The 115343-nt window shown below is 70.5% G+C and carries 101 protein-coding genes, 1 tRNA gene, 1 other RNA gene, 1 pseudogene and 1 riboswitch (1 of these 105 cut by a window edge); of the genes and pseudogenes, 57 read left to right on the forward strand and 47 right to left on the reverse strand.

Annotated elements, in window-relative coordinates; all coding sequences use genetic code 11:
* Positions 1-953, forward strand: the 3' end of a protein-coding gene (gene helR, locus ACYVLP_RS08525) for an RNA polymerase recycling motor ATPase HelR (RefSeq protein WP_460626912.1). The gene continues 1267 nt to the left of window position 1, outside the view; only the last 953 of its 2220 coding nucleotides appear in the window; its start codon lies off the left edge, out of view; the stop codon is at positions 951-953.
* Between the two features lie 13 nt (positions 954-966).
* On the opposite strand, the gene ACYVLP_RS08530 is transcribed toward helR, so the two are convergent.
* A complete protein-coding gene (locus ACYVLP_RS08530; RefSeq protein ID WP_460626913.1) occupies positions 967-1920 on the reverse strand; it encodes an LLM class flavin-dependent oxidoreductase in 954 nt (317 codons plus the stop codon).
* 46 nt (positions 1921-1966) lie between these two features.
* A riboswitch (SAM riboswitch) is annotated at positions 1967-2079 on the reverse strand.
* A gap of 252 nt (positions 2080-2331) precedes the next feature.
* Here ACYVLP_RS08530 and ACYVLP_RS08535 point away from each other — a divergent pair.
* From ACYVLP_RS08535 to ACYVLP_RS08545, 3 genes are all read left to right on the forward strand, one after another.
* Positions 2332-2766, forward strand: coding sequence for a VOC family protein (locus tag ACYVLP_RS08535; RefSeq protein ID WP_460626914.1), 435 nt, complete (start codon positions 2332-2334; stop codon positions 2764-2766).
* A gap of 142 nt (positions 2767-2908) precedes the next feature.
* Positions 2909-4405, forward strand: a complete 1497-nt coding sequence (locus tag ACYVLP_RS08540; RefSeq protein ID WP_460626915.1) for a Ppx/GppA phosphatase family protein — start codon at positions 2909-2911, stop codon at positions 4403-4405.
* A gap of 149 nt (positions 4406-4554) precedes the next feature.
* Positions 4555-4974 (forward strand): MmcQ/YjbR family DNA-binding protein, encoded by a 420-nt coding sequence (locus tag ACYVLP_RS08545; protein WP_460626916.1) that lies wholly within the window; start codon positions 4555-4557, stop codon positions 4972-4974.
* A gap of 14 nt (positions 4975-4988) precedes the next feature.
* Here ACYVLP_RS08545 and ACYVLP_RS08550 read toward each other — a convergent pair whose 3' ends face one another.
* Positions 4989-5435, reverse strand: coding sequence for a MarR family winged helix-turn-helix transcriptional regulator (locus ACYVLP_RS08550; protein ID WP_460626917.1), 447 nt, complete (start codon positions 5433-5435; stop codon positions 4989-4991).
* Between the two features lie 92 nt (positions 5436-5527).
* Between ACYVLP_RS08550 and ACYVLP_RS08555 the strand changes: the two genes are divergently transcribed.
* The gene (locus ACYVLP_RS08555) at positions 5528-6247 is read left to right on the forward strand and encodes a maleylpyruvate isomerase family mycothiol-dependent enzyme (protein WP_460626918.1); all 720 of its coding nucleotides are present in this window, start codon (positions 5528-5530) and stop codon (positions 6245-6247) included.
* A 92-nt stretch (positions 6248-6339) separates the two neighbouring features.
* On the opposite strand, the gene ACYVLP_RS08560 is transcribed toward ACYVLP_RS08555, so the two are convergent.
* The 3 genes from ACYVLP_RS08560 to ACYVLP_RS08570 all read right to left on the reverse strand — a co-directional run bounded on the left by ACYVLP_RS08560 (position 6340) and on the right by ACYVLP_RS08570 (position 9135).
* Positions 6340-6750, reverse strand: coding sequence for a VOC family protein (locus ACYVLP_RS08560; RefSeq protein WP_460626919.1), 411 nt, complete (start codon positions 6748-6750; stop codon positions 6340-6342).
* Between the two features lie 5 nt (positions 6751-6755).
* Positions 6756-7205, reverse strand: a complete 450-nt coding sequence (locus ACYVLP_RS08565; protein WP_460626920.1) for a helix-turn-helix transcriptional regulator — start codon at positions 7203-7205, stop codon at positions 6756-6758.
* A gap of 109 nt (positions 7206-7314) precedes the next feature.
* Positions 7315-9135 (reverse strand): hypothetical protein, encoded by a 1821-nt coding sequence (locus ACYVLP_RS08570; protein WP_460626921.1) that lies wholly within the window; start codon positions 9133-9135, stop codon positions 7315-7317.
* Between the two features lie 255 nt (positions 9136-9390).
* Between ACYVLP_RS08570 and ACYVLP_RS08575 the strand changes: the two genes are divergently transcribed.
* Together ACYVLP_RS08575 and ppsA are read left to right on the forward strand one after the other, a co-directional pair.
* A complete protein-coding gene (locus ACYVLP_RS08575; protein ID WP_460626922.1) occupies positions 9391-10221 on the forward strand; it encodes a pyruvate, water dikinase regulatory protein in 831 nt (276 codons plus the stop codon).
* Positions 10222-10335: 114 nt separating this feature from the next.
* Positions 10336-12759: a phosphoenolpyruvate synthase gene (gene ppsA, locus ACYVLP_RS08580; protein ID WP_460626923.1), complete on the forward strand. Its 2424-nt coding sequence runs from the start codon at positions 10336-10338 to the stop codon at positions 12757-12759.
* A 65-nt stretch (positions 12760-12824) separates the two neighbouring features.
* Here ppsA and ACYVLP_RS08585 read toward each other — a convergent pair whose 3' ends face one another.
* Positions 12825-14273 (reverse strand): NAD-dependent succinate-semialdehyde dehydrogenase, encoded by a 1449-nt coding sequence (locus ACYVLP_RS08585; RefSeq protein ID WP_460626924.1) that lies wholly within the window; start codon positions 14271-14273, stop codon positions 12825-12827.
* Between the two features lie 288 nt (positions 14274-14561).
* Between ACYVLP_RS08585 and ACYVLP_RS08590 the strand changes: the two genes are divergently transcribed.
* From ACYVLP_RS08590 to ACYVLP_RS08625, 8 genes are all read left to right on the forward strand, one after another.
* On the forward strand, positions 14562-15812 hold the full coding sequence (locus ACYVLP_RS08590; protein WP_460626925.1) for an ABC transporter substrate-binding protein: 1251 nt from the start codon (positions 14562-14564) through the stop codon (positions 15810-15812).
* Positions 15813-15944: 132 nt separating this feature from the next.
* On the forward strand, positions 15945-16865 hold the full coding sequence (locus ACYVLP_RS08595) for a carbohydrate ABC transporter permease (RefSeq protein WP_460626926.1): 921 nt from the start codon (positions 15945-15947) through the stop codon (positions 16863-16865).
* Complete coding sequence (locus ACYVLP_RS08600; protein ID WP_460626927.1) at positions 16862-17827, forward strand: carbohydrate ABC transporter permease; 966 nt, start codon at positions 16862-16864, stop codon at positions 17825-17827. The genes ACYVLP_RS08595 and ACYVLP_RS08600 overlap by 4 nt, the downstream gene beginning before the upstream one ends.
* Positions 17827-18714, forward strand: a complete 888-nt coding sequence (locus ACYVLP_RS08605; protein WP_460626928.1) for an SDR family NAD(P)-dependent oxidoreductase — start codon at positions 17827-17829, stop codon at positions 18712-18714. The genes ACYVLP_RS08600 and ACYVLP_RS08605 overlap by 1 nt, the downstream gene beginning before the upstream one ends.
* Positions 18714-19817 carry an ABC transporter ATP-binding protein gene (locus tag ACYVLP_RS08610; protein WP_460626929.1) on the forward strand — a complete coding sequence of 368 codons (1104 nt, stop codon included), beginning with the start codon at positions 18714-18716 and terminating at the stop codon, positions 19815-19817. The genes ACYVLP_RS08605 and ACYVLP_RS08610 overlap by 1 nt, the downstream gene beginning before the upstream one ends.
* Positions 19814-21019 (forward strand): galactonate dehydratase, encoded by a 1206-nt coding sequence (gene dgoD, locus ACYVLP_RS08615; RefSeq protein WP_460626930.1) that lies wholly within the window; start codon positions 19814-19816, stop codon positions 21017-21019. The genes ACYVLP_RS08610 and dgoD overlap by 4 nt, the downstream gene beginning before the upstream one ends.
* Positions 21013-21915, forward strand: coding sequence for a dihydrodipicolinate synthase family protein (locus ACYVLP_RS08620; protein ID WP_460626931.1), 903 nt, complete (start codon positions 21013-21015; stop codon positions 21913-21915). The genes dgoD and ACYVLP_RS08620 overlap by 7 nt, the downstream gene beginning before the upstream one ends.
* On the forward strand, positions 21912-22838 hold the full coding sequence (locus ACYVLP_RS08625; protein WP_460626932.1) for an SMP-30/gluconolactonase/LRE family protein: 927 nt from the start codon (positions 21912-21914) through the stop codon (positions 22836-22838). The genes ACYVLP_RS08620 and ACYVLP_RS08625 overlap by 4 nt, the downstream gene beginning before the upstream one ends.
* A gap of 536 nt (positions 22839-23374) precedes the next feature.
* Here ACYVLP_RS08625 and ACYVLP_RS08630 read toward each other — a convergent pair.
* Complete coding sequence (locus tag ACYVLP_RS08630; protein WP_460626933.1) at positions 23375-24394, reverse strand: YeiH family protein; 1020 nt, start codon at positions 24392-24394, stop codon at positions 23375-23377.
* A 102-nt stretch (positions 24395-24496) separates the two neighbouring features.
* Here ACYVLP_RS08630 and ACYVLP_RS08635 point away from each other — a divergent pair, with 102 nt between their 5' ends.
* Positions 24497-25426, forward strand: a complete 930-nt coding sequence (locus ACYVLP_RS08635; RefSeq protein WP_460626934.1) for a LysR family transcriptional regulator — start codon at positions 24497-24499, stop codon at positions 25424-25426.
* Between the two features lie 13 nt (positions 25427-25439).
* On the opposite strand, the gene ACYVLP_RS08640 is transcribed toward ACYVLP_RS08635, so the two are convergent.
* From ACYVLP_RS08640 to ACYVLP_RS08650, 3 genes are all read right to left on the reverse strand, one after another.
* The gene (locus ACYVLP_RS08640; protein ID WP_460626935.1) at positions 25440-26072 is read right to left on the reverse strand and encodes a type II toxin-antitoxin system RelE family toxin; all 633 of its coding nucleotides are present in this window, start codon (positions 26070-26072) and stop codon (positions 25440-25442) included.
* Positions 26069-26395 carry a type II toxin-antitoxin system prevent-host-death family antitoxin gene (locus ACYVLP_RS08645; protein WP_460626936.1) on the reverse strand — a complete coding sequence of 109 codons (327 nt, stop codon included), beginning with the start codon at positions 26393-26395 and terminating at the stop codon, positions 26069-26071. Before ACYVLP_RS08645 ends, ACYVLP_RS08640 begins: the two co-directional genes overlap by 4 nt.
* 251 nt (positions 26396-26646) lie before the next feature.
* Positions 26647-30021: a glycoside hydrolase family 2 TIM barrel-domain containing protein gene (locus ACYVLP_RS08650; RefSeq protein ID WP_460626937.1), complete on the reverse strand. Its 3375-nt coding sequence runs from the start codon at positions 30019-30021 to the stop codon at positions 26647-26649.
* 177 nt (positions 30022-30198) lie between these two features.
* On the opposite strand from ACYVLP_RS08650, the gene ACYVLP_RS08655 reads away from it, so the two are divergent.
* Together ACYVLP_RS08655 and ACYVLP_RS08660 are read left to right on the forward strand one after the other, a co-directional pair.
* Complete coding sequence (locus tag ACYVLP_RS08655) at positions 30199-30483, forward strand: UxaA family hydrolase (RefSeq protein WP_452269981.1); 285 nt, start codon at positions 30199-30201, stop codon at positions 30481-30483.
* Entirely contained in the window at positions 30480-31640 is a 1161-nt protein-coding gene (locus ACYVLP_RS08660) for a UxaA family hydrolase (RefSeq protein WP_460626938.1), read from the forward strand. The genes ACYVLP_RS08655 and ACYVLP_RS08660 overlap by 4 nt, the downstream gene beginning before the upstream one ends.
* Positions 31641-32056: 416 nt before the next feature.
* Here ACYVLP_RS08660 and ACYVLP_RS08665 read toward each other — a convergent pair whose 3' ends face one another.
* Both ACYVLP_RS08665 and ACYVLP_RS08670 read right to left on the reverse strand, forming a co-directional pair.
* Positions 32057-33154 carry an Ldh family oxidoreductase gene (locus ACYVLP_RS08665; protein WP_460626939.1) on the reverse strand — a complete coding sequence of 366 codons (1098 nt, stop codon included), beginning with the start codon at positions 33152-33154 and terminating at the stop codon, positions 32057-32059.
* Positions 33151-34053, reverse strand: coding sequence for an NAD(P)-dependent oxidoreductase (locus tag ACYVLP_RS08670; protein WP_460626940.1), 903 nt, complete (start codon positions 34051-34053; stop codon positions 33151-33153). The genes ACYVLP_RS08665 and ACYVLP_RS08670 overlap by 4 nt, the downstream gene beginning before the upstream one ends.
* Before the next feature lie 290 nt (positions 34054-34343).
* Here ACYVLP_RS08670 and ACYVLP_RS08675 point away from each other — a divergent pair, with 290 nt between their 5' ends.
* The 4 genes from ACYVLP_RS08675 (at position 34344) to ACYVLP_RS08690 (ending at position 44549) form a co-directional block, all read left to right on the forward strand.
* Positions 34344-35096 carry a FadR/GntR family transcriptional regulator gene (locus tag ACYVLP_RS08675; protein WP_460626941.1) on the forward strand — a complete coding sequence of 251 codons (753 nt, stop codon included), beginning with the start codon at positions 34344-34346 and terminating at the stop codon, positions 35094-35096.
* A 359-nt stretch (positions 35097-35455) separates the two neighbouring features.
* Complete coding sequence (locus ACYVLP_RS08680) at positions 35456-37906, forward strand: glycoside hydrolase family 2 protein (RefSeq protein WP_460626942.1); 2451 nt, start codon at positions 35456-35458, stop codon at positions 37904-37906.
* 229 nt (positions 37907-38135) lie between these two features.
* Positions 38136-41504, forward strand: a complete 3369-nt coding sequence (locus tag ACYVLP_RS08685) for a glycoside hydrolase family 2 TIM barrel-domain containing protein (protein WP_460626943.1) — start codon at positions 38136-38138, stop codon at positions 41502-41504.
* Positions 41505-41675: 171 nt separating this feature from the next.
* Complete coding sequence (locus ACYVLP_RS08690) at positions 41676-44549, forward strand: LamG-like jellyroll fold domain-containing protein (protein WP_460626944.1); 2874 nt, start codon at positions 41676-41678, stop codon at positions 44547-44549.
* 137 nt (positions 44550-44686) lie between these two features.
* On the opposite strand, the gene ACYVLP_RS08695 is transcribed toward ACYVLP_RS08690, so the two are convergent.
* The 4 genes from ACYVLP_RS08695 to ACYVLP_RS08710 form a co-directional block, all read right to left on the reverse strand.
* Positions 44687-45181 carry a VOC family protein gene (locus tag ACYVLP_RS08695; protein WP_460626945.1) on the reverse strand — a complete coding sequence of 165 codons (495 nt, stop codon included), beginning with the start codon at positions 45179-45181 and terminating at the stop codon, positions 44687-44689.
* Between the two features lie 25 nt (positions 45182-45206).
* The gene (locus ACYVLP_RS08700) at positions 45207-46013 is read right to left on the reverse strand and encodes a maleylpyruvate isomerase family mycothiol-dependent enzyme (RefSeq protein WP_460626946.1); all 807 of its coding nucleotides are present in this window, start codon (positions 46011-46013) and stop codon (positions 45207-45209) included.
* Between the two features lie 39 nt (positions 46014-46052).
* Entirely contained in the window at positions 46053-47126 is a 1074-nt protein-coding gene (locus ACYVLP_RS08705) for a maleylacetate reductase (protein ID WP_460626947.1), read from the reverse strand.
* Positions 47127-47243: 117 nt separating this feature from the next.
* A complete protein-coding gene (locus ACYVLP_RS08710) occupies positions 47244-47444 on the reverse strand; it encodes a hypothetical protein (protein WP_460626948.1) in 201 nt (66 codons plus the stop codon).
* 225 nt (positions 47445-47669) lie between these two features.
* On the opposite strand from ACYVLP_RS08710, the gene ACYVLP_RS08715 reads away from it, so the two are divergent.
* Positions 47670-48884 carry a peptidoglycan-binding domain-containing protein gene (locus ACYVLP_RS08715; RefSeq protein WP_460626949.1) on the forward strand — a complete coding sequence of 405 codons (1215 nt, stop codon included), beginning with the start codon at positions 47670-47672 and terminating at the stop codon, positions 48882-48884.
* Positions 48885-49022: 138 nt separating this feature from the next.
* On the opposite strand, the gene ACYVLP_RS08720 is transcribed toward ACYVLP_RS08715, so the two are convergent.
* A complete protein-coding gene (locus ACYVLP_RS08720) occupies positions 49023-49487 on the reverse strand; it encodes a hypothetical protein (RefSeq protein ID WP_460626950.1) in 465 nt (154 codons plus the stop codon).
* Positions 49488-49658: 171 nt separating this feature from the next.
* Here ACYVLP_RS08720 and ACYVLP_RS08725 point away from each other — a divergent pair, with 171 nt between their 5' ends.
* Entirely contained in the window at positions 49659-50555 is an 897-nt protein-coding gene (locus ACYVLP_RS08725) for an SGNH/GDSL hydrolase family protein (RefSeq protein WP_460626951.1), read from the forward strand.
* 186 nt (positions 50556-50741) lie between these two features.
* Here ACYVLP_RS08725 and ACYVLP_RS08730 read toward each other — a convergent pair whose 3' ends face one another.
* Positions 50742-51410 carry a Type 1 glutamine amidotransferase-like domain-containing protein gene (locus ACYVLP_RS08730; RefSeq protein ID WP_460626952.1) on the reverse strand — a complete coding sequence of 223 codons (669 nt, stop codon included), beginning with the start codon at positions 51408-51410 and terminating at the stop codon, positions 50742-50744.
* A 181-nt stretch (positions 51411-51591) separates the two neighbouring features.
* Here ACYVLP_RS08730 and ACYVLP_RS08735 point away from each other — a divergent pair, with 181 nt between their 5' ends.
* From ACYVLP_RS08735 to ACYVLP_RS08745, 3 genes are read left to right on the forward strand one after another with little or no spacing between them, the layout of a single operon-like run.
* On the forward strand, positions 51592-52026 hold the full coding sequence (locus tag ACYVLP_RS08735; RefSeq protein ID WP_460626953.1) for a hypothetical protein: 435 nt from the start codon (positions 51592-51594) through the stop codon (positions 52024-52026).
* Positions 52023-52634: a TetR/AcrR family transcriptional regulator gene (locus ACYVLP_RS08740; protein ID WP_460626954.1), complete on the forward strand. Its 612-nt coding sequence runs from the start codon at positions 52023-52025 to the stop codon at positions 52632-52634. Before ACYVLP_RS08735 ends, ACYVLP_RS08740 begins: the two co-directional genes overlap by 4 nt.
* Entirely contained in the window at positions 52631-53563 is a 933-nt protein-coding gene (locus ACYVLP_RS08745; RefSeq protein ID WP_460626955.1) for an SDR family oxidoreductase, read from the forward strand. The genes ACYVLP_RS08740 and ACYVLP_RS08745 overlap by 4 nt, the downstream gene beginning before the upstream one ends.
* A 56-nt stretch (positions 53564-53619) precedes the next feature.
* Here ACYVLP_RS08745 and ACYVLP_RS08750 read toward each other — a convergent pair whose 3' ends face one another.
* A complete protein-coding gene (locus tag ACYVLP_RS08750; RefSeq protein WP_460626956.1) occupies positions 53620-54501 on the reverse strand; it encodes an SDR family oxidoreductase in 882 nt (293 codons plus the stop codon).
* A 99-nt stretch (positions 54502-54600) separates the two neighbouring features.
* On the opposite strand from ACYVLP_RS08750, the gene ACYVLP_RS08755 reads away from it, so the two are divergent.
* The gene (locus tag ACYVLP_RS08755) at positions 54601-55179 is read left to right on the forward strand and encodes a TetR/AcrR family transcriptional regulator (protein WP_460626957.1); all 579 of its coding nucleotides are present in this window, start codon (positions 54601-54603) and stop codon (positions 55177-55179) included.
* Positions 55180-55259: 80 nt separating this feature from the next.
* Here ACYVLP_RS08755 and ACYVLP_RS08760 read toward each other — a convergent pair whose 3' ends face one another.
* Positions 55260-56063, reverse strand: coding sequence for a phosphatase PAP2 family protein (locus tag ACYVLP_RS08760; protein ID WP_460626958.1), 804 nt, complete (start codon positions 56061-56063; stop codon positions 55260-55262).
* A gap of 182 nt (positions 56064-56245) precedes the next feature.
* Here ACYVLP_RS08760 and ACYVLP_RS08765 point away from each other — a divergent pair, with 182 nt between their 5' ends.
* On the forward strand, positions 56246-56713 hold the full coding sequence (locus ACYVLP_RS08765; protein WP_460626959.1) for a nitroreductase/quinone reductase family protein: 468 nt from the start codon (positions 56246-56248) through the stop codon (positions 56711-56713).
* A gap of 119 nt (positions 56714-56832) precedes the next feature.
* Here ACYVLP_RS08765 and ACYVLP_RS08770 read toward each other — a convergent pair whose 3' ends face one another.
* A complete protein-coding gene (locus tag ACYVLP_RS08770) occupies positions 56833-57243 on the reverse strand; it encodes an HNH endonuclease signature motif containing protein (protein ID WP_460627070.1) in 411 nt (136 codons plus the stop codon).
* 445 nt (positions 57244-57688) lie between these two features.
* A pseudogene (locus tag ACYVLP_RS08775) lies at positions 57689-58627 on the reverse strand (DUF222 domain-containing protein); the annotation flags it as partial.
* Between the two features lie 492 nt (positions 58628-59119).
* Between ACYVLP_RS08775 and ACYVLP_RS08780 the strand changes: the two are divergent.
* Complete coding sequence (locus tag ACYVLP_RS08780) at positions 59120-60586, forward strand: FAD-dependent monooxygenase (protein ID WP_460626960.1); 1467 nt, start codon at positions 59120-59122, stop codon at positions 60584-60586.
* A gap of 74 nt (positions 60587-60660) precedes the next feature.
* Here the strand turns inward: ACYVLP_RS08780 and ACYVLP_RS08785 are convergent, their stop codons facing one another.
* From ACYVLP_RS08785 to ACYVLP_RS08810, 6 genes are all read right to left on the reverse strand, one after another.
* Entirely contained in the window at positions 60661-61041 is a 381-nt protein-coding gene (locus ACYVLP_RS08785) for a VOC family protein (RefSeq protein WP_460626961.1), read from the reverse strand.
* Between the two features lies 1 nt (position 61042).
* Positions 61043-61507, reverse strand: coding sequence for a phage tail protein (locus ACYVLP_RS08790; protein ID WP_460626962.1), 465 nt, complete (start codon positions 61505-61507; stop codon positions 61043-61045).
* 149 nt (positions 61508-61656) lie between these two features.
* Entirely contained in the window at positions 61657-61914 is a 258-nt protein-coding gene (locus ACYVLP_RS08795) for a PspC domain-containing protein (protein ID WP_460626963.1), read from the reverse strand.
* Between the two features lie 255 nt (positions 61915-62169).
* Complete coding sequence (locus ACYVLP_RS08800; RefSeq protein ID WP_460626964.1) at positions 62170-63078, reverse strand: S66 peptidase family protein; 909 nt, start codon at positions 63076-63078, stop codon at positions 62170-62172.
* 81 nt (positions 63079-63159) lie between these two features.
* The gene (locus ACYVLP_RS08805) at positions 63160-64527 is read right to left on the reverse strand and encodes a M20/M25/M40 family metallo-hydrolase (RefSeq protein ID WP_460626965.1); all 1368 of its coding nucleotides are present in this window, start codon (positions 64525-64527) and stop codon (positions 63160-63162) included.
* A 252-nt stretch (positions 64528-64779) separates the two neighbouring features.
* Positions 64780-65367, reverse strand: a complete 588-nt coding sequence (locus ACYVLP_RS08810) for a helix-turn-helix domain-containing protein (RefSeq protein WP_460626966.1) — start codon at positions 65365-65367, stop codon at positions 64780-64782.
* Between the two features lie 264 nt (positions 65368-65631).
* Between ACYVLP_RS08810 and ACYVLP_RS08815 the strand changes: the two genes are divergently transcribed.
* From ACYVLP_RS08815 to ACYVLP_RS08850, 8 genes are all read left to right on the forward strand, one after another.
* Positions 65632-66492 carry a MurR/RpiR family transcriptional regulator gene (locus ACYVLP_RS08815; protein WP_460626967.1) on the forward strand — a complete coding sequence of 287 codons (861 nt, stop codon included), beginning with the start codon at positions 65632-65634 and terminating at the stop codon, positions 66490-66492.
* Between the two features lie 240 nt (positions 66493-66732).
* Positions 66733-68601 carry an ABC transporter substrate-binding protein gene (locus tag ACYVLP_RS08820; protein WP_460626968.1) on the forward strand — a complete coding sequence of 623 codons (1869 nt, stop codon included), beginning with the start codon at positions 66733-66735 and terminating at the stop codon, positions 68599-68601.
* A 2-nt stretch (positions 68602-68603) separates the two neighbouring features.
* Complete coding sequence (locus tag ACYVLP_RS08825) at positions 68604-69689, forward strand: ABC transporter permease (protein WP_460626969.1); 1086 nt, start codon at positions 68604-68606, stop codon at positions 69687-69689.
* Positions 69686-70753: an ABC transporter permease gene (locus ACYVLP_RS08830; protein WP_460626970.1), complete on the forward strand. Its 1068-nt coding sequence runs from the start codon at positions 69686-69688 to the stop codon at positions 70751-70753. Before ACYVLP_RS08825 ends, ACYVLP_RS08830 begins: the two co-directional genes overlap by 4 nt.
* A complete protein-coding gene (locus ACYVLP_RS08835) occupies positions 70750-71745 on the forward strand; it encodes an ABC transporter ATP-binding protein (RefSeq protein WP_460626971.1) in 996 nt (331 codons plus the stop codon). Before ACYVLP_RS08830 ends, ACYVLP_RS08835 begins: the two co-directional genes overlap by 4 nt.
* Positions 71742-72776, forward strand: a complete 1035-nt coding sequence (locus ACYVLP_RS08840) for an ABC transporter ATP-binding protein (protein ID WP_460626972.1) — start codon at positions 71742-71744, stop codon at positions 72774-72776. Before ACYVLP_RS08835 ends, ACYVLP_RS08840 begins: the two co-directional genes overlap by 4 nt.
* Before the next feature lie 355 nt (positions 72777-73131).
* On the forward strand, positions 73132-73569 hold the full coding sequence (locus ACYVLP_RS08845; RefSeq protein ID WP_460626973.1) for a GNAT family N-acetyltransferase: 438 nt from the start codon (positions 73132-73134) through the stop codon (positions 73567-73569).
* Between the two features lie 91 nt (positions 73570-73660).
* Positions 73661-74137, forward strand: a complete 477-nt coding sequence (locus ACYVLP_RS08850) for an iron chaperone (protein ID WP_460626974.1) — start codon at positions 73661-73663, stop codon at positions 74135-74137.
* A 45-nt stretch (positions 74138-74182) separates the two neighbouring features.
* Here ACYVLP_RS08850 and ACYVLP_RS08855 read toward each other — a convergent pair whose 3' ends face one another.
* The 6 genes from ACYVLP_RS08855 to ACYVLP_RS08880 all read right to left on the reverse strand — a co-directional run bounded on the left by ACYVLP_RS08855 (position 74183) and on the right by ACYVLP_RS08880 (position 79729).
* Entirely contained in the window at positions 74183-74686 is a 504-nt protein-coding gene (locus ACYVLP_RS08855; protein WP_460626975.1) for a WhiB family transcriptional regulator, read from the reverse strand.
* Positions 74687-75529: 843 nt separating this feature from the next.
* Positions 75530-76507, reverse strand: a complete 978-nt coding sequence (locus tag ACYVLP_RS08860; RefSeq protein ID WP_460626976.1) for a zinc-binding dehydrogenase — start codon at positions 76505-76507, stop codon at positions 75530-75532.
* A 3-nt stretch (positions 76508-76510) separates the two neighbouring features.
* Positions 76511-76873 carry a hypothetical protein gene (locus ACYVLP_RS08865; RefSeq protein ID WP_460626977.1) on the reverse strand — a complete coding sequence of 121 codons (363 nt, stop codon included), beginning with the start codon at positions 76871-76873 and terminating at the stop codon, positions 76511-76513.
* Complete coding sequence (locus ACYVLP_RS08870; RefSeq protein ID WP_460626978.1) at positions 76870-77733, reverse strand: DODA-type extradiol aromatic ring-opening family dioxygenase; 864 nt, start codon at positions 77731-77733, stop codon at positions 76870-76872. The genes ACYVLP_RS08865 and ACYVLP_RS08870 overlap by 4 nt, the downstream gene beginning before the upstream one ends.
* A 23-nt stretch (positions 77734-77756) precedes the next feature.
* A complete protein-coding gene (locus ACYVLP_RS08875; protein ID WP_460626979.1) occupies positions 77757-78542 on the reverse strand; it encodes a citryl-CoA lyase in 786 nt (261 codons plus the stop codon).
* Entirely contained in the window at positions 78539-79729 is a 1191-nt protein-coding gene (locus ACYVLP_RS08880) for a CaiB/BaiF CoA transferase family protein (RefSeq protein ID WP_460626980.1), read from the reverse strand. The genes ACYVLP_RS08875 and ACYVLP_RS08880 overlap by 4 nt, the downstream gene beginning before the upstream one ends.
* A 238-nt stretch (positions 79730-79967) precedes the next feature.
* Between ACYVLP_RS08880 and ACYVLP_RS08885 the strand changes: the two genes are divergently transcribed.
* The 3 genes from ACYVLP_RS08885 to ACYVLP_RS08895 all read left to right on the forward strand — a co-directional run bounded on the left by ACYVLP_RS08885 (position 79968) and on the right by ACYVLP_RS08895 (position 83077).
* The gene (locus tag ACYVLP_RS08885) at positions 79968-81455 is read left to right on the forward strand and encodes an amidohydrolase family protein (protein WP_460626981.1); all 1488 of its coding nucleotides are present in this window, start codon (positions 79968-79970) and stop codon (positions 81453-81455) included.
* A gap of 114 nt (positions 81456-81569) precedes the next feature.
* The gene (locus ACYVLP_RS08890; RefSeq protein WP_460626982.1) at positions 81570-82433 is read left to right on the forward strand and encodes an IclR family transcriptional regulator domain-containing protein; all 864 of its coding nucleotides are present in this window, start codon (positions 81570-81572) and stop codon (positions 82431-82433) included.
* Between the two features lie 74 nt (positions 82434-82507).
* Positions 82508-83077, forward strand: a complete 570-nt coding sequence (locus ACYVLP_RS08895; protein ID WP_460626983.1) for an NADPH-dependent FMN reductase — start codon at positions 82508-82510, stop codon at positions 83075-83077.
* Positions 83078-83151: 74 nt separating this feature from the next.
* On the opposite strand, the gene ACYVLP_RS08900 is transcribed toward ACYVLP_RS08895, so the two are convergent.
* Positions 83152-83565 carry a VOC family protein gene (locus ACYVLP_RS08900; protein WP_460626984.1) on the reverse strand — a complete coding sequence of 138 codons (414 nt, stop codon included), beginning with the start codon at positions 83563-83565 and terminating at the stop codon, positions 83152-83154.
* Between the two features lie 105 nt (positions 83566-83670).
* Between ACYVLP_RS08900 and ACYVLP_RS08905 the strand changes: the two genes are divergently transcribed.
* The 4 genes from ACYVLP_RS08905 (at position 83671) to ACYVLP_RS08920 (ending at position 90185) form a co-directional block, all read left to right on the forward strand.
* The gene (locus ACYVLP_RS08905) at positions 83671-84618 is read left to right on the forward strand and encodes a helix-turn-helix transcriptional regulator (protein ID WP_460626985.1); all 948 of its coding nucleotides are present in this window, start codon (positions 83671-83673) and stop codon (positions 84616-84618) included.
* A 153-nt stretch (positions 84619-84771) separates the two neighbouring features.
* Entirely contained in the window at positions 84772-85608 is an 837-nt protein-coding gene (locus ACYVLP_RS08910) for a helix-turn-helix transcriptional regulator (RefSeq protein WP_460626986.1), read from the forward strand.
* 129 nt (positions 85609-85737) lie between these two features.
* Complete coding sequence (locus ACYVLP_RS08915) at positions 85738-89511, forward strand: hypothetical protein (RefSeq protein WP_460626987.1); 3774 nt, start codon at positions 85738-85740, stop codon at positions 89509-89511.
* The gene (locus ACYVLP_RS08920) at positions 89508-90185 is read left to right on the forward strand and encodes a hypothetical protein (protein WP_460626988.1); all 678 of its coding nucleotides are present in this window, start codon (positions 89508-89510) and stop codon (positions 90183-90185) included. The genes ACYVLP_RS08915 and ACYVLP_RS08920 overlap by 4 nt, the downstream gene beginning before the upstream one ends.
* A 133-nt stretch (positions 90186-90318) precedes the next feature.
* Here ACYVLP_RS08920 and ACYVLP_RS08925 read toward each other — a convergent pair whose 3' ends face one another.
* Entirely contained in the window at positions 90319-91893 is a 1575-nt protein-coding gene (locus tag ACYVLP_RS08925) for a helicase HerA-like domain-containing protein (RefSeq protein WP_460626989.1), read from the reverse strand.
* Positions 91894-91944: 51 nt separating this feature from the next.
* Between ACYVLP_RS08925 and ACYVLP_RS08930 the strand changes: the two genes are divergently transcribed.
* Together ACYVLP_RS08930 and ACYVLP_RS08935 are read left to right on the forward strand one after the other, a co-directional pair.
* On the forward strand, positions 91945-92241 hold the full coding sequence (locus tag ACYVLP_RS08930) for a type II toxin-antitoxin system VapB family antitoxin (RefSeq protein WP_020145941.1): 297 nt from the start codon (positions 91945-91947) through the stop codon (positions 92239-92241).
* 45 nt (positions 92242-92286) lie between these two features.
* A complete protein-coding gene (locus ACYVLP_RS08935; RefSeq protein ID WP_460626990.1) occupies positions 92287-92823 on the forward strand; it encodes a LytR C-terminal domain-containing protein in 537 nt (178 codons plus the stop codon).
* A gap of 96 nt (positions 92824-92919) precedes the next feature.
* Here ACYVLP_RS08935 and ACYVLP_RS08940 read toward each other — a convergent pair whose 3' ends face one another.
* Both ACYVLP_RS08940 and argF read right to left on the reverse strand, forming a co-directional pair.
* Positions 92920-93948 carry a metallophosphoesterase gene (locus tag ACYVLP_RS08940; RefSeq protein WP_460626991.1) on the reverse strand — a complete coding sequence of 343 codons (1029 nt, stop codon included), beginning with the start codon at positions 93946-93948 and terminating at the stop codon, positions 92920-92922.
* Positions 93949-94001: 53 nt separating this feature from the next.
* On the reverse strand, positions 94002-95021 hold the full coding sequence (gene argF, locus ACYVLP_RS08945) for an ornithine carbamoyltransferase (RefSeq protein WP_460626992.1): 1020 nt from the start codon (positions 95019-95021) through the stop codon (positions 94002-94004).
* A gap of 588 nt (positions 95022-95609) precedes the next feature.
* Between argF and ACYVLP_RS08950 the strand changes: the two genes are divergently transcribed.
* Positions 95610-95810 carry a hypothetical protein gene (locus ACYVLP_RS08950; RefSeq protein ID WP_460626993.1) on the forward strand — a complete coding sequence of 67 codons (201 nt, stop codon included), beginning with the start codon at positions 95610-95612 and terminating at the stop codon, positions 95808-95810.
* A gap of 359 nt (positions 95811-96169) precedes the next feature.
* Here ACYVLP_RS08950 and ACYVLP_RS08955 read toward each other — a convergent pair.
* A tRNA-Ser gene (locus tag ACYVLP_RS08955) sits at positions 96170-96257 on the reverse strand.
* Positions 96258-96337: 80 nt separating this feature from the next.
* Here ACYVLP_RS08955 and ACYVLP_RS08960 point away from each other — a divergent pair.
* Positions 96338-97708, forward strand: a complete 1371-nt coding sequence (locus ACYVLP_RS08960; RefSeq protein ID WP_460626994.1) for an MFS transporter — start codon at positions 96338-96340, stop codon at positions 97706-97708.
* A 2-nt stretch (positions 97709-97710) separates the two neighbouring features.
* An RNA gene (gene ffs, locus ACYVLP_RS08965) (signal recognition particle sRNA small type) lies at positions 97711-97807 on the forward strand.
* Between the two features lie 6 nt (positions 97808-97813).
* Here ffs and ACYVLP_RS08970 read toward each other — a convergent pair.
* A complete protein-coding gene (locus ACYVLP_RS08970; protein WP_460626995.1) occupies positions 97814-98893 on the reverse strand; it encodes a LacI family DNA-binding transcriptional regulator in 1080 nt (359 codons plus the stop codon).
* A 100-nt stretch (positions 98894-98993) separates the two neighbouring features.
* Here ACYVLP_RS08970 and ACYVLP_RS08975 point away from each other — a divergent pair, with 100 nt between their 5' ends.
* Positions 98994-100196, forward strand: coding sequence for an MFS transporter (locus ACYVLP_RS08975; RefSeq protein ID WP_460626996.1), 1203 nt, complete (start codon positions 98994-98996; stop codon positions 100194-100196).
* A 94-nt stretch (positions 100197-100290) separates the two neighbouring features.
* Here the strand turns inward: ACYVLP_RS08975 and ACYVLP_RS08980 are convergent, their stop codons facing one another.
* The 3 genes from ACYVLP_RS08980 to ACYVLP_RS08990 are packed head-to-tail and all read right to left on the reverse strand — an operon-like array spanning position 100291 to position 103678.
* Positions 100291-101571 carry a GNAT family N-acetyltransferase gene (locus ACYVLP_RS08980; RefSeq protein ID WP_460626997.1) on the reverse strand — a complete coding sequence of 427 codons (1281 nt, stop codon included), beginning with the start codon at positions 101569-101571 and terminating at the stop codon, positions 100291-100293.
* Between the two features lie 47 nt (positions 101572-101618).
* On the reverse strand, positions 101619-103016 hold the full coding sequence (locus tag ACYVLP_RS08985) for a hypothetical protein (protein WP_460626998.1): 1398 nt from the start codon (positions 103014-103016) through the stop codon (positions 101619-101621).
* 5 nt (positions 103017-103021) lie between these two features.
* The gene (locus ACYVLP_RS08990; protein ID WP_460626999.1) at positions 103022-103678 is read right to left on the reverse strand and encodes an ABC transporter ATP-binding protein; all 657 of its coding nucleotides are present in this window, start codon (positions 103676-103678) and stop codon (positions 103022-103024) included.
* A 156-nt stretch (positions 103679-103834) separates the two neighbouring features.
* Between ACYVLP_RS08990 and ACYVLP_RS08995 the strand changes: the two genes are divergently transcribed.
* The 4 genes from ACYVLP_RS08995 (at position 103835) to nicT (ending at position 109315) form a co-directional block, all read left to right on the forward strand.
* Positions 103835-106477: a DNA polymerase III subunit gamma and tau gene (locus ACYVLP_RS08995; protein WP_460627000.1), complete on the forward strand. Its 2643-nt coding sequence runs from the start codon at positions 103835-103837 to the stop codon at positions 106475-106477.
* Positions 106478-106593: 116 nt separating this feature from the next.
* On the forward strand, positions 106594-107352 hold the full coding sequence (locus ACYVLP_RS09000; RefSeq protein WP_460627001.1) for a class I SAM-dependent methyltransferase: 759 nt from the start codon (positions 106594-106596) through the stop codon (positions 107350-107352).
* A gap of 76 nt (positions 107353-107428) precedes the next feature.
* On the forward strand, positions 107429-108103 hold the full coding sequence (locus ACYVLP_RS09005) for a lysophospholipid acyltransferase family protein (RefSeq protein ID WP_460627002.1): 675 nt from the start codon (positions 107429-107431) through the stop codon (positions 108101-108103).
* Positions 108104-108199: 96 nt separating this feature from the next.
* On the forward strand, positions 108200-109315 hold the full coding sequence (gene nicT / locus ACYVLP_RS09010) for a Nickel transporter NicT (RefSeq protein WP_460627003.1): 1116 nt from the start codon (positions 108200-108202) through the stop codon (positions 109313-109315).
* A gap of 31 nt (positions 109316-109346) precedes the next feature.
* Here nicT and ACYVLP_RS09015 read toward each other — a convergent pair whose 3' ends face one another.
* Entirely contained in the window at positions 109347-110654 is a 1308-nt protein-coding gene (locus ACYVLP_RS09015; RefSeq protein WP_460627004.1) for an aminotransferase class I/II-fold pyridoxal phosphate-dependent enzyme, read from the reverse strand.
* Between the two features lie 91 nt (positions 110655-110745).
* On the opposite strand from ACYVLP_RS09015, the gene recR reads away from it, so the two are divergent.
* Complete coding sequence (gene recR, locus ACYVLP_RS09020) at positions 110746-111345, forward strand: recombination mediator RecR (protein ID WP_460627005.1); 600 nt, start codon at positions 110746-110748, stop codon at positions 111343-111345.
* Between the two features lie 127 nt (positions 111346-111472).
* Here recR and ACYVLP_RS09025 read toward each other — a convergent pair whose 3' ends face one another.
* From ACYVLP_RS09025 to ACYVLP_RS09035, 3 genes are all read right to left on the reverse strand, one after another.
* Complete coding sequence (locus ACYVLP_RS09025) at positions 111473-112099, reverse strand: S1 family peptidase (RefSeq protein WP_460627006.1); 627 nt, start codon at positions 112097-112099, stop codon at positions 111473-111475.
* Positions 112100-112224: 125 nt separating this feature from the next.
* Complete coding sequence (locus ACYVLP_RS09030) at positions 112225-112872, reverse strand: hypothetical protein (protein ID WP_460627007.1); 648 nt, start codon at positions 112870-112872, stop codon at positions 112225-112227.
* Positions 112850-114109 carry a hypothetical protein gene (locus tag ACYVLP_RS09035; protein WP_460627008.1) on the reverse strand — a complete coding sequence of 420 codons (1260 nt, stop codon included), beginning with the start codon at positions 114107-114109 and terminating at the stop codon, positions 112850-112852. Before ACYVLP_RS09035 ends, ACYVLP_RS09030 begins: the two co-directional genes overlap by 23 nt.
* Before the next feature lie 559 nt (positions 114110-114668).
* Here ACYVLP_RS09035 and ACYVLP_RS09040 point away from each other — a divergent pair.
* Complete coding sequence (locus ACYVLP_RS09040; RefSeq protein ID WP_460627009.1) at positions 114669-115244, forward strand: DUF5063 domain-containing protein; 576 nt, start codon at positions 114669-114671, stop codon at positions 115242-115244.
* The last annotated feature ends 99 nt before the right edge of the window (positions 115245-115343 follow it).

Here is a 115343-nt window from a genome sequence, read left to right on the forward strand (position 1 = left end):
CGATGCTCGAGGCGACCGACCTCGTCGGCGACCTGTGGACGGTGCCGGCCTATCTGCGCCGCTGTGCCCCGTGGCTGACCGTCGAGGAGGTCCGCACGCTTCAGCGCGGGGACGCGCAGGCGTGGACGGTCTCCGACCTGCCGCTGCTCGACGCCGCGCGTCAGCGGCTCGGCGACGCAGAGGCCTCTGGCCGCAAGACCCGTCGCGACGCTGTCGTGTCGGCCGAGCGCGAGCAGATGGCGCGGGTGGTGGACGACCTCATCGCGTCCGACGACTCGGAGATGCACGTGATGTCGATGCTGCGCGGGCAGGACCTCGCGGACGCACTGGTCGACGAGTCGGGACTCGACAACGGCGAGCTCGACCGGCTGACAGGGCCATTCGCCCACATCGTCGTGGACGAGGCCCAGGAGCTCACCGATGCCGAGTGGCAGATGCTGCTGCTCCGGTGCCCGTCACGCAGCCTCACCATCGTCGGCGACCGCGCCCAGGCGCGGCACGGCTTCACCGAGACCTGGGGGGAGCGCCTCGGTCGGATCGGCCTCGACCGCCACACGCTCGCGTCGCTGACCATCAACTACCGGACGCCCACGGAGGTGATGGCCGAGGCCGAGCCGGTGATCCGTGCAGCCATCCCGGACGCCAATGTGCCGACCTCGATCCGCGACGGCCGAGCGCCCGTGGTGCACGCCTCTACCGCCGACCGGGACCAGCTCCTCGACGCCTGGCTCGCCACCCATGGCGAGGGAGTCGCTTGTGTCATAGGCGATTCCACGTTCGCCGCGACATCACGAGTGCGGTCGCTGACCCCGGAGCTGGCCAAGGGTCTGGAGTTCGACCTGGTCGTGCTGGTCGACCCTGAGTCGTTCGGCACCGGCATCGAAGGGGCGGTCGACCGCTACGTCTCCATGACCCGGGCGACCCAGCAGCTGGCGATCCTGACGAGCACCTGACGCATCGCGCAGCTCACGCCACCACGTGCGCGGGTCCCGTCGCCCGGCCTTCGCGTCGGGACACCTCTGCGCGGACGAGGGGGATCACGTGACGGCCGAAGTCGACTGCGTCCGTGCGGGTGTCGAGGCCCTGCACCGAGAAGACCCTGACGCCGAGGTCGTAGTAGGCGAGCAGGGTGGTCGCGACCGTGTCAGGCGTCCCGACGAGCTGAGTCCGGCCTTGTCGGGCGTCGCCTGCGAGGGTCGTGCCGGCGGCGCCTGCAGCCCTCTCCTCGGCGATCCGTGCGGTCGCCCCGATGACTGCCCGGAAGGCGACTTGGAACCGAGCACTGTCACGACCGGCGGCACCTGCGCCCGCGCGGATACCGTCGAGCTGCGCCGCCGTCGGAAGGAGACCGCCGCCTCGCAGCTCGACGGTATCCGCCGCAGCGGCCGCCGCCTCGGATGGTGTCCCGCCGGTCCTGCGCACGGTGATGCTCGGACGGGGGCTTTGTGCGGGCCTGATGCCTGGCGCTCGGCCTTCGACGCGATAGTGCCGGCCGGCGAAGCTGAACGGCTCCGAGCTGGTCCACGCAAGCTTGAGGAGTGTGAGGTACTCGCTCGTGGGCGTGGAGCCTCCCACATCAGGATGCTGGGGCGACACGTCATCGTCGTCGATGAGCAGCTCGAGGCGGCCGCCGCTGAGGTGGTCGAGGGTCGCGAAGGTCCGTGCCGCCGCGAGGGGGTGACCCGCTGCCGGCCGGTGGGCGACCACGATGTCGAGCAGCTCGGTCTGGCTGCCGACATAGGCCGCAATCATGGCCGGGTCCGCTGATCCGCGGTCATCGGCGACGAGGACCTTGTCCCACCCGTAGTCCTCGTGAGCGCGGGCAAGGCGAGCGGCCTGGTAGAGATCAAGTGAGCTCAGCTCTCCGTGGGTCTTCCCGGGCTCGACCGGGAACGCGACACCGAGGAACTCGACTGGCATTTCGGGGTCTCCTTGCCTGTGCGGGTGCAGTTGGGGACCCGGGTCGAGTCCACGCTTGCCGGCGCCGGTCGGCGACAGCCGGGTCGTCATCCGGAGCACCCCGCCGCGGAGGAGGGTTGCTGCCCAGCGAGCCGGGGCTTGGCGCTGGAGCTCTTGACCTGCGGCCACGCTACGCAGCGCGCTCAAGGCCAGTCAACGCGAGGATTGGCCCGGATTGGTCTGCTTCTGAGCGCTCGCCGTGATCGTCGAGTTGGCTCGAATTGCTTTCTGTTACAAGCGATTTAGAGGGTGGACTGCCATTGTGCGACCATCAAATTCCTATCGTTTCGCTGGGATATTGGTCGAAGGGCTTCTTGCATGGTGAGACGCCTGCCGGCGTAGCGTGATCTGGACTGATGAAAGGGAGGAGACATGGCGAACCTCGTCGTGCATTTCGAGATCCACGCATCAGAGCCGCAGCGGCTCATCGACTTCTACGGCCAGCTGCTCGGCTGGACGTTCAGTCAGTTCGGCGACATGCCGTACTGGTCCATCGACACCGGCGAGGGCTCGATGAAGATGAACGAGCCCGGCAGCGGCATCAACGGCGGACTGACCCAGCGCCAGGGCCCGGCCCCGGAGCCCGGAGCACCCGTCACGGGGTGCGACATCGTGATCGGGGTGGACGGCAACGTCGACGACGTGTTCAAGAAGGGGCTGGACCTCGGCGGCATAGAGGCGCTTCCCCTCGCGGACATGGAAGGCATCGGACGTGTCGGCTACCTGCTGGACCCTGACGGCAACGTGTTCGGGCTCATCTCGCCGGTCCTGTCCGATGGCAGGAACGTCATGGATGGCGGCGGCTGACCGGCAACACACCCGGAAACCTGCATCTCCGCACAGTTGCAACAGGGGCGAGCTGCCGACTTCCGGGTGTGTTGCCTCGCGGGTGGGCTGACGCACAATACGCTCGTCTCGCGACGCGTACGACGACGAAGGTGGTCAGACAGTGGCCGTGATCATCCCCCGCTGGGAGTGGCGGTGCTTCGGCGAGCGTTTCGGGGCCGCTGAGGCGCGCATCGACTCACTCACGCCCGACCGCGTGCAGGAGAGCGACGAGATCTACCTGCTGTCCTCGACCGGCACGGATGCCGTCAAGGTCCGTGACGAGCTGATGGACGTCAAGCACCTCGTGCAGGTGAATGCCGACGGTCTCGAGCAGTGGGTCCCCGTCATGAAGGCGGCCTTCCCGCTGACCACGGCCGATGTGAAGGAAATGCTTGCGGCGCTTGGCATTTCGTCCTCGGCGTCCAAGCTTCGCACCACGTACACCCTTGCCGACCTGATGGGCGAGGTGGTGGTCCCGAACGCCGACCTCATCGCGGTCGAGGTGCACAAGAGGCGCGTGCGGTACACCATCGGCGGCTGCATCTCGGAGGTGACCGACGTGCGTGCGGGGGATGCGTCCACGCGCACCATTGCCATCGAGTCGGAGGACGCCGAGCGAGTCGTCGCCGCCGTGCGCGACCTCGGCCTGCCGTTGCGGCCGAACGTCAGCTTCGCCAGTGGCCTCAGGCGGCTCGTCCGTTTCGGCACCGAGCGGTATGCCGTCATCGACGTGGGCACGAACTCGGTGAAGTTCCACATCGGCGAGCGTGGGGCGGACGGCGCGTGGCGCACCGTCGTGGACCGCGCGGAGACGACGCGGCTCGGCGACGGCCTGCAGGAGACGGGCCGCCTCAACCCCGAGCCGATGGCGCGAACGGTGGAGGCCGTCGCCGGCATGGCCGAGCAGGCCCGGGCGGTCGGGGCCGCGCACATCGCCGCGGTCGGGACCGCCGGGCTGCGGATCGCCCCGAACAGCGCGGACTTCATCGCGGCCGTCCGCGAGCGCTGTGGGGTGACGGTCGAGGTCATCTCGGGCGACGAGGAGACCCGGCTGGCGTACCTGGGTGCGCAGTCGGGCATCGGTGCGGCACCAGGGTCGCGGGTGGTCTTCGACACCGGTGGCGGCAGCTCGCAGTTCACCTTCGGGCACGGGGACCAGATCGACGAGCGCTTCAGCGTCGACGTCGGCGCGGTGCGGTTCACGGAGCGCTATGGCCTGGCGGGCGCGGTCACACCCGATGTGCTCAACGAGGCCCTCGACGCGATCGCGGCCGACCTCTCGCGCCTCGACGGACGGCCCGCGCCCGACGCGCTCGTCGCCATGGGCGGTGCCGTCACGAACCTCGCGGCGGTCAAGCACGGGCTCGCCCACTACGACCCCGAGGTGGTGCAGGGCACCGTGCTCGACCGGGCCGAGATCGACCGGCAGATCGAGCTCTACCGCAGCCGCGACGCCGCGGGGCGGCGCGAGGTCGTCGGCCTGCAGCCGCAGCGCGCGGACATCATCCTCGCCGGCACGTGCATCGTGCGCACCGTCCTGGCCAAGCTCGGCGTGGACTCGTTCACGGTGAGTGACCGCGGGCTGCGCCACGGCGTCCTCCTCGAGCGCTTCGCCTGACCACCGCGTGCTTGCCGACCGGTAGTGGCCGACCGGTAGTGGCTGATCGGTGGTGGCTGATCGGTGGTGGCTGATCGGTAGTGGCTGACCGGCGGCCGACGGTCCGGTGGTCCGTTCGACACGTCGTCCAGGCGCATAGGGTTTGGGTGATGGCTCGCGACCGACCCGCTCGTGCCGAGGACGTGCATGACGCCGCTCGGCGGATGCCGTTCGTCAAAGTGGTCGAGGGCAAGAAGGGCAATCTCGTCTACCAGGTCGGCGGGAAGTCGTTCGTCTTCTTCCGCACCCCGCGACCCGACGCCTTCGACCCCGACACAGGCGAACGGTGGGACGACGTCATCGTCATCTGGGTGCCCGACGAGGCCGACAAGCAGGCGCTCGTTCAGGACCGGTCGACGCCCTACTTCACCAACAGCCACTTCGAAGGGCACCCGTCCGTGCTCGTCCGTGGCAGCCGGCTGCATGAGACCACGAGGTCAGAGATCATCGAGCTCGTCGAGGACGCCTGGCTGTCCCGCGCCTCAGCGCGGCGCGCGCAGAACTGGCTGGCGAGTCACCCTGCGCCGTAAGGGTTTTCGCGCCCTCACGCGTCCGGACCCTGGTATGGGTCGGTAATCTCGCGCAACAGGGTCAACGCCTCGCGCAGCTCCCGCATCCGACGGGTCCCGAGGTGGCGCTCCCACTCGCGCTCGACCCGCTCCTCCTCGGCGCGCGCGATCGGCAGGAACGACTCGCCCTTGGCGGAGAAGCGCACGAGGCGGGCTCGCCCGTCGAGCGGGTCAGGGACGCGCTCGACGTAACCGGCCTGCTCGAGCCGGTCGACGAGCGCCGTGGCGGTCTGCTTCGACACCTGAGCCTGCTCGGCGAGGTCCGACAGCCGAGTGCCCCGCGGGCCGATTCGCGCAGCGATCCGGCTCTGAGCGAGCGTGATGTCGGTGACTCCCGCCCGGCGCATCGCCTCCTGCACGTGGTTCTCCATGTCGCGCGCGGCGATGTACATGAGCAGCGCAACAGGTAGCTGCCTCGTCACCGAACCCCCTTGAAGTAGTCCTATCTTCGAACTACATTGGTCCTAATATCGAACTAGATCGTAGCTGAGCGAGGCAGCGTGAGTGAGGCAGCATGAGTGAGCGACCAGCCGCCGACCTGCCCCGCGAGACCTCTGACCAGACCACGCAGCTCGACGAACCTGCGGTGTGGGCCGCGATCGACGACCAGCGCCGGCGCACGGCCGATCTCCTCGAGGCGCTGACGCCGCAACAGTGGCAGCACCCCTCACTCTGCGAGGGGTGGACGGTCCGGCACGTGGCTGCGCATCTGACCCTGCAGCAGATGCGGGTCCGCGACGTCGCCGCCTTCGCGGCGCGGCACCCGCGTCTGCTTCGCTCAGTCACCCTGAACCGGACCATCCACGACTCAGCGGTGATCCAGGCCCAGCGGCCCCCGGGCGAGATCGTCGGGCGGATCAGGGCCATGATCGGCTCGCGCAGGCACAACGCCTTCGTCACACCCCTGGAGACACTGACGGACATCCTCGTGCACGGTCAGGACATGGCCATTCCGCTCGGTGCCGACCTCGAGATGCTCACTCCCGCAACGGCCGTCGCAGCCTCACGCGCCTGGGACACGCGCCGCACGTGGATGGCGAGGGTCTTCCGCACGCTTCCCCTCGACGGCTGTCGCCTCACCGCGACGGACACCACATGGGCTCGCGGCACCGGGCCCGAGGTCAGCGGGCCGGTCGGCGCACTCCTCCTGCTGCTCACCGGGCGCGCCGTGGCGCTCGAGCAGCTGGACGGACCGGGAGCCGACAGGCTCCGCGCCGACGCGAAGCCCGCCTGAAGTCGCGACCCGGCCGTCCGGCATACGTCGGACGGGCTCGAACCGGCTCGAACGGGGGTATGCCGCACGGCCCGGTGCCGCAGCCCCCCAGGTCAGCGGGTCTGCTGGATGCGGATCAGGTTGCCGGCAGGGTCGCGCACGGCGCAGTCGCGGACGCCGTACGGCTGGTCGGTCGGCTCCTGCACGACCTCTGCGTCGCTGGCCTGGAGCCGGTCGAACATGCTCTCGAGGTCGCTGGTGGCCAGCAGGATGCCGGCGTAGGTGCCTTTGGCCATCATCTCGACGATGGTGCTGCGCTCCTCGTCGGTGATGCCCGGGTCGACCCCCGGCGGGTGCAGCACGATCGAGGTGGCCGGCTGGTCGGGCGGGCCGACGGTGAGCCAGCGCAGCCCCTTGTAGCCGACGTCTTGGCGGACCTCGAACCCGAGGGTGTCGCGGTAGAAGGCGAGGGCGGCGTCGGGGTCGTTGTGGGGGAGGAAGCTGGCGTGAATGGTGACGTCCATGTGAGTCACGCTACGTGCGGCGCTCCGGCCGGCGCTTCTCGATTCCTGACCGGTCTGGTGACCTGTTTCGAGACGCATGACGGCATCCCGGCGGTCGCGCGCGCCGCCTCGCTGCGGTAGGTGCTCGGCGGCATACCGACCAGCTCGGTGAAGCGGGTGCTGAACGTCCCGAGGGACGAGCAGCCGACCTCGAAGCACACCTCGGTCACGCTGAGGTCGCCCCGGCGCAGCAGCGCCATCGCCCGCTCGATGCGGCGGGTCATGAGGTAGGAGTAGGGCGACTCGCCGTAGGCGAGGCGGAACTGCCGGCTCAGGTGGCCGGCCGACACGTGCACGCCGTGGGCGAGCGCCTCGACGTCGAGCGGCTGAGCGTACTCGCGGTCGATCCGGTCGCGCACCCGCCGCAGCAGCGCCAGGTCGCGCAGCCGCTGCTCGTCGGCGGGACTCGTGCTCACCTGACCGATCGTGCCACGCCACGCGGGCGTTTCCTACGCCTCCTCGCCGGGTGGTCACGTGCAGCGGGCTCCCCGCACGTGACCACCCGACCGGAGTGAGGCGCTGCCGTCAGCCGCGGACGCCCTTCGCGGTCACCCGAAGGAGCACCACACCGTGCGACGGCACGGTCGCCGTGATCGGTTCCTTGGTCACGCTGAGCCGGTGCGTCCAGACGTCCTTGAGGAGGTATGCCGCCGCGCTCGGGAGGCCGGCCTCCGCCGCGGTCGTGGCGATGGTGGCCGCCTCGGGACCCCGGTTGAGCAGCGCGACCGCACGTGAGCCGTCGGCGAGCGGCTTGGCCCAGACCTCGAGGTCGCCGTCGTCACGGACCCGGACCCCCTGTGCGGCAAGCGGGTCCTGGTCGATGGCGATGACCTCCTGGTTGGTCAGGATCGCCTGGGTCGCGGAGCTCATCGTCGTCAGGTCCAGGCCGGTGATGAGCGGCGCCGCGATGACCGCCCACATGCTGAAGTGCGACCGCTGCTCCTCCAGCGACATCTCTCGCGTGGTGCCCGGGATCGGGTACCCGTCGCGAAGCACCGCCGTGACACCAACCATGAGCATGTCCGGGTCGTTGAAGCCGCCCGGGCCGACGGCGCCGGCGAGCGGGTCCTGACGGTCGATCGACTGGAGCACGCCGTTGCCGGTGGCGCAGTCCCAGCAGTTGCCGATGTCGCCGTTGGTGCGCCAGAGCTGCCCGACCCCTTGGGCCCAGAGCCACGGCCGGCTCTGGCCGGAGAGGCTGTAGAGCATCGGCCGGCCGGTCTCGCGGAGGGCGTCGCCCATGCGGAGGGCGCCCTGGCGAAGCGCCTCCTCGATCGACGTGTCGTTGCTGATCGTGATGCTGTTGGCGCCCGCGTGGAGGGGCACGCTGACCGTGCGGGTCACCGTGGAGTCCCAGCCGTTGTTCATGGCGGTCGTCACGCTGGGGAAGCCAGCGGTGACGTCCGCCGCGTTGAAGTTCACCCTCGTGGTCACCGGTGCGGCGTCGTTGGCCTGGACCTGCGCTTGCGCCCTGCCGTACGTGGTGTTCAGGTAGCCGCGCGCCTGCCCGTAGTTGGGCAGCACCAGTTGCAGATCCAGCTGGTACGTGCCATCTGCGGGCACGCTCACGTTCTCGAAGCGGAGCGACCCCTTGTCGATCCCGATCCCGGCGACGCGCTGGCCCGAGCAGGTCCCGCGGGACGCCGGCATGCCCTGCATCGGTGCGCATGCGCTGATGACGGCGCGCCCGCCGAGGACGTTGCCGGGAGCCTCGGCCTCGACTGTGGTGACGACCGTGGTGCCCTGCCGAACCGAGATACGGTCCACGTCCGGGGCCGGCGGCGTCGTGTCCGGCGCCACGTCGAACGTGCACCGGTCGTACTTGACGTAGTCGACGCCCCAGCTCGCGAACAGCTCGGCGTCCTGGCGCTCGCCGCCGGGAGCGCTCTGGGTGCCGGGAGACTCCCGCCCGCAGTCGGTCATGCCCATCGGCTGGTGCACTCCGAGCTTGAGCCCCTTCGAGTGGACGTAGTCGGCGACCGCCTTCATGCCGTTGGGGAAGCGCTGCGGGTGCGCGACCAGGTTGCCTGCGGCGTCCCGGTCGGGGGCGCGCCAGCCGCCGTCGATCGTCAGGTAGTCGTACCCCGCGTCCCGCAGGCCCGAGGCGACCATGGCATCAGCCTGGCGGCGGATCAGCTCGTCGCTGATGTCACGGCCGAAGCTGTTCCAGCTGTTCCAGCCCATCGGGGGTGTGGGCGCCACGGTGAGGGACCCGCCGCTGGTCGGCGTGCCGTCGTCACCGTCGGTGTCGCCAGCGCTCGCGCCCGCTGAGCCGGCTCCGGCCGTGGCCACCAGGGCACACAGCGCGAGTGTGGTCAGGGCGATCCGGGTCTTGCGTACAGCCACTTCGAACTCCTCTCGTTCACCACCGTCGTTGGTTGCTCATCGAGTTACGTGGTAATACCACTGAAGTCTTACCATCATGCACAGCTCGGTGAAACCCTCGTCCCAGCGACCAGTGGCCTGATGCGTCTCGCGGCCGGGCTGCGGACTCCGTCAGCCGTCGGGGCGTGTGACAGTGACCACTCGATGGGTTGCGCCACGCACGCGAGCAGCCCGTTGACGTCGGACGTCAAGGGCGGGTTGTGCCACAGTGGGGCCGTGGCACCGTCGACGCCTGCGCCAACGCCGGCCTTCTTCCTGGCAGGCGGCACCGGCATCTCCGCCGAGACGCTCGGCAACATGATGCTCCAGCGCTTCCCGACCGTCGCCTTCCTGCGCCGCAAGATCCCGTTCATCATGAGCGTCGACCGGGCCCGGGAGGTCGTGGCCGAGCTCGACGCCGCGATGACCGACTCGGTGACCCCGCTCGTCTTCTCGACGGTGTCCGACGAGGACGTGCGGGCCGAGCTGCTGAAGACCCGGTGCGCCTTCGTCGACCTCTTCGGCTCCCACCTCGCGACCGTCGAGCACGTCCTGCACGTCAACGCCGCCGGGCACGTCGGCGCCCTGCACGGCGTCGGTGACCTGGGCCGCTACGAGGCCCGGATGCGCGCCGTCGAGTTCGCGATGGAGCACGACGACGGGCAGAGCATGCGCAACCTCGCGAAGGCCGACCTGATCCTCATCGCGCCCTCCCGGTGCGGCAAGACGCCGACGTCGATCTACCTCGCCCTGCAGCACGGCATCAAGGTCGCGAACTACCCCCTCGTCGAGGAGGACTTCGAGTCCAGCGACCTTCCGCGGCCCGTCCGTTCGTATGCCGCCAAGTGCTACGGGCTGTCATCGACCCCTGCCCGGCTCAGCCAGGTGCGCGGCGAGCGCCGCCCGAACTCGCGGTACGCCAGCCTCGCGCAGTGCAGCTACGAGCTGCGGCGGGCGGAGGCGATGTACCGCGCCCACCGCGTGCCCGTCGTCAACTCGTCCGCGATGTCCGTCGAGGAGATCGCTGCGATCATCATGCAGACTCGGCATCTCGACGACGTCGGCTGAGCCGCGAGCAGGCACGACCCGCAGACCGACCCGCAACGCACGACCCGCACGCACGAATCGCACGCAGAAGACCACAGACACGACCCCGCAGCGCGCACGACGGAAGGACCAAGGGTGACCGAGAACGTGATGAGGTTCGCCGACCTCGGACTGGACGATGTCGAGCTGGTGGGTGGCAAGAACGCCTCCCTCGGCGAGATGGTGCAGCACCTCTCGGCTGCGGGGGTGTCGGTGCCGGACGGGTTCGCCACCACTGCCGACGCCTACCGGCGGTTCCTGGCGGAGGACGGCCTCGCCGACCGGATCAACGCGCTGCTGGCCGACCTCGACGTCGACGACACGCGCCGGCTGGCCGAGGTCGGGGCGAGCATCCGCGCGCAGGTGGAGGCGCAGGCCTTCCCGGCGGACCTCGAGAAGGACGTCAGGGCGGCATACGAGGCGCTGGCGGGCGAGCACGATGGTGAGCAGGGTGGTGAGCAGGGTGGTGAGCGGGGTGGCGACGTCAGCTTCGCGGTGCGCTCGAGCGCGACGGCGGAGGACCTGCCGGACGCCTCGTTCGCCGGGCAGCAGGAGACGTTCCTCAACGTGCGGGGCATCGACAACGTGCTGCACGCGATCAAGCTCGTCTTCGCCTCGCTGTACAACGACCGCGCCATCGCCTACCGGGTGCACAGCGACTTCGACCACTCGGTGGTGGCGCTGTCGGCGGGAGTGCAGCGGATGGTGCGCTCGGATGTCGGCTCCTCGGGCGTGATGTTCACGATGGACACCGAGTCCGGGTTCCGAGACGCGGTGTTCATCACGAGCAGCTACGGGCTCGGCGAGGCGGTCGTGCAGGGTGCCGTGAACCCCGACGAGTTCTACGTCTACAAGCCCGCCCTGCGGGCCGGCCGCCCCGCGATCCTCAAGCGCGGGGTCGGCGGCAAGGCGACCAAGATGGTCTACACGAGCGACTCGAGCGTCGGGCGCACCATCGACTTCGTCCCGGTGCCGGAGCGGGACCGCGCGCTGCTGTCGATCACCGACGACGACGTCACCGAGCTCGCTCGCCATGCGGTGCGCATCGAGGAGCACTACGGCCGTCCGATGGACATCGAGTGGGGCAAGGACGGGGTCGACGGCAAGGTCTACATCCTGCAGGCCCGCCCGGAGACGGTGCAGTCGCGGCAGAGCGGGTCGACGATGCGCCGGTTCCGGATGGACGAGCGCGGCCCGGTGGTCGCGGAGGGGCGGGCCATCGGGCAGAAGATCGGCGCCGGGACCGTGCGGGTGCTCGACTCGATCGAGGCCATGCACGACTTCGAGGCCGGCCAGGTGCTCGTCGCCGACATGACCGACCCCGACTGGGAGCCGATCATGAAGCGCGCCAGCGCGATCGTCACCAACCGGGGCGGGCGCACCTGCCACGCCGCGATCATCGCCCGCGAGCTGGGCATCCCCGCGGTCGTGGGCACCGGCTCGGCGACGAGGTCGCTCGCCGAGGGCCAGGAGGTCACGGTGTCATGCGCCGAGGGCGACACCGGCTTCGTCTACGACGGGCTGCGCAGGTTCACGGTCAGCGAGACGGCACTCGACGAGCTGCCCGAGGTGCCGGTCAAGATCATGATGAACGTCGGCACCCCCGAGCAGGCGTTCGAGTTCTCGCGGCTGCCGAACAAGGGTGTGGGCCTGGCTCGGCTCGAGTTCATCATCAACCGCCAGATCGGCATCCACCCGAAGGCGCTGCTCGAGCTCGACGACCAGGAGCCCGCGGTCCGGGCCGAGATCGCTGCGCACATCGCGGCATACCCGAGCCCGCGCGACTTCTTCGTCCAGCGCGTCGCCGAGGGCGTCGCGACCATCGCGGCGGCCTTCGCGCCCGAGCCCGTGATCGTGCGCATGTCGGACTTCAAGTCCAACGAGTATGCCGGCCTGCTGGGTGGGGAGCGGTACGAGCCGCACGAGGAGAACCCGATGATCGGCTACCGGGGGGCGGCGCGGTACCTGTCGGCCGACTTCGCGGAGTGCTTCGCGATGGAGTGCGAGGCGCTGAAGTACGTCCGCGACGAGATGGGCCTGACCAACGTCAAGATCATGATCCCGTTCGTGCGCACGGTAGCCGAGGGCGCGGGCGTCATCGACCTGCTCGCCCAGCACGGGCTGCGCCGCGGTGAGAACGACCTTCAGGTCGTGATGATGTGCGAGGTCCCGTCCAACGCGGTCAACGCCGACGAGTTCCTCGACCACTTCGACGGCTTCTCGATCGGGTCCAACGACATGACCCAGCTGACTCTCGGCCTGGACCGTGACTCCTCGCTCGTCGCCGGCTCGTTCGACGAGCGCGACCCGGCCGTGAAGAAGATGCTGTCGCTGGCGATCTCGGCCTGCCGCGCTCGGGGGAAGTACGTCGGCATCTGCGGCCAAGGCCCGTCCGACCACCCAGACCTTGCGGAGTGGCTGCTCGACCAGGGCATCGAGTCGATGTCGCTCAACCCTGACACCGTCGTCGAGACCTGGCTGCGCCTGGCCCGGCACCGGGCGGACGCGACAGCCGGCTGACCCAGCCACCGACGTATGCCGGCCGGCCGCTCAACGCGACCGGCCGGCATACGCGGGTGGTGAGATCACCGGGCTGCGGCTTCGGGGGCTCCCACTCCCATCGCGACGTACGTGACCTCCTGGAACTCGGCGAGCCCGAAGGCCCCGCCCTCGCGACCGAGGCCGGACTGCTTGACCCCGCCCATCGGCGCGAAGGTCGCCGTGGGCAGGGCGTGGTTGAGCCCGATGATGCCCGCCTGCAGCTGTGCGGTCAGCGTCGCCGCGCGTGACACGTCGCGCGTGTAGAGGTATGCCGCGAGGCCCATCTCCGTGTCGTTGGCCCGGCGCACGACGTCCGTGGTGTCGGTGAAGCGGAACACCCCGGCCGCCGGCCCGAAGACCTCCTCGCGAGCCAGCCGGCAGGTATCGGGTGCGTCGACCACGAGCGCGGGAGCGCAGAACGACCCGCCGGAGGTCTCCCGGTCTTGGGTCGCGAGGCGTCCTCCCTGGTCGAGCGCGTCCTGGACGATGGCGGACACCTCCGCGGCCCGGGCCCCGTCGATGAGCGGGCCGAGGTCAGGAGCCGGGTCGCCCACCGGGTCGCCCAGGGTCATGGCGTCGACCTGCTTGGCCATCCTCCCGACGAACTCGTCGAAGACGTCGTCGTGCACGAAGAACCGGTTGGCGGCGATGCACGACTGGCCGTTGTTGCGGAACTTGGCGAGCATGGCGCCCGAGACGGCGGCATCGAGGTCGGCGTCCGGCATGACGATGAAGGGTGCGTCGCCGCCCAGCTCGAGCAGCGGCCGCACCACTCGCGCGGCCGCCTGAGCCATGATCGAACGGCCGACCGGCGTCGACCCGGTGAACGTCACCACGCGCACGGCCGGGTGCTCGAGCAGGGTGGACGTCGTCGCGCCGGCAGGGCCGTGCACGAGGTTGATGACCCCATGCGGTACACCTGCATCGTGGAGACAGGCGATCATCTCGGTCACGGCGAGGGGGCACTTCTCGGACACCCGGGCGACCACGGTGCAGCCCGCGGCGAGGGCCGGGGCGAGCTTGCGGGCCTGGATGGAGCACGGGAAGTTCCACGGGGTCAGGCTGAGGACCACGCCGGCGGGCGCGTGCAGGCTCAGGTGCCGCACCTGCGGGTTCTCCTGCGGGTAGAGCGACCCGTGTGGGCGGCGGATCTCCTCGGCGAACCATCGGAAGTACTCTGCCGAGAGTCGCACCTCGGCGGTGGCGTCGGACAGCAGCTTGCCGCTCTCGCGGGCGAGCAGCAGCGCGATGGTCGAGCCGCGTGAGTCGATCAGGTCGGCTGCGGCGTGCAGCACGGTGGCGCGCTGGCGCGCGGTCAGCCCGGACCAGGCCGGGAACGCCGAGGCCGCCGCATCCGCTGCCTCGGTCGCGAGCTCGGGGCCGTCGTAGGCCAGGTGCCCGATGACCGCCCCGTCGACGGGGGAGAGCACCTCGCGACGCGCTCCGGTGTCGACCCAGGAGCCGTCGATGAGGTGAGAGGCAAGATGGGACATGCGACCTCCAGGAATGACGTAAGTGGACTGACCTCTAGCCAGTGATAGGTCAGTATGCCATGCGGGGCTCCCGGCCCACGGTTCGCGCGAAGTCGTCGCGGAAACCATTGACAGGGCCGCTCTGAGGCGGCAACCTAAGGTGACCAGAGGTCAGACCACCACTATTCTCACCACCATCCTCACATTGGAGGCCGAATGACCAGGCACGCAGTGGATGGCCCTCTCCGGACGACGCAGTCCCTGCGCCGTCGGCGAGGATCCTTCTCGGCCGTTGCCGCGGCTGTTGCCATGACAGCTGTCGTCCCACTCGCCGCATGCTCGTCGTCGTCGGACGGCGCGTCGTCCGATGGCCAGGCAACCCTGACGTTCGCGTCCTGGGACGCCGCGGAGGCCGCGACGCGCGACTCCACGCTGGCGCTCGTCAAGAAGTTCGAGTCGGAGCACCCGAGCATCAAGGTGAACCTCACCCCGATCCCGTTCAGCGACTTCGAGCAGAAGGTCCTGCTCCAGGTCCAGAGCGGCTCGGCACCAGACGTGCTCCAGACGTCCGGCAACTACACCGCCAACTTCGCGGCGGCGGGCGCGCTCGAGCCGCTCAACACCATGGCCGGAGGCAGCTACCTCAGCGACGTGACGCCCGCGGTCGCCGATGTCGGCAAGATCGACGGCAACCTGTACTCGGTGCCGTGGGCCCTGCAGCCCGTGGGCTTCTGGTACAACAAGACGCTGCTCGCCAAGGCCGGCCTCGACCCGAACTCGCCGCCGAAGACGATCGACGACCTGCTCGCGGCCCTGCGCAAGCTCAAGAGCATCCCGGATGTGATCCCGCTGGGCATCGACTCCACGAACCGCGTGTTCGGCCTGGACGTCAGCTGGCCGTGGATGCGGGCGTTCGGTGCCGAGCCGGTCAAGGACGGCGCCGCCAACGTCAACACGCCCGAGATGAAGAGCTACCTCAGCTTCATGCGGACCTTGGCCACCGAGAAGCTCACCGAGGTCAACCAGAAGATCGGCTACTTCCGCCCCCTCGCGGCCCAGGACAAGGTGGCCTTCATCTGGGACCAGCCGATCCTCGAGCCGACCGTCAAGGCTGCCGCTCCCGGCGCGAAGTCGACGTTCAACTCGACCTGGGGCGTCACGACCCTGCCGACCGCAGCCGGAGGCCAGTCGTACTCCGTCCCGCAGGACCACGCGCTCGCGATCTCCAAGACGGCCAAGAACAAGGAGGCCGCCTGGACCTTCGTCGACTGGCTGACCCGCAACGAGGCGGCTCTCGACCACGTCGTCGCCGACAAGGGGGCCCTGCCGCCGACGAACAAGCCACCGGCCTCGGTGCAGGCGAAGGTCGACGCGGACCCCGCGCTCGTCGCGTTCCGTGACCAGGTCGTGTCGACGGTCATCCGGCCGCCGTGGGGCCCGAAGTACGCCAAGGCCTACGAGCCCATCATGGTCGGCGTGCAGCAGATGATGACGACGACGAGCTCCGTGGACGCGATCGCGGACCAGATCCAGACCAGTCTCTCGACTGCGCTGAAGTAACGTTCTCGGCCCGCGTCCGGACGCACGGACCCGGTCGGTGCCCAGGCACAGCCCCTGCCTGGGCACCGGCCGCTTCCACGGCCGGCCCACGTGAAGCACGAACTCGACAAGGGAGTTGACGTAGCAGTGTCTGTGGCAATCGAGCGGAAGCGAGGCCAGCAACGCTCCGGCGCACCGAAACCTCGCCGGACGCCTTGGCTCGACTGGCTGGTCGTGCCGACGGTGGTGATCCTCATCGTCGTCGTCGCGTACCCCGTGGTCCGGGCGGTGATGCTTTCCTTCACCGAGTACAGCCTCATCACGGGGGACGCCGGGTCGCGCCCGGTCGGCCTCGACAACTACGCCCAGATCGTCAAGGACCCGATCTTCTGGCAGGCCGTGCGCAACACCGTCTACTTCGCGGTCGCGTCCCTCATCGGTGGCGGGCTGGTCGGGCTGGCCCTGGCGCTCGCGACCGAGAACCTCGGCGGCAAGTGGCGCTTCGTCCGCGGCGCCCTTCTCACGCCGTGGGCGATCCCGGTCATCGTCGCGGCCTTCCTGTTCCAGTACCTCTTCCTCGACCGTGGCGGCATCATCAACGACGCCCTCATGACGACGGGCATCATCGACCAGCCGATCCCGTGGCTGACCTCCGGCGACTACGCCCTGGCGGCCACGATCATCGCCAACATCTGGCAGACCGCACCGTTCTTCCTGCTCGTCTTCACCGCGGCCCTGCGCAGCGTCCCCAACGAGGTCATCGAGGCGGCACGGATCGACAAGTCGGGCCCGTGGACGCTGATCTGGCGGATCAAGCTGCCCTACCTCGCTGCGCCGGGCGTCATCGCCGCGGTGATCATGACCGTGCAGAACGTCAACCAGTTCCCGCTCATCTGGGCGATGACCCAGGGCGGGCCCGGCTACAGCACGACGACCCTGACCATCTACCTCTACCGGCTCGTCTTCGTCAGCTACAACGTCGGCTACGCGTCGGCCATCGGCGTCGTCTGGCTCGTCATCATGCTCCTGGTGACCGCGGTGTTCCTCAAGCGCAGAAAGGCGGGAGCCCGATGAGCGCCACGGCCCGCACCACGTCGAGCACGCCAGCGCCCGACGACACGAACGCCCGACCGGCCGGCCCGTCCGGGACGCCCCCGAGGTCGCCCGGGTCCGCGACGACCCCGATCGGCGCCCGCCCCTGGCGCCGCCTCGGTCGCGGCGCGGTCCCGGCGCTGCTCATCGTCCTCGGACTCGGGATGGTGCTCGGGCCGATCTACTGGATGGTCGCGGCCTCGTTCAAGACCCAGACCGAGGTAACCGCGCTCCAGCCGACCCTCTTCCCGCACGACCCGACGATGCAGAACTACCAGGGGCTCGTCACGGGCAGTATGCCGTTCACCTCCTTCTTCGCGAACAGCGTCGTCACCTCGCTGCTGACTGCGGTCGGAGGCACGCTGATCTGCGCTCTCGCGGGCTACAGCTTCTCTCGAGGCGCCTACCGGCTGCGCGGCACGCTGAGCATGTCGGTGCTCGCGATCCAGATGCTGCCCTTCGTCGTCATCATCGGTCCGCTCTACCTGCTCATGCTCAAGCTCGGGCTGCTCAACACCTACTTCGGCCTGATCCTCGGCTACACGACCTTCGCCCTGCCGTTCGGCGCCTGGATGATGAAGGGCTTCATCGACGGGGTCCCGATCGAGATCGAGGAGGCGGCCCGGGTCGACGGCTACTCCCGTGTCGCGATCCTGTTCCGGGTCGTGCTGCCGCTGACGGTGCCGGGCCTGGCCACGACTGCCGTCATCATCTTCATCAACTCGTGGAACAACCTGCTCTACCCGCTGACCCTGATGACCGACACGGAGAAGCTGACGCTGCCGCCCGGCCTGATGCAGACCTTCAACGGGCAGTTCCAGTTCGACTGGGGCGGGATGATGGCGGCGACGACCGTCACGAGCCTGCCGCTCGTCATCGCCTTCTTCGCGGTGCAGCGGTACATGGTCCGCGGCATGACCGCCGGCGCCCTCGGGGGCACGTGATGGCGATCGACACGGGCCTGGCCGGCCGTAGCGTGCTCGTCACCGGTGGCGCCGCCGGGATCGGGGCGGCGATCGCCCACCGCTTCGCTCGCGAGGGTGCGCACATCACGATCGCCGACCGCGACGAGGTGGCACTCGCCCGGACCGCCGACGAGATCGCCCTCGAGGGCGGCGTCTGCGACACGGTCGGCGTCGACCTCGCCGACGCCGCAGCGCGAGGCCAGGTCGTGGCGCGGACCGTCGCTGCGCGCGGAGGCCTCGACGTGCTCGTCAACAACGCCGCGACCGTCGGCGCCAGGTTCGGGCTCGGCGAGCTCACCGAGGACGACTGGGACCGCGTGCTGACCACGAACCTCAAGGCGGCGGCATTCCTCTCCCAGGACGCCGCTGCGGTCATGCGCCCGGGCGCCACCATCGTCAACGTCTCGGCGATCCAGGAGTACCTGCCCCTGGAGGGGCACATTCCCTACATCGCGAGCAAGGGTGGCGTCTCGGCACTGACCCGGGCGCTGGCCGTCGAGCTCGCGCCACGCGGCATACGGGTCAACTCCGTCGTGCCCGGCTGCATCGAGTCACCCGGGATGCAGCTCGAACGCGACCGCAACACGATCGGCGACACGATCGGCGACACGATCGGCGACATCGCCGGCGACACCGTCGGCGACACGGCCCAGCCCAGCGCTCCGGCGAGCGCTCCTGTCGCCAGCCTCCTGCGCCGCATGGGCCTGCCCAGCGAGGTGGCCGAGGCCGTGCTCTTCCTGGCGTCCGACGGCGCCTCGTTCATCACCGGGGCGGCGCTCCACGTCGACGGGGGGCGGCGCATGAGCCGGCGACCCGACGGCCTCACCGCCGAACCCACCCCAACCCGCGTGGAAGGATCCGCCTAGTGGCCAGCATCACCCTCGTCGGCGTCCAGAAGGACTTCGGCGGCGAGCCCATTCTCAAGTCGTGCGACCTGAAGATCGAGGACCACGAGTTCCTCGTCCTCGTCGGACCGTCCGGGTCCGGCAAGACGACGCTGCTTCGCATCATCTCCGGGCTGGAGACGGCCACGGCCGGTGACATCTACTTCGACGACACTCTGGTCAACGGGGTGGATGTCGGCGACCGCGACATCGCGATGGTGTTCCAGAACTACGGGCTCTACCCGCACATGTCCGTCTACCAGAACATGGCGTTCGGCCTGAAGCGACGCAAGATCTCCAAGCCGGAGATCGACGCCAAGGTGCGCGCCGCGGCCGAGCTGCTCGGCATCGGCGCCATGCTCGAGAGACGGCCACGCCAGCTCTCCGGCGGACAGCGCCAGCGGGTCGCCCTCGGCCGCGCCATCGTGCGCGACCCGTCGGTGTTCCTGCTCGACGAGCCGCTGTCCAACCTCGACGCGCACCTGCGCACCCAGATGCGCGCGGAGATCCTGCGGATCCACCGGTCGGTGACCGCGACGGCCGTCTACGTGACCCACGACCAGGTCGAGGCCCTGACCATGGGCGACCGGATCGCGGTGATGAGCGACGGCGTGATCCAGCAGATCGACACTCCCGAGCGGCTCTACGACAAGCCGGCGAACCAGTTCGTCGCGGGCTTCATCGGCACGCCGCCGATGGGCTTCGTGACGGCCGTCGTGCACTGGGACGGCGACGTGGCGCGCGCCAGGTCAGACTGGCTGGACGTGCAGATCCCGCCCGAGGTGGCTCGCCTGCTCGGTGGCCGGCCGGAGGTCGTCGTCGGCGTCCGCCCCGAGAGCTACACGCTCACCGGTGAGGCGAACGGCTCCGGTGCGTCGCGGATCGATGGCGTCGTCGACGTGATCGAGCCCCTGGGCGCCGAGCAGCACGTCATCATCCGGTGCGACGACGCGCGGCTGACCACGCGACTGCCGCGCCGCAACCGGATGGAGGTCGGCACGCGGGCGACGTTCGAGCTCGACGACCAGGGCATCCACTTCTTCGACACCGCGACCGGGAAGGCCATCCGGGAGGACGTGGAGTGAGCGGCACGACTACGAGCACCGGCACGAGCAGCATGACCGCCGACCGCATCGAGAGCGTCACGACGCACCTGGTCGCGCCCCGCTGGATCTTCGTCCGGGTCACCACGGCCGCCGGGCTGACCGGCTGGGGCGAGGCCATCGTCCCCAAGCGGGCTCGGGCCGTGGTCGGCGCGGTCGCCGATCTCGCAGACAACCTCGTCGGCCACGACCCGGGCCGCATCGAGGAGCTGGCAGCCCGGATGCGGCAGGGCGGCTTCTTCCGTGACGGGCCGGTCCTGGCCACCGCGGCCGCCGCCGTCGAGCACGCGCTGTGGGACATCAAGGGCCGGCGCCACGGCCTGCCGGTGCACGAGTTCCTCGGCGGGCCGGTGCGAGAGCGGACCCGCCTCTACGCGTGGGTCGCCGGAGACCGGCCCACAGATCCGGTCCCCGACGTGCGCCGTCGCGTCGAGCAGGGGTTCACGATGGTCAAGATGAACGCCACCGCCGAGCTTGACCACATCGACAGCTTCGACAAGGTCGAGGCGGCGGTCGACCGGGTCGCGCAGATCCGCGGAGAGTTCGGCTCGTCGGTAGACATCGCGCTGGACTTCCACGGCCGGGTCAGCCGCGCCATGGCCAAGGTCCTGCTCAAGGAGCTGGAGCCACTCCGGCCGTTCTGGCTCGAGGAGATCCTGCCGCCCGGGCTGGAGGACCAGCTGCCGTCGGTCATCCCGGCCGGGTACACCGTGCCGATCGCGACGGGGGAGCGACTGCTCCACCGGATCCAGTTCGCCCGGCTGCTGCGTCACGGCGTCGTCGACGTCGTCCAGCCGGACGTCAGCCTCACCGGCATCTACGAGCTGGCGAAGATCGCGCACCTCGCCGAGGCCTACGGTGTCGGCGTCGCGCCGCACTGCCCGAACGGCCCGATCTCGCTGGCCGCATCGCTCCAGGCGGGCTATGCCCTCGAGAACGTCATCGTCCAGGAGCAGAGCCTCGGCCTGCACTACAACGCCGGGTATGCCGGTCTCCCGACCGCCGAGATGCACGACTACCTCCTCGACCCGACCCTGCTCCGGCCCGAGGGGGGCTACCTGCCGCGCCTCACCGGGTCCGGCCTCGGCATCGACATCGACAAGCCGGCCGTCGAGAAGTCGCCGCCGTTCCGGCTGGAGGACCCCGACTGGCGCCACGCGGACGGGAGGGTGGCCGAATGGTGACCCTGCCCCGAGGGACGTATGCCGCTCTGGCCACCCCCGTGACCGACGACGGCACGCTGGACCGCGATGGTCTCGAGCGGCTCGTCGAACGCGTGGTCGCCGGGGGCGTCGACGGCATCTCGCCGTGCGGCTCGACCGGTGAAGGTCCCCGGCTCACCGTCCAGCAGCGCCTCGAGGTCACGCGCAGTGTCGTCGCCGCGAGCCCCGCGACAGTCGTCGCCGGCATCTCGTGGAACGCCCTGCCGGATGCCCTCGCAGAGCTGGAGGCCTTGGGAGACATAGGAGTCCACGGCGCACTGGTCGCCCCACCGTCGTACTTCCCGTCCATGGACAGCGAGCTCGTGGCGGCATACGGCTCGATCGCCGACCGCTCACCGGTGCCCGTCGTGCTCTACAACATCCCGATGTTCGCGCGGTCGGCGCTGGGCGACGGGGTCGTCGCCGAGCTGATGACCCACCCGAACATCGTGGGGATCAAGGACAGCAGCCGCGACCTCGAGTACCTCGGGCGGGTGCTGGAGGCACGGCGGCGTGCGGGGCTCGACGACTCGTTCCGGGTCTTCACGGGGACCGACACGCTGCTCGTGGCGAGCCTGCTCGCGGGCGCCGACGGCTGCATCGCGGCCAGCGTCAACCTCGTGCCGGAGCTGAGCCGGGCCATTGTCGACAGCATCGAGACCAACCTGGCCGGGGCGCTCGGCGTCCAGGCGCGGCTCACCGACGTCGTCTACGCCTGCCGCCGGGGCAGCCCCCCGGCCGGGTGGAAGGCTGCCCTCCACGCGGCCGGGGTCTGCGGGCCCGGGCTCGTGCCGCCCGCCATCGGGCTCGGCGCCGGTGAGATCTCGGACGTGCGAGGCCGCCTCGCCGAGCTGGGAGTGAGCGGGGTGCTGCAGTGAGCCTGCGGCTCGAGGTCGTCATCCCGGGCCGAGACGAGCTCGGCGAGTCTCCCGTCTGGGACGCCCGCTCGGACACGTTGTGGTGGGTCGACATCCACGGCAAGAAGGTGCACCGCTGGTCGAGCCGGTCCGGAGCACGCGAGACGCGCCGGTTCCGTGACCCCGTCGGTGCCGTCGCGCTGCGGGAGGCCGGAGGGGTCGTGCTGGCCGCGGGCATGTCCTGCCTCGAGCTCGCCGACCTGGGCGGCACGCCCACCGAGGTGGCCCAGGTCGGCATGGGGGCTCGGATGAACGACGGTGCCGTCGACGCGGCGGGGCGGTTCTGGATCGGGACGCTCGCTGCAGATTCCAGGCCCGGCTCGGCCGCGCTCTACCTCGTCGACCTCGGCGGGCCGTTCCCGACTGTCGCGGAACGGCTCGTTGGCGTCACCATCTCCAACGGCATCGACTGGAGTCCCGACGGGTCGACGATGTACTACGTCGACACCGTGCTCGAGCGGGTCGAGGCCTTCGACTTCACCCTCGGCAGCGGGACGATCGGCGCTCGTCGGACCGTCGTGGACCTCTCGTCGGCGATCGGACGACCCGACGGGCTCTGCGTCGACGCCAACGGCGACCTCTGGGTTGCCATGGCGCGCGGCGGTGCCGTCCGCTGCCACGCGCCCTCGGGCGAGCTGCGCCTCGAGCTCGACGTCCCCGCGCCCGCGGTGACGAGCCTGGCGTTCGGCGGTCCGGGTCTCGACACGCTGTTCATCACCACTGGACGGTGGAGTGGCACAGCTGCCAGGCTGCGTGACCAGCCGATGGCCGGGTCCGTCTTCGCGCTGACCGGGACCGGGGCGACGGGGCGTCCGGTCCACCGGGTGCGGACGGCGTCCGCTCCTCGCCTCGCGCCCATGCCCTCCCCTGAACCGCTCTCCTGACCTCTCGTCGCCCCTTCCCCCAGTCGAGTGGCCACTTTGTCACGCGGCCCGCGGGGGGTTTGTGTGTCGAGGTGGCCCTTCGACGGGGGGACTCGAGTCGAGTGGCCACTTTGTCACGCGGCCCGGGGGGTTTGTGTGTCGAGGTGGCCCTTCGACGGGGGGACCCGAGTCGAGTGGCCACTTGGTCACGCGGCCCGCGGGGGGTTTGTGTGTCGAGGTGGCCCTTCGACGGGGGGACCCGAGTCGAGTGGCCTCTTGGTCACGCGGCCCGCGGGGGGTTTGTGTGTCGAGGTGGCCCTTCGACGGGGGGACTCGAGTCGAGTGGCCACTTTGTCACGCGGCCCGCGGGGGGTTTGTGTGTCGAGGTGGCCCTTCGACGGGGGGGCCCGAGTCGAGTGGCCACTTTGTCACGCGGCCCGCGGGGGTTTGTGTGTCGAGGTGGCCCTTCGAGCGGAAGACATGTGTCGAGATGGCCGCTCGACGGGAGGGGGGCGGGTAGGCCGCAGGGTTGGGCGGCATACGTCCCTGGGTGTTGTTCACGCGGCGAGGACGAGCGTGAGCGCAAGGCCCGCGACGAGCAGCGACGACAGGAGCCCCAGCAGCAGGTCGGCGCCCCCCAGGCGCCGCAGCGCACGGACGTCGACTCCGCAGCCCAGCGCGAACATCGCTGTGGCCAGGGCGAACTCCTGCACGTGGGCGACCCCCGAGCGCACCGCGTCGGGCACGGGCAGGACGCTGCTGATGACGACGAGGACGGCGAACGCGACGACGAAGAAGGGCACGATCGACGGACGCGCGGTTCGCGCCGTCTCGACCTGGGACCCGCGGGCCCGGAGCGAGAGGGCGACGAGGACCGGACCGAGCATGAGCACCCGGGTCAGCTTGACCAGGACGGCAACCTGGAGGGCGGCTCCGCCGATGATCCCGCCGGCGACGACCACCTGACCTACCTCGTGGACACTCCCGCCGATCCACGCACCCGCGTCGCGCGGTCCGAGTCCGAGCAGCGTTGCCGCGGCAGGCAGAGCGAGCATGGCAACCGTCCCGAAGGCGACGACGAGGCCGAGCGCGCTCGCGACGTCCTCCTCCTCGGAGTCGACCACGCCCTCTGCGGCAGCCACGGCCGCCGCACCGCAGATGGAGAAGCCGCAGGCGATCAGCACCCGCCTGGCCGCCGGGACGCCGAGCGCCGCCCCGATCAGCATGGTGCCGGTGATCCCTCCACCGACGACGAGCACGACGCACAGCACGGTGCCCCAGCCGAGACCGAGCACCTGGCCCACGACGAGCTGGAAGCCCAGCAGGGCGACACCGAAGCGCAGGACCCGGCGGGCCGCGAAGGCGAGACCCGGCGCCAGGCGTGGCGCGCGGCGGCTCGTCGACCCGAGCGCGATGCCGAGGACGATGGCGACCAGGACGCTGCTGACCAGCGGGACGACGGCATGGACGAGAAGCCCGACCACGCCTCCGGCCGCGGCCAGCGCGACGCCTGGGACGATGCCACCGCGCACCGGGGGGTGGTTGAGCTTGGCTGGGACAGCGACGGATTGGGCCACGATGGCCACTGTGCTGGAGCAGCGGGCCGCCGAGTAGACGTCAGTTCGGCAGGACCCCATGCGCTGTTGATATAGCCCGGTCGCTGGCGCTAGCGTTCAACGGTGCCTCCATCGCGACCCGACCTTCGAGCGCTCGAGCTGCTCGTACACGTCGCCGAGACGGGGTCGCTGAGCGCAGCCGCCCGGGCCGTGGGGATGGCCCAGCCGAACGTCAGCCGATCGCTCACGCGCCTCGAGCGTCAGTTGTCGGTGCCTCTCGTTGACCGCGGCCCGAGCGGTTCGACCCTGACACCCGAGGGCGTGCTGGTCGTCGAGTGGGCGCGAGAGGCTGTCGCGGCCGTCGACCGTGTCGTCACCGGCGCGAAAAGCCTTGCGTCGCAGCAGAATGCGAGCCTGCACGTCGCGGCGAGCCTGACGATCGCCGAGTATCTGGCGCCGCGGTGGCTGTCGCGGCTGCGGGAGGTCCAGCCGGATGTGCGCGTGAGCCTCGCGGTGGCGAACTCCGACCAGGTGCTCGAGCAGGTGACCCACGGCGACGTCGCGCTGGGGTTCGTCGAGTCGCCGAGCGTGCCGCGGACCGTGTCGTCGCGGGTGGTGGCGCGCGACGAGCTCGTCGTCGTGGTCGGCCCGGCGCACCCGTGGGCGACCCGTCGCAGGCCGGTGCTTCCGGGCGAGCTGGCCGCCGGCGACCTTGTCATGCGTGAGAGCGGCTCTGGCACCCGGCAGACCCTGGCACGGGCGCTGCACGACGCCGGCGTGCCGTTCCCCGACACCCATCTGGAGCTGGCGAGCACCGCCGCTGTGAAGTCGGCCGCCGCCACCGGGTCGGCGCCGGCCGTGCTCAGCGCTCTGGCGGTGGAGTCGGAGCTGGCGACCGGCGTCCTCGTCAGGGTGCCGCTCGAGGGGCTCGATCTCGGACGTCGGCTGCGTGCGGTGTGGCCGATCGGCGTGCCGCTGGCTGGAGTCGGCGCGACGCTCGTGCGCCTGGCCGCGGGCGCCACGATCGCCGGCGACCGGCCCTCGACGCGCTAGGGCGAGGCTGCGCTCACCGTGTCGTCTCCCCGCGCGTGTAGCGGTCCCAGAGCTGTGTGGCGGTCTCTGTGTCGATGTTGTCGACGTCCGCCGGGGCCATGCCCACGACCTTGATGAGAACCTCTCGAAGCCAGCTGGGAAGCGTGGCCGCCTGACGTGGTTCGGCCGCAGCGGAGAACCCGGCGCCTACCTTTCCTAACCGCTCGATCGCCTCGGCCAGTGCGACGGTGTTCGACGAACTCCCCATCGATGCAGCTCGAGCCTGCATCTCGGCGTAAACCTCGGCGTCAGCCCGGGCGCCCACGGCCCAGACCTCGGCGATGTCGATGATGATCTCGTCGACGTCGTCATGAAAGACGCGCCACACGACACGCCAGTCGCGGTCCCCGATCGTGAGCTTTCTGTAGCCGATCAGCGCGCCCTTGAGGGGCTCCCCGGCTTCGGGGTTCTTCTCCAGGTGGATGCACTTCTTCAGAGCCCACCGGACCACCTGTGGATCTCCCCGGCGGGCAATGTTCTCCAGGTCGTCCATGGCAGCGTCGGTGAGGCGTACGACCGTCTTGATGGCCTCAGGATGTCTGCCGGACCGTCGAGTGTCGGTGCCGGCCTGGCCAGGCCTGGGAGTGCGCTTCTTTGGCGGGGTCACTCGCGTCCGGCCGCCAGGTCTTCGGCGAGCTCCGCCTCCAGCTCGGCGCGGTCGAGTCCGAGGGCGGTGATGGCATCGTCAAGACTCGTCCGTCGGCCGGAGTCGGTCGCAGCACGGGCGAGCAGCAGGGCGGTCTCACGAAGGTCCGCCTCGAGCTGCGTGATCGCGTTGAGGTGGCGCATGCTGACCACGGCCGCGACGGCCCGGCCGTGACGCTGGACCACGACGTCGTCACCCCGCTCGGCCTCCTTGACCAAGCCGGGGACGCCGCGGGCCGCCGCCTCGGTCACCGACAGGACGTGAGGGTGCTCGACGATGATCATGTCAGAAACTATACACTTTTCTGCACAGTGAGGTGCTGCGGCCTCTTCCACCCCTACCTCATGGCCCGGAAGACCGCCCGCAGGAGCGGTCCCATTGAACCGAGCCGAACCTGCGCCCGGGGGACGGCGAGGCGATGCGGCAGCCACGGAGCGGCATACCTGCCTTGCGGCGCCGTTGGCGCTTTCCGGTGCTGCTCGCCGGTGTCCGCGTGGCGGCGGGTGCGTGCTGCCCGCCGCCACGCGGGGTCCGGTCAGCCGACGGCGACGTCGACGATGTGCATGGCAGGCACTCCGCCGGCGACCGAGTCGCCCACGGCCGGCAGGGTCACGCCGACCACGCGGACGTCCGACCGCACCGGGATCTCGGCGTAGAACAGATACGTGTTCCGCGTCCGGCGACCGCCGACGCCGTTGTCCGCCTTGTTGTTGTTGGCGTTCATGTACGGCATCTTGATCGCCTGCAGGTTGGCCGACGGCGGGTTGAAGTAGTCGTCGACCGTGATGCGGTAGACGGCGGTTGTGCCGTCCTCGTAGTGGACGACACCGCTCTTGGTGAGAGGGCCTCGGCTGGTGGCGCCGAGGATGGCCAGGCGCGTGCCGGTCCCGGACACCGCGATGGTCTGGCCGCTGGCGAGCACGTTGTCGGGCACCCCGATCCCGGAGACCGGCCAGACCAACGGCACCCGGTCGGCCGGCGCGGGGATCGGAGAACCGGGCACGACGCCCGCCGCGGTGAGCGCCTGGAGGGAGAACGTGTTGCCGACGCCGTCGAGGTCACCGGTGGTCCAGTCCGCGTCGTCGGTGATGCTGACGTTGTTGCGCGCTGCGGCAAGCGTCGTCGGCACGGCGACCGAGACCTCTGCCTCGGCACCCGCACGGATCGCCCGGCTCTCGTACACCGCGGTCGCGAGGAACGAGTGCGTGCCTGCCTTGACCGACCCGTCGACGATGAGCTCCCACTGTGCGTCGAAGCTGGCGCCGGGCTGCACGATCGTCGCGGTCACCGGCGTGATCGGCGCCGGAGACCAGCCCGCATCGGCGGGCAGCCGCAGCTGGACGTTCCGGATCGCCGCCCCGGTGGAGTTGGTCAGCCGAGCCGACACGACGACCCGCTGCCCGGGTGCTGCCATATACGGCGCTGCCGAGACGCGCAGGTCAGTCTCGCCGATGGGCTGTGCGCCGGGCGCGACGTTGCGCCCGGTGAGGGCTGTCGACACCGAGCCGTATGCCGGGTGGCTGACGGTGACCGTGACGCGTCCGGGCTCGTTGGGCCGGGTCCGCAACCAGACGGCGCCGACGCCGCCGGCGGCGGCCAGGTCGAACGTGCGGTCCCCGACCAGCCGGCCGGGACCCCGCACGTCGATCGTCACCTGGCCGCCGACGTAGGGCCGCGGCGCGCCGTACCGGTCGACGACACGGAACACGACACGCGTCGCGTCCGAACCGTCCGCGTCGATCTCGTCGTCATCCGCGACCACCTCGAGACGGTCGCCGGACTCCTGCGACGAGAGACGTCGCGACGCGACCAGGGCGTCGCCGATGTAGGCGTCGATCCGGAGCTCGGGACGGTCCGTGCCGTCGATGCCGGAGAGGTCGACGAAGGACGGCGGGAAGCGCAGGTTGCCAAAGCGCGCACGGTCGGGGACCACCGTCGCACGGTGCTCGTCAGCGACGTAGACCTCGAGCCGCTCCGCGTTGGAGCAGATCATGGCCGCCGTGCCGGGACCGTTGTTGGTCGATCCGGGGCCGAAGTCCCAGTAGAACGCCGGCTCGATGACGACGTGCCTCGACGGGTCGACCTGGGCCCGGTAGATCGCGGCGCCCAGCTTCGGCTCGCGGAACAGGTCGACGACGCCCACGTGCTTGATGCCGTCGACCTGGCGACCCGACCCCGACGGGTAGTCGAAGGCCGCCCAAGGGATCACGCCGGCATACCGGGTCGAGGACCCACCGACATGGTGGACCCGGGCGTGTGCGTACGCCTGCCCCTGCTGGTCGGCGACGGGGTCGATGCGCCGGTAGGTCGAGGCGGGCCCGCTGAGGGCACCGACGCACTCGGAGACCAGGTAGGGCTTGGAGTCCACGTTGCGCGGGGCAGTGAGGTTGGCCTCGCCGGAGCTGGTCCGGGCGTACTCGTTGATGGCGAAGACGTCCTGCTCGAAGGTCGCCAGGTTCTTCCCACCGCCGAGCATGGCGCCGGTCGTCTGGCGTGAGTCGTCAAGCCCACGGACGATCGCGCGGGTCTCGGTGAAGAGCGTGATCCCGGCCGCCGTGGACCCCGCCTCGTTGAGGCGCGCGCCCCACAGCACGACCGAGGGGTGGTTCCGGTTGGCGACGACCATGTCGTGGACGTTCTCGCGGACGCGCTGCTTCCACACGTCGTCGCCGATGTACTGCCCCCAGCCCGGCGACTCGAGGAAGACGAGCAGACCGAGCTCGTCGCAGGCGTCGTAGAAGTCCTGCGACTGCGGGTAGTGCGAGCAGCGGACCATGTTGCAGTTGAGGACCTGTCGCAGGATCTGTGCGTCCTTGCGCTGGACGCGTGCAGAGAGCGCGCCACCCGCGAACGGGAACACCTGGTGCCGGTTGAGGCCGAACACCTGCAGGCGCTTGCCGTTGAGGTAGAGACCGTCCGTCTCGAAGCGTGCCTCCCGCAGCCCGACCACGGTCAGGTGGTCGTGCACCGGCTGCTCGTCGATCTTCAGTGTCGTGACGACCCGGCACAGGTTCGGCTCGTCGACGGACCAGAGGCGCAGCGCCTGGAGGTCGCCCACGGTCACGGTTGTCGTCACGCGGCCGGTCGCCGAGATCGTCAGCACGCCGGTCGCCCGGGCGACGGTCGTGCCGTCCTGGACGACCTCGACCTCGACCGAGGCGCCGGCGGTCGGCACCACGCCGGCATCGACGGTGACCTCCACCTCGATGCGGCGGCCGGTGCCGAGGACGTCGACGGGCTTGGCGAAGACGTCGGCGATGAAGACGGTCGGGACGCCCCGGAGGCGGACCGGGCGGTAGACGCCTCCTGGCTGCCAGAAGTCGACGGTCGTCGGGTCGTCCGAGCCGCCGCGGTTCGGGGGCACGTTGACGCTGAACGTGCTGTCGACCTCGAGCGCGAGGACGTTCCCGGTGGGCCGGAGGTGGTCTGTCAGCTCGAGGGAGAAGGGGAGGTAGCCACCGGTATGGGTCGGCAACGACTGCCCGTTGAACACCGGCGTCGCCTGGGTCATGACGCCCTCGAAGTCGGCGAAGACGCGCAAGCCCTGGAGCTGCTCGGGGAGGTCGAAGGTGCGGCGGTAGAGCCACGAGCCGGACCACGACCTCGGGTCCCAGTTGCGCCACGACAGGGCGGTGACGGTGTGGGGGAGGGTGACCAGGGCGAGCGTCCCGTCGTCGAAAGACTCGCTCAGCCCCCCGGCGCGGGCGCGGCCGAAGCGCCAACCGCCGCAGAGGGATTCGGTCACCGCGGACGCCCCACGAGCCGTTGCCGCTGGGGCCTCCGAGGTCCCCGCGGTGGCGGCGGACGCGGTCGGCGGCCGGTGCGCCAGGACAGCAGCGGACAGGACTCCGAGCGCCCCGGCTCGTAGGACTGAGCGCCGGCCCGGCGCGGGTGACGTTGGGATGGTCACGTTTCTCCTCCTTGAGATGGTGAACCTGATGAAAGGGGATGCAGCGCTAGTGGTAAGACCTCCGACTACTATGCAGATGGGCGAGGCCAGTGGCAAGAGGTCGTTCCTCTTGACAGTCGCGAGACGGCCTATCTAGCATGACGACTCGTCAGAGGTCTTACCACTTAGGAGTGATGGATGGCCCAACACTTTCTCGTACACCAGTCAGGGGACTCGGTCGGCGTCGCAGTGACAGACATCGAGCCCGGCACCGACGCGTCCGGTCGTTACCAGGACGACGACGCGCGCGTGCAGCTCATCGTGACCGAGCGCGTCCCGCTGGGCCACAAGATCGCTCTGGCGGACATCGCCGAGGGTGACCGCATCATCGAGTACGGCGTGCCGATCGGCCGGGCCACCCAGGCCACTGTGACCGGTCAGCTCGTCCACGTGCACAACCTGAAGGGAGAGCGCTGGCAATGATCGGCGACCGGACTTTCTACGGCTACCGTCGCCCTGACGGCTCGGTCGGCTGCCGCAACCACGTCATCGTGCTGCCGGTCGACGACATCTCCAACGCCGCCGCGGAGGCGGTCGCCAAGGTCGTCAACGGGGTGCTCGCGCTGCCGCACCCGTACGGCCGGCTGCAGTTCGGCCCGGACCTGGAGCTGCACTTCCGGACGCTCATCGGCACCGGCTGCAACCCCAACGTCGCTGCTGCGATCGTCATCGGCATCGAGCCGAACTGGACGCAGCGCGTGGCGGACGGCATCGCCAAGAGCGGCAAGCCGGTGGTCGCGCTGTCGATCGAGGGCAACGGTGACCTCAAGACGATCGAGCGGGCGAGCCGCGCGGCGATCGCCCTGATCCAGGACGCCACGAGCCTGCAGCGCGAGCCGGTCAGCCTCACCGAGATGCTGATCAGCACCAAGTGCGGCGAGTCCGACACCACCTCCGGGCTGGGGTCGAACCCGACGATCGGCCGGTTCGCCGAGCGCTTCACGGCCGTCGGCGGCACGTTCTTCTTCGGTGAGACCTCCGAGCTCACCGGCGGCGAGGACATCGTCGCGAACCGCATCGACGACCCGGTGCAGCGCGCGAAGTTCGAACGGCTCTTCGACGAGCACCAGCAGGTCATCCTCGCTCAGGAGGCCGACCTGCTCGGCTCCCAGCCGACCGAGGGCAACATCGCCGGCGGCCTGAGCACGATCGAGGAGAAGGCGCTGGGCAACATCCAGAAGATCGGGCGGGCCCACGTCACCGAGGTGCTCGAGATGGCAGAGGCCCCGAAGGGTCCGGGCCTGCACTTCATGGACACCTCGAGTGCGGCCGCGGAGTCGATCACGCTCTTCGCCGCCGGCGGGGCTGCGCTGCACCTGTTCACCACCGGTCAGGGCAACATCATCGGCAACCCGATCGTCCCGGTGCTCAAGCTCACCGCGAACCCGCACACGGCGCAGTCCATGTCCGAGCACATCGACCTCGACATCTCCGCGGTCATCACGGCGGACATGTCGCTGGACGAGGCGGCCGACCTGGTCGAGGACGCGGTCATCGACTGCGCGTCCGGCCGGGTCGCGGCAGCTGAGGTCCTCGGACACCGCGAGTTCGTCCTCACCCGGCTGCACCGGACCGCCTGAGGCCCTCCACGGTGGACGGGGTGGCCGGGGCTTGAGGGGTCCCGACCACCCCGTTCGCACGTCCGCATCCAGCCCGCCCAGGCGCACCGATCCACCCCGCCCAGGTGCACCGATCCACCCCGCCCAGGCGCACCGATCCACCCCGCCCAGGTGCACCGATCCACCCCCGCAACACACCGAGCAGTCGTAAACCGATGAGGGAAATAACCATCATGGGTTGACGACTGCTCGGTGTGTTGCGTCTTGCATGTGCGGGCCTGCCGAGCGCTCGCCGGCGCCCGATCACGGTTCGAGGTATTCGGGTCGAGGTAGCGGTCCGGGCTATGGGGCGACCGGATACCTCGACCCGAATACCTCGAAGGAGGCGCAGGTGAGCGGGGTTGGGGAGAACAGGGGAGAAGGGCCCAGGGAGTGGCTCAGGTCGTGGGTGGTGCTGGTGGTGTGCGCCAGACACCGTCGGGGTCGGCGTCACCGTCGTCATTGACCACGCCGTCCACATCGGCCACCCCGAGGCGGTCGAGCCATTCGCCGAGCCGGCCCAGGGTGGTCGCGTCGATGGCGAGCGCCTCGTCGTCCTCGATCTCGTGGGGCATGCGCCGTCCGGCCCCGGGCAGCCGCCCGCCACTGGTCTGGACGCGCTTCTCGAGCTCGCCGAGGCGTTCCTCGGAAAGCCGGTCCGGGTCGATGGCACCGGGGTCGATGGTCACGACGAGGTGCGAGATGCCCTGGGGGACTGTCGCGTCGTCGGCGCGGAACATGTCGCTCACTCCGGTCGACAGCTGCGGGCCGACGAGTCCGCCCGTGAGCGACTCGACCAGGAGGGCGAGCGCGAAGCCCTTCGCGCCTCCGAGCGGCGCCAGCATGCCGGCGAGCGCAGCCGCCGGGTCGGTGGTGGGGTTGCCCTCGGCATCGAGCGCCCAGCCCGCCGGGACGGCCTCGCCCTTTGCCGCCAGCGCGGCGATGCGGCCGCGCGCGACGGCGCTGGTCGCCAGGTCGATGATCGCGGGCCGGTCTCCGAAGGGCACCCCGGCGGCAATCGGCGACGTCGAGAGCACCGGTGCGGCGCCGCCCCACGCAGGCATGACGGCGGGTCCGTTGGAGAAGGCCAGACAGGCGTAGCCGCGACGGAGGGCCGGCAGCGTATACACGCCCAGCGCGCCGCAATGGCTCGAGTTCGCCACCGAGACGACCGACACCCCGTGTCGGCCGGCCCTGGCGGCTCCCTCGAGGGCGGCGGCCCAGAGCTGCCAGTGGCCCAGGCCCGCCTGGCCGTCCCAGGAGACGACCGCGCCGTTGTCGTTGCGTGCGACGAGGCCGGCGTCGGCCCGCTGGCCGCCCGCGGTGAGGCGTTCCAGGTAGTACGGCAGTCGCATCAGGCCGTGCGACCCGATGCCCCAGCAGTCGGCGAGGACGATGGCGTCTGCGGTCCGGGCGGCATCTCGCTCGGGCACTCCGGCGGCCACCAGCAGCCGGCGTGCGCGGCCACGTCCCTCGGAGACGGTCCAGCCGGTCATCGCCGGGGCTCCCGGCAGGCGCCTGCGGCGAGGTCGCTGACTCCGCCGGTGAGGACCTTGCCGAGGTCGGCAGCGAGACGCTCCATGATCGCTCGCTGGCTCTCGACGGTGATCCCGGCGATGTGGGGTGTGAGCACGAGGTTGGGCAGGCCTTCGAGGCGACCCGGCTGAGGCGGCTCCTCGGCGCGGACGTCGAGCGCAGCGCCACGGATGCTCCCGGCCTCCAGCGCGTCTGCGAGGGCCGGTTCGTCGACGACCTCGCCCCGGCCGACGTTGACGAAGATGGCGGTGGGCTTGAGGTCGGCCAGGAACGCGGCGTCGACCAGCCCGATGGTCTCGTCGGTGGCGGGCAGGTGGCAGCTGAGGACGTCCGAAGCGGCACGCAGCTCGGCCAGGTCGACGAGGCGAATGCCGAGGGCGGCCAGGTCGGGGTCCGCTGCGTCGACATGCGGGTCGTGTGCGATCAGCGTCATGCCCAGCGCGCCGGCGATGCGGGCCGCCGCCTTGGCTGTCGCGCCCGCGCCGAGCATTCCCCAGGTCCCCCCGGCCAGCTCGTGGCCGGGCGTGCGGACCCACTTGCCGGCCCGCGTCTGCTGGTCCTGCGCGACCAGGTCACGTGCGACGGCGATGGCCAGGCCGACCGCATGCTCACCGACACTCACGGCGTTGGCGCCGAGCGGTGCCACCACGACGACACCACGCTCGTCGGCAGCCCCGACGTCGATGTTGTCGAGCCCGACACCGGCCCTGGCGACGACACCGAGCGACCGTGCGGTGTCGAGCACACGTGCCGTGACCTGGGTCCGGTTGCGCACCACGATGCCGCGCGCCGCGTCGATGAGCTCGGCCGGGACATCGGCCACATCCATTTCCGAAGGCAGGCGTACGACCTCGGCCACGCCGCTAAGATCTTCGAATGCGGATCCCCACACACCCTCGAACACAACGAGTTTGGGTTTGAGCGCCACCACGGCATCTCCTGTCACTGGGTATGGGCCAGTCAGTGGCTCTACGGCGCGAGGTTGGGTTCGCACGCCGCGCAGTCGACTGCTCGGCCGTGCGCACGGTGGAGGTGCGCCGGGCCGGTAGCTGACCTTGGCCTGAAGTGTGTCAAGGTAAGTGGTCTTACCTCTAGAGGTCTGCAACAATAGGAATGACGTCACGGGGATGTCAAGGAAGGGAGTTCACAGTGAGTCAGGCAGAGGGGACGGCTCCGACTTCTGAGGCTTGGCACAGTCTCGGTCTTGGGGGCCTCAATGCGCGCATCCGTGAGGAGATCCTCCGGGTGCTGCGCGAGCAGCAGCTGGCGCCGGGCGACAAGCTGCCGGCCGAGCGGGAGCTGGCCGCGCTGCTCGGAGTGAGCAGGCCGTCGGCGCGGGAGGCGATCCGGTCGCTTCAGGCCGAGGGGAGGCTCGTCGTCAAGCACGGCCAGGGCGTGTTCGTCGCCGAGCCGGCGACCACCCAGCGGCTGCGCGCCGCGCTGTCCGAGCTCGACCACGACCTCACCGAGCTCTTCGACATGCGCGAGGTGCTCGAGGTACCCGCCGCACGCTGGGCCAGCGAGCACAAGGACGCCGGGGCGCTGGCGCGAGTGTCGGAGGCGCTGGAGCGCCTCGAGCGCGCGACCGAGCGGACGCCGATCGACTTCGACGAGCTCCAGCGGCTTGATGCCGCTTTCCACCTGTCCATCGTCGAGGCGGCCGGGAACCGGTTCCTCATGCAGACGCAGGACGTGCTCAACCAGATCATGAAACAGGGCATGAAGACCACGCTGGAGGTCGAAGGGCGGGTCGAGGCCTCGCGCATCGACCACCGCCGCATCTTCGACGCGATCCTCGCCGGCGACGGCGAGCGCGCCGGCCGGGCGGCACGTTCGCACGTTCGTGCGGCGCGCAAGGCCGCCCTGCGCCGGCTGTCAGCGGCGCCACCACAGGCTTCGTAGTCCAGGCTGTCCGGCCGCCCACTCCCTGCGGACTGGGCGGCCGGACTGCGTCCCGGCTCAGGTGAGCCATCGGCGTTCCATCGACCCGTTCGACCGACCGCAGCTGCCCGGCGCTCCGTTTCCTCGACGGTCGGCCGTCCTTCGCCCGATGGACGTGACATTGACTCTTGACTCCACAGAGGTCTAACCTCTGGCCAGTTGGACGTTGTGTGAGTCGGTGGGGCTCCGGCTCGAGAACCGCTTCGAAGGCATCAGTACCGAGACCGTGGGACTCGACCACGTCATCGAGCGTCGGCCTCCTCGACGGAGGGCTCCGGTGAGCCGCAGGCAGAGTTGCCACGCTGGACGGAAGGACTCCATTGACTCCCGACACGCCCACCGGCTTCAGCCGTCGCAGCTTCCTGCGCGGCGCCGGCGTCGGCCTCGCAGGCACCGCGTTCGCGCTCGCACTGCCCGACGCCGCGTGGTCGACAGCCGGACCGGCCCACGTGCGGATCCCACTCGACACGGGGTGGCGCTTCGGCCCGCTGCCCGAGAGTGCCGACGCGACGGCCCTCGACTTCGCCGACACCGCCTTCGAGGAGGTGACCCTGCCGCACAGCACGGCCCGGCTGTCGTGGCGCGACGTGCGGCCGCGCGACTTCCCGGGCGAGTATGCCGGGGGCGCCGCGCCGTATGAAGGCGTGTGGATCTACCGCAGGGAGTTCGACCTCCCGAGCGGGGCCGACGGCGCCCGGGTCTTCGTCGACTTCGGGGCGTCGATGGCGTCATCCACCGTCCACCTCAACGGGCAGCGGCTCGGCACGTATGCCGGTGGGTACACACCGTTCACGTTCGAGCTCACCGACGGGCTGCGTCCGGGCCGGAACCTCCTTGTGGTGCGGGTGGACTCGCGACGGACACAGACCGGCATACCTCCCTTTGGCGGATCCTTCGGCAACGACCCGACGCTCGTGCGCGTCGACTTCGACACCTTCGGCGGCCTCCACCGGAGCGTGTCCCTGCGCGTCGTCCCGCAGACCTTCATCGAGAATGTCTTCGCCAAGCCGCTCGACGTCCTCACTGATGGACGCCGCCTCGAGGTCGACTGCCACCTCGAGGGCACGGCGGCCCTGACCCAGGTCGCCTCGGTCGAGGTCGAGCTGCGCGACGGCAGCCGTCTCGTCCGGCGCGGCACAGCCCAGGTCGCGAACGGCATACCCCTGGCTCAGGTGTCCCTGACCGAGCTCTCCGACGTCGAGCTGTGGGACGTCGACAACCCGAAGCTCTACACCCTCTCCGTCGTGCTCCGCGAAGGGCCGGACGGCTCCGGACGGCCGCTGCACGAGTACTCCACCAGGGTCGGCATCCGCGAGACACAGTTCACGCCGAACGGCTTCTACCTCAACGGGAAGCATCTCAAGATCCGCGGCATCAACCGGCACGAGATCTACCCCTACGTCGGCAACGCGATGCCCGACCGGGTCAAGGCGCGTGACGCCCACATCATCCGCCACGAGCTCAACTGCACCATGGTCCGCACGTCCCACTACCCACACTCGGATGCATTCCTCGATGCGTGCGACGAAGTCGGGCTCCTCGTCTGGGACGAGATGCCCGGCTGGGGCTTCGTGGGCGGGCAGGCGTGGCAGGACGTCGCCACCGAGAACGTCGAGAAGATGATCCGCCGCGACTGGAACCACCCGTCAGTCGTGCTCTGGGCAGTGCGGGTCAACGAGTCGAACGCGAGCTTCGCCGCCTTCGAGACCCAGCTCAACGACCTCGCCCACCGGCTCGACCCGACCCGGCAGACATCTGGCGCCTACAGCGGCACCCAGACCCTTCGCCAGGACGTCCGCGGCCAGAACGACTACGCCGACGACGAGTGGCACCCGCTGACCCCGCCTCGTCCTGGGCGCTACATCATCAGCGAGGCCGTGGGCCAGAAGCGCCCCGGCGGCGACTTCACGCAGACGTACACGCGTACCGACGCGGTCGCGGCACAGCAGGCCCAGGCCCGCCGGCACGCACTGGTCCACAGCGCGGCAACCGCCGACGACAGGTATGCCGGCGTGCTGGCCTGGTGCGCGTTCGAGTACCTCTCGCCGCGCAACTCGGTCCGCGACATCAAGACGCCGGGCGTCTGCGACATCTTCCGCGTGCCCAAGCTCGGCGCGTCGTTCTACCAGGCGCAGCTCCCGCCGTCAGAGCGCGTGGTCGTCCAGCCGGCCTTCTACTGGGACTTCGGGCCTGCGTCGCCGACCGGGCCGGGCCGGGACGCGCTGATCTTCTCCAACTGCGACCGGCTCGACCTCGAGCTCGACGGGCGGCCCTACGCCTGGCTCACACCGGATCACACCCGGTTCGCCGGCCTCGACCACCCACCGTTCCCCGTCGACCTGCTCTTCGAAGGTGACCGGCGACCGGTCGAGCTGACCATCAAGGGCTACGTCGGCGACCGTCTGGTGACCAGCCGGACGATGTCGGCCGACCCGTCCGGGGACCGGCTGGCCGTCACCGTCGACGACGCCGCGATCCGAGCCGACGGCATCGACGCCACGCGCGTGGTGTTCCGCGCCGTGGACGGCGACGGCTTCCCCCGTCCCTTCGTCACCGGGCGTGTGCAGATCGACACGGCGGGCCCCGTCGACGTCGTCGGCGACCGCGACTTCGACTTCGAAGGGGCCGGCGGAGTGGGCGCGGTGTGGGTGCGTTCGGCCGGCCGCCGGGCTGGGCGGGCCGTCATCACGGCCAGCCACCCGACGCTCGGCGGCCAGACCGTCACCGTCCAGCTGACCCAGCCGGGGCCGAACGCCAACGCCCTCGTCTGACCCAGACCGCGGGCACGCGCGGTGCATCCTCCGTCGCGGACGCACCACCTCCCCGCATCACCTCCTTGCACCACCTCCTTGCACCACCTCCCTGCGCCACCTCCCTGCGCCACCTCTCTGCGCCACCTCCCTGCACCACCTCCCCGAACGACCTCCCCGAACGACCTCCACGAACCAACTCCCGCGACACCTCCCGTGTCGATCCCCACCACCCCCGAAAGGACGTGCGATGGACGTCAACCCCATCCCCGCACCCTCCCTGGCACCGACCACCGGCGCTGACCTGACCGACGCCCCGAGCGGCCCGGCCGAGCACCTGCCGTCTCGTCCCGCACGCCGCCAGTTCCTCCTCGCCAGTGCCGCAGGCACGCTGACGGCTGCGGCGTGGACGCTCGTCGGTGCTCCTGCCGCCCGCGCCAGCGGTCCGGTGGCCTCCGGTCCGGCCGCACGCATCGAACCGCTCAACGTGGGCTGGGAGTTCGGGCCTGCGTCGGGCGGCCCCACGCGCACCGTGACGCTCCCGCACTCCGTCACCCAGCTCGGCTGGCGCCTGTGGGACTCGTCGAGGTGGGAGAAGGTGTGGAGGTACACCCGCCAGTTCGACCACCCGCAGCCGTCCGGGAAGCTGCGCACGTTCATCGACTTCGGAGGCGTCCTCACGACGACCCGCGGCACGATCAACGGTCGCGAGCTACCGGTCCACCGCGGCGGCTACCTGCCCTTCTCGTACGAGGTCACGGACGACCTGCGTCCCACCGGGAACGTGCTGACGCTCGAGGTCGACGCCCGCTGGGACGAGACGCCGCCGTCGGGGTCGCCCCTCGGCGCAATTGGCTGCGACTACTTCCAGCCTGCAGGTGTGTACCGCGACGCCTCGATCCGCTTGGTACCGCAGGTTTTCGTCGCCGAGGTCCACGCGACGCCGCGGGACGTGCTCGACCCGGCGGCACGTCGCGTCGAGGTCGCCGTCACGCTGGATGCGGCGCTCGCCGTGCCGACGGGTTCCCGGGTCGACGTGCGGCTGACGTCGTCGTCGGGCCAGGTCGTGACGCAGACGTCGGCGCCCGTCACCCTGGGCCGGCCGGGGCGGGTTGATGCGAGTGTCACGCTCGACGGCCTCGCTGGGGTGGACCTGTGGCACCCCGACCACCCTGCCCTCTACAGCGTCGAGGTGACCCTCGTCATCGGCGGGGAGCAGGTGCACAGCTTCACCCGGCGGATCGGGTTCCGCGAGGCGCGGTTCGAGAACAACGGCTTCTTCCTCAACGGCTCGCGGTTCAAGCTGTTCGGGCTCAACCGTCACCAGCTCTACCCGTTCGTCGGCATGTCGATGTCGCCGCGGATGCAGCGGTCCGAGGCCGCGATGCTGCGCAACGAGCTGAACTGCAACATGGTCCGCTGCTCGCACTATCCCCAGTCCGAGCATTTCCTCGACGCCTGCGACGAGCTCGGCCTGATGATCTGGGAGGAGACGCCGGGGTGGGGCTTCGTCGGTGGTGACGAGTTCAAGGAGCTCGTCGTCCAGGACGTGAGGAACATGGTGCTGCGGGACCGGCACCGTCCGTCCGTCATCATCTGGGGCGTCCAGGTCAACGAGTCGGACCGCGACCCGGTGCTCTGGGGCCGCACCCGCGACCTGGCCTACGAGCTCGACGGCACCCGGCAGACGTCCGGGTCGGCCACGGCGCGCAACCTCACCAACTGGGTGCAGGACGTCTTCGCCTACGACGACTACGGCCACTCGCGTGGAAACGCGACCATCTCGGCGCCGCTCGCCGGCACGCCCTACCTGGTGACGGAGTCCATCGGGGCACTCTCCGGCCCGCCCGGATACCGCCGCATCGACGGTCAGGTCGTCCTGCAGACGCAGTCGCGCATGCACGCACAGGTCCACAACACGTCGTTCTCCAACAACGGGTATGCCGGCCTGCTGGGTTGGTGCGGCTTCGACTACGCCTCGCTCGCCGGAGGGACGTTCTGGTCGACGAAGTGGCCGGGCGTGGTCGACCTCTTCCGCGTGCCCAAGCCGGGTGCCGCGTTCTACCAGGCTCAGGTGTCACCGTTCGTCCGGCCGGTGCTCCAGCCGGCGTTCTTCTGGTCCTTCGAGGACCCGTGGGACATCCGTGCGCTGGGCAGCTCTGCGCTGATCTGGTCGAACTGCGACCGGCTCGAGGTCTTCGTCGGGGGGACGCTGAACCAGACGCTCACTCCCAGGACGAGCGACTACCCACGGCTGCCCTACCCGCCGTTCGCCATGGACACGTCGGCCATCGACGGCGCGGCGCGGCCGGAGCTGCGGATCGACGGCTACGTCGGTGGCAACCTCGTCGTGTCCCGCCGGTTCGACGCCGACCCGGCCCGAGACCGTCTTGCCGCACGAGCCGACCACGATGAGATCGTCGCCGACGGGTCAGACATCACGCGGGTGGAGTTCCGGTCGGTCGACAGCTTCGGCGAGCCTCGCCCGTGGAACCGGGGAGACGTCGCGATCACCATCAGCGGCCCGGGCACCATCGAGGGCGCCGTCGTCACTGTCGAGGCGTCGGCCGAGCCGGAGCTGATCCGGGCCGGCGGGGAGAGCGTCGTCACGGCTCGTCTCGCGAGCTCGACCTTCCCGTTCAGCGAGAACGGCGGCGTCGGTGCAGTCTTCGTCCGCAGCGTCGCCGGACAGCCCGGCCCGATCACGGTCACGCTGACCCATCCCGAGCTCGGCACCCAGCGCGTCGCGATCACCGCGACGGCCGACCCGGGGCTGCAAGGCCCGGCGGCGTGGCTGCGGGCGACGCCCCGCACCCAGCGCCTCGTCGATCCCGGCCTGGCGCTGAGCCTCCCCGCGGGGTGGACTGCGGAGCCGCTCGACGGCGCCCCGGGCGGGGCCGTCGCTCCCGGTGCGAGCGTCTCCCGGAGGTGGCGGGTCACTGCGCCGGCGACCGTGCCGGCGGGAGCACCGACCGCAGTCGGTGTCGAAGCCACCTACGTGCTCAACGGCGAGGCGGGCTCGGGGACGGCGACCGTGCCGGTGCGCCTGGCCACCTCCCTCCAGGAGGCCTACAACCTCGTCGGCATCACCGACGACTCGGACACCAGTAAGGGTGACTGGGACGGACGTGGGAGGACGTACTCGCGACAGGCACTGGCTGCCGTCGGGCTCACCCCGGGACTGGCCCTGACGCATCGCGGGGCACCGCTCGTCTGGCCGGCCGCCCAGAACGGCGAGCCCGACCACTTCCTGACCTCCGACCGGGCGGTCAGCCTCTCCGGCAAGGGGTCCGCCCTGGTCATCGTCGGGGCGAGCTCCTACACGGTCGGGGTCGCGAGGGCCGTCGTGTACTACCGGGACGGGTCCCAGGACCCGGTGACATTCATGCTGGAGGACAACACGACCGCACCGGCGCCCGAGTTCACGGTCCTGGCCCTTACGACGTACTCCAACCGGCCCGAGGGCCAGAACGGCGAGGACTGGCGAGTCCTGTCCACGGAGATTCCCCTCGATCCCGCCAAGGAGCTCGACGGGATCGCGTTCCTCGACGGCGGGTACGTGGCAGCGAACGCCCGGATCCGCGGGATGCACGTCTTCTCGCTCGGCGTCCGTCCCTGACGGGTCGTCCGGACAGCGGCGCCCGGTCGACCAGGCTCGATGCCTCGTCGAGCGGGCGCGGCAGGCCCGTCGGGCAGGTGACCCGCGGCCCACCAGTCGAAACTCACACGGCCACAAGGCCATTGAACGTCAGCACTTTCATGCTCCCTCCCGCAGAAAGGTGACACCGTCGTGGCAACTCCTGCTGAGACCACTCGCCGCACCATGTTGCGCGCCCTGTCCGTCGCTGCGTCCGGGCTCGCGGCGTCCTCGCTGATCCGCCCGGACTCGGCCGCGGCAGCCGCCGCAACGGCCACCTCGCAAGGCTCCGCCGCAGGTCCTTCTGCAACCCCGGCCCGGGCGGTCCCAGCCTTGGACAGCCTTGCAGGCGAATGGATCTCGACCGGGACGCTGATGAACCTCCCGTCCGTCAACAACTTTCATGGCTCCCTCCATGTGAGCTCCAACCTGCTGGGCGTCTCCGAGCTGTCGTTCCCGCCGCTGTCCATGGGCGGGGACTGCGCCAAGCTGTCCGTCGACGGCGTCAACGTCCAGGCCCACGAGAGCCGGTGGTACCCGTACCAGGTGCTCCGCAGGTCGCGCGTCGGTAGCCTCGAGCTGCAGTCGACGGTCCGGATGGCGTTCGAGCAGCAGCTGGTCCTGCTCGAGCTGGACGTCCGCAACGGCGCTGCCGCCCCCGTCGCCATCGACCTGTCGGTCGACCTGGGCGGCTACCTCCGGTCCTACTCCGGCACGTGGGAGTGGACGATCCCGAGGCAGTACGGCAGCTTCTCCGCCTGGAGTGGCGAGCTTGTCGACGGGGGACGCGTGCTCACCGTCACGGACAGCGCGAGCGGCGCCGCGACGGCATACGCCTTCCCGGACGCTCCGGACCTCCTCTCCCCGTCGGGGACGTCCGGCACGGCAGGCTGGGCGCTGACTGTCCCCGCGGGTGCGACCCGGACGATCCGCATCTTCGTGGCGGCCGCCGAGTCAGCGCAGGAAGCCGTTTCGGCCGCGGTGGACGGACGGTCGCGGTTCACCGCCCTGTTCAAGCAGGCCAAGGTGCGGTGGGAGCAGCGGTTCGCCGATGCCTTCAAGCCGGACAACGAGCACTTCTCCGGTCACCTGCCTGTGCTGGACACGGACGACCGTGCCGTTCGGGACCTCTACTACCGCGGTGTGCTGTCGGTGCTCGAGCTGGAGCGGACGTGCTACCGGCAGCATCTGCCCCGCACCTACGTCACGGCGGGGCCGCAGTGGGGCGTGACGCTCTGCTACTTCTGGGACACCGCGCTGTTCGCGCCGCTCCTCGTGCTCCTCGACCCGGCCATCGCCCGCGAGGAGGTGAAGGTCTGGCTGCAGCAGGGCATCGACAACGGGTATGCCGTGGACGCCCTGAGCGGTCAGCTGGTCGGTCCGTGGTACAGCGCCAACGACCTGTCGGCGTTCTCGATGCTGCTGACCTGTGTCACCTACACCGGCGACCTGGCGTTCCTCGACGAGACCGTTGCCGGCAAGGCGGTCATCGACCATCTGGAGGACATCGCCCTGCGCTGGAAGCAGCGCGTGATCCCGGCCACGGGGCTCGCCGACTACGGTGCCCGCGGAAACCTGCTGGAGCAGGTCGTCAACTACGTGAACCAGGTGCCCTCGCTCAACGCCGCCAACGTCTGGATGATGCGCGAGGCCGCGGCGCTCCGGCAGCGGCGGGGCGAGGTCGAGGCGGCCGGGCGCCTGACTGCGGAGGCGGAGTCCCTCCTGGCCCGGGTGCTCGCCCTCTACGTGCCCGGCCAGGGTGTGTGGCGCACGGTGCACAACGACGGCACCAGTGCGCCGTCGCGACACATCTACGACTTCGACACGATCGGCCGGTTGCTCACCGACGACCTCGCTCCCGACGTGCGGGCCGAGATGACCTCCTTCGTCGAGTCCGAGCTGCTCGACGGCGGCTGGATGCGCGCCCTGGCCCTCTCGGATCCCGACGCGGCCGGGTCCCTGCGCCCCGACCACGGGTCGAACGGGGCGTACGACGCCTGGCCAGCCCTCGCCGCGAGCGCGGTCGGGAGGTTCGGCAGGTACGACCTCATGAGGAGCATGCTCACGGACTTCGACAGCGTCGCCGCCGAGGGCCCGTTCTCGCAGTCGCACCAGCTCGTGTCGGAGCCGAGCCGGCTCGTCGTCTGGGACCGCGCCGACCTCAACCCGACGAGCGGGGTGACCGTGGCGGCGTGGGTGAAGGCCGACGCCTGGGCACCGACCCCGGCGGCCGGGAGCATCGTGTCCAAGGTGGGGCACGCCGGTGCGTGGTTCCCCAAGACAGCGCCGAACCTGGGCTATGCACTGCGCGCCGGTGGCAAGGGCGTCGTCTCCTTCGCCGTCGCGGTCGGGTCGAGCTTCAAGCAGGCCACCAGCACGGTGACCGTCCCGGTCGGGAGCTGGCATCACGTCGTGGGCACCTTCGACGGGCAGCGCGTGGTGGTCTACATCGACGGCGTCCAGGCGGCTGCCACGACTGCGCGGGGCAGCCTGGCCCCGGCGGTCGGCGCGAACCTCATGGTCGGAGCCGACCCGGTCGACCCCGAGTCACGCTTCGAGGGGGCCGTCGACGACGTGCGCGTCCTCGGGCGGAGCCTCTCGGCAGCCGAGGTCGCCGAGCTGTATGCCGGTGGGCCGGCATCCGGCGCCGACCCGGCGCTGTCGCTGTGGCTGCCGCTGGACGAGGGCGCCGGCGAGCAGGCGCTCGACCGGGTCTCCGGATCGCAACAGTCCGTGATCGGGGCCTCCTGGGTGCCCGGCCGCGACGGCGGCGCGCTCGCTTTCGCGAGGTCGGGCCGGCTGGTGCCCCGGATCTCGAGGCAGCAGTACAACGAGAACAACGGAGGTGCCTTCCCCTGCGTGATCGTGGAGGACCTGCTCGGCTATGCCCCAGACGGTGAGCGGGCAGTCCTGCGTGACGCCGCGACGCCACGCGGCGTCGACGCTCGGCTCAAGGGCCTGACGATGGGTGGCCGCTCCTACTCGATCGTGAGCGACCGGGCGGGCGTGCGGTTGTTCGAGGAGTAACAGCTGACAGGCCGTATGCCGCTCGGCCGAGAGCCGGCCGAGCGGCATACGAGCGGGGCCGAGCGGCAGACGAGCGGGGCCGAGCGGCATACGAGCGGGCCGGCCGGCGACCCTGCCTGTCACTCGACCCGCCGAGGTCAGAGCACGGTCGTGCCGTACATCTCCCCGAGCGGGTCCGCGATGAGCTCGATGCGGGCGCCATCCGGGTCGCGGAAGTAGATCGACGTGCCGCTCTCCTCCAGGTACTCCACCCCGGCGTCGTCGAGGCGGCTCTTGAGCCGCCCCCACATCGAGGGCTCGACCGAGATGGCCACGTGGTGCAGGCCGCCGAGCACCTCGGCATACGGCCCGAGGTCGAGGCCGGGCAGGTCGAAGAACGCCAGGAGGTTGCCGTTGCCGATGTCGAAGAAGAAGTGGTTGGAGCCCTTGTAGTCGCGGTTCTCGAAGATCTCGGTGAGCGGGAACTCGAGCACCCCCTGGTAGAACTGCACGGTCCGCTCCACGTCCGAGCACAGCAGCGCGAAGTGGTGCAGCCCGCGCGCTGACGACGGCGGCCGGTCGGCCTTGAGGTAGGCGGACCGGATGCGGTCGCGTTCGCGTTCGATGGCGGCCAGGTCGAGCTCGGGCGTCATGGTCTCTCCTCGGAATGCGACAGGCTCAGATGCGGAAGAACAGGTTGAGATAGGTGTCGGCGATCGGGCGCTCGCCGCGGATCGTCCCGGAGTTGCTCCTGCCGAACGCCGTCAGCACGAAGCTGCCCGGGTCGAACTCGATGACGGTCAGGTCGGACACGTCACCCGGAGCGTAGGTCATGCCGCCCGTCCCGACGGTGACGCGAGTGTCGCCTGCGTTGGGGCCGCTCGTGATCCGGATGCCGAGCTCGCACGGGTTCGGCTCGGCGATCGTGTACTGCCAGAGCACGAACATGAACGGCACGAGCACATCGCCCACCTCGCCGGTGAGGCCGTGCGCGCGGCCGGTTCCCTGGCGCACGTCCCAGGAGTGCACGCCGTAGTCCATCACCTGGAAGGCGGGGTAGAAGAAGGCCGGCAGCGGACCCATGTAGAAGTGCGAGACCGTGAGGTTGGTCCAGTCGTCCTCGCTGAGCCCCTCGAAGATCCCCATCATCCGGTCGAGGTCGCCGCGCAGGCGACCGACCAGCTCGGCGCGCGGCTCGTCGTGCAGTGCCGACGCCATCTTGTCGACGCGGTCAGCCATGCCGGGTAGGCCGTATGCCGTAGGCATCTCCGTGTTGTTGCGGGCGGCGTCGAAGGCGACGAAGTACGCCTCTGTCGTGTCGACGATGTGACCGACGACGTCACGCACCTGCCAGTGCCCGGCACCCGTGGGCGCGGTCCAGGCCTCGTCGTTGTCGACCAGGGCGAGGAACTGGTCTGCTTCGTTTCGCACGACGTCGAGCACCGTGCCCTTGCCTTCGTAGGTCATGGCGTTCCAGGAAGACATCGATGTCTCCTCTCGAGTTCGCTTGGGGGCGAATGGGTTTCAGTAGTCGCCGGGTTGGCGCCCGGCGTAGGCGTCGTCGAGGAGGCGACGCAGCGACCGCGTGTCCGGTCGTCGCGGGTTCCGGCCGCCGACAGCGAGCAGGGCTGCCTCGACGACCTGGTCGAGCCCGTCCTCCGGGACCCCGAGCGAGGCGAGGTCGGTCGGTGTGTGCAGGCTCTCGGCGAGGGCGCGCAGCCCGTCGGCGGCGTCGGTCGCACCGAGCGCGTGGGCGACCCGCGCGAGCGCCTCAGGCGCAGCCGCCGAGTTGTATGCCGCGACGTACGGCAGGAGCACGGCGTGCACCTCCGCGTGGTCGACGCGGTAGGTCCCACCGATGACGTGGCAGAGCGTGTGGTGCAGCGCGGTTCCGGCGTGCTCCATCGCCCAGCCTGCGAGGTGCGCACCGAGCAGGGCCTCGCCGCGCACGGCGAGGTCGGTGGGACTGTGCGTCGCCTGTGGCAGCGCCGACGCGAGTCGCCGGATCCCTTCCTGCGCAAGGGTGCTCGTGATCGGATCGCCGCCCTTCGCGTAGAGCGCCTCGACACAGTGGGCCATGGCGTTCATCCCTGAGGCAGCCGTGAGTCGAGCGGACATCCCGGTCGTCAGGGCGGGGTCGTAGACCACGACTCGTGGCAGAGCGCGTGCGTCGCGTCCCGTCCGCTTGTGGGCACCGGTGATGCCGTAGGTGCTCGTGGCCTCCGAGCCGGCATACGTCGTCGGGACGGTCAGCACCGGCAGCCCGGTGGAGACCGCGACCGCCTTACCGAGGCCCGTCGCCGACCCACCCCCGATGGTGACGACCCCGTCGGCGCCCTCGCCCGTGGCCAGGCGCACGGCCTCGGATGCCTCGGCCTCCGGGACGTGCTGGAGGACCTCGCTGATGCGGGCGGCGACGGCCGTGCCGAGCACGTCGCACATGTCGTCCGCGGTGTACTTCGACGACCCGGTCGACACGACGAGAACCCGACGCAGGCCCAGCCGTTCGACCTCGGCAGGCACCTCGTCAACCCGGCCCACGCCGAAGACGACTCGTTGTGAGAGGACATCGAGGTCGAACCGGTCGTCCCTGGGCATCACGCCTCCATGTCGATGACCTTTCAACGGTAGGACGATGCGGCACGATGCGCCATGGGCAAAAGGCACGCGACACGCCGCCGGCGTCGGGTGGTTCGCCGGCAGCGTGTCGCGCGTCTAGGGGCGCGGCCGGGATGTCAGCCGCGCGGATCCGCCCGCAAGCGCTCCAGCGTCTCCTCGGCGGAGCGAGCCGGTGTCCTCGCTGATGGCCGGGGGCAGGATGCTCACCGCCGAGGTGTTCGCGTCGACGACGAGGGTGGGCAGGCACGTGGCCGCCAGCACTCCCGTCGTCCCGGACTTGCCGTCGGCGTGGCTCATGGCCCGCACGCTAAGGCTGCTGAGCCGTGCGCACTTCACCCAGGATGGGCGAGCAGTCGTGGGTGTCGCTCGCCCAGATCGCCCGGACGGGGTGACGGGCGGCGACCGGTGCGCCCGCTACGGTCCGATCATCGGGGCTCGTGCACGCGTGTGCAGCTCGTCGGAGGAGGGCGTCCATGGGGTCGCTAGTGGGGTCGCGCGGTCGTGCGCGTGGGGGATCGCGTCATGCTTCGCTCGGATAATGCCGGAGGGCGGGCGTCGCGGCCACGTGCCGTCGCCGGGGCTGCCGTCGCTGTGCTTGCCGCCGCGCTCCTCACCGGCTGCAGCAGCAGCGGCAGCGGCGACACGGCAGTGAGCGCGGCCGAGGCGAAGGTCAGCAGCAAGCAGAAGGCGCTCGACGACGCCACGGCGGCGGCGACTGCGGCGAGCACCGCCTTCTGCCAGTCGAGCTCGAGCTACATCACCGCGCTGGACCGCTACGGGGACATCCTCAACCAGACCGCAACCACGGTCGGGGACGTCAAGACGGCCGGCCGCGATCTCAAGCAGCCCGCCCAGGACGCGGCGGCCGCGGCGCAGTCCGCCGTCGACGCACAGCGGGCCGTGACCCAGGCCCAGCAGGACCTGGCCGCCGCCGAAGCGGAGCTCGCGGCTGCCCGAGCAGCCTCGACGGCCGGGACGGCGGCGCCCCAGACATCCACCCCGACCACCTCGAAGACGTCGACCCCGGCCTCGACCGCCGCGGTCAGCGAAGCCGCGACCCGCGTGCAGCAGGCCGAGAGCGACTTCACGACGGCACAGGCCGGGATCACGGACGCGACCCCGCTCCGTCAGGCAGCGCAGCAGTTCAACGCCGCTGCCGTCGCTCTCGAGGTGGCGTGGCTCCAGCTCTACTCGACGGCCGGATGCCTGACCGACGCGCAGCAGGAGAAAGCGGCGGCTGCCGTCCAGGACTATGCGAAGGCCCTTCAGCAGGACCTCGCTGGCGCGGGGTACTTCGACGGCAAGGTCGACGGCGTCTACGGACCGACGACGGTGGCGGCCGTCGAGGCGCTCCAGAAGGCTCACGGCCTGCCGGTCACCGGCAGCATGGACAAGGCCACCGAGGCGGCCCTGCGATCGGACCTCGCGGCCAAGGGTGGAGCCGCCGCCGACGCCTCGCTGGCCTCGACCGCGGCCACGCAGCAGACACTGAAGCTGGCCGGCTACTGGGACGGCCCGGTCGACGGCCAGTGGACTCCCGCCCTGACGGACGCCCTGAAGTCGCTCCAGGCCGACCTCGACGTGCCGACGACGGGCACGGTCGACTCGGCGACGGTGGCGGCGCTCGAGAAGGCCATCGAGAAGGGCAAGGAGACCCCGACCGTGACGGTCACCCAGACGACCACCGAGACGACCACGGTGACGACCACCGTGACCCCGACGCCGGCGCCGTCCTGACCTGCGCCCATCGACACGCCCCTTCGCACACCCCTCGACAGTGTGCTGAGCTGCCTGTCCCGACGGACCGCCACGAACGGGGTCCGTTGGCTCAGCTGACCGTCGCACCGCCCTTCCTGGCGGTCCGTGGGCGCGTCGTCAGAAGGTCGCGTCGCAGACGACGGTCACCGACCCGCCGCCGGACGCGCTCGCCCGTTGCACGACCTTGTTGTTGGCCTTGACCGAGCACTTGATCCAGCTGCCGTCGCTGCTCAGGGTGGCCTGCACCATGACCCGTCCGTCGCCCGGCGCGGAGCCGCTCCACGTGCGACCCACGTTGGTGCGAGTCACCTTGTCGCCGTTGCCGTTGATGTACGTCACGCTCTTGATGCTGGCGTCCGAGGTCACCGAGTAGCGGACCGACGACGTGGACTTGGCCGACGACGAGCTGGAGCGGGCTTTGGACCCCGAGCCGGAGCCCGAGTCGGAGCCTTGGTTGGAGCCGGAGGTGCCGCCGGACCGGTGCGTGTCGCAGCTCTTCTGCGCCCCGGTGAGGACCACCACCGCGATGACGGCTGCTGCCGTCGTGATGACTCGTGCGTTCCTGCTGTCTGCGCGTCCCATCGCGCCCTCCCGAGCGAGTGGGTCCGGCACGCACGACGCGGGGAATGTGGGGCGCGTGCCTCGGACCGGTTGCCACTAGACCAGAGGCCGCAGGGTCGGCCCCAGATACATGTGACGATCCACGAAGGCGAGCCTCGGCGAATTTGCAGGAGCAGCGCCTAGCCTGCGTGCGTGGTCGCGGCAGCGGGCGGTATGCGGCGTGGCGTGGTGGCGCTCGCGGGTGCCCTGGCCATTGCCGGCGGTCCGGTGCTCGCCGCGTGCTCGGCGGCCTCGGCGGACTCCGCTTCGACGGCTGGTTCGACGGCTGTTTCGGCGGCTGGTTCGACGACGACACAGCCTGCCAGCGGTCAGTCCTCTGCGCCTGCGTCGGCGACCACGACGCCGACGCCGACCCACACCGGACCGTGGTCGGTCGTGGCGCTGGGCGACTCGGTGCCTTCCGGCGGCGGGTGCGACTGCACGCCGTACCCGCAGCTGAGCGCCACGTCCCTGGTGTCAGCCGACGGTGAGAACTGGGTGGCGACCAACGATGCCGTCGGCGGCTACACGACCTCGGACGTGCTCGACCAGCTGGCGACGGAGCCGGAGGTGTCCGCGCACGTGGCCGACGCCGATGTCGTGGAGATCGAGATCGGCGCGAACGATGTCGGCTACGACTCGTCCTGCGGACCCTCGGTCAGCTGCTACCAGCCGACCATCCCCACGGTGGAGCGCAACCTCGACCAGATCGTGTCCCGGGTTCACGAGCTGGCCAAGGGTCGCACCGTGCTCGTCGTGCTGCTCGACTACTGGAGCGTCTGGCTGGGTGGCCAGTACGCCCAGGCCCAGGGCGATGCCTACGTCGAGGGCGCCGCTGCGGTGACGGACAACATCAACGCGGTGATCAAGGACATCGCGGGCCGAACCGGCGCGGCCTACGTCGACCTCCGCGCGGCGTTCAAGGGCCCGGACTACACCTACGACGAGACCCACTTCCTCGCCCCGGACGGCGACCACCCGAACGCGGCCGGGCACCAGCAGATCGCCGACGCGCTCGTCGGCGTCGTCAACGACATCCTCCGTCCCTGACGGACACCCAGCCCGAGCTCCGCGCGTCCCCTCCGCGGCATACGGCCCCCGCGGCATACGGCTCCCGCGGCATACGGCTCGGTGTCGTGGTTCAGAGGTGCCCTCCTGTGACGGAGCGCTCACTCGACCGTCGAGTGAGGGCTCCGTCACAGACGAGGCCCTCGGCGGGCCGGCGATCTGGCTTGCTCAGGAGCGAAGCAGCGTCCAGGTCCCCTCGGAGATGACCTCGACGGCGCCGTCGGTCACCTTGATCGCCGTCTCGTCGTCGATCGCGTAGGCCGGACCGTCGATTCCTGCCGCCCAGCTCTCTGCCTCGGCCATGGAGTTCCCCGGGCGCGTCTCGGTCGCCAGGTGCGGGCAGATCGAGAAGTCCACGACTCCCATGGTGCTGTCGTCGCCACCGCCGGGCGGCCGCCACCTGACGAAGTCCTCCCCGATGCGTGGGGTCATCACCATGCTCCCCGCGCTGAGCCCGACGTAGATGGTCTCGCTCAGCGTTGGCATGAGATCGGCGAACCCCGACTGTCGCATCCAGTAGGCCAGGTACAACGCATCTCCGCCAGAGGCCAGCAGGACGTCGGTCTCTCGAACGAGCGGGACCCAGCGGTCCTCGTCGATGCTGGGCAGTGAGGTGAGCTCGAGCACTCCGACGGACTTCCAGCCGAGGCCGCACAGGTCGTCGGTCTCCCCGCTGATGAAGCTCCGGACCATCTCGGGGCTGACGTTGGGATGCCCGTACATCGCGGTGGGGATGCAGAGCGCCGTGGAGTCGGCGATCGGCTTGCCGAGGAGGCCGAGCAGCGCGTTGTGGATGCTCGGGTTCCTGACGCCGGCCGACGTGAGAAGAAGCTTCACCGTGCCTCCTGTGTCGGTTCGGGCGCCACGCTACCCGAGGCCGCACGGCGAACCGCCCTTCCGGTTCGAGGTATTCGGTTCGAGGTTGGACGTCGTGCGAAACACCGACCTATCACCTCGACCGCAGGACCTCGAAGGAGATTTGAGCGTATGCTCAAACTATCCGAGCAGGAGGCAGGCCGTGACTGGTGCATTGACCGCGTCGTCGTCCCGGGCTCTCGCGTCTCTCTGGTGGGTGGTCGTGGGTGCCGCCGCCGGCATCGGCGTGGTCGCGATTCTCACGATCGGAGCGCCCCTGCTCGTCCTCGCCGCGGCGATGGCCGTCGGGGGAGCCCTCATGCGCTGGACGCGGACCCGCGCTGCGTTCCTCGTCATCGCAGGCGCGTCGTTCGCGCCGTTCCTCATCGCGTGGCTCAACCACGATGGCCCCGGAACGGTCTGTACTGCCTTGCCGCGCAACGGAGTCGAGTGCATCGACGAGTGGAGCCCCTGGCCTTTCCTGGCAGCCGCCTTCGTGCTCGTGTTCCTCGGCATCCTGGCCGCGCTGCGACCGAGTGCGACAACACCAGGCGCGCTGGACGGCTCTCTCCGGGCGTCGGCGACGTCGCAGACATGAACAGCTCCTCGCGACAGACCCGGTCCGCCCTGATCGCGTCGGCGGCGTCGGTCCTCGCGGAGCACGGATACTCCGGAGCAACTGCCCGCCGGATAGCGACGCACGCCTCGACGAACCAGGCGCTGATCTTCTACCACTTCGGATCGGTCGACGGCCTCCTGCTCGCCGCCCTCGACGACGTCTCGGAGCGACGCATGGCGACGTTCGGCGAGACCATCCAGCGGGCCACGACGATCGGTGCCCTCCTCGAAGCGGTCGACCACGTCATCGCCGAGGACACCCGCGGCGACGACGTCGCGATCCTGGTCGCGATGCTGGACGCAGGCCGAGGCAACGCCGATCTGGCGCGCGCGGTCGCTGAACGGCTTGCTCCATGGCAGGCACTGACCGAGCGCGCTTTGGCCCGGGCGCTCGGTGCCCATCCGATGGGCGTGCTTGTGCCGGTGCCGCTCGTGGCCCGCGTCGTGATGGCGACCGTCCTGGGTCTGGAGCTCCTCGAGGTCACCGCCGACCGTGCCGCGCCGCAGCTGAAGGAGCTCATCGGCAGGGTGCGTGCGCTCGTCGGTCCCTTCGAGTTCGGCAACAGCCGCACGGGAGCGACGTCGTGAGGAGGACCCCTGTCGACGCCGTCACCGGCGCGTTCAGCTACTCCGGTGCCGCGATCACCGCGGAGCTCAAGTCCCGAGGCCGCACGGTTCGCACCCTCACTGCGCACCCCCACAGCCGCTCACCAGGCGATCCTTCACGGCAGGGCCCGGCGCCCGACGAGATCCGCCCACTCGACTTCGCAAACCCCTCCCAGCTCCGGGAAAGCCTCGATGGCGTCGACACGTTGTTCAACACGTACTGGGTCCGGTTCCCAAGCGCCGGAACCAGTTTCGCCGAGGCGGTCGCGAACTCCGAAAGACTCTTCGACGCCGCGGTCGACGCCGGCGTGCGCCGCGTCGTGCACCTGTCGATCACCCACGCCGACCCGTGGTCGCCATACCCATACTTCGCCGGGAAGGGAGACGTCGAGACGTACCTGTCGAGGCTGCCGCTCACGTATGCCGTGCTGAGGCCGGCGATCCTGTTCGGCGGCCGTGCGGTGCTGCTCAACAACATCGCCTGGCTCCTGCGGCACCTACCTGTGTTCGCGGTCGGCGACGGCGGACGCTATCGAGTCCGCGGCATACACGTCGACGACCTCGCGCGCCTGTGTGCCGACGAGGCAGACTCCGACGCCGACGTCCTGCGCGATGCCGTCGGACCGGAACGGCCGACCTTCCGCGAGCTCGTGGAGCATCTGCGGGCGTCGACCGGCTCACCTGCCCTCGTCGTCGACGTTCCCGGCGCCCTGGTGCCCGTCTGCGGCACCGCGCTGAACCTTGCACTGCACGACCACGTCCTGACGCGTGACGAGTACAGGGCGATGGCCGATGGGCTAGCCGACAGTGAGAGCCCTTCTGCCGGAAAGCGATCCATCACTGAGTGGGTGGCCGACAATGGGTCCTGGCTCGGCCGCACGTATTTCAACGACACCAAGCACCGCACGTAGCCAGCGCAAGGGCCGCCGGTGGAAGCGCGTGCACGTCGAGCAGCCGCTCGGGCCGATCAGGGCTCGATGTTCTCCAGGTCGTCCAGCAGCTTCGGATGCGTCGGCGCCCATCCGAGCGTCGATCGGGTGAAGGCGCTGGACGACGGCTGGTCGGTCGCGAAGATCTGCCCGAGAGGCCCGTAGGTCTCCTGCGGGAGGGGGTGGACCGGGACGCCGAGCCGCCGGCCGATGACCGTCGCCAGGTCGCGCACGGCGTCGCCTTCGTCGTCGACGGCGTGCCAGGCGGTTCCAGCAGGGGCGTTCTCGAGCACAAGCCGGAACAGCACGGCAGCGTCGAGCGCGTGCACGGCGGGCCACCGCTGGGAGCCATCGCCTGGATAGCCGGACACGCCGCTGCGCCGGGCCATCTCTGTCAGCAGGCCGGCGAATCCACCCCTGCCCTCGTTGTGGACCGTGCGGGGCAGACGGACGGAAGCGCTGCGGACCCCGCTGGAGGCCAGGTCGAGAACAGCCATGACCGAGCGGCTGCGGCCGCCGACCGGTCCGTCGGTCGGCAGCGGATCGGCCTCGTTGGACGCGCGACCGGAGACGTGGGGCGTGCCCGAGACGGTGACCAGCGGCCGGTCGCTGCCGACGAGCTCCGCACCGAGTGTGGCCAGTGCAGTGCCCTCCTCCGCGACTGCTGCCGCCACGGATTCAGCACTGCTGAAGTCGTTGCGGAAGGCGAGGTGGATCACCCCGTCCGCCTCGGCGGCTCCGGCGCGAAGCGCGCCCAGGTCGGCGAGGTCGCCGCGGAGCGCCGCGGCGCCTGCGGTCTCGAGCGCCGCCACCGATGCGTCGGAGCGTGCAAGGGCAAGGACGGTGTGGCCGTTGCCGACCAGCTCGGCCACGACGGCAGAGCCGATCAGGCCGGTGCCACCAATGACGAACACGCGCATGAGTTCTCCTCGGAAGCTGATGAGGTGCAGTGATGAGACAGTTGTCCCATCACTATAGCTCGTCATGGGACAACTGTCCCATCGCCTAGGATGACGGGCATGGCACGTTGGGAACCGGGAGCGCGTGAACGGCTCGTCCTGGCAGCCGTCGACCTGTTCACTGAGCAGGGGTATGACGCCACGACGGTCGCCGAGATCGCCGCGCGTGCCGGCGTGACCAAGAGCACCTTCTTCCGGTACTTCCCCGACAAGCGGGAGCTTCTCGTCGCGGGGCAAGAGGCGCTGAGTCGCCTTTTGGCAGAAGGGATCTCGGAGGCTCCATCAGGTGCCACGCCCCTCGAGGCGGTGGCAGCCGGTCTCGAACGCGCGTCGACCATGATGGGTCCGATGAACCGCGAGCTGGGTCCCCGCCTCAAGGCTGCGGTCGCGGCGAGCGCGGAGCTGCAGGAGCGCGATGCCCTGAAGAGCGTGGGCCTCGCCGCCGCGATGACCAGCGCGCTCGTGGCCCGCGGCATACCCGACCCGACCGCGCACCTTGCCGGCGAGCTGGGCGTCCTCGCGTTCAAACGGGGCTATGCCGAGTGGCTGGAGGCCGACCAGGACACCGAGGACGGGTTCGCGCCCTACGCGCTTGGGGCTCTCGAGGAGCTCCGCGCGGCGAGCGCGTCGCTCACCTGAGCGCCGAGACACACCCCATCGGACGTATGCCGCACAGGCGAGCTGCCACGTCGGTTGGGCACCGTGAAACTTGCGCGTGATCAGACCGTGTCGGACCCCGTTGGTGCGACAGATTTCTGCGAACGGCGATGGCGTCTCCCCTGGCGGAGCTGCTCGAATGCCAAGGCCGCTGCGATCGAGGCCAGGAGCAGGATGGCGCTCCCCACGACGTCGAGGACGTAGTGGTTCCCGGTGGTGATCACGACGCAGACCATGAGCAGTGGAAACAGCCAGAACAGCAGCGACAGCCTCGGGTGCGTCCTCCGGAGAGCCAGCCAAGCGGCATACGCGCAGAGCGCCGACCAGCCGACGTGCAGGCTCGGCATGGCCGAGTAGTGGTTCTGCCCGTTCGAGAGGTCTCGTGACGGGCTGCCGTCGACGAGGTCGTTCTCGGCAACGATGTCAACGACTCCCGCGAGCGCGAACCGCGGCGGTGACATGGGGACGAGCCAGTAGACCAGTAGCGCCAGCGCCGCCACCGCGATCGCTGTGTTGCGCACCCGTGGGTAGATCTCGTTGTGCCGCAATAGAACCCACAGGAGCGTGACGACGAGTGGCAGATAGTAGAGGCGATATGTCAGCACGGCTGCAGTGATCGATGCTGGCTGGGGCGCGAGCCACTGGTTGGCGCTCAGCTCGATGTCGACACCGAGACGTCGTTCGATGCCTTGGAGCGATTGGGCGTTCGCCGTGGCGGCCGCGCGGTCCGTGCCAAGAAGATTGTGCACGCGCGAGAACACCAGGAACACGAACACGAGCAGGGCGAGCTCGACAGAGATGCGCCAACCACGCTGCCGAGGTCGGCGGCGTGTGGTCGGGAGGCTCAGCTCCTCCGTGCGGTCCATGACGACCACGCGCGGGCGACGACACGGCTGGCCATCGGCCCATGTTAGGCCCGAACCGGCCGCTCCGCGGCGGCTGCAAAGCCGGCCGAATCAGGGCCATAGGTCCTCGGTGGCCCCCGCAGCCTGCGGCAAGACTGAATGCGTGGGGTTCTGCCTCTGGCAGCTGCACCGAAGGAGCCATCATGAGCGACATCAGCCGCACCCTTCCTCCGCAAGCACTGATCAACTTCGCGAACCCTGCCGTGCGCGCCGTGTTGCGATCCCCGGTTCACGGGGCCATGGATGGCGCGCTGCTCCTCCTGCACATCGTGGGTCGCAAGACAGGCCAGCGCTATGACATCCCTGTCGGGTACGTCGATGTAGACGGTCGGCTGCTGGTTGTCACCGAGCACGCGTGGCGGGCCAACGTTCGCGGGGGAGCGGAGGTCGAGGTCACGAGCCGCGGGCACCGTCAGCGTATGCATTGCACGCTCGACGAGGACCCCAGGTCGGTCGCGCTGAGCATCCATCGGGTGATGGAGGTGCTCGGCCCGAAGGCGGCGCAGCGCCTGACGGGGCTCAAGGCGCGGAACGGCGAACCACCGAGCGTCGGTCAGCTCGAAGCCGCTGTTCGCGAGTACGGCTTGTCGGCGTTGACGCTGACCGCGTGAGTCGGCCCGACATCGAGGCTCGGGTCGGTGGGAGTGGCCGAGCTCAGCTCACGGTGTGGGCATGCCGTTGGGCGTGCCTGGGGCCCCGCCGGCGATGAGCGGGGTGTGGGGCGGTGCAGCTATAGGTGCCAGGTGACGCTGGTTGGGGTGGTGGTGGCGGTGAGGTTGCGTTGGTGCACGAGGGTGTGGTGGCGGCCGCAGAGGAGGGCGCCGTTGGTCAGGTTGGTGGGGCCGCCATCGGCCCAGTGGGTGATGTGGTGGGCTTCGGTCCATTGGGGTGGGATGGTGCAGCCGGGGTAGGAGCAGCCGTGGTCGCGGCGGGCCAGGGCGTGGCGTTGGGCGGGGGTGAAGAGGCGTTCGGTGCGGCCCAGGTCCAGGGTTTCCGAGGGTCCGCCGAGGATGGTGGGGATGATCCCGGCTTCGCAGGCGAGGCGGCGGACGGTGCCGGGGGACAGGGTGGCGTCGTTGGCGCAGATCCCGGCGCCGCGGAGTTGGCCGAGTAGGGCTTGCAGGGTGATGGTGATGACCAGCTGGGTGCGGGGGGTGCGGGTGACGCCGTGGGGGGGCGGCCACGGCGCGTCCGATCAGTTCGAGCAGGGCGTCGGCGCGGCGGGTCGAGGCGGTGCGCGGGTCCCCCTGACCGGGCCCGTGGCCGGCCGGTGCGTGCCCAGAGCCAGGGCCGGAATCGCTGCCGGACCCGCTGCCGGAGCCGTCGCGGGAGCTTGTGCCGGAAACGGTGCCTGAGCCGTCACCCGTGCCGCCGCCTGAGCCGTCGCCGAACTGACGGGCGAAGGCGTGGCCGGTCCGGCCGTCGCCGGGGCCGGGCTCGCCCGCCGTTCCGGTGTCGCGGGGCGTGCTGGTGTCGCGGGGCGCGCCGTCTGTGCTGTCTGCATTGTCGGCGCTGTCTGCGCTGTGCGCGCTGGCTGTGCTGGTGGGGGTGCGGGCTGTGGTGGGTTGGGTGCAGTGGTGGTCGGGTCGGGGTCGGGCCAGGGGGTCGATGGCGGCGTCGAGGATGGCGGCGCCTTCGGGGTCCAGGCGGAGCCGGTACTCGGTGTAGGCGGTGGTGCTCCGGATCCGGGTCAGGGCCCGCCCGAGCCGCATCCCGGTGTCGTCAGCGTCGAGCTCAGCGGGTGGTTTGAGCGAGGCGCGTGCGTGCGCGGCGAGCCGGCCGAGCTCGCGCACGGACAGCACGTCGCAGGAGTCGGTCATGGCGGTGGTGATGTCGCGAAGGTGCTCGGGGTCCGCGACCCGGGCCAGGTCGTCGTGGAACCGCAGGATCAGCGCGGCCTGGCTGGTGCTGACCCGGCCGGTGCGGACCCCGGTGGCCAGCGCGGCCCAGCGGGGCTCGCCGGGGTGCATCGCGGCGGCGACCCGGGCCAGCGCGGGGGCAGTGGCCGGGTCCAGGTGGGGGGCCACGGTGCGCAGCCAGTCGGGCCGGGACAGCCCCTGGGTGGTGCCCAGGCCGCGGGTGTCGGCCTCGCCGGCGAGCACGGCGGTCAGGGTGTCGGCCAGCGCGCGTAGCTGTTGGGCCTGGCCCAGGGCGTGGCCGATGTCGGTCTCGGACAGCGACCAGGGCGCGATCCCCAGGGTGTGCTGCATCGTCTCCAGCAGCGACTCGAGGGTCCCGACCAGCCCGGGCGCCGCACCCCCGCCGGGACCGGATGCCTCGCCGAGACCCGGCGCGTCGCCGAGACCCCGCGCCTCGCCGGGACCGGGAGCGGCCGCGTGGCCGGGATCGGCGGTCGGCGGCCGGGCGGCGGTGTCGCCGGGTTCGACGCCGGGCGCCTGCCAGCGGGCGCTGGCTGGGTCGGGCCCGCGCGACTCGCCAGATCCGGGCGCACCGGTCCCGAGGGCACCGGTGACGGGCGCGCCGTGGGGTGGCGTGTCGCGTTCGGTCCGGGTGTCGGTGTGCATGTCTCAAGGATAGAAGTGACCACTGACAACCGAACGCAAACGCTATCCTCACCATGCAAACGGTGTGTGTTTTGGTCGGGGGAGGCAGCGGTGCGGCCGCCGGCATGGCTCACCGGGTGACCCGCGGACAAGGCACGGCAGAGGGTCGCGCCCGCGGGACGCGGGCTGAGTGCGAACCCTGCGCCCACGGCATACGCAGCGGGGAGGTGAGCCGACGCCAGAGGCAGGGTGTGTGCGAGAGGCGGGCGGCCGGCGCGGGGAGACGACGCGCGAGGAAGGTGGGTGCGACGTCCCGGCCTCACGGCATACCTGGGCCGAAGGGTCACAGGCCTGCGAGCACGCCGCGGACGCTCAGGCGACCTCGGGGCACAGCAAAGGCAAGGAGCCTGCAGCTCCTTGCCACTTCCACGATATAGCGGACCGGGGGGCTTGCGGCAAGGCACCTGTCGTGGCGCAGACTTCTCGTTCGTGCGAAAGGAAGCGAGGGCTGAGATGACCGACGTGACTGTCGTCGGAGCCGGGCCGACCGGTCTGATGCTGGCGGGAGAGCTGGCGTTGGCGGGGGTGGACGTCGTGATCCTGGAGCGGCGGACGACACCTGACCTGGTCGGCACTCGTGCCCGCGGCTTCCACTCGCGCACGATCGAGATCTTCGACCAGCGCGGTATCGCCGACCGCTTCCTCGCGCAGGGACGCACCAGCCAGGGGCTGAGCTTTGCGAACACCCCGCTCGAGATCGCCAGTCTCCCCTCGCGGCATCCGTACACGCTCGGACTCTCGCAGGGCCACGTCGAGCAGATCCTGCGCGGATGGATCGAGGAGCTGGGGGTGCCGATCCTGTACGGACTCGAGGTCACCGGCCTCACCCAGGACGACTCGCGGGTCGAGGTCCACCTCGCAGGCGGTGACACGCGACGGACGGAATACCTGGTCGGGGCCGACGGAGGGCGCAGCGTCATCCGCAAGGCGGCCGGCATCGAGCTCGTCGGTGCGCAGGCGACCCGCAGCCACCTGATCGCCGAGGCGCAGGTGACGACGGAGCCGGCAACGGGCATCCGACAGGACGACGTCGGCATCCATGGGATCAACGTTATGGAGGACGGGCGGACGGTCGGGATCGTCGTGACGGAGCGACAGGTCGGAAGGGCGAGCGAGCCCACGCTCGCGGACCTCAGCGAAGCGATGACGGTCGCGTATGGCACGGACTTCGGGGTCCACGATCCTTCGTGGATCTCGCGATTCACCGATGCGACGCTGCAGGCTGCCGTCTACCGCCACGGGCGGGTGCTGATCGCCGGAGACGCCGCGCACATCCATCCGCCCACCGGAGGGCAGGGGATCGGCCTCGGGGTGCAGGATGCGGTCAACCTCGGCTGGAAGCTCGCCCATGTGGTGAAGGGCGTCTCACCTGAAGCGCTCCTGGACAGCTACCAGGCGGAGCGGCACCCCGCCACGGCTCGGGTGCTGAGCAACGTGATGGTGCAGGCATTTCTCCAGCGAGGGGACACCCGCACCGAGGCGACGCGCGACACGTTCGCCGAGATGCTCAGCTTCGGCGGACCGCGCGCGCAGCTCGCCGGGCTGCTGTCCGGGCTCGATGTCGTCTACGACATGGAGCCCGATGTCGGCGACGGACACCCGTTGCTCGGACGCCGTATGCCGGACCTCGACCTGGCGACACCCCTGGGCCCGCAGCGAGCCTTCGACCTGCTGCACGACGCCCGTCCCGTGCTGCTCAACCTCGGCGAGCCCGGGAGCATCGACATCAGCCCGTGGGCGGACCGTGTCCACCGTGTCGACGCCGACTACAGCGGGCCGTGGACGCTACCTGTCGTCGGGGCCGTCACCGCGCCGACCGCCGTGCTGGTCCGGCCCGACGGCCACGTCGCATGGGTTGGCAACGGGACCCAGACAGGGCTCGTCGAGGCGCTGACCGCCTGGTTCGGACCGCCTGGCTAGGACGACCATCGAGTGCTGACCCCGCCCAGCGGGCCAACCTCGCTCCCGTGACGTCACCGCCCTGAGGTCGCGCATCAGAGCGGCCCGAGGCGGCTCCTGAGCAGGCAGAACTCGTTGCCCTCGGGGTCGGCGAGAACGTGCCAGGGCTCCTCGCCCGTCTGGCCGACGTCGGCTGGGCGCGCCCCGAGCTTCAGCAGGCGTTCGAGCTCAGCGTCCTGGTCGCGGTCCGTGGGGTTTACGTCGATGTGCAGGCGCGACCTCCCGGGCTCCGGCTCGTCCCTGCGGCTGAGGAAGATCGTCGGCTGCGGGCCGCCGAAGCCCTCGCGCGGCCCGATCTCGAGGCTGCCGTCCACTTCGCGATCGAGCACCACGAAGTCAAGGACCTCGCACCAGAAGCGCGCCAGCAGCTCGGGGTCGCGGCAGCCGAGCACGAGCTCACCGATACGACACGCCACGTCAGTACGTCCCCTTGATGACGAAGAAGGAGCCGCGGATCGTGCCCGCCAGCCTTGACTTCTGCCTCGCGAACTTGAAGCTCGTGGCGAGCTCTTCGGGGATCTCCATGCCTTCAGAGAGCTTGAACCCGACGGCGCGCTTTCCCTCGTCCGCAGTCGTGTACATGACGTTGATCGACAGGCCGGACTCGTAGAAGACATAGGCCATGCGGACTCCCTCGACCTCGAAGGCGGTCGCCTCGAGCGGTCGAGCCGCGATGACGATGTCTCGTTCCTCCTTGAGGATGCGGCTCACCCAGTCGACGGCGTGCTTCGCATCGTCGGCTGGGTCGACGGTGAAGACATGGGAGTACTTGTTTCTGAAGTACCGCGCCTCGTTGGCTCTCAGCCCGGCCAGCGCTTCCGCTACCGGCGACGACTCCAAACCGATCGTGGAGACCTCTGTGAAGTCGACGATGTAGGACATGACCACCTCCCGAACCAGGACTTGTGGTCCGAAGGCTAGCGGGCCGCACGAGACGCCGCCGACACGCCCTGAGACGCCACCGAGACGCCCCGACCGCGCAGGTCGGGGCGTCTCGGGTGGGGAGGTGGTGACGGGAAGGGGCTGCTGGCTCAGACGGCCGGGGAGGTGTCCGAGTGGGTCGGCCGGACGTCGACCTGGTCCTCGGACGGCATGAGGATCCACAGGATCGGGTAGATCAGGATCGGGCTGCCCGGCAGGAGCAGCAGGATGAGCACGAAGAGGATCCGGGCGGGCCAGGGCTCGATGCCGAAGCGGCGGCCGAGGCCGGTGACGACACCACCCAACACCCGCTCCTGCCGCGGTCGGACCAGCCCTTGCCGGGCGAACGTCTGGTGGATGTCGTTCATGATGGGAGCTTTCTGTGATCGCTGGCGGGGCCTTTCCCCGACATCTCCACTCTCCTAGGAACGCGTCGCCACGGATATCGGGCGCCGCCCTGAAACACCCCTGAATGCCGTCGGGTGCGACTGAGGGTCACGGCCCCCCGCCGGTCAGGGTCGGGTCAGGGTCGGTCATCCGAGGATCAGCTGCGTCAGTCGGCAACGACATCCGACGCGAGCCCGCTCAGCCGCCACGTCCAGGCGGCGCCGGGCGCCACCCGGTCAGCGCAAGGCGGGCTCGTCGAGGACGATGGTCCGGCTGGCAGTGTCGAGGGTGGCGGCCACGCCGAGCGGAAGCGTGAGGATCGACGGGCAGTGGCCCAGGTCGGTGCCCCACAGCACCGGGATGCCGAGCGGAGCGAGTCGGTCCGTCATCACCTCGCGAACCCGTTCGAGGGGCCCGCACTCCGAGAACGACCCCAGGACGATGCCGGATGCACCGGTGAGCCATCCGCTGCGGACGAGCTGCGTGGTGAACTCGTCCAGACGGTAAGGCTGCTCGGTCACATCTTCGATGAGCACGATGCGCGCGTCCGCCCGCGGAGCGTCCACCGTGCCGACGTTGGACGCGAGCAGGGAGAGGCAGCCGCCGACGATCGTCCCGTGAGCGGTGCCCCCGACGATCGGGTCCGCCTCGGGGAACGCGATCGTCGTGGTGGTCTCCGGCTCCATCAGGGTGGCCCTGAGGTGCTCTGCGCTGCGCTCGTCGAAGAAGGCACTGCACGCCACCATCGGGCCGTAGAGCCCGACCCGTCCGAGCCGAGCCCAGTGCGCCGCGTGTGCAGCGGTGATGTCGGAGAAGCCGACGAGCACCTTCGGAGCCGACTGGCCCACAGCGGCCCAGTCGACGAGGTCGATCATCCGCTGCACGCCGTAGCCGCCGTCCGAGCACAGCACCCCGGCGATGGACGGGTCGGTCAGCGCCCAGGTCAGGTCCTCAGCGCGGTCGGCGTCGGAGCCGGCGAGATAGTCGTCACGGTCGCGCACATGCTTGCCCTCGACGGGGTCGAGCCCCCAGGAGCGCAGCGCCTCGAGCCCGCGGTCGAGGTCCTCGAGTGTGGTCGGCCCCGAGGGCGCGACCACAGCGACGCGGTCGCCAGCGGCGAGACGGGGAGGGAGTGAGACGCTCATCAGGGGCTCCGGGTGGTTCTGTGGTGGGAGGGTGTGAAACTGGTTGCAGGGCAGAAGAGTTCGGCAGTCGCGGGCCGTACGTCAACAGGTCGTGAGGAAGCGGTCGAGCACCTTGCACCCGAACTGCAGGGCCGCGACCGATACGCGTTCGTCGACGCCGTGGAACATCCCGAGATAGTCGAGGTCGGGCGGCAGCATCAGGGGTGAGAAGCCGTATCCGGCGATGCCGAGCCGAGCAAACGCCTTGGCGTCCGTGCCGCCCGCCATGCAGTACGGCAGGACGACCGCCCCCGGGTCCTCGGCACGCAGCGCCGCGGACATCGCGTCCCACGTCGGCCCGTGCGCCGGGGCGGAGACCGCCTCCTCGAAGCTGACGAACTCGCGGCGGACATCTGGCCCGAGCACGGCGTCGATGGCCGCGAAGAAGGCGTCCTGCGTGCCGGGAAGGAAGCGCCCGTCGACCTGCGCCGTCGCGGTGCCTGGGATGACGTTCACCTTGTAGCCGGCGTCGAGCATGGTCGGGTTGACCGTGTTGCGCAACGTTGCCGAGAAGAGGCGCGCGTTGGGACCGAGCCGCTCGATGGTGGCGGTGAGGTCGTCGAAGTCGGGGACGAATCCGTATGCCGCACTGAGCTGTTCGATGAGCGCCCTGACCACTGGTGTCGGCGTGGTCGGAAACCGGTGCTCGCCGAGGCGTGCGACGCTGCGCGCGATCTTGGTGACCGCGTTGTCGGTGTTGAGCTTCGAGCCGTGCCCGGCGGTGCCGTCGGCGGTCAGTCTCATCCAGGCCGTGCCGCGCTCGGCGCAGCCCACCGGGTAGGCGCGGCGACCGTCCGGCAGCGCGACGCTGAACCCGCCGGACTCGCTGATCGCCTCGGTCACGCCCTCGAAGAGGTGGGCATGACGCTCGACCAGGTGGTTCGCGCCGTGCTCGCCGGTCGACTCCTCATCGGCCACGAAAGCGAGCACGATGTCGCGCTCGGGACGACGGCCGGTGCGCATCCAGTCGCGCACGACGGCGATGGTCATCGCGTCCATGTCCTTCATGTCGACCGCGCCTCGCCCCCAGACCAGTCCGTCGCTGATCTCGCCGGAGAAGGGGTGCACGCGCCACTCGTGTGCCTGCGCCGGGACCACGTCGAGGTGGCCGTGCACGAGAAGCCCGGGGCGGCTCGGGTCGCGACCGGGGATCCGGGCGACGACGCTGGTGCGGCGCGGCGCCGACTCGACGAGCGTCGGCTCGATGCCCACCTCGGACAGCCACGAGGCCACCAGCTCGGCGGCCTCCCGCTCGCCGGCGCTGACCCCGCCACCATGGTTCGTCGTGTCGACCCGGATCAGCTCAGACGTGAGGTGTGCGACCTCGTCGGCGGCGCAGGCGGGGGTCGGCGCCGCAGCGGCCGGCACGGCAGCGGCCGGGCCGACAACTGTGGGCTCGGGGGCGGTCAAGGCGGGCTCCTGGTGCCGCCGGTCCAGCTGTGTGGGGCTGGATCGACGTGTTGGTCGGGATTGGTGGTCTGGCTGGACGGAAGTGTCTGGGCGGTCCGGCTGGGCGGAAGTGTCTGAGCGGAAGTGTTTGGGCGATCGGGCTGGGCGGTCTGGCTGGGCGGTCTGGTCGGTTGCGCGCGGTCGCCAGCGGTCCGGGCGGCGGGCCCTGCCAGGTCGGCGGCGGCATACGGCGGGGCCCTGCGCCGACCCCTGTCAGGTGGTGTCGTGGGCGGGGGAGTACGCGGCCACCATGCGCGCGGGCTGGCTCGTCGGGTAGATGCGGTGGGGGTCGTCGCTGCGGTAGTGCAGCGAGTCCCCGGCCTCCAGCGAGTACGTGTGCCCGGCCACCTCGACGTCGTAGGACCCCTCGAGGACGAGGGCGAACTCGTCGCCGGGATGCTCGCTGACCCAGTCGTGCCCGTCGGGCTGGCCGTCGTTGAGATGAACGACGAGCAGGCGGGCGTCGAAGGGGCTCAACGGGTACGTCCGCCCATCGTCGTCGGGCCAGGACTGGAGCGGCCGGGCACGCCGCAGCACCGGGTCGTACGCCTCTCGCCGGCCGACCACGGCGCCGAGCAGCTCAGGCAGCGAGCACTGGAGCGCAGCGGCGAGCACCGAGACGCTGTCGAGCGTCGGGTTCGCGGTGCCCGACTCGATCTGCGAGAGGAACGACTTGCTCAGCCCACTCGCGCGGGAGACCTGCTCGAGCGTCAGCCCGAGGTGCTGGCGGCGGGCCCGAGCCGCGATCGAGAGCAGCTCCGCGGTCGCCATGGGGTTGGCGACGCCCGAACGACCTGCCACACCGGTCGGATCGCTGGCAGTGGTCGGACCGCTGGCAGAGGTCGGACCGGTGGCGGAAGTCGGACCGGCGGGACCGGTCGGGCTCGGCTGGCTCGTTGACGTCATGATGGCGCGATGATAGACACGCGCCCACCGCCCGACAAGGGATGTGACGCGCGGAGTTCACTGGCAGTGAACTCGCTGGCGCCGGCGTCGTCATCGGGCGAGGCAACGCCAAGCGCCGCAGACGACGTACCCCCCTAACGGCCTACCCGGAGGCGTCCTATGACCAGCGGACCCGGTCACACGTCGGTCCTTCTGCTGCTCGACGACGCCGCGAAGCACCTGGGCCCAGAGAGCCGCCGGCTCGTCGACGTGCTGCGCTCGGGCACCGAGCGCGGCCCGCTCGGGCCCGCCGCCGTGCTGCTCGACGAGGCCATGGTCGGTCCGGCGGTCCTGGACTCGCTGCTCGAGGCCGCGGGCCTCGCCGACTACCGCGAGCTGCAGCAGCTGACCGCCGAGGAGGCCGGTCTCGCGGCACAGCCCAGGGCGCGCCTGACCTCGAGCAGCGACCGCCTCCTGGCAAAGGCGGTCACCGGTGAGTCCGGCGACGCGCGGATGACACTCGAGCGTCTCGCCGTCTCAGGGGCTCTCCAGGTGGCTGCCGGAAGGCTCGTCTCGGCCCGGCGGGTCCACCTCCTCACGGCGACCGGACCCCTCGGCTACGCAGGCCTTTTCGCTGACGACCTGCGTGCCTCCATCACCGACGTCGTCTCGCTCGACGGGTCGCCGCTGTCGGTGGCGGATGCTCTCGTCGACGTCCGCCGCGGTGACCTGCTCGTCGTGTTCGACGTGACGACACGGGGATCCTCGCCCGACGATGCTCGCCCGCTCGCCACCATCGATGCGTTCGTGGATGCGGGCTGCTCGCTGATCGTCATCGGCGACCGCTCGTCATCGCCGCTGGTGCCGCGCACCGACCTGACGCTGCTGGCCGAGACCGGGCCGAGCGAGCGCGGCACGAGCTCCCCGGTCGTCGCGATCACGGCCGTCGTCGGGGCCCTCGTGGTCACGCGCTCGAAGGCGAGCCGGCGCCGGGTCGCGGCTCGCGCCCGCGCGGCTCAGGCGCTCCGCCCCACCCGCTGACCGCACGCTGAACATCACGCTGGCTCACACCCAGCCGTATGCCGTGGGCCGAGGCCGGGCGTCGCCCTGACCACACCACCGGTCGCAGATACACAGGTCACGAATCGCACTCAACCGTTGACCGCCCTATTCGCCGATGCTAGAAACGCTCGCACCTAAACCTGTCGAATGCTCATCGACAGTTCACCACCGGTGAACCGACGAGCGGACGGCATCCCCTTCACACAGGAGACGCCAAGCATGAGCGTTGACACATCACGGGCCGCAGGGGCAGCCCGACCCTCCGGCGCCTACCTCCACGGGCTCCGGCGGCGTCGGGTCGGCGCGGCTCTCGCAACCGGCGCACTCGTCGGCGCCCTCGGCTTCGCCGCGGGGGTCCCGAGCGCGTCCGCGGCGACCGAGACCACCCTGCGGGTCGGGCTGTCGACCGAGATCTCGACCCTCAACCCGTTCCTTGCCTACTTCGACGGCGAGCTCAACACCTTCGGCGACATCTACCCGGCGCTGACCTCGCTCGACATCAACGGCAAGCCCGGGCCCTACCTCGCCGACTCGTGGACCACCTCCAGCGACAAGCTGACGTGGACCTTCAAGATCCACGGCGGTCTCACGTGGAGCGACGGACAGCCGCTCACGGCCAAGGACGTCGCGTGGACGTTCAACAAGATCATGACCGACGAGGCAGCGGCCACCGCCAACGGCTCGCTCGTCAGCAAGTTCGAGTCGGTGACGGCGCCGGACGACACGACGGTCGTCATCAAGACCAAGTCGCCCCAGGCGAACATGCTCTACGTCAGCGTCCCGATCTCCGGGATCCCGATCGTGCCGCAGCACGTCTGGGAGAAGGTCTCCTCGATCAAGGACTTCAAGAACACGACCCTGCCGATCGTCGGCTACGGGCCGTGGCAGCTGTCGGACTACAAGGCAGACCAGTACGTCCAGTTCAAGGCCAACCCCGACTTCTTCCTCGGCGCGCCCAAGTTCGACCGGCTCATCATGACCGACTACAAGAACGGCGACGCCGCGATCGCCGCCCTCAAGAAGGGCGACATCGACAACGTCGGCGGGCTGAGCGCCACGCAGTATGCCGCCCTGTCGAAGGAGAAGGGCATCACGACGTACCAGCAGACCGGGTCCAGCTGGACCGCGGTCGAGGTCAACGTCGGCGCCCAGACGCGCTCCGGCAAGGCGATCGGCACCGGCAACCCCGCGCTCAAGGACCCCCAGCTGCGCCTCGCGATCGCCACCGCGATCGACCGGGACCAGCTCGTCCAGAAGGTGCTCGAGGGCGCCGGGCTGCCGGGAGCGGCATACGTCCCGCCGGGACTGAGCCAGTTCGCGTGGGCGCCCTCGGCGGAAAAGAAGGTCTCCTTCGACGTCGCCAAGGCCAACCAGATCCTCGATGCGGCCGGCTATACCAAGGGCGCCGACGGCGTCCGGGTCGACCCCAAGACGGGCAAGGCGCTCGACCTGCGGCTCGGCATCCACTCCGACGACACGGATGACGCGCAGATCTCCAACTACCTGGTCAGCTGGCTGCAGCAGATCGGCATCAAGCTGACGCCGCAGGCGATGAGCTTCAGCCAGCTCAACGAGAACCTCGCCAAGGGTGACTGGGACCTGCTCATGGACGGTTGGGGCACTGGCCCCGACCCGAGCTACCTGCTCAGCATCCAGACGTGTGGCACGCTCCCGCTCGACGACGGCAGCGGTGGCAACACCGACGCGTTCCACTGCAACCCGGCATACGACTCGCTCTATGACCAGCAGGTCGGCGAGTTCGACGCCGCCAAGCGGACCGCGCTGATCGGGCAGATGCAGGACATCCTCTACGACGCGAACGCCGACATCATCCTCTACTACAAGAACCAGATGGGCGCCTTCCGCTCCGACCGCGTGTCCGACTACGTCGTCGGCCAGAAGAACGAGCAGGGCCTCTACCCGACGCAGACGACCTACTGGAGCCACAAGTCGGCGGCCCCTGTCAGCGCCGAGGAGGCCTCGAACACCGGGCTGTACGTCGGTCTCGGCATCGTGGTGCTCGTCCTGCTCGCCGGTGGCGCGATCGTCGTGGCTCGTCGCCGCGGGACCGCGGACGAGCGCGAATAGTCGTGTCGGACAACGCGCAGCTGCTCGATGCGCAGGAGGTCCTCCGGGACGCCGAAGAGGCGTCCCGGGGGGCCACCCCGACGCGCGGTGAGAAACGACAGGGCTCCGGCTTCTGGCGGTACCTCGGCACGAAGTCCCTGGCCGCTCTGGTCAGCTTCTTCGTGACCCTGGTGCTCGGCTTCGTCCTGTTCACCCTCATGCCGTCGGACCCGGTCGCCTCGCTCACCCGGGGCCGCCCGACGAGCGACGCACAGATGGCCGCGCTGCGCAGGCAGCTCGGCCTCGACGACCCGATGTGGGAGCGGTTCCTGCACTACGTCGGCAACATGCTGCACGGCGACCTGGGCTACTCGTGGCAGTACCAGCAGCCCGTCTCGACGCTCATCGGCGACCGCATCTGGCCCACCGTGCTGCTCATGGGGACGGCGACGGTGATCTCTGTCGTCATCGGGCTCTGGCTCGGCATCCGTGCCGGATGGCGTCACGGCAGCCTCTTCGACCGGCTCGTGTCCGGCGTGTCGATCACGCTCTGGTCGGTGCCGACCTTCTGGCTCGGCCTCATCCTGCTCGTCATCTTCAGCGTCGGCATCGGGCCGATCCCCGGGCTGTTCCCGGCCGGAGGAATGTCCGACCCGACGGTCGAGGGCGGCGTCCTCCCCCAGGTTCTCGACGTCGCGCACCACATGGTGCTTCCGGTGATGACCCTCGTGCTCGTCGTCTTCGCGCAGTACGTGACGATCATGCGGACCTCGATCGTCGACGAGCTCGGCAGTCCGTACATGCTGACTGCGCGAGCCAAGGGCCTGCGCGACGACGACGTCCGGCGCCGGCACGTCGTCCCGAACGCGCTGCTGCCCTCGGTGACCGTGATCTTCCTCCAGCTCGGCGGGATCGTCGGCGGCGCCATCACGGTCGAGACCGTCTACTCCTGGCCTGGCATCGGCTACCTGACCTTCCGGGCCCTCAAGATCCCGGACCTGCCGCTGCTCAACGGCACCTTCATCGTGCTGTCCGCCACCGTCATCGCCATGAACCTGTGCGCCGACCTCGCGTACCGGTACCTCGACCCCAGGGTGCGTGCCCAATGAGCTCCCTCACGACCGAGACGAGTGATCCCGGTCCCTCAGAGACACCCGGGACCTCTGACCCGTCCACGGCACCTGCGCCGCCGGGCCCGAGCGGCACGCCTGCTCCGGCCGGCTCGCCGTCCCAGGCCGGCGCGCCGTCCCAGACCGGCGCGCCGTCCCAGACCGGCGCGCCGTCGTCTCAGCTGACCCAGCCGGTGCGACCCCGCCGCTTCGCGGCGGCACGGCGCTTCGCGGCGGCATACCTCCGCCTCCCGACCGGCGTCGCCGGGCTGGTGCTGCTCCTGTTCTTCGTCGTCCTCGCCCTCACCGCGCCGCTGTGGATCCACCCGAGCGACCTCGACGTGACGCAGGCAACCGGGCCGCAGCTGTCTCCCCCGACCGTGGGCTACCCGCTCGGCACGGACAAGGACGGCCGCTCGATCCTCGACCTGCTCGTGTGGGGGTCACGGTCGAGCCTGTTCATCGGCATCGTCGCGACCGTGCTGACCATGGTCCTCGGCAGCCTTGTCGGGCTCGTCGCCGGTCACGTCCAGGGTTGGACCGGTCGGGCGCTCATGCACGTCACCGACTGGTTCATCGCGCTGCCGAGCCTGCCACTCGCGATCTCGCTCGCGGCCGTGCTCGGCCAGGGCACGGCTTCCATCACCATCGCGATCGCGGTGACCTCGTGGACCGGCACCGCCAGGCTCGTTCGAGCGCAGACCCTTGCGGTCGAGGCGCGGCCCTTCATCGAACGCGCACGGGTGCTCGGAGCCGGCAACGTCCAGGTCGTGTCGCGCCACGTGCTGCCCAACGTCGCCCCCCTCATCCTCGTGTCGAGCACCCTCACGGTCGCCGGCGCGATCCTCTCGGAGAGCACCCTGACCTTCCTCGGGCTCGGTGACCCGAGCCAGGTGTCGTGGGGCGCCATGCTCAACAACGCGTTCGCGCAGGGTGCCGTCACCGGCGGCGCCTGGTGGTGGCTCGTGCCGCCTGGCATCGCGATCCTGCTCATCGTGCTTGCGTTCACCCTCTGCGGGCGCGCCGTCGAGCACGTCCTCAACCCCCGGATGGTGAAGCGATGACGATGCTCGAGGTGCGCGACCTCGCGGTCACCTACCGCACCGGGTCCGAGGAGGTGCCGGCCGTTCGCGGGATCGACCTCGACCTCGACCGCGGCGAAACCCTCGGTGTCGCAGGCGAATCCGGGTCCGGCAAGTCGACGCTCGCGCTCAGCCTGCTCCGCCTGCTGCCAGCCACGACGCGGGTGACCGGCGAGATCAGGTTCGAGGGCGAGGACCTGCTCGGCGCGAGCTGGGGGCACCTGCGCGCGGTCCGGTGGTCCGGGGCCTCAGTCGTCTTCCAGGGTGCGATGAGCGCCCTCAACCCGGTCCAGACGATCGGCGAGCAGATCCGCGAGCCGATCCTGTTGCACGAGAAGGTTGCCGAGAGGGAGGCGCGTCAGCGCGCAGACGTTCTGCTCGACAGCGTCGGCGTGCCGGCACGGCGTGCGCGGGCGTATCCGCACGAGCTCTCCGGCGGGCAGCGGCAGCGTGTCATGATCGCCATGGCGCTGGCCTGCCGCCCCAACCTCGTCATCGCCGACGAGCCCACGACCGCGCTCGACGTCATGGTCCAGGCGCAGATCCTGCACCTGCTCGGGGACCTCGTGCGTGAGCAGGGCATCGGCATGATCATGATCAGCCACGACCTCTCCGTCCTCGCGGACACGTGCCAGCGCCTGGCCGTGATGTATGCCGGTCGCATCGTCGAGCTGGGCGAGTCCGCCGGGATGCTGGCTGACGCCCGACACCCTTACACCGCAGCGCTTTCCGCTGCCTTCCCCCAGATCGGGGACCCCGCCTCCCGGCGTGCGCCGCGGGGGCTGCCGGGCGACCCGCCCGACCTGCGGCTCGTCGGAGCCGGCTGCTCGTTCGCCGACCGGTGCCCGTCGGTCATGCCCGTATGCCGCGAGCACGACCCTGCGCTCACCGCGGCCGGCGCCGACCGGGAAGCCGCCTGCTTCCTGGTGCCGCATGTCGCGGAGCAGGCCGCGATGACAGGAGGACCCCGATGACCCTCGCCGACACGCCGGCCCTGGAGGTGCGCGACCTCGTCGTCACCTACCAGGCACGCCGGGGAGCGCACGCAGTCCGCGCGGTCGACCACGTCAACCTCACCGTCGCCAAAGGCGAGATTGTCGCCCTCATCGGCGAGTCTGGTTGTGGCAAGAGCACGCTCGCGCGCGCCATGGTCGGTCTCGTGCGCCCGACGTCGGGTGAGGTGCGCTATGACGGCAAGGCCCTCTCGTATGCCGCTCGCGACCTGAAGGCGTATCGCCGGCACACCCAGCTCGTCCTCCAGGACCCCGCCGGGGCGCTCAACCCGCGACACAACGTCTACGACGCCGTGGCCGAGGGGCCGAGGCTGCACGGCCTCAAGGGTGACCTCGATCTGACGGTGCGGTCGGCGCTCTCCCGGGCCGGTCTGCGTCCGCCGGAGGTCTTCGCGAGCCGTTTCCCGCACGAGCTGTCGGGTGGCCAGCAGCAGCGCGTCGTCATCGCTGGAGCACTCGCCCTCGACCCGACGGTCATCGTGGCGGACGAGCCGGTCGCCTCGCTCGATGCCTCGGTGCGTGGCGAGGTCCTGCGGCTGCTGCTCGACCTGCGCGACGACCTCGGCCTGTCGGCGCTCGTCGTCAGCCACGACCTCGGCCTCGCCTGGAACATTGCGGACCGGGTCGCGGTGATGTACCTCGGCCGCATCGTCGAGGTGGGGACCGTCGAGGAGGTCCTGCTGCGGCCCAAGCATCCGTACACGAAGGCCCTGCTGTCCGTGCTGCCGGACCCGTCCCGCGAGGGTCGCCCGACGTTGCTCCAGGGCGAGTCTCCCGACGCCGCAAAGATGCCCGCAGGATGCCGCTTCCACCCACGCTGTCCGTCCCTGTCGGCGGAGGCCGTCCGGCTCGGCGTCGACGACGAATGCCGGACCGTCGACCCGGGCATTCTCCCCACGGGAGCGGGCGTGGATGGTGAGGGCCACCTCGTGGCGTGCCACGTCGCGGCACTCCTGGCAGCCAAGGCCGTCAAGGAGAAGGCCCCGGCCTGACCCCGGCGACAACTCCTGAACCGGCGACTCCTGACCCGGCGACAACTTCTGACCCCGCGACTTCTGACCCCGCGACTTCTGACCCCGGGGCGTCCCGCCTGGCCGCTCCCGCCCCTCGCTCCTTTCTGGTCGAGTGAGCGCTGCGTCTCACCCGTCACACACCCGTCACAGACTCACACACAGACTCGCGTGGGGCCGGTGGGACGGGGCGCTCACTCGATGGTGGATCTGAGCTGGGGGACCGCGCCTCGCTCACTCGACGTTGCGCAGACCGCTTGAACCCGCCGTCGGCCCCCAGGCGAGGGGACCCCGGGTGGGTGGGCATCGGTCCGCGCCGGACGGCATACGCTGTGGCATGGCTCTGACGATCGTGCCGGTCACGCCCGCGTCGGCAGCCTCGTGGCGGGACGTCCACAACCGTGTCATCCCGGCGTCGCCGCTGTCGCTGGACGAGGTGCATGAGCGGCTCACGCGCAACGAGCTGACCCTGGCCTACCTGGACGGCGAGCTCGTCGGCAACGCCACGGTCCGACCACCTATGCCGGACCAGGCCGGCGTCGCGACCGTCATCGTGCGTGTGCTTCCACCCTTTCGCCGCAAGGGACTTGGCACCGAGTACCTCGGCGTCGTGATGAGCCGCGCCCGTGAGCTGGGAGCGACCACGGTGGAGACCGTGGTCCTCGCGGCCAACGCTGACGGCCTGAGGTTCGCGGTGCGGCACGGGTTCGTCGAGGTCGAGCGGTACATCGTCGACGAGGGTGCCGAGTACGTCGACCTGACGCGAAGCGCCTGATCATGCCATCGATCAGGATTCAAGAAGCGGCCCGGCGACGAGCGGCCCAAGAATGGTGTCATCGCCGGAACGACGAAGGAGACTGACAACCATGGCCACCACGCGCAAGTCCGCACAGACCAGCACCACCGCCGAGCAGCCGGAGCAGGGCTTCACGGCCGAGGAGCGCGCTGCGATGAAGGAGCGCGCCAAGGAGGTGCGGACGGCCAAGAAGCGCGGCGCCCCGGCGGCGGCGGGCGACGAGCTCGCCGCAGTGCTCGAGAAGTTCGCCGAGATGAACGACTCGGACCGGGAGATGGCAGAGCGGGTCCATGCCGTCATCACCGCGAGCGCGCCCGAGCTGACGCCGCGGCTGTGGTACGGGATGCCGGGCTACGCCAAGGACGGCAAGCTGGTGTGCTTCTTCCAGCCGGCGCAGAAGTTCAAGGCGAGGTACTCCACGCTGGGCTTCAACGACCCTGCGCAGCTGGACGACGGCGACATGTGGCCGACGTCCTACGCGCTGATGGCGCTGACCCCCGCAGTGGAGAAGCAGATCGGCGCCCTGGTCAAGAAGGCCGCGGGCTGACCAGCCGTCCACAGCCGGTCGCGACTGATCGAGGTGGGGGGACTGTCAGGCGCTGATGCGTGACTCGTCGGCGGAGGGCTCCGTCGGTTCGCGACGTGATGGGGGGACGGTGCGAGGCGTGCGCGCTGTCGCGCGGGTCAGGACGGTGCGATCGCGCTCGCTCATGCCGCCCCAGACGCCGTACCGCTGACGGGTCGCGACGGCATACTCGAGGCACTCGCTGACGACGGGGCACCCGTCGCAGAGGCGGGCGGCCTCGCGGCGGTCGCGAAGCCGGGACTGCCCTCCCCGGCTGCGGTCGGAGAACCACTCCTCGGGGTCTCGCTCCGGCTGGGCGCACAGGCCCCTGTCGTTGAGGAGGGTGACCCTCGCGCTGGAGGTGATGGCGTGGAAGCGGGTCCGCACGGCACCGATGACCTGACGCGCGAGCGGGGTCACGGATGCGGCGAGGTCGAGGGTCACCGGCACCTCGTGCGTCGTTCGCTCCGTGGGCAGTTCGCTGCTGATGGCGGGTGGCCTCGTGGAGGGCTCTTCGGACGGACTGACCACGCGCTCGCACCTTTCTGTGTCGATAGCCTCGGGTCCACCACCTGGCGCCTGACGACGGCGGCCCGACTGCGGGACGGTCGACGCCCCTGCTGATAGACGCACGACGTGCGCGTCTATGACTGTCGAGGGCTGTTCGTTCTGCGGCGGGGTCGGGCACGCCGCGTCCCGACCCCGCCGTGGCCCGCCCTGGACGGCGAATGCAGTCCTGGCCGGGCCGGTCGCGTGGCCCGAAGGTGCCTCGCCGTGAGGGCGACGTCTTCGGGCCACGCGGGGAGGCGAGAACGACAGAGCCCCTCAGCATGCCGTCCTCGATCGTGAGACGTGACTGGTGGACGAGGGTGACGCGGATTGTCCACATAGTGGACACGCTGGTCCAGGCCACGGCGTAGTCCCACCTGAGCCTGCCTGCCAACACACCCGGAAACCGTCAGCTCTGCACAGTTGTAACCATGCCTCGTTCACGGTTTCCGGGTGTGTTGCGGAACTGGGCGCGGATGGGCGCCAGTGGACAGGCTGGGAGGCCAGGCGGGAGCCCCGGCGCCAGCCGGGGGCGGACAGTCGCGCTGACCGCCCCCGGCCCGGCAACGGCTGACTAGGGAGAGGCCTGCCGCCGTACCGTGCGTTTCCCCTGACGAGGACGCCCCAATCGGGGGGTCGGCGCCCTCGGGAAAACGCGGGGGACCGGTGGGATCCGGGAGAGGGTGACCCACCGTTGTCCTGGATGACGCGGATCCTGGCGCACCATGACGCCGGCTGTCCGCATGTTGGGACGCCGGTCTGCAGGAGCCCTGCAGGAGCCCTGCAGGAGCCCTGCAGGAGCCCTGCAGGAGCCCTGCAGGAGCCCTACAGGAGCACGACGACGCGACCGTCGGGCGACCCCGCGACCGCCTGCGCCCAGCCTGTCGTGACCTCCGAGAGGGGGACGGCCTGGAACCTCGCGGTGAGGCGTCCGGCCGCGGCGTGCTCGAGCACCGTCCTCATCACCTCAGCGCGCCGGTCCGGAGTGAGGTCGTTGTTGGTGTATCCGAGGACGGACGCCGAGCGGCTGCGCAGGGTCGCCGAGTCGACGGACAGGGACGGTCCAGCGCTGCTGCCGAGGTTGACGAGCCGGCCGCCGGTGGCAAGCAGGCTGAGAGCGGCGGTCCCTGGCACTCCCGCCAGCGGGTCGATGACCACGTCCACCGGCCCGTCGCAGGCCTCGCGCAGCAGCGCGGCCACGGTCGTCTGGTCGGCATCGGGCGGAAGGGGCGCGACGGCGTCGGCGCCACTGGCCGCGGCTCGCGCCCGGCCGGCCTCGGAGCGGGCCGCGGCCACGACCCGTCGGGCGCCGAGCAGGCGGCCGGACTGGATCGCGGCCAGGCCGACGGCACCGCCGGCGCCGAGCACGAGCACCTGCTCACCGGGTCTCATCCGCGCCCGGCCCTCGAGCATCTCCCAGGCGGCGACGGCCGATAGTCCCAAGGCCGCCGCGACGGCGTCGTCGACGCCATCGGGCAGCTCGACGGCGTTCGCGGGGTCGACCGTGCACAGCTCGGACAGGCTGCCGTCACCGGGCGCCATGCCCGCGGTCGTCGCGAACCACATATGCCGCCCGACCAGCTCCGGCGGACCGGAGCGGACGACGCCGACGCCCTGCACGCCTGGGACGTAAGGCAGCTCGGGAGGGCCGAAGTACGACGTGCCGGTGGCACAGAGCAGGTCCAGGGGCGTGATCGGCACAGCCGTCGTTGCCACGAGCAGCTGGCCCTCGCCACCTGCGGGCTCTGCGCGGTCGGCAAGCGAGGGCGCCTGCCCGTGCACGGTGATGGTCGCGGCTCGCATGGCTCAGGTCGCGATGTCGGGGTAGGGGAGGTTGAAGTGGGCGAGGCTGACGGCATACTGCTTCTGGAAGCCCAGCGGCTGGTCATGGTCGCGTTCGAACATGGCGATGAACAGCGTCAGCGTGAGGAACGGGTGGGCACCCAGCCGGAACAGCTCGACGTAGTCGTGCGCCCGCAGCGCCTGCCGCTCCTCATCCGTGAACTCGAGCCACGTGCTCGACTCGCCCGTCGTGCAGCTGAGGATGCGATTGGCCCAGGTCGCCTCCCACCACTCGACGAGCCCGCCCGGGTCGTCGCGGTAGCGCTCGACGAGCTCCGGGTCGCGGTCGACGGTGAACAGGAACTTGTCGAGCAGGTACTTGCTCATGCCGGTGCTCCGTTCGGGTACCAGGTGAAGTACGCCTCCATGGTGTGGAAGAGGTCGAGCGTGTCCACGTGGTCGGCCTTCGCGTTCTCGCCGGCCACCCCCATCATGAGCATGAAGTCCATGAAGCCGTGGGTGGCATTGCCCGGCGAGTGCAGGCTGTCGAGGGTCACCTCGGAGAGGCAGCCCTCGAGGTCCCCGGTCGCGATCCACTCCACGGCCTTGCGGTCGAACTCCGGGTCGGGACCGTGGTCGCCGAACTGCCGCGGCCCGCCGAGCTCGAGCGACAGGTGGCCGGTGCCGATGATCGCCACCCGCTGGTCGCTCGGCCACGCCTCGACGAGCTCGCGGATGGTACGGCCCAGCTCGACGAACCGCTTCGGCTGCGGCAGCGGAGGCGCGAAGATGTTCGTGTAGATCGGCACGATCGGCAGGTCGCCGTCCGGCCGGAGCGTGATGATCGGGCACGTGATCGAGTGGTCGATCCGCAGCTCGTTGCTGAAGGCGAGGTCGAAGCCGGCGTCGAGCCCGTTGCGCAGGATGTGTGCAGACAGGTCCTCCTGGCCGGCGAGCGTCATTCTCGGCAGGCCGAACTCGCGCTCCTCGTTGTACCAGTTGGCGTCGTAGTGGGGTGCCTTGCCGACGAGGAACTGCGGCATGTTGTCGAGCCACAGCTGGTGGAAGTGGTCGCTGCCGACCATGACGAGCACGTCGGGCTCGGCTCTGGTCAGCGTCTCGCGGAAGGTCTCGATCTTGCTGACCCACTCGTCCGCGAAGGGGGGCCGCTCCGCGCCCGTCGACGTGCTGGCGCGGTAGTAGAACGGGTGGTGCGTTGAGGCGATGACAGCGGCCACCGTGGCCATGCGACTCTCCTTCGTGACTCGGCTCAGTCGTCCGGTGCGACGTACTCGGCCGCACGGTCGACCATGAGGTAGGCGTCCATCCCGATCGGGCGCCGGCGCTCCTCGGCGAGATGCCCGAGGAGGCCCGCGGTGCGCGCCAGTAGGGCGAAGCCGCGCAGGATGCCGACCGGGAACCCGAGGTCGGCCAGGGCCGCCCCGCACACCCCGGCGCCGTTGAGTGGCAGCTTCCTGCCGAGGACCTGGTCGTGCACGCGCCCGACCGCCTCGAAGAGCCTCAGGTGTGGGCCGAGCAGCCCCTCCTGCTCGGCGATGCCGATGAGCACCGGGGTGCGGGGGTCGCCGTCCTTGTGAACGGGGTGGCCCAGCCCGGGGACGAACTTGCCTGCGGCACGGGCGGATCGGACCGCTTCGAGAGCCAGCGCGTCCCACTCGCCGTCCGTCTCGGGCAGGTGGTCCGTATGCCGCTCGACGACCTCGTGCAGGAACGCGCCGCAGTCCTCGGTGACGCCGAGGAAGCGTGAGCCGCCGCCGAGAAGGCCGGCGGCGAGTGCGCCCTGGAGCGAGTCAGGTGCAGAGAGGTACGTGAGCCGCGCGGCGATGGCGGTGGGCGTGAAGCCGTGGTCGGCCAGCGCGACCAGGACCGCCTCGAACAGCCGGGTCTCTGACGGTGTGGGCCGGCGCAGGGCGACGAGCCAGAAGGCGAGCTCGCCGAAGCCGACCTGTCCCATCAGCTCGTTGGGCAGGTCCTTGCCGAGCAGGCGGATCTCGGTCGCGGTCGACGTCCCGAGGGACGTCGGGAAGGTCGTCACGGGTGCTCCTCCTCATCGGGTGGTGTGACCGGGCGGGACAGCCACGCCCGTATGCCGTCACCGTGCTCGTCGAGAGAGGGTGGCGCAAGGCGGTAGCTGGCCGGCGTCGCCGAGAAGCGAATCGGGTTGCGCACCGACGGAACTGCGGCATCTCCGTCGCCGGCGGTCACGACAGGCTCGAGCCCCACGTCCTCGGCGAACTGCACGCCTTGCTGGACCGTGTTGATCGGGCCGCACGGGACGCCCTTGGCCGTGATGTCGGCGAACCACTCCATGGCGGTCCGGGTGCGCAGCCGCTCGACGAGCAGGGGCCGGAGCTGGTCGCGGTTGGCGGTGCGGTCCTCGTTGCCGGCGAAGCGGGGGTCGTCAGCGAGGTGGGGCGCCCCGAGGACCTCGACGAGGCGGCGGAACTGGCCGTTGTTGCCGGCCGTGATGATGAGGTCGCCGTCGGCGCAGGGGAGTGGCTCGTAGGGAAAGAGGCTGGGGTGGCTGTTGCCCATCCGGTGCGGCACGACACCTCCGGCGACGAACGCACTGGACTGGTTGACCAGGCCCGAGAGCGCGGACGACAGCAGGTTGACCTCGACGTGCTGGCCCGCGCCCGTGGAGCTGCGGGTGTTCAGCGCCGCGAGCACCCCGATCGTCGCGTGCAGCCCCGCCATGACGTCGAAGACGGAGATCCCGGCGCGATACGGCGGGCCGCCGGGGTCACCGGTGAGGCTCATCAGCCCGGAGATCGCCTGCACCATCAGGTCGTAGCCGGGCAGCTCGCGTCCGCGGGGGCCGCTCCCGAACCCGCTGATCGATGCGTAGACGATGCGCGGGTTGCCTTCCGCGACCGTCTCGTAGTCGAGCCCGAAGCGGGCCAGCCCGCCGGGTTTGAAGTTCTCGACGAGGATGTCGGCCCGCCGGGCGAGCTCCTGGGCCGCGGCCAGGTCGCCTGCGTCCTTGAGGTCCAGGGCGACGGAGCGCTTGTTGCGGTTCACACCGAGGTAGTAGGTGGAGATCCCGTCGCGGACGGGCGGGCTCCACGTGCGGGTGTCGTCCCCTCCCGGGGCCTCGACCTTGATGACGTCGGCACCGAGGTCCGCCATCAGCATCGTCGCGTAGGGACCGGCCAGGATCCGGGAGAAGTCGGCGACGAGCAGCCCGTCGAGAGGGCCGGGTCGCGCGGGCGCCGGATCCATCTGAGAGCCGCCTTGGTGGGAGTAGTGACGTTGTGCGGACGCTGGTCCGCATACGTCCGAGGCTCTCCCAACGCTCGTCTGGCTGTCAAGCAATCCAGTTGGACAAGAAGCGAACTGCGCCACAAGCCGGATTCGCCGGGTCGTCCGACTTGCACCCTTGACAGGTCGCCCTGGGTGCGGGGACTCTCAGGGAGAGCCGTCAAGCGGACACTCGTCCGCAATCGTGATCGGAGTGGCAATGGCGCACGAAGAAGTGGCCGACGGTCGGCCTGTGGTGCTGCGCGGAGGCATCGTCCTGACCATGGACGACCAGGGCACGGTCCTCGACGGAGGCGACGTCCTCGTCGTCGGCGACTCCATCGCTGCCGTCGGTCAGTCCCTCGAGGCCCCGGAGGGCGCCCTCGAGGTCGACGCCCGTGGCGGCATCGTCATGCCGGGGATGATCGACACGCACCGGCACATGTGGCAGACCGCGATGCGCGCCTACGGCGCGGACTGGACCCTGACCCAGTACTTCGTCTGGTACTACCTCGAGCACGGCAAGCAGTTCCGGCCGGAGGACATCCACACCGGCAACCTGCTGTCCGCCTGGGAGTCCCTGGAGGCCGGTGTGACCACGACCGTCGACTGGTCGCACGGCCTCCAGTCGGTCGACCATGCCGAGGCGGCGGTCGACGCACTTGCAGCCGTTCCGGGCCGGTTCGTCCTGGCCTACGGCAACATCCAGGCCGGACCCTGGGAGTGGACGGCCGACCCGGCGGTCAAGGCGTTCTTCGAGCGCCGCCGCGGGGACCTCTACGGCTGGCAGCTCGCCTTCGACGTCACCGGCGACCCGTCCTTCCCGGAGAGGGCCGCATTCGAGATGGCGCGAGAGCTGGGCCTGCCCGTGACGACGCACGCCGGGGTCTGGGGCGCGACCAACGACGACGGCATCCGTCTCATGCACGAGAACGGCTTCATGAACGAGTCGAACGTCTTCGTCCACGCCGCGACGTTGACGACCGACTCCTACCAGCGGATCGCCGCGACCGGTGGCTCGGTGTCGGTCTCGACGGAGTCGGAGCAGAGCGCCGGCCAGGGGTACCCGCCCACCTGGCAGGTGCGCCGACACGGCATACCCGTGTCCTTGTCGATGGACACCAGCGTCTGGTGGAGCGGCGACCTCTTCTCCGCGATGCGCACCACGCTCGGGGCCGACCGGGCGCGCGAGCACCTCGAGGCGCATGCGGCCGGCGACACCGTCACGCACCACGCCCTGCGCGCCGAGAACGTCGTGACCTGGGCGACGCGCGGCGGCGCGCACGCCCTCGGGACCGACGAGATCGGCCGCCTCAGGCCCGGGGCCAAGGCAGACGTCGTGCTGCTCCGGAACGACCGCTCGCCGGTGTCCTTCCCGCTCGTCAACCCCTATGGCCACGTCGCCTTCCAGGCCCAGCGCGGCGACGTGCACACCGTCCTCGTGGGCGGCAAGGTCGTCAAGCACGAGGGTGAGCTCGTCGGGGTCGACCTGGCCGACCTGCGCCGCCGTGCCGAGGCCACCATCGAGCACCTGCGAGCCGAGATGGGCGACGAGGCATGGCAGGGCGGGATGAACCCCGACCTGCCGGGCGGCGACGACAAGGTCCTCGACAACCCCTACCAGTACACGGACTTCCGCAGCGAGGCCACGCGAGGAGCCCGGGGCAGCATCTTCGGCGAGCCGGGCAGCGCCGGTTCGGACGGCTGAGCTGCCTCCATCCGAGAGGCGCCCGTGCTGAGGTCGCGTCCGGGCCGGCCGCGCGCATAGGGTTCGACGCGCGCAGGGTTCGACCCGGACGAGGCAGCAGCGAAAGGAGGCGCCGTGGCAGGCAGAGGCCGCGCACCCGACTTCGTCGAGGCTCTCGCCCGGGGGCTCGACGTCCTCGCCTGCTTCGACGCCGCCAGTCCGCGCCGCAGCCTGAGCGACGTCGCGCAGGCCACCGACCTCGCGCGCCCGACCGCCCGCCGGCTCCTGCTCACCCTCGAGGAGCTCGGCTATGTCCGGTCGCGCGACGGCCTGTTCGAGCTGACCCCGAAGGTGATGACGCTGGGCCTCGCACACGTCGCAGCGCTCGGCCTGTGGGACGTGGCCCGGCCGCACCTCGAGGGGCTGGTCGGCCGGACGGGCGAGTCCTCGTCGATGTCACAGCTCGAGGGCTCCGACATCGTCTACGTCGCTCGAGTGTCGGTGCCCAAGATCATCGCCCTGCGCGTCGAGGTCGGCACCCGCTTCCCCGCGCCGCCCACGTCGCAGGGCAAGGTCCTGCTCGCAGCGCTCTCGCCGGAGGCCCTCGAGCAGGCGCTGGCCACGCCGAGCGGGTCGCGCGTGCAGCCGAGGGTGACCCGCACCCGGGCCGAGCTCGCCGACGAGCTGACGGCCGTGCGCGCCCGGGGCTGGGCGCTCGCGGACGAGGAGCTCGCGCCGGGAGTTCGCTCGGTCGCCGTGCCCGTGCGTGACGGCTCGGGGACCGTCCGCGCCGCGATGAACGTCACCGTGCACGCCGCGGAGACGTCGACGTCCCGCCTGCTGGAGGAGTACCTTCCGCTCCTGCAGCGCGCCGCCGGCGAGGTCAGCGCCGACTGGGCCCTCTGGGAGCGGCTACCCCACGTCGAGGTGCCGTACGCCTCGACAGCCTCGACAGCCTCGACAGCTTCGACAGTGCGCCCGGCCGACGGGCGCGTCTGAGCGCGCCCGCCGCGGTTGCGGACGCGTCGGCCGGGGAGGACGTTGGTGGGGATGCGACCCGGAAGGAGCGACCCATGCCCACCTACGACGTCGGCTACTTCGTCGGCAGCCTGTCCTCGACCTCGATCAACCGCGTCCTGTCCAAGGCCCTCATCCGTCTGGCGCCCGACGACCTGAGCTTCACCGAGATCCCGATCGGGAACCTCCCGCTGTACAGCCCGGACTTCGACAGCGACTACCCGCCCGAGGCCCTCGCCCTCAAGGAGGCGATCGGCGGCGCTGACGCGGTCCTCTTCGTCAGCCCGGAGTACAACCGGTCGATCCCCGGTGCGCTGAAGAACGCGATCGACTGGGCATCACGGCCCTGGGGACAGAACTCCTTCGACCACATCCCGGCGGCGGTCATCGGGGCCTCGATCGGACAGATCGGGACTGCCTTGGGGCAGCAGAGCCTTCGCGCGGTCCTCAGCTTCTGCAATGCACGCCAGATGACGGCACCGGAGGCGTACGTCCAGTACTCGCCCGAGGTCTTCGCTCCGGACGGGGAGGTGTTCAACGATGCGACGCGCGACTTCCTTCGGGGCTACATGGCCGAGTTCCGGGAGCACATCGTGCGCGTGCTGACGGTGCTGCCCCGCGAGTGACCCCGCGGGCGGCACCGCGGGCGACCCCGTGGGCGACCCCGTGGGCGAGCCCGCGAGTGACCCCGCGAGCGACCTCAATGTGCGGCGCCGGCGCCCAGGATCTCGAGGTAGTGCTGGTTGTACATGACGCCGACGAGGTTGCCGAACGGGTCCACGACCGATGCCGTGACGAAACCCGGGCCGCGCTCGATGACCGGCTCGTGCGCCGTCGCGCCGAGCTCGAGCAGTCGGGCGTGTGCCGCCTCGACGTCGTCGACGTGCCAGTAGGTCACGGGGCCGGTGGCGCCCGGGGTGCGCCCCGGCGCGAAGCGCGCGTCGACGATGCCGAGCTCGTGCTCGTAGTCCCCGACCCGGAACTCGGCGTATGCCGTGGCGCCGCCGACCTCGCGGGTGAAGTAGGGCTGGGCGCCGAGCAGCTCGGCATACCACTGGGCGGCCGTGGTGACGTCGTCGGCGAACAGGGTGACGGTGGTGAGTCCGCGGAGCATGGCTGGTCCTCTCGGTGTCGGAAGTCGATCGCCGGCGTGGCGATGAGTCCATGCTTGCGCTCAAAGTGATCACCGAATGAGCACTTTAGGCGAGAAGATCTGACCATGCGCGCCGACCGTCTCGTGACTGCCCTGCTCCTGCTCCAGAGCAAGGGACGGCTCACGGCCGGGCAGCTCGCCGCTGAGCTGGAGGTGTCGGTGGCGACCGCGAGACGTGACCTGGAGGCCATGGCGGCGGCCGGCATACCGGTATACCCCCAGCCCGGCCGCGGCGGTGGGTGGGCGCTCGTCGGCGGGGCGCGCACCGACCTCAGCGGACTGACCGCCTCCGAGGCGCAGGCGCTCTTCCTGCTCGTCGGGCCGGCCGCCGCGGTGTCACCGGGGGCCAAGGCGGCCTTGCGCAAGCTGGTCCGCGCGCTGCCGGCGACGTTCCGTACCGATGCCGAGGCAGCGGCCGCAGCCACGCTCATCGACCCGGCGCGATGGGGTGAGCGTGACCGGGAGCGTCCCGACCTCGTCGACCTGCTCCAGTCCGCGGTGGTGCGGCGCCGCAGGGTCCGCCTCGCCTACGCGAGCCGCCAGCACGAGCGGAGCGAGCGGACAGTGGACCCGTGGGGCCTCGTCTCCAAGGACGAGGTCTGGTACCTGCTGGCCGGGACCGACCAGGGCCGGCGCACGTTCCGTGTCGACCGGGTCCTCGCGGCCGAGCCCACCGACGAACTCGCTTCCCGTCCGGACGACTTCGACCTCGACGCGGCCTGGCAGGCGGTCGTCGACGAGATGGAGCGACGCCGTTCCGGCACCTGGGCGACGGTCCTGGTGGAGACCCGCTTCGCGCCGATCCTCGCGGACCAGTTCGGCCGCCATGTCGAGGTCGAGGCGGACCTTCCCGACGGGCGCACGCGCGTCCGGGTCGGCGCGCCGGCACCTCGTGACATCGCGCGGACGCTCGCTGGCTGGGGCGCCATGGTCGAGGTCGTTGAGCCGGACGCCGTGCGCGCCGAGCTCGCCCGCATCGGCGCCGAGCTGGCGACGAGGTATGCCGCGCCCTGACCTGCCCGCGCGCCCACCCACGTCAGCGGCTCCCCTGCCCGGCAACACACCGAGCAGGTGCAAACCATGACGGAAATAACCGTCGAACCGTGCGACTGCTCGGTGTGTTGCGCGCCCACCGGTGGGGGTCCGCCCACTGGCAGGATGTGCGGCATGACGAGCGACGTCCCGCTGAGCGTGCGCACCCCCTCCCCGCTGGGCGAGTTCCTGCGGGAGCGGCGGCACCAGCTGGCGCCGGAGGAGGTCGGGATCAGGCGCGCGAAGGGCCGCCGGCGGGTCGGCCTGAGCCGCACCGAGGTGGCCGAGCTCGCGAACATCTCGGTCGCCTACTACGACATCATCGAGCGTGGCCGCGACCTGCGACCCAGCGACTCCGTCATCAACGGGCTCGCCCGGGCCCTCAAGCTCGACTCCGACGGCCGCGCCCACCTTCGGGCGCTGGCCTCCGGTGCCAGTCCGCGGCGAGCCTCGGAGCCCGAGATCCTCAGCGAGGAGCTCGAGGAGCTGCTCGACGCGATCGACCCGAACCCCGCCTACGTCGTCGGGGCCCGCTGGGACGTCCTCGGCGCGAACCACACGGCCTGCCAGCTGTTCACCGACTGGGAGGGCAAGCGGACCAAGCGCGAGCGCAACCTGCTGTGGTTCTACTGCTGCGACCCGGCCGCGCGCAGCCTCTTCGTCGACTGGGAGCAGGAGGCGGCCGACCAGCTGGCGCTGTTCCGGGAGGCCTACGCTCGGCACCCCGACGACCCGTCGTTCAAGCGGATCCTCGACGAGATCTTCCGCGCCAACCCGGCCGCGGTCGAGTGGTGGGAGCGCTACGATAGTGATCCGACTCGTGGGCGTACCAAGCGAATTCGCCTCGACAGCGGCCAGGTGATCCAGCTGCGGCAGCTCGTCCTCCAGGTCGTCGACGAGCCCGACATCCGCGTCATCAGCTACTTCGCCGACGCCGACGGCGACCTCGACGACATCGAGTTCGACTTCTGAGCCGGCACGCCCGCTGTATCTGAGCCTGGGCCACGGCCTCTGACCGGGAGAACACCTCGAAAGGCCCGTAGCTAGAGGATCAGCGGATAACCGGCATTCTGGCCACGTCGCCGATCTCCGAGGTGTGCAATGAACTCGGAGGAGCCAGTGCCTCGCCATGACGCGCATCTCAGAGGCCGATCCACGGGGTTCCCACGTCGGGTCGCCGCGGGCGGGACCTGCGCGCGCCGGCTCCTGGCGGTGCTCGGCGCGTCGGCCCTCGTTGTCGGGCTGACCGGCCTCGGTGCGACCGGTGCCGTCGTCGCCGATGGCGGCCAGGGCGGCGGGCCCACAGGTCGCGCAGCGGGCCGGTCGGCCTCCGTCTCCCGGCTGTCGCTGACCCCCGCACGAGCGAGCGTGGAGGTCGGACAGCGCGTGGTCTACAACGTCCGGGCCTTCGACACGTCCGGTCGCTCGATGGGTGAGGTGACCGCCAAGGCCCGCCTCTCCATCAGCCCGGACGGGTCCTGCCACGGCAGCCGGTGCACGGCCTCCAAACCGGGCCTCCATCGGGTCACCTCCACCCTGCGCAAGGGTGGCAGTCTCGTCACGGCCACCGCGGTCCTCGTCGTCGAGTCACCCCAGGCCGTCGCGTCCGGGGCCGGCGGTCAGAGCACACGCTCGCACCGGACCGGGGCAAAGGCGCTCGCCCAGCAGCTTGCGAACACGGGTCAGGCCACGGGCTCGGCACACGCCGCCGCGAAGCCCGGCTCGCACCCACCGCCGCGCTACACCATGCTGAGCCGGCCCGGAGGCTCGGCCGCGAACACCGGCACCTCCAAGGCGACCTCGACCCCACCGGCACCGCGCCTCGTGCTCAGCCCGGCAAGGAGGTTCGTCACGCCCGGTGAGCGGGCGGCATACACCGCGGTCGCGTTCGACGCGTCCGGCCGGTCGCTCGGCGACGTCACCAGGAGCACGACGTTGACGATGACGTTCAGCGCCAACGGTCGCGCCACGGCACGCCCCGACGGCTCGTGCAGCGGCGCCGAGTGCACGGCGACCAAGCTCGGACGTCACACCGTCACCGGCACCACCAGCATCGGCGGGACAACGGTCACAGGCTCGGCAGCCGTGCAGGTCGTCCCCAAGCACCGGCACGCCGGCTCGGTCCGCGGGCTCGCCTCGATCGAGGTCCGGCCTGGATCAGCGGCCATCGAGTCCGGGGGAGGCATCACCTACGTCGCGCTCGGGTTCGACGGCGACCATCGGCTCCTCGGCGACGTCACGGGCATCACCGACTTCACGGTCGGACCGGACGGCTCGTGCACCGGCGCCCGCTGCACTGCCACGGTGCCGGGACCGCACACGGTGACGGGCATGGTGACGTTCACGAGGGCCCAGATCAGCGACACCGCCGACCTGCTCGTCACGCCGCAGGTCACCGGCCTGCTCCTCGAGCTCAGCGCGACGACGGCGCGGATCGGGCAGCCGGTCAGCTTGACGGCATACGGCCTGGACGGTGCGGGCGTGCGGGTCGTCGACCTCACGGCGGTCACCCGCCTGTCGATGGGCCGGGCCGGCACCTGCACCGGGCGGACGTGCACGCCGACCTCCACCGGGGACCACGACGTCTCCGGCACGGTCATGGTCAGCGGCCGGATGCTGAGCGACACCGTGGGACTGCGCGTCCTGCCGGCCGACTCGAACGTCGTCATCCCTCCCGTGGTTCCGCCCGTGGTCATCCCGCCCGTGGTCCCCCCGGTGGTCCCGCCGGTGGTCAACCCGCCGACGACCCGGCGCGTCACGGGGGTCGCCCTGGACGCCTCGACCCGCGTGATCGGAGCGGGAGGATCGGCCGGGTATGCCGTGAGGGGGCTCGACGAGCAGGGGGTCCCCTTCGTCGACCTCACCCAGGCCGCGGTCATCATGATCACCGCACCCGGCTCGTGCACCGGCTCGCGCTGCACGGCCACACGCGCGCAGACCTATACCGTCACCGGCACCGTGCGCCTGCCGGAGGGCACCTTCAGCGGCATCACGACCCTCGACGTTGTCCCCGGGCCGGTCGACTCCGTGGTCCTCGCACCTGCCCACGCGAGCGCCAAGGCCGGCGAGAGCGTGACGTTCCGCGCGCGGGCCACCGACGCCTTCGGCAACGACGCGGGCGACGTCACGTCGCGCGCGACGTTCACGATGACGCCGCCCGGCTCGTGCGCCGGCGCTACGTGCACGGCGTCCAAGGCGCAGTCGTATGCCGTCGACGGCAGTGTCGCCGTCGCGGGCCGCGTGGTGGGTGGATCGGCGGTCCTCGACGTCTCGGCCGGCCCGGCGGTGACGTTCGTCCTCGACCCGCCCGTGGCCATCGCCACGGCCGGCTCGCGAGTGTCCTACCGCGCGATCGGCTCCGACGCGTTCGGCAACCGGCTCGGCGATGTCACCGCCTCGACGATCACGATCGAGCCGGACGGGTCCTGTTCTGCTGCAGCCTGCTCCGCCTCACACGTCGGGCCGCACACGGTCACCGGCACCGCCCGCCTCGGCGAGGGGACCGTGGCGGCCCACGCCGACCTGCTCGTCCTCTCGACCGACATCGTCACGCTGCGGCTCAACCCGCGGGCGGCGCAGATCGGTCCCGATCAGAAAGCCACGTACTCAGCCATGGGCCTCGACGGCGCGGGCCGCGCGGTCACCGACCTCACGGCATACACCACGCTGTCGATCGGCCGGGACGGGTCGTGCACAGCCGACACGTGCACGGCAGCCGTTCTCGGGCCGCACACCGTGACTGGCACGGTCCACACCGCCCAGGGCTCCGTCGGCGGCAGCGCTGCACTCGAGGTCGTCCCCGGTGCGACGATGGCCGGCACCGCCGGGCCGCTTGCCGCAATCGAGCTCAGCCCGCGCACGGCTCAGGTCGACACCGGTGCGCGGATCACGTACATCGCGACCGGGCTCGACGACCAGGGCGCGCCGATCGGTGACCTGACCGACCGGGCCACCTTCACGATCAGCCCGGACGGCTCCTGCGACGGCTCGACCTGCATCGCGACCTCGCCCGGACCCCACACGATCACCGGCACGGTCAACGGCGTCACGGGGGTCGCGCCTGGAGGTGCCCCCGGCCCGACCGGCGGCCCGACCGGCGGCCCGACCGGTGGCCCGACCGGCGGCCCGACCGGCGGCCCGACCGGTGGCGCGACGGGCGGCTCGACCGGTGGCGCGAGCCCGGGCGCGACCGGCGCCCAAGGGCCGTTGGCCGACCGCCCGTCCAGCGGCGTCGCGGTCTCCCGTTCCGTCGCTTTCCGTGAGGCCCCCAGGGCGCTGGCGGCGGCTCCGTTCACCGCGTCGGCGGCACTCTCGGTCACGGCCGGACCCGGCTCGTGCATCGTCCGGCCGGACAACCTGACCACCCTCACCGCGACCACCCACGAGGTCAGCGGTGGCGCCTCGGTGCGGGTCGACGGCTCGTTCGACCAGCAGTTCGCCACGTGCGCCGTGGTCGTCCTGCTCGACGGCGACCCGATGGCCGACCAGACCCTCATCGGCGCGGACGGCAGCATCGTCGCCTCCGGGATCGTCTCGACCGCCTCCGGTCGGCAGGACGGGACGGTCATCGTCGTCGGGCCTGATGGCCTTGCGCTCAAACGCGTCGCGTTCCGGATGCCGCCGACGTCGGCACCGAACTGGCCACTGTGGATCCTGCTCGTGGTGGCCTTCGTGGCGATCGCGACGCTCGCCAGCGCCGAGCGCGACCGAAGGCAGCGGCGGTGGATCGCCCAGCACGTGAACGTCGCACCCGTGACCGTGCAGGGGACGGTCACCAGCGGTCTGGACCGTGACGGTGACAGGTCCCACTCCATCCACCTCGTGCCGCGGACCGGCCCCGGCACGATCGACGTGACGCAGGAGACAGAGCGATGACTGCGGAACCCGCGACCCAGGGCATCAGCGCCGCCGCATTCCTCTTCGACGAGAAGAACGACAGTGTCAAGGCGCTCGCCGAGGCCCTCAAGGACAGCGGTGTGGTCGCCACAGCGACGGCGGGGCTGTCGAACCTGACCCGAGCCGGGCTCAACGCCGTCGGCGGCCAGATCGCGTCGATCGCGCACGACCTGGTGGACATCGAGTTCGACGAGCTCATCCTCGAGGGGTGGCGCAAGTTCGGCGACCTCAACGCGGCCGCCAAGCGGACGAGGGATGCCAGCGGGACGAGTGAGGTCGTGGACCTCGCCGCGCACCACATCACCTCGAACCACAACCCTCGCGTGGAGCTGCGGGTCGACGACATCACGATCGCGAAGGTGACCTTCGAGCTGTCGCTCACGTTCACGCTCAAGGCCGTCGTCGCCACCGTCCGGGCCGGGCGCCTCGTCGCGCTGCATGCCGGACAGTGCGACGTCGAGGGCTCGCTCAAGGCAGAAGGAAAGCAGCTGGCCAAGCGGACCGGACACTTCGAGCTGCCGCTGCTGATCCGTCTCGGCAACGGGGTCCCGCTGCTCGTCGACGACGGCCTCGAAGCGGTCGGCGGGAGCGCCACCGTCGTCGAGGCAGAGACGGTCGATGGCGGCGAGGCGACCGTCGACGGTTCGAGGTAACCGGATCGAGGTGATATGCCGGCGTATGGCACGACGCATCACCTCGAACCCGCATCACCTCGACCGGCGCACACGAGAGGGCGCCCCGACCCACGAACGGTCGAGGCGCCCCCCGGTCGGAAGCCGATAGGGCTCAGCGCTTGCGGCGCGACGTCCCGAAAATGCTACGCGTGATCTCGCGGCCGATCACCGTCCCGGCCGAGCGGAGCATCGACTTGAACGCCGACGACTCGGCGACCTGCTGGATGATGCTCGGCTCCTCCTTCTCGGCCTTTCGCGGCGCAGGGGCAGGAGCGGCCGGCGCCGGAGCCGGCTCCTGGGCCGGCGTGGGCGCCGCCGCCAACCGCTTCGCGAGCAGCTCGTAGGCCGACTCGCGGTCGGTCACGTCGGCATACTTCGCCTTCAGCGGCGACGCCGCGATGAGGGCGTCGATCGTCGGCTGCGGCGACGGGTCCATCAGGGAGTTCGGGGCCTTCATCCGCGTCCACGCGACCGGCGTCGGCACGCCGCGGTCGGACAGGACCGTCACCACGGCCTCGCCGATGCCAAGGCTCGTGAGCAGCTTCTCCATGTCGTATGCCGTGTGCGGGTAGGTCGCGATCGCCTGCTTGAGCGCCTTCGCGTCGTCCGGGGTGAAGGCCCGCAGGGCGTGCTGGACGCGGTTGCCCAGCTGCGCGAGCACGCCGGACGGCACGTCCTTGGGTGACTGGGTGACGAAGAAGACGCCGACGCCCTTGGACCGGATCAGGCGCACCGTCTGCTCGATCGCGTCGAGGAACGGCTTGCTCGCGTCGTTGAACAGCAGATGAGCCTCGTCGAAGAAGAAGACGAGCTTCGGCTTGTCGACGTCGCCTTCCTCCGGCAGGTCGTGGAACAGGTCCGCCAGCAGCCACATGAGGAAGGTCGAGAACAGCTGCGGCCGGTCCTGGACCCCGGGCAGCTCGAGGCACGAGATGATCCCTTTGCCGTCGGCGCCGACCCGCAGCAGGTCGCTCGTGTCGAACTCGGGCTCGCCGAAGAAGGCCCCGGCACCCTGGTCCTCGAACGTGATGAGGTTGCGCAGGATGACGCCCGCGGTCGCGCTGGACAGGCCACCGAGGTCCTTGAGGTCGGCCTTGCCCTCGTCGGACGTGAGGTGCGAGATGACCGCGCGGAGGTCCTTGAGGTCGAGCAGCGCCAGGCCGTTCTTGTCGGCATAGTGGAAGATCAGCCCCAGGCTGGACTCCTGGGTGTCGTTGAGGCCCAGCACCTTGGACAGCAGGGTGGGGCCGAAGCTCGTGATCGTCGCGCGGATCGGGATGCCGCTGCCCTTGCCGCCGAGCGAGTAGAACTCCGTCGGGTATGCCGTCGCCGTCCAGTCCATGCCGACGTCCGTCGCGCGGGCCGTGATCTTGTCACCGCCCTCACCGGGCGTGGCCAGGCCCGACAGGTCGCCCTTCATGTCCGCGAGGAACACCGGGACGCCCTGCTCGGCCAGCTGCTCGGCCATGAGCTGCAGGGTCTTCGTCTTGCCGGTCCCCGTCGCGCCCGCGACGAGGCCGTGGCGGTTCAGGACACTGAGCGGGATCTGCACGGGCGCGTCCGGATGCGCCACGTCGTCCACGACGGCGGCTCCTAGCTTGAGCACGGCCCCGTCGAAGGCGTAGCCCGCATGGATCTCGTCGATCTGGGTGGAGCTCGTGGTGCTCGACGCTGAAGTCTCGGTCACGGTTGGCACTCTATCCGCCACTCCAACAGGTTCGCTGACTATGCTGACCCGGTGATTTTCAAGGCCGTCGGCGACTCCCGCCCGTATCCAGACCACGGACTCGAGACGACGAAGGACTGGTCCAACGTGCCGCCCCGCGTGGTCCAGCTGGGCGAGCTCATCACGACCAAGAGCACGCTCGACCTGCGCGGGCTGCTCGCCGACGACTCGACGTTCTACGGAGACCTCTTCCCGCACTGCGTGGAGTGGGAGGGCGAGCTCTACCTCGAGGACGGCCTGCACCGGGCGCTACGCGCCGCACTTCAGCAGAGACCTGTCCTGCACGCCCGAGTCCTCGTACTCTCCTGACACGAGCCGTTCGGCCTGGCGGACGGCCCCGACCGAGGAGTCTGGATGTCGCAGGTCGTCGACGAAGGGGACGGCACCTACAGGGTGAGGCGCCAACGGCGCTCGATGGTCGTGCTCGCCATCGTCCTGCTCGGCCTCGGCGGCGCCTTCTACTACGCATCCTCCTACTTCCGCGCCAGCAACCCCGAGCCCGGACCGTGCACGACGGCGACGACGAGCGCCGGGCTCAAAGCCGCTGACGTCAGCCTCAACGTCTACAACTCCACTGACCGGCGGGGCCTCGCCGCCGCCGTGGCGAAGGTGGCGCGCGACCGAGGGTTCCAGGTGAAGTCCGTCGCCAACGACCCCAAGCACGCCGACGTCAAGCAGGTCGCGCAGATCCGCTTCGGACCAGAGGGTGCAGCATCGGCCAAGCTCGTCCATCTGCATGTCCCCAAGGCCGTGCTCGTCAACGACAAGCGCAAGGGCGACACGGTGGACCTCGTCGTCGGGGCCGGCTGGCGCAGCTTCGGGGCTCCGCCGGCGGGCAGCACACCGACCCAGACGGGGCGGCCGTGCCCGACGGTCACCGTCACGCAGTGAGGTGACCGTCGGATATGGCCCCACCACCCCCGAGTCGATGTGATCCCGCGCGCTGTACGCCGCGCAGATACATCGACCCGACGGGTGGGTGGCGAGTCACGACGCGTAGGGGATGCGCTCCCACGACAGCACGTGGTCGGCACCCGGACGGTTCACGGTCACCGTGAGGAAGTCCTTGTTGTTCGACGACCCGTCGACGGTGATCCGGGCCAGGTTGTCGGCCGAACCGGTGACGCCGTAGAACGACAGCCACTTCGACCCGGCCGCGAGCGGCTTGTCGGAGTTGAAGACATGGCTGTCACCGTTGAACAGGTACACGTCGCCGTCGAACGCGTTCGACTGCGCGACGAGCTCGGCCACGAGCGGCTGGAAGGCGGAGTCGTCGGCCCAGGTCACGTTGTACGTCGGGTCGAACATGTCGGCCTGCAGGAAGAGTGCGACCGCGCGGTCGTGACGCTGGCGCGCCGAGTCGAAGGTCTGGCGCACGACCGAGATCGCGTTGTCCATGCGGGCCTTCTCCTCCGCCACCTGCTCCGTCGTCGGCGTGGAGAAACCGAGCTCGGGCCAGGGCAGGAGGCCGTCGTTGCTCCCTACGACGTGCAGGACCGCCAGGTCCACGCCCTGCCGCCGGAGCGTGACGTTCTCCGGGAACCCTGCCGCCGCCTGCGAGTCAACGGTGACCGGGTCGGTGCCGAGGGTCTGGCCGGGCGTGGTGAAGAACGTCGAGCGGATCCGCGTCAGGCGCTCGAGCGGGTTGTAGGTGCCGTTGTTCGTGCGGTGGCAGTCGGTCCACTCGTTGTCGCCCGGCGTGTAGATGAGCGGCATCGTGAACCGGTCGAACTGCGTGCGGATCATCGAGAAGTACTCGTTGGTGCACTTCGACGAGCCGTTCTTGATGTCGCCGACGTGGATCGTGAACGACAGCCCCGGGGTCGCGTTGATCTGGTCGATCCAGGAGGGGAACTTCGCGATCTGCTCGTCGCCGTAGGGCACGTCACCGATCACAGCGAAGGTGTAGTGCCCCTCCTTCTGCTGGCCGGGGTTGTCAGCGGCGAACGCGGCCGCCGGGACGATGAAGAGGGCGGCGCTCAGGGCAGCCGCGGCGTGGGTGCGAGAAAGGCGCATGTATGCCGTTCTCCCGCAAGCGAGTTAACGGCGGCTCCACACCTTCGTGAACGTCAGGCGTCCAGGTCGGTCATCGTTGCGACGATGAGGGCCTTGATCGTGTGCATGCGGTTCTCGGCCTGGTCGAAGACGATCGATGCCGCCGACTCGAACACGTCGTCGGTGACCTCCAGCTCCTTGAGCCCGAACCGCTCGTGCACGTCCCGGCCCACCGCCGTCTCCAGGTCGTGGAAGGCCGGCAGGCAGTGCATGAACTTCACGCCCGGGTTGCCGGTCAGGGCGAGCAGCTCCGCGTTGACCTGGTACGGGGAGAGCAGCTCGATCCGGTCGGCCCACACCTCCTTGGCCTCGCCCATCGACACCCACACGTCGGTGTGGATGAAGTCGACGCCCCTGACGCCCTGCGCCACATCCTCGGTCAGCGTGACCCGGGCACCCGAGTCGGCGGCATACCTCCTGGCGATAGCGACGACGTCGTCGGCCGGCCACAGCGACCGGGGCGCCACGATCCGCACGTCCATCCCGAGCATCGCCCCCGTGACGAGCAGCGAGTTGCCCATGTTGAACCGCGCGTCGCCGACGAGCGCGTAGGAGATCTCGGCATCGGGCTTGCCGGCGTGCTCCCGCATCGTCAGCGCGTCGCAGAGCGACTGCGTCGGGTGCCAGTCGTCGGTGAGGCCGTTCCACACCGGGACTCCCGCCCAGGCGCCGAGGGTCTCGACGATGTCATGCCCGGCGCCGCGGTACTGGATGCCGTCGTAGAACCGGCCCAGCACGCGCGCCGTGTCCTTGATCGACTCCTTGTGGCCGACCTGGGATCCCGCGGGGTCGAGGTAGGTCGTGCTCGCGCCCTGGTCGGCGGCCGCGACCTCGAACGCGCACCGTGTTCGGGTCGAGGTCTTCTCGAAGACGAGCGCGATGTTGCGGCCCGCGAGGCGGCGCTCCTCGCGGTGCTCCCGCTTTGCCGCCTTGAGCTCCGCGGCGAGGTCGAGCAGCGCCCGGAACTCCTCCGGCGACAGGTCGATCTCCTTGAGCACGTTCCGGCCGTGCAGAGCAGCAAGCGGTGCGTTCATGGCCCGATGCTAGTTACGTCGCGACCAGGCTCCACCACGGCGTCCGTCCCACCCACCCTCTCGTCGAGTGGGCGCCCCGTCCCACGACCCCCACCCGGTATGCGGGGATGCCTGTGACCGAGCGGCCACTCGAGGTGGTCCCACCCCGCCCCGACGGCGTCGAGTGGCCGCTGAGTCCCACGACCCCCACCCGGTATGCGGGGATGCCTGAGACCGAGCGGCCACTCGAGGTGGTCCCACCCCGCCCCGACCCAGTCGAGTGGCCGCTGCGTCCCACGACCCCCACCCGGTATGCGGGGATGCCTGAGACCGAGCGGCCACTCGAGGTGGCCCCACCCCGCCCCGACGGCGTCGAGTGGCCGCTGCGTCTCACGATCCCACCCGGTCTGCGGGGATGCCTGAGACCGAGCGGCCACTCGAGGTGGTCCCACCCCCGCCCCGACGGCGTCGAGTGGCCGCTGAGTCCCACGACCCCCACCCGGTATGCGGGGATGCCTGTGACCGAGCGGCCACTCGAGGTGGTCCCACCCCCGCCCCGACGGCGTCGAGTGGCCGCTGCGTCTCACGACCCCCACCCGGTATGCCGGGATGGATGAGACCGAGCGGCCACTCGAGGTGGTCCCACCCCGCCCCGACGGCGTCGAGTGGCCGCTGCGTCTCACGACCTCCACCCGGTATGCGGGGATGGATGAGACCGAGCGGCCACTCGAGGTGGTCCCACCCCGCCCCGACGGCGTCCAGTGGCCGCTGAGTCCCACGACCCCCCACCCGGTATGCCGGGATGCCTGAGACCGAGCGGCCACTCGAGGTGGTCCCACCCCGCCCCGACGGCGTCGAGTGGCCGCTGCGTCTCACCCTGGTCCAACGACGACAGCCCCGGCGCTGGCGCGCCGGGGCTGTCGTCGTTGGCGGAGGATGGGGGACCCGCCGGCGCACTTGGGCTCGTTCCTCGCCCGAGTGCTTCGGGCTCCCGGCATCTCCCACCCTTCCGCACACACGAAAGCCCCCCGTCGCAAGCTCCGGGGGGCATCGTGTTGGCGGAGGATGGGGGAGCCGTCGGTCACTCGTACCTCGCTCCCTCCTCCCAAATCCCGGAGACTCCGCCAACGATGACAGCCCCGGCGCTGGCGCGCCGGGGCTGTCATCGTTGGCGGAGGATGGGGGATTTGAACCCCCGAGGGTTTTATCCCAACACGATTTCCAATCGTGCGCACTAGGCCACTATGCGAATCCTCCGTCGGGCAGGGTACCGGAGGACTCGCCCGGTCAAGAAATCCGGGCGACCGGTGTCGGTGGTGCCGGGCAGACTGCAGCGGGTGACCTCGACCGACCGGCTGACGACACCCGACCGCCCACCGCTGCGTTCGTTCTGGCAGGACCTGCCCCGCGACGGCAAGCTGCTCATCTCGACGGTGGTCTTCCAGTCGATCGGGACCGGCCTCGTGCTGCCGTTCATGGTCGTCTACCTTCACGAGGTCCGCGGCCTGCCGCTCGAGACGGTCGGCCTGCTGCTGGCCCTGCAGGCCGGCGTCGGCATCGTCATGGTCACCCCTGCCGGCGCACTTATCGACCGCATCGGCGCCCGCCTGGTCTACGTCAGCAGCCTGCTCGCGCTGCTCGCCGCCGATGTCATGCTCGCGCTCGCGACGACGACGCTCCAAGCGGCGTTCGCGCTCGTCCTGATGGGCTACGGCTTCGGCATCGTCTGGCCCGCCTCGGGCGCACTGATCGGCAACCTCATCCCGTCGCAGCAGAGGCAGCGCTACTTCGGCGTCAACTTCACGCTGCTCAACCTCGGCATCGGCATCGGCGGGATCATCGGCGGCCAGTTCGTCGACGTGCACCGGCCCGGCACGTTCATGGCGGTCTACCTGCTCGACGCCCTGAGCTACGTGCCCGCCCTCGTCATCCTCCTCGGCCCCCTGCGCCGCGCCCGCGACCGTGCGGAGCGACCGGCAGGCCACACCGAGAGCAAGGTCTCGTACCGCACGCTGCTGCGCGACCCGAAGCTGCGGGCGCTGCTTGCGCTCGTCGCGATCGCAGCCCTTGTGAGCTACCCGCAGCTCAACGCCGGCATGCCCGCCTACGCCCGCGCCGAAGGACAGATCTCGACCCAGGCGCTGGGATATGCGTTCGCCACCAACACCGTCGTCATCGTGCTGCTCCAGCTGTTCGTGCTGCAGCGCATCGAGGGCAAGCGCCGCACGCGTGTGGCGGTCGTGATGGCCCTGACCTGGGCGATCGCCTGGTCGCTGCTCGGGCTCACCTCCCTGGTCCCCGGCACGGTGGCCGCGACGATCATGCTCTGCGCATGTGCGGGGGTCTTCGGCCTCGGCGAGACGATGCTCCAGCCCACCAGCTCGGCCATGGTCAACGACCTCGCACCGGACCACCTGCGCGGCCGCTACAACGCGCTGAGCTCGCTGATGTTCTCCGTCGCCTTCGTGGTGGGCCCGGTCGTCGCGAGCTTCCTCATCGGGCACGACCTGGGCATGGTCTACATCGGCTTCCTCATCGGCGCCTGCGGTCTGCTCGCGCTCATCGCCATCGCGGTCGAGCGGCGTCTGCCGGCCCACGTCAACGGCATACGCGAGCACGAGGAGGCCCCGACGCAGCGGCCCGAGCCTGTGCCCGCAACCCGGACCGACGGCGGATTTCCGGCTGAGGAACGGAGCGGCATACACTGACGGTCGACACCCCGCGTGGTGGTACCTCGCCGAACTCCCCCAGGGCAGGAATGCAGCAAGGGTAGGTGAGCTCTTCCAGGTACGCGGGGTGTCCCTGTGTCCGCTCTACCGGGCGCGCGGCGGGGCCGTGGTGGTGCCGATCCGGAGCGTGACCGGCTGGGTGACGCTGCGGGGGCTCTTGCCGTCGAGGCGCCGACGCACGAGGGTGCCGATGATCCGGCCCTTCTCCCGGCCCTGCTGGTCCATCGTCGTGAGCCGGTGCGGCAGCCACGGCAGGTCGACGCCGTCGAACCCGGTGACGCTGACGTCGTCCGGCACTCGCAGCCCGAGCTCCTCGGCAGCCAGGATCACGCCGGCGGCGATGACATCGGACTGCGCCACGACGGCCGTCGGTCGCTCCCGCCCCGGCACATCGAGCAGGACCCGGCCGGCCATGATGCCCCCCTCGACCGACGAGCCATCACCGGTCTGGATCGCGGGCGCCGCATCGCCGAAGACGTCGCGGAAACCCAGCAGACGCCCGATCGAGGGGACGTTCGCCTCGCCGACCAGGATCTCGGCCTCTGGCACCGGGCCCGCGACGCTCGTCGGCAGCATCGGCATCGTCACGTGCGCCACCGCGGTGTGGCCGAGGTCGCGGACGTGCCGCGCGATCGTCGCGGCCGCCGCACGCTCGTCGATGCGGACCTGCGTCACGCGGCGGTCGCTGGGCGCGCCGGTGCTGAACATGGGTATGCCGCGTGCGGCGAGGTGCTCGACCGCGGGGTTCTCGCCCGGCCCGCACAGCGAGAAGACGACCGCGTCGAGCGCGAGCCCGGCCAGCTGCGGGACGACGGACTCCGGGGCGTCGTCGGGCTGGCCGACGAGCAGCATCCCGGTGGGCACCCGCTCGAGCTCCTCGGCGAGCCCGTCGAGCACCGCGATCGCGAACGGGTCGCGGAAGGCGACTCGGAGCCGTCCTTCGACGAGAACCCCGATGGCCCCCGCCCTGCCCTGGCGCAGCGACGACGCGAGCGGGTTCGGGCCGGTGAACCCCAGGTCCTGCGCCGCGGCCCGAACTCGCTCCGCGGTGGGCACAGCCACGGGCCCTTTGCCGCTGAACACGAGCGAGGCCGTCGACACGGACACACCGGCGCGGTCGGCGACGTCGCGCAGTGTCGGTCGGGCTTGACCAAGGGTGGGCATGACAGGCATGCTATCGAAACGATTCGAGTCGAATCGATTCGAGCCACCGGGGCACTTACTCACAGTCGTGCCCGACCCCGATCCACGAGAGGCTGGAACCATGGCCACCGCCGTCAGCACGCCGCCGACGCAGGCTGTCCGCACCGCGCGGGTGGCCGTGTTCACCGCGTTCGCCGTCAACGGCGCGGCATTCGCGGCCTTCGCCTCGCGCGTGCCTGACCTCAAGCACGACCTCGGCCTCACCGCCGGCGAGCTCGGCCTCACCCTGCTCGCCGCGTCGGCGGGCTCAGTGCTCGGGCTCCCGCTCTCGGGCTGGATCGTGCACCACCTCGGCGCCGCCCGGACCCTCATGGGCGCGGCCATCGTGCAGAGCGCGGGCCTCATCGCCGTGGGGCTCGGTGTCAGTGGGTACCACAACCGGGCGGTCGTCATGGCCGGCCTGTTCCTCGTCGGCCTCGGCACCGGGGTCTTCGACGTCGGGATGAACCTCGAAGGCGCGTCGGTCGAACGGCTGCTCGGCCACTCGATCATGCCGCGCTTCCATGCGTCGTTCAGCGGTGGGACGGTCGTCAGTGCGCTCGTCGGCGCCGGCCTGTCCGCGCTCCACGTGTCCATCGCCTGGCACCTGGCCGGTGTGGTCGTGCTCCTGCTTGCGGTCACCCCGTGGTTCCTGCGGGCCTTCCTGCCACGGTCGATCGAGGTCGACGAGCACGGCACGGAGGTCAAGGAGAAGGCCGGCATCGGCGCAGCCTGGCGCGAGCCGCGGACGCTGCTGATCGGCGTCGTGGTGCTCGCCGCCGCCTTCACCGAGGGCACCGCGAACGACTGGGTCGGCGTCGCACTCTCCGACGGCTACGGCCTGCCGCGCTGGGCCGGCGTGCTCGGCTTCGCCGTCTTCCTCACGGCGATGACCGCGGGACGGATCTTCGGCACGAAGGTGCTGGACCGTCGCGGGCGGGTGCCGGTGCTGCGGGTGCTGTTCGTCGCCGCCGTGGTGGGCTGCGCGCTCGTGGTGTTCGGCGGACCTGGCCTCGCGTTCCTGGGCGCCGCTGTCTGGGGTGTCGGCGCAAGCCTCGGCTTCCCGGTCGGGATGAGCGCGGCTGCAGACGACCCCCGCCGCGCCGCCGCCCGGATGAGCGTCGTCTCAACGATCGGCTACACGGCCTTCCTGGCCGGGCCGCCCCTGCTCGGCTTCCTCGGCGACCACGTCGGCGTCCTGCACTCGCTGCTCGTCGTCGGCGCGATGGCGATGGTCGCGCTCCTCGCGATCCCCGCCGTCCGCGAGCCCGGCCGCCGCTCCTGACTCCCACCGGCCCCTCCGTCGGTTCGAGGTGATTCGTCGCCCGTGAACACCAGACGAATACATCGAACCGGCGGAGGGTGGGGGAGCTGGGGCCTCAGAAGTACTCGGTGAGGTGCGGGGTGCAGGCGAAGATCGCATCCAGCGCGGCGTCCGCGTCCGGGTCGCCGCCGACCACGAGTCCGGCCTGACGCAGGCGTGAGGTCGTCCAGCCGCACCAGAGCGCGGCCAGCCCTCGGGCGCCGACCCGGGCCACGGTGGTCCCGGAGGCCGTCGTGACGGCGGTCTCCATCGCGGCCGCCTCTGGGTCCAGCAGCTCGGCGGTGCCCCAGCCTCGATCCACCGAGAACCTCCACCACCCCGAGTTGCCTGCCGCCTCGGGGTCGCTGACGACGAGGTCGGCCGACGCGGTGAGGCCCGGCGCGAAGCCACGCCCGGCCACCGCTTCGGCGAGGTCGATGACGCGCGCCATCCACGGCACCTGACGCACCTCGATCGAGGGGAGTCCGGGGAGCAGCAGTGCGACCGGATCCCGGGGGTCGAGGTACGTGTGCACCGTCGGCGCCGCAGACGAGCCCGAGGCCACGACTCCCCACAGCGCCAGCGCGGACTCGGGAGTGTCAGCCACCAGGTGCTCGACCGTCACCACCTCGTCGGACAGGTCGTAGACGACGAAGCCGGCGTCCCGGGCGCCCCGGGCGCCATCGGCATCGGCATCGGCAGCGGCAGCGGCATCGGCAACGTCGCCGGAGCCCTCGACGATGTAGCAGATGAGGTCGGCACGTTCGAGCATGCTGCGGAAGGCCGCCTCCGACGGGACCATCGGCCCACTCTGGGTATGCCGCACCTGCCCTTCCCGGGTCATGGCGCGCAGGCGCTCGGCGTCCTGCGGCCCGGCCGCGCGCAGGGCCGGCACGCTCGAGGACCGCGCAAGGTCGCGAAGGAGGGGGGCGGCATACGTCGTCCGTGTCTGGACTCCGCCGACCTCGAACCCCGAGCGGCGATAGAGCGACGTGGTGGTCGGGAAGAGACAGGACACGACGTCGCCGAGATCGCCCATCCGCTCGATGAGCGCCCCCGTCAGCAGCGTCGCCACGCCGCGGCCGCGGGCAGCCGGCTCGACGTACACCCCGGCGACGCCACCCATGGGCAGGAACCGCCCGCCCCAAGCCTGCTCGTACGAGCGGACCCGTCCCGCCCCGACGATGGCGTCGGACTCGTCGACGACCGCGAGCCACCGCCCGCCGAGCGTCTCGTCGGCAACCTGGCGCCACCAGGTCTGCTCGTCGGTGCGGAGCGGTCCGAACGAGCGGTTGCGCACGGTGAGGATCGCTTGGAGGTCGGCTTCGGTGACGTCGCGCGTCCGGAGGTCGCTCATGACCTCGAACCTAGCCAAGCGGCAACCCGTCCCGACGAGGTCCGGGGTCAGGTGCGGTGAAGCATCGTCAGGGTCTGCACCCGGCGCGTGCCCCACCAGAGGAGCCCGAGGGTGACCCACACGCTCGCGCTGAGCAGCGTCTCGTGGCCGTTCTTGGCGAAGAAGGCGACGAGCGATCCGAGCAGGACGACGGACAGCACGGGCTGGAGATACCAGAAGACCAGCATCTGCGGACCGCCGAACGCCTTCGGTGCACCACGGAAGGCCGCCATCAGGTGCCCCGCCACGAGCAGCATGACCGTCGCGACGAGGATCACGACGCCGGTCAGGGAGATGGAGGCGACGGGGGTGAGCACGGCGACGCAGGCGGCCAAGGAGAGGACGGTCAGCACGAGCGGCACGACCAGGTGAGCCCCCGCCTCTTCGAGCGCCGCCATGCCGAGCAGCGAGGGCGTCCCGACGTTGTCGGCCTGCAGCCGAAGGCCCTCGGCCCATGCCCCGAAGCCGAGATAGAGCGGAACGAGCCCGATGGTGACGGCGATGCCGGGTGCGGCGGGCTCGATGGCGCCCCAGGCGACGATGGCGCCGCCGAGCAGGGTCAGGCCGAGCCCGGCCACGAAGCCGGACGGCTGGCGGCGGAGCCCGAGCAGGTCGCGGCGCACCATGACCGGGAACGGCCGCCCGGGACGCAGGCGCGCGCGGCGGGCATGCCGGATCGGGCGCGCGAGGGCGAGGCGGGCCGTGCGCATGTTGCCTGCGAGCGCCGAGCCGGCGATCGTCGAGGTGTTGGCGGAGTGGGCGCGCAGCGACTCCGCGTGGAGCTCACGCAGGGCGTCGGAGATCCGCCAGAGCAGGCCGATCCCACGGTCGGGCCCGGGCCAGGAGCGCACCTGCGACCACAGCCACACGCGCGAGGTGACGAGGCCGAGCAGGAGCCCGACCAGGAGCGCGACCGGGACGGAGAGCGCGCCGGTGACCCCGGCGAACGCCAGACCCGCGCCGAACACCAGCCCCGTCAGCCCGCCGACGAAGACGGCCCCGATCACGGCATACCGCCACCAGCGGCGCACGGACAGCGCACGGTCGATGGGCGCGCTCGCGACGAGGTCGATCCACGGCAGCGGCGGCACGACCGGCCCACGGAACCGCCCGGCCCACCAGGTCGCCGCCAGCAGCACGACGACGGCCGCCCCGATGACCCCGACCGCCGCCGGCGACGTCAGCTGCTCGCGCAGCAGCACCCGGTCGGTCGTGCGGAAGACCGCCTGGACGAGCGGGAAGCCGTACGCCAGCGCGCCGACGAACATGACGTATGCCGCATACAGCAGCTGCTGGCGCGCCTTGCGGGCGCGCTCGCCGCCGATGACCCAGTCGGCCTGGCCGAGCAGCTCGTCGTCGTCGACCTCGAGCTGCGCCTCGGGCGCGGGCGACGGGGTGGGGTGCACGTCGGTCATCGTGCGGGCACGACGTCGACGATGTGGTGGGCCACCGCGGCCGTGAGGTCGGGGTCGTGGCAGGCCATGACGACCGTCGAGCCGGCGTCGGTGCGCTCGCGCACGATGGTGGCCACGACTTCGCGCTTGGCGGTGTCGAGCCGCTGCTCCGGCTCGTCGAGGAGCAGCACGGTCGAGGGTCGGCACAGGGTGAGGGCGAGGCGGAAGAGCTGCTCCTGGCCGGACGAGAGCTCGTGCGGGAAGCGGTCGGCGAGCTGGTCGATCCCGAAGCGGCCCAGGAGCGCCAGGGCGCGCGCGTCGGACGAGCTCGGCTCGCCGCCCCAGGTCGAGTCGACGAGCACGAGGTGGTCCGCAAGGGTCAGGTCGCGGTAGGTCGTCGGCGGTCCGATCAGCGCCGCCACGGCCGCCCGCACGGCACGGTCGCGCTCGTCGGCCTCGCGCCCGCCGATCGTGGCCGTCCCGGTGGTCGCCTCGAGCAGGCCGCCGATGATCCGCAGCAGGGTCGTCTTGCCCGAGCCGTTCGGCCCCCGCAGGACGACGCACTCGCCGGGGTCCGCCGACACGGTGGTCGGCTTCAGCAGTGTCGTGGTGTCGATGGTCTTGCTGACCTCGACCGCACGCACCTCACCTGTCAGCACCGCGACCGCACTCATGCGAGCCAAGATATGCGAGTCGGCAGGTCAGCGCCTCAGCGCCCGGCGACCCTGTGGACATCCGGTGCGCGATGTCGAGGTTGTGGTCCGGCGCGGGCGATGCAGGGCACGCGACGGCATTCCGGAGCGTCACCAGCCCCGGTTAGGGTTTCGGGCATGGCCATCGCCCTCTACCGCCGCTACCGGCCGGAGACGTTCGCCGACGTCATCGGGCAGGAGCACGTCACCGAGCCGCTCATGCAGGCGCTGCGCACGGGCCGGGTCAACCACGCCTATCTCTTCAGCGGCCCGCGCGGGTGTGGCAAGACGACGAGTGCGCGCATCCTCGCGCGCTGCCTCAACTGCGAGCAGGGCCCGACGCCGACGCCCTGTGGCACCTGCGACTCGTGCGTCGCGCTCGCGCGTGGTGGATCGGGCAGCGTCGACGTCATCGAGATCGACGCGGCCAGCCATGGCGGTGTCGACGACGCGCGTGACCTGCGTGAGCGAGCGAGCTATGGCCCGGCCCAGAGCCGCTACAAGATCTACATCATCGACGAGGCCCACATGGTCACCCCGCAGGGCTTCAACGCCCTGCTCAAGATCGTCGAGGAGCCGCCGGAGCACGTGAAGTTCGTGTTCGCGACGACCGAGCCGGAGAAGGTCATCGGCACGATCCGCTCGCGCACGCACCACTACCCGTTCCGGCTCGTCCCACCGGCGAAGCTGTCGGCCTACATGGAGCGGCTGCTCGAGCAGGAGGGGGTGCCGGCCGCGCCCGGCGTGCTCTCGTTCGTGACCCGCGCGGGCGGTGGGTCGGTGCGTGACTCGCTGTCCGTGCTCGACCAGCTCATCGCCGGCTCCGGGCCGGAGGGGCTGACCTACGACGGCGCCGTTTCGCTGCTCGGCTTCACCGACGGCGAGCTGCTCGACGCGACCGTCGACGCCCTGGCGGCCGGCGACAGCGCCGCGACGTTCCGGCAGATCGACAAGGTCATCGAGTCCGGGCACGACCCGCGCCGGTTCGTCGAGGACCTCCTGGAGCGTCTGCGCGACCTCATCATCGTCGCCGCGGTGCAGGAGGGCGCTGCGCAGGTGCTGCGTGGCGTCCCCGAGGACCAGCTCGAGCGCATGCGCGTCCAGCAGGCGGCCTTCGGCCCGGGGGCCCTCTCGCGCGCGGCCGACATCGTCAACACCGGCCTCACCGAGATGACCGGGGCCACGGCGCCCCGCATGCAGCTCGAGCTGATCTGCGCTCGCATCCTGCTTCCCGCGTCGTCAGGGGAGCAGGGGTATGCCGCCCGCCTCGACCGCCTCGAGCGTCGCCTCGATGTGGGCGGGGTGCCGAGCGCCTCCGGCGGCGCGGCCGGACCTGCCGGTATGCCGCTGAGCTCACCTCCCGGGCCACCGCCGGTCCCCGCATCTGCGCCTTCGGGGCCGATGGCCGGGGTGGGTTCGGGTGGGACCGGACCTGCCGCGGCGGGCGCGAGCGCTGCGGGTGGTGGCGTGTCCGCGCCGCCGCGCACCGTCTCGGACTACTCGGCGCCGTCGCGGGCGGCGGCCGGTCCCGCGGGGCATGACGCTGGTCCGGGTGAGCCCCAGGGACCATCGCACGGCTCGTCTCGAGGGGCCGGCGGGATGGGTGGCAGCCGTTCTGCGGACATCCGGCACGTCGTCGGGGCCCCCGACCCCGGCCCGATCGCCCGCGCCGACGCTGCCCGGGCGGAGGCGGGTGCTCCGCCGGTCGTTCCGCCCGCCGAGTCGGTCGGCGGGCCCTCGGCGTCCCAGGCCGGCCTCGGCACCGGGCAGGCTGATGCGTCGCCGGAGGCCGGGACCGCGCGCCCGGCGGGTGGCGGCATGGACACGGACGCCATCCGCCGCGCCTGGCCCAACGTCCTCGGCCGGATCTTCACGATGCGACGCCTCACCTGGACGTTCGTCTCGCAGAACGCCCAGGTCACCGCGTTCGACGGCCAGACCCTGACCCTCGGCATCGCGACGGCCGGCCTGACGCAGACGTTCCGCGCGGGCAACCACGCCGAGGTCGTGCGACAGGCACTCATCGACGAGCTCGGTGTCGACGCCATCGTCAACGGCGTGCACGTCGACGACGTGGCGCAGCAGGCGCCGGTGGCTCCGCCTCCTGGCGCAGTCCCACCGGCCGGGGAGGCCGACCCGCACCGGGCCACCGGCGGGATCGGGCGCGACGTCGGACCCGGGCGCGACAGTGGGCGCGACGGTGGAACCGGGCGCGACAGCGGGCGCGACGGTGGACCCGGCTCCGATCCCGGGTCTTCGCGGCAGTCATGGGGTGATGCCGGCGCGGGTCATGATCCCGGCGCGTCACCGGTCCCCTCAGGTGGCGCTCTCGCCGACGCCGGGCTGTCTGCCGCGGCCTCGCGCTCGCACTATGACAACGCCGGCTGGGGCAGCGTGTCGGGGCCGGCCCCCGACTGGGCCACCGGCCCGGCCCCGGACGCTGAGGCCCCTGTCGGTTCGGCCTCGACCGTCAGCCCCGCCGGCGAGACCGCCTCTGCCGCAACGGGACCGGGTGCTGCGTCGCGCCAGTCGCCGACGCGCGCTACCGGCAGCCCGACCGCCGCAGCGAAGCGGGGCGCAAAGGCTGTCCGCGAGTCGATCGCGCAGGCCCGCACCGGAGCAGCGGCTGGTCCTTCAGGCGCCGAGCCGCGCGCCGCCGAGCTCACCGACGACTCAGCGGTCAGCGCCGACGACGAGGACATCGAGGTGTCGGGCGATGTCGGGCGCGCCGTGGTCGAGCGGGTTCTCGGCGGCCGGGTCATCCAGGAGCTCGACGACTGACGCCGCCTGACGGACGGTCGAGCCGGTGCAGCCTCGAGGGTGCGGGCAGCCCGGCGCACCGGCAAATAACACGCATTCGCCGATGAGGGCGCCCGCGCAGCAGTAGTTTTCCTGATGTGACCTTCGAGGTTGCGGCGGACGCCTACAACCGATTCATGGGGCGCTACTCGGGGCCGCTTGCCACACGGTTCGCCGACTGGGCCAAGGTGGCCCCGGGCGGACGGGCCCTCGATGTCGGTTGCGGTCCCGGGGCGCTGACGCGTGTCCTCGTCGAGCGGCTCGGCGTCGACGGGGTGTCCGCGGTCGACCCGTCGCACCAGTTCCTGGCCGCGCTGCGGCGTACATTCCCGACACTCGACGTGCAGTCGGGGCTGGCGGAGCAGCTGCCTTACCCCGACGACCTGTTCGACCACACCCTGGCCCAGCTCGTCGTCCACTTCATGCAGGACCCGGTCCGCGGGCTCCGGGAGATGGGCCGGGTCACCCGGCCCGGCGGCACCGTTGCGGCGTGCGTCTGGGACCTCGCGGGCGAGGGCGCACCGCTCAGTGTCTTCTGGAGGGCGGCCCGCCAGCTCGACCCCGACGTGGTCGACGAGTCGTCGCTGCCCGGGGTCCACGAGGGAGAGCTGATGCGACTCTTCGACGAGGCGGGCCTCACGCACATCGAGGACACCCTCCTGACCGTGACGGTGCGTCACGCCACCTTCGACGAGTGGTGGGAGCCGTACACGCTCGGAGTCGGTCCTGCCGGAGACTTCGTCCACAACCTGGATGCAGACGGGCAAGAGCGGTTGCGGGAGCTCTGCCGCGCGCTGCTGCCCGAGCCGCCGTTCTACATCCTCGCCTCGGCGTGGGCCGTCCGGGCCCGAGCGTGACCGCCCACGGTGCATGTGTCCGATGCATCATTGACGCGACCACCCCTCGCGCGCTGTCGGCCCTAGGCTGTGGCCCATGCTGAACAGCCTTGGGCGGTCCGTCCTGTACCCGCTCTCCCATGCGCTGTACCGCCCGAGGATCGAAGGCAAGGAGAACGTGCCTCGCGACGGCGGCGTCATCGTCGCGAGCAACCACCGGTCCTTCATCGACTCCTTCGCGATCCCGCTCGCCTCGCCGCGCGGGGTCCGGTTCCTCGCGAAGGAGGAGTACTGGCAGGGCAAAGGCATCGGCGGCTTCCTGCGCAGGGGCTTCTTCACCGGTGTCGGCATGGTCCCGGTCAACCGCCACTCGCCGACCGCGGCACAGGAGAGTCTCGACGCCGCACTCGAGGTGCTGCGCGCCGGTGACGCGTTCGGCATCTACCCCGAGGGCACCCGGTCTCGCGACGGCCGGCTCTACCGCGGTCGCACTGGCGTCGCCTGGCTGGCGCTGACCGCGCAGGTCCCGATCGTGCCGGTCGGCCTGATCGGCACCGAGGACATACAGCCGGTCGGATCGAGCTTCCCGAGGATCGCCAAGGTGACGGTGCGTTTCGGCACGCCGATCGGCGTCGAGGAGTATGCCGACATGCCGGCCGGCAAGGCGCGTCGCCTCCTGACCGACCGCGTCATGGAGGCCATCTCTGAGCTGTCCGGTCAGGAGCGTGTCGACGAGTACAACGAGGTGCCGAGCGGCGAGCCGTCCGCCTGACCCCGTGGCCCTGGGAGGGCCGGGACCACCTTCGGTACGAAATCGATACGGACCGCACCATTGCAGATGCGACTCAGTCGCATCTAGCGTGGACTCGTGAGCCTCACCGACATGGCCGACGCCGACACGGCGTCCCGTCCACCCCTGCGGGCACGCATCGGCGCCGCCGAGCGCCGAAGCCTCCTCGGCATGGGGTCGTTCGTCCTGCTGCTGCACGTCGTCGGCTGGGGCGTGCTCGCCGGAGTCGTCGCGCCGCACGGGTACCAGGTCGCCGGCCAGGTGTTCGGTGTGGGACTCGGCCTCACGGCATACACCCTGGGGATGCGACACGCCTTCGACGCCGACCACATCGCGGCCATCGACAACACGACGCGCAAGCTGATGTCCGACGGGCAGCGCCCGATGAGTGTCGGGTTCTGGTTCAGCCTCGGCCACTCGTCGGTCGTGTTCGCCATGGTGATGCTGCTCGCGTTCGGCATCCGCGCGCTCGCCGGGGCGCTGGAAGACGACCACTCGACCCTGCAGCAGGTCACGGGTGTGTGGGGCACCTCGGTCTCCGGCATCTTCCTCGTGGCGATCGGCCTGGTGAACCTCGTCGCGCTGACCGGCATCGTGCGGGTGCTGCGGCGGATGCGCGCCGGGCACTTCGACGAGGCCGAGCTGGAGCGTCAGCTCGACAACCGCGGCTTCCTCAACCGGATCCTCGGCCGTGTCACCCGAGCCGTGCGCAAGCCGTGGCACATGTACCCCGTCGGGCTTCTGTTCGGGCTCGGCTTCGACACCGTCACCGAGGTGGGGCTGCTGGTCATGGCCGGTGGCGCGGCCGCGGCCGACCTGCCGTGGTATGCCGTGGTGACCCTGCCCGTGCTCTTCGCGGCCGGCATGTCGCTGCTGGACACGATCGACGGGTCGTTCATGAACGTCGCCTACGGGTGGGCGTTCGCCAAGCCGGTCCGCAAGATCTACTACAACCTCACGGTGACCTCGCTGTCCGTCGCCGTGGCGCTGGTGATCGGAGTGGTCGAGCTGGTGTCCGTGCTGTCCGGGCGCTTCGGCATCGAGTCCGGGCCGCTGGCCTGGATCGGGTCGGTCGACCTCGCCGACGCAGGGTTCTGGATCGTGGGGCTGTTCGTTGTCACCTGGATCGTGTCGATCGCGATCTGGCGGTGGGGCCGGATCGAGGAGCGCTGGTCGACCGCGCTGACAGACTGACCCGCAGACTGACGCGCAGACTGACCCGCAGCTAGGCGCGACGGGCGTCGGCGATGGCGGCGGCGAAGTGAGGCAGTGACGCCTCGATCGTGTCGGCAGTTGCCGTCAGGCAGATCCGGAACCAGCCCGGCGTCTCGAACAGCGCACCCGGCATGACGAGGACCCCACGCTGCGCGAGTCCCTTCACGAACGACTCGTCGTCGGCGACGGGCGACCGAGGCCAGAGGTAGAAGGTGCCCTCGGGGACCGAGACCTCGTATCCCATCTCGCGAAGCGCCGCGACGAGCCGGTCGCGCTTCCCCTGCAGACCCGGGACGTCGATCGACAGCTCCTCGAGCCGGGGGATGGCGTACTGCATCACGGCGTTCGGGAAGAGCCAGCCGCCGGCGACCTGCAGGCTTTCGATGGCCTCCATCAGCACGTCGCGCCCGGGTATGCCGGGTGGCACCGCGATGTAGCCGATGCGCTGACCGGGTGCGAGCAATGTCTTGCCGTACGAGTAGCAGATGACGGTGTGCCGGTAGAACTGCGCCGGACTGTGGAACTGGTTGCCGTCGAAGACGATTCGGTTGTAGGGCTCGTCCGACACGATCCAGATGCGGCGGCCGTGCCGGGCTGACGCCTCGTCGAGCAGCCTGCCCAGGGCCGTGAGGACCTCCGGTGGGTAGATTCGGCCGCTCGGGTTGTTCGGGGTGTTGACGATTACCGCGCGGGTGCGTTCGGTGATGGCCGCCGCAATGCCGTCGAGGTCGAGGTCGAACGTCGGCTCGAGGGCGCTCACCTTGACCGGGACCAGCCCCGCCTCCAGGGCGAGGCCCTCGTAGAGGAACCACGGGGGCAGCGTGTAGACGACCTCGTCGCCCGGGTCCGCGAGCACCTTCATGGCGACGGTGATCGCGCCGAACCCGCCCGTCGTCATCCTCAGGTTGTCGGCCGCCCACCCGAGTGGCACCACGCGTTCCAGGGACGCGGCCGCTGCCTCCTGCGCCGTGACCTCGCTCTGCTTGTAGGCGAACCACAGCTCGTCCTGGGGGAGCGCGGCCGTGCGCAGCGCCTCGACATACTCGGTCATCTGCAGCTCGTGCGGGTCCCCGAAGGTGAAGTCGAGGACGCCCGGCTCGCGGCGTCGCGTCTGGTAGTCGGACTTGCGCAGGAAGTCGAACAGCACCCGGAACGGCACGGCGGCCTGGATCCGCTCGCTGCGACGTGAGACGAGCCGGTCGACCGCCTGGTCAGTGACGTCAGTGACGTCAGTGACGTCAGCGACCTGCTCCGTCGCCTGCCCCGCGTCCTGCGCCGCTCCCTGCCCTGTCGCCTGGTCAGCCACTCGCTCACCCATGGCCCACTCCTCGCCCCGGAGGCCTCGTCCACGCCACGGTAGACCGGTGCGGCGGTCCGCAGCAGGGCTTTTCCAGGCTTAGGGTTGCGGTGTGTACGAAGGCGCGGTGCAGGACCTCATCGACGAGCTCGGACGGCTACCGGGCATCGGCCCGAAGGGCGCGCAGCGCATCGCCTTCCACCTGCTGCAGGCCGACACCGACGAGGTGAACCGGCTCGTCACCGCGCTGACCGAGGTCAAGGCCAAGGTCCGGTTCTGCGAGGAGTGCGGCAACGTCGCCCAGGCCGAGAAGTGCCGGATCTGCGCTGATCCTCGCCGGGACCACACCGCGATCTGCGTCGTCGAGGAGCCCAAGGACGTCGTCGCGATCGAGCGCACTCGCGAGTTCCGTGGCGTCTACCACGTGCTCGGCGGAGCGATCAGCCCGATCGACGGCATCGGCCCCGATGACCTACGCGTGCGCGAGCTGATGCAGCGTCTCGCCTCCGGCGACGTGCAGGAGGTCATCATCGCCACCGACCCGAACCTCGAGGGCGAGGCGACCGCCACCTACCTGTCGCGGCTGCTGCGCGACCTCGGCGTGACCGTGACCAGGCTCGCGTCGGGCCTGCCGGTCGGCGGAGACCTGGAGTACGCCGACGAGGTCACGCTGGGACGCGCCTTCGAGGGCCGCCGCCGCATCGACGCCTGACGCCTCTCGTACCCCAGACACGCGGCCCGGGGAATGCTGGCGGCGACACCAGAACGTCACCAACTTCACGCCTTCCGGCATGCCGCCGGGTCGGGTCAGCTGGTCGACCGCTCTCCCGCGCTGCCGTTCATCGGTCGAGCGCGCCTCGAAGCGCCACGTCGGGGCTGACAAGCGAATAGCTGCCGACGTCATCCGGGCCGCAGCCTGTGCCAGCGCTGACAAGGGCCATGAGGACACCGTCGGAGTCGTATGCCGGAGACCCGCTGTCACCGCTGCACGTGTTCGTGGACGACAGACGCGGGCGGGCGCAAGCGACCAACGACGACGGGCCGAGGCGCGGGTCTCTGCACATGTCAGAGTTCACCGCCTCCAGGTCGTGGCGGCGCAACTGGCAGGTTGGACGCCAGTCAGCGTCGCGACCCCACCCGTAAACGATGAGCTCGCGCGGCCGCATGCCTGATGCTCGGATAGGCGCCGGCTCCACGCCAAGAGAGTCCGGGGTGACAGACAGCACGGCCTGGTCCCAACCGATCGACGCGGCCACCATGTGGATCGCACGAACGCTGGTTCGACGGACGCTGCTCGCGTAGCTGCAGAGGTCATCGATTCTGATGACGACCGACACGTCTCCCGCCGCCAGTCCTTCGACGCAGTGCGCCGCCGTCAATACCGCGCTGGTGTTCACGACGACGCCGCCACAGAATTGGCCGGCAAAGAGTCCGTCCCTCGGTGCTGAGGTGTTGACGAGTGCCACCAGGGACGGAGGGGTCCCGTAGCGGGTGGGAGGCGGCTGGACAGAGTTCTGGGGGGCAGGAAGGCAAGCACCCGACGTCAGTAACAATGCCCATGCCGCCAGTACACGTGACCTTCGCACGTCTCCTACGGCCCCATCGCGCAGTCGCGCTGACTGTCGACCACATGGATCGCCTCCGGCGTGTAGACGTGGAAGCTAGCACCGCGATATCGGTAGGCCACGTCGATGTAGGTCAGCACTGCGGGTGCCTCTTCCTCGAACTGCAGCCCGGCAAAGATTGCCGTGTCGCCGCCCCCGGCCGTGACCGGCTGCAGGATGTAGCCGACCGCGGGCTTGAGCTCGGACAGCTTGAATCGTTCGGACTCCGTGGGCGTGAGCTTCGGCGGATACCCCTTGCTATCGCCGAGCACTTCTGTATTCAGCACCGGCAGCATCTGCTGGCCGATGATCGACATGTTCGCGCTACCAGCGCCCATGGTGAAGCCAAGGATCTCGATTGGGTCGCGCTCGGCGTTGCGCAGCACGAGCCCGCTCTGCGTGATCTTTCCTCCCGTGCCTGCCCTCTCGAAGCACGCCTGTTGGCTGCCCGCGGGCAACCATTGACCGGCAAGCGGGCCGGTCGACTCCGGGGGTGACTGCTCGAGCGTGCGCTCGCCCCCCAACCTTGTCGGGCGCTCGCCAGCGCAGCCGGCCAGCAGGCTTCCTGCGACGGCGAGGCCTGCGACGGCGAGGCCTGCGGCGCCCCGCCGGCTACGGCTTGACGACGAGCTCACCGAACGTCCCGCCCGGGTAGTCCCTTGTGCCGCAGACGTGCCGGTACTTGCCATTGGTGATCGATATTCTGTTGTTGTCCGTCCACGAGGAGTTCGCAGAAAGGTCCACGCCAAGCGCGCTCTTGATGCTCACGCCGTTCGTCCAGGTGAGAGCGGTTTCGTTGTCCGTCGTCCATGAGTAGCCAGACTGGGCGACGCAGCGCGTTGCGGAGGGAGCGCTGCTGAACGAGGTGGTCGTCCCGCCTCCGGTCGCAAACTGAGGTCTCACGTAGTGGTACGTGCTGTACACCCAGCCACTACCGCACCAAGTGTCGTACTTCGTGTATTTCCATTGCGGCTTGTAGTACTTGTAGAAGATGCCCGTCTGGTTCCAGGTGAAGGTCTGCGACGAGGACTTGGTCGAGGTACCGGACTGCGAGAAGGTCCCGTACGCGCCGGAGATGGAATAGCCAACTCCGAGGTTCGAGGTGGCGGACGTCTTGTACTCGTAAGACCCGGTGAACCCCGACCAGGTGCTGTAGAGCGACCCGGTCAGGACGTATGGGTAGTACGACGGCCCGGTGGTCGTTGAGCACAGTTTCGGGAGGACGGCCGCTGTTGAGGGCGCCACATCGCGCGACGAAGCGCTCGGTGTGCGGGAAGTCGGTGCAGCCGGGCCGCGCAGACGGATCGTTACGCCGGTGTCCGCCGACCGAGTCTCGTCGCGTGCCAACCGAACCCCGGTCAGCGAACCACCGGTTGCTGGCGGGATCGTCACCGTGAAGCTGTAGGTGCCCCGCTCATCTCCCGACTGCGCAAGCACGTCGAGGTCGAGCAGTCGGGTGGTGGGATCGATGTACTGCTCGAGTTCGGCGCTCCGACGCAGCGTCAGCCTGAAGTTCCCCTGGCTGTCCGTCGAGGCAACCGACACCGGGAGCAGCTTGATCCTGTCGCCTTCCCTCTGGTTGCGGTTGACAGGAGGCCATGCGACGAGCGTCGCCTTCGCCTGCGCGGCCGTGATGCCGCGGCCATCCGTCAGCCGTCCCGCCACGACGACCGGGTCAGATGATGTCTCGGCATGCGATGCCGGCGCCGCCGAACCAAGGAGAGCTGTGCATGCGACGGCCATGCCTGCCACGCGACGCCATACCCGTCCACGCTCCTGAGCCGTGGCTGGGCCTGGGCGCCGCACTCGGAGCAACCAGATCCTCATCTCTGCTTCCCTTCCTGCATCTACCGAAATGTGCGCGCTCGCCACACGCACAATCGTGGGAGCGCTCCGAAATGTCAAGCAAATGACTCGAACTAATCGAAGACGACTCGGGATAATTGCGACGTCACCTGACTGAATTGACAACTATCGAGCATGTGGGACGGCGTGGCGGCGCAAGTGTGGGCTCGAAAACGCGCCTTCGGTTTGGCTGACGGTGGCGAGCAGCAGCGTTGCGGTGGGTGTGACGGCGCGGTGCAGAACCTCATCGACGAGCTCGGACGTCTGCCGGGCATCCGCCCCACATCGCCCTCCACCTGCTCCAGGCCGACGCCGACGAGGTCACGCTGGGACGCGCCTTCGAGGGCCGCCGCCGCATCGAGGCCTGACGCCTCTCGGACCCCAGACACGCGGCCCCGCACGAAGGCCACGTTCGCGAAGGGAAGGCTGGCGGCGACACCAGAACGTCACCAACTTCACGCCCTCCCGTATGCCGCCGGGTCGGGTCGCAGGGCAGACTGAACGTCGAGCGCTACCGCGCAGGACGGCATACCTGCCCGACGGCATACGGGTCGGAGGGCACCCGAATCGGACAAGGGGATCCCAGATGGCTACCGACGACCAGAGCGATGTCGACGACCTCGGCGGGCTCGCCGACCTGACGGCCGCAGAGGCCAGTGCCTTCCTCACCTCGGTCACCGAGGTCGCGTCGGGCACCGCGCCCGACACCGCGCTGCCGGTGCTGACGCTCGCACTCTCCCAGGTGCTCGTCGCCGGGGCGCGGCTCGGGGCGATCCAGGACGTGGTGCTCGAGGAGCGCTTCGAGGCCGACCCCGGCGCCGACGACGACGTCGACCCCCTTCGCGACGGCCTGGCCAACGTCCTCACCGGGATCGACGAGTACGTCTACGTCGTCGACCCGGTCACGTCCGGGGAGCGGGCCGACGGCTCGATCTCCAACGACGTCGCCGACATCGCGGTGGCGCTCAGCCACGGGCTCAAGCACTACGCCGCTGGTCGCAAGGTCGAGGCGCTGTGGTGGTGGCAGTTCAGCTACCTGTCCTCGTGGGGGGACCGGGCGCTCTGCGCGCTTCGGGCGCTGCAGTCGATCCTGGCGCACCTGCGCCTCGACGCGGACGAGGAGACGGTCGGCGAGGCCGAGTTCGACGCGCTGCACCCCTGACTCGGTCGGGCTGGGCCGCCGTCTCAGCATGGTGACCGTCCAGTGGACATCCCGGTCGCGAGCCTAGACTCGGGCTGCCCCCATCGGGCTGCCCCGCAG

The organism is Intrasporangium mesophilum, from assembly GCF_054783095.1.

Coding starts and splice junctions, on each gene's coding strand:
- ACYVLP_RS09015 (WP_460627004.1), bottom strand. CDS start 110,654: ATGGGTGAGCGAGTGGCTGACCAGGCGACAGGGCAGGGAGCGGCGCAG.
- ACYVLP_RS08840 (WP_460626972.1), top strand. CDS start 71,742: ATGACCCTCGCCGACACGCCGGCCCTGGAGGTGCGCGACCTCGTCGTC.
- ACYVLP_RS08685 (WP_460626943.1), top strand. CDS start 38,136: ATGGACGTCAACCCCATCCCCGCACCCTCCCTGGCACCGACCACCGGC.
- ACYVLP_RS08870 (WP_460626978.1), bottom strand. CDS start 77,733: ATGGCCACGGTGGCCGCTGTCATCGCCTCAACGCACCACCCGTTCTAC.
- ACYVLP_RS08935 (WP_460626990.1), top strand. CDS start 92,287: ATGTCGCAGGTCGTCGACGAAGGGGACGGCACCTACAGGGTGAGGCGC.
- ACYVLP_RS08755 (WP_460626957.1), top strand. CDS start 54,601: ATGGCACGTTGGGAACCGGGAGCGCGTGAACGGCTCGTCCTGGCAGCC.
- ACYVLP_RS08585 (WP_460626924.1), bottom strand. CDS start 14,273: ATGTCCCATCTTGCCTCTCACCTCATCGACGGCTCCTGGGTCGACACC.
- ACYVLP_RS08790 (WP_460626962.1), bottom strand. CDS start 61,507: ATGTCCTACATCGTCGACTTCACAGAGGTCTCCACGATCGGTTTGGAG.
- ACYVLP_RS08940 (WP_460626991.1), bottom strand. CDS start 93,948: ATGCGCCTTTCTCGCACCCACGCCGCGGCTGCCCTGAGCGCCGCCCTC.
- ACYVLP_RS08765 (WP_460626959.1), top strand. CDS start 56,246: ATGAGCGACATCAGCCGCACCCTTCCTCCGCAAGCACTGATCAACTTC.
- ACYVLP_RS08780 (WP_460626960.1), top strand. CDS start 59,120: ATGACCGACGTGACTGTCGTCGGAGCCGGGCCGACCGGTCTGATGCTG.
- ACYVLP_RS08830 (WP_460626970.1), top strand. CDS start 69,686: ATGAGCTCCCTCACGACCGAGACGAGTGATCCCGGTCCCTCAGAGACA.
- ACYVLP_RS08845 (WP_460626973.1), top strand. CDS start 73,132: ATGGCTCTGACGATCGTGCCGGTCACGCCCGCGTCGGCAGCCTCGTGG.
- ACYVLP_RS08545 (WP_460626916.1), top strand. CDS start 4,555: ATGGCTCGCGACCGACCCGCTCGTGCCGAGGACGTGCATGACGCCGCT.
- ACYVLP_RS08555 (WP_460626918.1), top strand. CDS start 5,528: ATGAGTGAGCGACCAGCCGCCGACCTGCCCCGCGAGACCTCTGACCAG.
- ACYVLP_RS08620 (WP_460626931.1), top strand. CDS start 21,013: ATGGTGACCCTGCCCCGAGGGACGTATGCCGCTCTGGCCACCCCCGTG.
- ACYVLP_RS08795 (WP_460626963.1), bottom strand. CDS start 61,914: ATGAACGACATCCACCAGACGTTCGCCCGGCAAGGGCTGGTCCGACCG.
- ACYVLP_RS08750 (WP_460626956.1), bottom strand. CDS start 54,501: ATGCGCGTGTTCGTCATTGGTGGCACCGGCCTGATCGGCTCTGCCGTC.
- ACYVLP_RS08995 (WP_460627000.1), top strand. CDS start 103,835: ATGGCCATCGCCCTCTACCGCCGCTACCGGCCGGAGACGTTCGCCGAC.
- ACYVLP_RS08695 (WP_460626945.1), bottom strand. CDS start 45,181: ATGACGCCCGAGCTCGACCTGGCCGCCATCGAACGCGAACGCGACCGC.
- ACYVLP_RS08720 (WP_460626950.1), bottom strand. CDS start 49,487: ATGGGACGCGCAGACAGCAGGAACGCACGAGTCATCACGACGGCAGCA.
- ACYVLP_RS09040 (WP_460627009.1), top strand. CDS start 114,669: ATGGCTACCGACGACCAGAGCGATGTCGACGACCTCGGCGGGCTCGCC.
- ACYVLP_RS08970 (WP_460626995.1), bottom strand. CDS start 98,893: ATGCCCACCCTTGGTCAAGCCCGACCGACACTGCGCGACGTCGCCGAC.
- ACYVLP_RS08835 (WP_460626971.1), top strand. CDS start 70,750: ATGACGATGCTCGAGGTGCGCGACCTCGCGGTCACCTACCGCACCGGG.
- ACYVLP_RS08980 (WP_460626997.1), bottom strand. CDS start 101,571: ATGAGCGACCTCCGGACGCGCGACGTCACCGAAGCCGACCTCCAAGCG.
- ACYVLP_RS08600 (WP_460626927.1), top strand. CDS start 16,862: ATGAGCGCCACGGCCCGCACCACGTCGAGCACGCCAGCGCCCGACGAC.
- ACYVLP_RS08665 (WP_460626939.1), bottom strand. CDS start 33,154: ATGACCGGCTGGACCGTCTCCGAGGGACGTGGCCGCGCACGCCGGCTG.
- ACYVLP_RS08885 (WP_460626981.1), top strand. CDS start 79,968: ATGGCGCACGAAGAAGTGGCCGACGGTCGGCCTGTGGTGCTGCGCGGA.
- ACYVLP_RS08660 (WP_460626938.1), top strand. CDS start 30,480: ATGATCGGCGACCGGACTTTCTACGGCTACCGTCGCCCTGACGGCTCG.
- ACYVLP_RS08700 (WP_460626946.1), bottom strand. CDS start 46,013: ATGTCTTCCTGGAACGCCATGACCTACGAAGGCAAGGGCACGGTGCTC.
- ACYVLP_RS08760 (WP_460626958.1), bottom strand. CDS start 56,063: ATGGACCGCACGGAGGAGCTGAGCCTCCCGACCACACGCCGCCGACCT.
- ACYVLP_RS08880 (WP_460626980.1), bottom strand. CDS start 79,729: ATGGATCCGGCGCCCGCGCGACCCGGCCCTCTCGACGGGCTGCTCGTC.
- ACYVLP_RS08715 (WP_460626949.1), top strand. CDS start 47,670: ATGCTTCGCTCGGATAATGCCGGAGGGCGGGCGTCGCGGCCACGTGCC.
- ACYVLP_RS08895 (WP_460626983.1), top strand. CDS start 82,508: ATGCCCACCTACGACGTCGGCTACTTCGTCGGCAGCCTGTCCTCGACC.
- argF (WP_460626992.1), bottom strand. CDS start 95,021: ATGAACGCACCGCTTGCTGCTCTGCACGGCCGGAACGTGCTCAAGGAG.
- ACYVLP_RS08560 (WP_460626919.1), bottom strand. CDS start 6,750: ATGGACGTCACCATTCACGCCAGCTTCCTCCCCCACAACGACCCCGAC.
- ACYVLP_RS08860 (WP_460626976.1), bottom strand. CDS start 76,507: ATGCGAGCCGCGACCATCACCGTGCACGGGCAGGCGCCCTCGCTTGCC.
- ACYVLP_RS08705 (WP_460626947.1), bottom strand. CDS start 47,126: ATGCCCAGGGACGACCGGTTCGACCTCGATGTCCTCTCACAACGAGTC.
- ACYVLP_RS08910 (WP_460626986.1), top strand. CDS start 84,772: ATGACGAGCGACGTCCCGCTGAGCGTGCGCACCCCCTCCCCGCTGGGC.
- ACYVLP_RS08850 (WP_460626974.1), top strand. CDS start 73,661: ATGGCCACCACGCGCAAGTCCGCACAGACCAGCACCACCGCCGAGCAG.
- ACYVLP_RS08900 (WP_460626984.1), bottom strand. CDS start 83,565: ATGCTCCGCGGACTCACCACCGTCACCCTGTTCGCCGACGACGTCACC.
- ACYVLP_RS09005 (WP_460627002.1), top strand. CDS start 107,429: ATGCTGAACAGCCTTGGGCGGTCCGTCCTGTACCCGCTCTCCCATGCG.
- ACYVLP_RS08535 (WP_460626914.1), top strand. CDS start 2,332: ATGGCGAACCTCGTCGTGCATTTCGAGATCCACGCATCAGAGCCGCAG.
- ACYVLP_RS08740 (WP_460626954.1), top strand. CDS start 52,023: ATGAACAGCTCCTCGCGACAGACCCGGTCCGCCCTGATCGCGTCGGCG.
- ACYVLP_RS08865 (WP_460626977.1), bottom strand. CDS start 76,873: ATGAGCAAGTACCTGCTCGACAAGTTCCTGTTCACCGTCGACCGCGAC.
- ACYVLP_RS08905 (WP_460626985.1), top strand. CDS start 83,671: ATGCGCGCCGACCGTCTCGTGACTGCCCTGCTCCTGCTCCAGAGCAAG.
- ACYVLP_RS08710 (WP_460626948.1), bottom strand. CDS start 47,444: ATGAGCCACGCCGACGGCAAGTCCGGGACGACGGGAGTGCTGGCGGCC.
- ACYVLP_RS08605 (WP_460626928.1), top strand. CDS start 17,827: ATGGCGATCGACACGGGCCTGGCCGGCCGTAGCGTGCTCGTCACCGGT.
- ACYVLP_RS08820 (WP_460626968.1), top strand. CDS start 66,733: ATGAGCGTTGACACATCACGGGCCGCAGGGGCAGCCCGACCCTCCGGC.
- ACYVLP_RS08530 (WP_460626913.1), bottom strand. CDS start 1,920: ATGCCAGTCGAGTTCCTCGGTGTCGCGTTCCCGGTCGAGCCCGGGAAG.
- ACYVLP_RS08800 (WP_460626964.1), bottom strand. CDS start 63,078: ATGAGCGTCTCACTCCCTCCCCGTCTCGCCGCTGGCGACCGCGTCGCT.
- ACYVLP_RS08920 (WP_460626988.1), top strand. CDS start 89,508: ATGACTGCGGAACCCGCGACCCAGGGCATCAGCGCCGCCGCATTCCTC.
- ACYVLP_RS08950 (WP_460626993.1), top strand. CDS start 95,610: ATGGATGAGACCGAGCGGCCACTCGAGGTGGTCCCACCCCGCCCCGAC.
- ACYVLP_RS08975 (WP_460626996.1), top strand. CDS start 98,994: ATGGCCACCGCCGTCAGCACGCCGCCGACGCAGGCTGTCCGCACCGCG.
- ACYVLP_RS08590 (WP_460626925.1), top strand. CDS start 14,562: ATGACAGCTGTCGTCCCACTCGCCGCATGCTCGTCGTCGTCGGACGGC.
- ACYVLP_RS08655 (WP_452269981.1), top strand. CDS start 30,199: ATGGCCCAACACTTTCTCGTACACCAGTCAGGGGACTCGGTCGGCGTC.
- ACYVLP_RS08815 (WP_460626967.1), top strand. CDS start 65,632: ATGACCAGCGGACCCGGTCACACGTCGGTCCTTCTGCTGCTCGACGAC.
- ACYVLP_RS08645 (WP_460626936.1), bottom strand. CDS start 26,395: ATGATCATCGTCGAGCACCCTCACGTCCTGTCGGTGACCGAGGCGGCG.
- ACYVLP_RS08990 (WP_460626999.1), bottom strand. CDS start 103,678: ATGAGTGCGGTCGCGGTGCTGACAGGTGAGGTGCGTGCGGTCGAGGTC.
- ACYVLP_RS08915 (WP_460626987.1), top strand. CDS start 85,738: ATGAACTCGGAGGAGCCAGTGCCTCGCCATGACGCGCATCTCAGAGGC.